Origin of the sequence: Bacillus horti (assembly GCF_030813115.1) — a bacterium.
In the GTDB taxonomy this organism is placed as follows: Bacteria; Bacillota; Bacilli; order Caldalkalibacillales; family JCM-10596; genus Bacillus_CH; species Bacillus_CH horti.
Genome location: NZ_JAUSTY010000007.1, coordinates 115,344 through 230,686, shown reverse-complemented (window position 1 = coordinate 230,686; position 115,343 = coordinate 115,344). Strand labels below are relative to the sequence as shown.

Annotated in this window: 121 protein-coding genes, 1 pseudogene and 2 riboswitches (2 of these 124 cut by a window edge); of the genes and pseudogenes, 33 read left to right on the top strand and 89 right to left on the bottom strand. The window is 40.1% G+C overall.

Annotated elements, in window-relative coordinates:
- The 11 genes from J2S11_RS10570 to J2S11_RS10520 form a co-directional block, all read right to left on the bottom strand.
- Positions 1 to 1,190 carry the 5' end (the start) of a heavy metal translocating P-type ATPase gene (locus J2S11_RS10570; protein WP_307394325.1) on the bottom strand. Its footprint begins 1,216 nt before the window's first position, so 1,190 of the gene's 2,406 nt are visible here — the first part of the coding sequence; it begins with the start codon at positions 1,188 to 1,190; its stop codon lies off the left edge, out of view.
- A 130-nt stretch (positions 1,191 to 1,320) separates the two neighbouring features.
- Entirely contained in the window at positions 1,321 to 1,530 is a 210-nt protein-coding gene (copZ, locus tag J2S11_RS10565; RefSeq protein WP_307394323.1) for a copper chaperone CopZ, read from the bottom strand.
- A gap of 84 nt (positions 1,531 to 1,614) precedes the next feature.
- Positions 1,615 to 1,947 carry a metal-sensitive transcriptional regulator gene (locus J2S11_RS10560; RefSeq protein ID WP_307394321.1) on the bottom strand — a complete coding sequence of 111 codons (333 nt, stop codon included), beginning with the start codon at positions 1,945 to 1,947 and terminating at the stop codon, positions 1,615 to 1,617.
- A gap of 171 nt (positions 1,948 to 2,118) precedes the next feature.
- On the bottom strand, positions 2,119 to 5,220 hold the full coding sequence (locus J2S11_RS10555) for an efflux RND transporter permease subunit (protein WP_307394320.1): 3,102 nt from the start codon (positions 5,218 to 5,220) through the stop codon (positions 2,119 to 2,121).
- 7 nt (positions 5,221 to 5,227) lie between these two features.
- Positions 5,228 to 5,677, bottom strand: coding sequence for a MarR family winged helix-turn-helix transcriptional regulator (locus J2S11_RS10550; protein ID WP_307394318.1), 450 nt, complete (start codon positions 5,675 to 5,677; stop codon positions 5,228 to 5,230).
- A 199-nt stretch (positions 5,678 to 5,876) separates the two neighbouring features.
- Positions 5,877 to 6,425 (bottom strand): thioredoxin family protein, encoded by a 549-nt coding sequence (locus J2S11_RS10545; protein WP_370875496.1) that lies wholly within the window; start codon positions 6,423 to 6,425, stop codon positions 5,877 to 5,879.
- A 21-nt stretch (positions 6,426 to 6,446) separates the two neighbouring features.
- Positions 6,447 to 6,929, bottom strand: a complete 483-nt coding sequence (locus J2S11_RS10540; protein ID WP_307394316.1) for a hypothetical protein — start codon at positions 6,927 to 6,929, stop codon at positions 6,447 to 6,449.
- Positions 6,930 to 7,030: 101 nt separating this feature from the next.
- Complete coding sequence (locus tag J2S11_RS10535; RefSeq protein ID WP_307394314.1) at positions 7,031 to 8,245, bottom strand: DmpA family aminopeptidase; 1,215 nt, start codon at positions 8,243 to 8,245, stop codon at positions 7,031 to 7,033.
- Between the two features lie 61 nt (positions 8,246 to 8,306).
- Positions 8,307 to 8,963, bottom strand: a complete 657-nt coding sequence (locus J2S11_RS10530; protein WP_307394312.1) for a DedA family protein — start codon at positions 8,961 to 8,963, stop codon at positions 8,307 to 8,309.
- Positions 8,964 to 9,357: 394 nt separating this feature from the next.
- Positions 9,358 to 9,681: an ArsR/SmtB family transcription factor gene (locus J2S11_RS10525; RefSeq protein WP_307394311.1), complete on the bottom strand. Its 324-nt coding sequence runs from the start codon at positions 9,679 to 9,681 to the stop codon at positions 9,358 to 9,360.
- The gene (locus J2S11_RS10520; RefSeq protein WP_307394310.1) at positions 9,681 to 10,115 is read right to left on the bottom strand and encodes an SRPBCC family protein; all 435 of its coding nucleotides are present in this window, start codon (positions 10,113 to 10,115) and stop codon (positions 9,681 to 9,683) included. Before J2S11_RS10520 ends, J2S11_RS10525 begins: the two co-directional genes overlap by 1 nt.
- A gap of 271 nt (positions 10,116 to 10,386) precedes the next feature.
- Here J2S11_RS10520 and J2S11_RS10515 point away from each other — a divergent pair, with 271 nt between their 5' ends.
- Entirely contained in the window at positions 10,387 to 11,595 is a 1,209-nt protein-coding gene (locus J2S11_RS10515) for an MFS transporter (RefSeq protein WP_307394365.1), read from the top strand.
- Between the two features lie 114 nt (positions 11,596 to 11,709).
- On the opposite strand, the gene J2S11_RS10510 is transcribed toward J2S11_RS10515, so the two are convergent.
- Positions 11,710 to 12,357, bottom strand: coding sequence for a universal stress protein (locus J2S11_RS10510; protein WP_307394308.1), 648 nt, complete (start codon positions 12,355 to 12,357; stop codon positions 11,710 to 11,712).
- A 226-nt stretch (positions 12,358 to 12,583) separates the two neighbouring features.
- Positions 12,584 to 12,764: riboswitch (cyclic di-AMP (ydaO/yuaA leader) on the bottom strand.
- A 415-nt stretch (positions 12,765 to 13,179) separates the two neighbouring features.
- Here J2S11_RS10510 and J2S11_RS10505 point away from each other — a divergent pair.
- Positions 13,180 to 13,509: a hypothetical protein gene (locus J2S11_RS10505; RefSeq protein ID WP_307394307.1), complete on the top strand. Its 330-nt coding sequence runs from the start codon at positions 13,180 to 13,182 to the stop codon at positions 13,507 to 13,509.
- 110 nt (positions 13,510 to 13,619) lie between these two features.
- Positions 13,620 to 13,806, top strand: a riboswitch (yybP-ykoY riboswitch).
- A 39-nt stretch (positions 13,807 to 13,845) separates the two neighbouring features.
- Positions 13,846 to 14,649, top strand: a complete 804-nt coding sequence (locus J2S11_RS10500; RefSeq protein WP_307394305.1) for a TerC family protein — start codon at positions 13,846 to 13,848, stop codon at positions 14,647 to 14,649.
- 89 nt (positions 14,650 to 14,738) lie between these two features.
- On the opposite strand, the gene J2S11_RS10495 is transcribed toward J2S11_RS10500, so the two are convergent.
- From J2S11_RS10495 to J2S11_RS10475, 5 genes are all read right to left on the bottom strand, one after another.
- The gene (locus tag J2S11_RS10495; protein ID WP_307394304.1) at positions 14,739 to 15,410 is read right to left on the bottom strand and encodes a GerMN domain-containing protein; all 672 of its coding nucleotides are present in this window, start codon (positions 15,408 to 15,410) and stop codon (positions 14,739 to 14,741) included.
- 57 nt (positions 15,411 to 15,467) lie between these two features.
- The gene (locus tag J2S11_RS10490) at positions 15,468 to 16,856 is read right to left on the bottom strand and encodes a sensor histidine kinase (RefSeq protein WP_307394302.1); all 1,389 of its coding nucleotides are present in this window, start codon (positions 16,854 to 16,856) and stop codon (positions 15,468 to 15,470) included.
- Complete coding sequence (locus J2S11_RS10485) at positions 16,853 to 17,542, bottom strand: response regulator transcription factor (RefSeq protein ID WP_307394300.1); 690 nt, start codon at positions 17,540 to 17,542, stop codon at positions 16,853 to 16,855. Before J2S11_RS10485 ends, J2S11_RS10490 begins: the two co-directional genes overlap by 4 nt.
- 258 nt (positions 17,543 to 17,800) lie before the next feature.
- Positions 17,801 to 18,223, bottom strand: coding sequence for a 50S ribosomal protein L11 (gene rplK, locus J2S11_RS10480; protein ID WP_307394298.1), 423 nt, complete (start codon positions 18,221 to 18,223; stop codon positions 17,801 to 17,803).
- Positions 18,224 to 18,315: 92 nt separating this feature from the next.
- Complete coding sequence (locus J2S11_RS10475; RefSeq protein ID WP_307394296.1) at positions 18,316 to 19,071, bottom strand: MerR family transcriptional regulator; 756 nt, start codon at positions 19,069 to 19,071, stop codon at positions 18,316 to 18,318.
- A 214-nt stretch (positions 19,072 to 19,285) separates the two neighbouring features.
- On the opposite strand from J2S11_RS10475, the gene J2S11_RS10470 reads away from it, so the two are divergent.
- From J2S11_RS10470 to J2S11_RS10450, 5 genes are all read left to right on the top strand, one after another.
- Positions 19,286 to 19,969 (top strand): response regulator transcription factor, encoded by a 684-nt coding sequence (locus J2S11_RS10470; RefSeq protein WP_307394294.1) that lies wholly within the window; start codon positions 19,286 to 19,288, stop codon positions 19,967 to 19,969.
- 11 nt (positions 19,970 to 19,980) lie between these two features.
- On the top strand, positions 19,981 to 21,018 hold the full coding sequence (locus tag J2S11_RS10465) for a sensor histidine kinase (RefSeq protein ID WP_307394292.1): 1,038 nt from the start codon (positions 19,981 to 19,983) through the stop codon (positions 21,016 to 21,018).
- Positions 21,019 to 21,333: 315 nt separating this feature from the next.
- Positions 21,334 to 22,113 (top strand): ABC transporter ATP-binding protein, encoded by a 780-nt coding sequence (locus tag J2S11_RS10460; RefSeq protein WP_307394290.1) that lies wholly within the window; start codon positions 21,334 to 21,336, stop codon positions 22,111 to 22,113.
- The gene (locus tag J2S11_RS10455; RefSeq protein WP_307394288.1) at positions 22,110 to 24,032 is read left to right on the top strand and encodes an FtsX-like permease family protein; all 1,923 of its coding nucleotides are present in this window, start codon (positions 22,110 to 22,112) and stop codon (positions 24,030 to 24,032) included. Before J2S11_RS10460 ends, J2S11_RS10455 begins: the two co-directional genes overlap by 4 nt.
- A gap of 15 nt (positions 24,033 to 24,047) precedes the next feature.
- Positions 24,048 to 24,368, top strand: coding sequence for a YxeA family protein (locus tag J2S11_RS10450; protein WP_307394286.1), 321 nt, complete (start codon positions 24,048 to 24,050; stop codon positions 24,366 to 24,368).
- A gap of 5 nt (positions 24,369 to 24,373) precedes the next feature.
- Here J2S11_RS10450 and J2S11_RS10445 read toward each other — a convergent pair whose 3' ends face one another.
- From J2S11_RS10445 to alsB, 12 genes are all read right to left on the bottom strand, one after another.
- Entirely contained in the window at positions 24,374 to 24,829 is a 456-nt protein-coding gene (locus J2S11_RS10445) for a PH domain-containing protein (protein ID WP_307394284.1), read from the bottom strand.
- 268 nt (positions 24,830 to 25,097) lie between these two features.
- Complete coding sequence (locus J2S11_RS10440; RefSeq protein ID WP_307394282.1) at positions 25,098 to 25,811, bottom strand: hypothetical protein; 714 nt, start codon at positions 25,809 to 25,811, stop codon at positions 25,098 to 25,100.
- Positions 25,808 to 26,683 (bottom strand): ABC transporter ATP-binding protein, encoded by an 876-nt coding sequence (locus tag J2S11_RS10435; protein WP_307394280.1) that lies wholly within the window; start codon positions 26,681 to 26,683, stop codon positions 25,808 to 25,810. The genes J2S11_RS10440 and J2S11_RS10435 overlap by 4 nt, the downstream gene beginning before the upstream one ends.
- On the bottom strand, positions 26,680 to 27,048 hold the full coding sequence (locus J2S11_RS10430; RefSeq protein WP_307394278.1) for a GntR family transcriptional regulator: 369 nt from the start codon (positions 27,046 to 27,048) through the stop codon (positions 26,680 to 26,682). The genes J2S11_RS10435 and J2S11_RS10430 overlap by 4 nt, the downstream gene beginning before the upstream one ends.
- A gap of 219 nt (positions 27,049 to 27,267) precedes the next feature.
- Positions 27,268 to 28,173, bottom strand: coding sequence for an aminoglycoside phosphotransferase family protein (locus tag J2S11_RS10425; RefSeq protein WP_307394276.1), 906 nt, complete (start codon positions 28,171 to 28,173; stop codon positions 27,268 to 27,270).
- A gap of 213 nt (positions 28,174 to 28,386) precedes the next feature.
- Positions 28,387 to 28,830, bottom strand: a complete 444-nt coding sequence (gene rpiB / locus J2S11_RS10420) for a ribose 5-phosphate isomerase B (protein WP_307394275.1) — start codon at positions 28,828 to 28,830, stop codon at positions 28,387 to 28,389.
- Between the two features lie 202 nt (positions 28,831 to 29,032).
- Positions 29,033 to 30,037 carry a LacI family DNA-binding transcriptional regulator gene (locus J2S11_RS10415; protein ID WP_307394273.1) on the bottom strand — a complete coding sequence of 335 codons (1,005 nt, stop codon included), beginning with the start codon at positions 30,035 to 30,037 and terminating at the stop codon, positions 29,033 to 29,035.
- Between the two features lie 77 nt (positions 30,038 to 30,114).
- Entirely contained in the window at positions 30,115 to 31,035 is a 921-nt protein-coding gene (alsK, locus tag J2S11_RS10410; protein WP_307394271.1) for an allose kinase, read from the bottom strand.
- Positions 31,036 to 31,061: 26 nt separating this feature from the next.
- On the bottom strand, positions 31,062 to 31,748 hold the full coding sequence (alsE, locus tag J2S11_RS10405) for a D-allulose 6-phosphate 3-epimerase (RefSeq protein ID WP_307394270.1): 687 nt from the start codon (positions 31,746 to 31,748) through the stop codon (positions 31,062 to 31,064).
- Positions 31,749 to 31,776: 28 nt separating this feature from the next.
- On the bottom strand, positions 31,777 to 32,727 hold the full coding sequence (gene alsC / locus J2S11_RS10400; RefSeq protein WP_307394268.1) for a D-allose ABC transporter permease: 951 nt from the start codon (positions 32,725 to 32,727) through the stop codon (positions 31,777 to 31,779).
- Between the two features lie 14 nt (positions 32,728 to 32,741).
- Positions 32,742 to 34,253 carry a sugar ABC transporter ATP-binding protein gene (locus J2S11_RS10395; protein ID WP_307394266.1) on the bottom strand — a complete coding sequence of 504 codons (1,512 nt, stop codon included), beginning with the start codon at positions 34,251 to 34,253 and terminating at the stop codon, positions 32,742 to 32,744.
- Between the two features lie 40 nt (positions 34,254 to 34,293).
- Positions 34,294 to 35,271 (bottom strand): D-allose transporter substrate-binding protein, encoded by a 978-nt coding sequence (gene alsB, locus J2S11_RS10390; protein ID WP_307394265.1) that lies wholly within the window; start codon positions 35,269 to 35,271, stop codon positions 34,294 to 34,296.
- Between the two features lie 497 nt (positions 35,272 to 35,768).
- Between alsB and J2S11_RS10385 the strand changes: the two genes are divergently transcribed.
- Positions 35,769 to 36,224: a GNAT family N-acetyltransferase gene (locus tag J2S11_RS10385; RefSeq protein ID WP_307394263.1), complete on the top strand. Its 456-nt coding sequence runs from the start codon at positions 35,769 to 35,771 to the stop codon at positions 36,222 to 36,224.
- 55 nt (positions 36,225 to 36,279) lie between these two features.
- Here the strand turns inward: J2S11_RS10385 and J2S11_RS10380 are convergent, their stop codons facing one another.
- From J2S11_RS10380 to J2S11_RS10360, 5 genes are all read right to left on the bottom strand, one after another.
- A complete protein-coding gene (locus J2S11_RS10380; protein ID WP_307394261.1) occupies positions 36,280 to 37,488 on the bottom strand; it encodes a multidrug effflux MFS transporter in 1,209 nt (402 codons plus the stop codon).
- A 234-nt stretch (positions 37,489 to 37,722) separates the two neighbouring features.
- Entirely contained in the window at positions 37,723 to 38,061 is a 339-nt protein-coding gene (locus J2S11_RS10375; protein ID WP_307394259.1) for a VOC family protein, read from the bottom strand.
- Between the two features lie 199 nt (positions 38,062 to 38,260).
- On the bottom strand, positions 38,261 to 39,898 hold the full coding sequence (gene abc-f / locus J2S11_RS10370) for a ribosomal protection-like ABC-F family protein (RefSeq protein WP_307394257.1): 1,638 nt from the start codon (positions 39,896 to 39,898) through the stop codon (positions 38,261 to 38,263).
- 508 nt (positions 39,899 to 40,406) lie between these two features.
- On the bottom strand, positions 40,407 to 40,805 hold the full coding sequence (locus tag J2S11_RS10365) for a type II toxin-antitoxin system death-on-curing family toxin (protein WP_307394255.1): 399 nt from the start codon (positions 40,803 to 40,805) through the stop codon (positions 40,407 to 40,409).
- Positions 40,805 to 41,062, bottom strand: coding sequence for an AbrB/MazE/SpoVT family DNA-binding domain-containing protein (locus tag J2S11_RS10360; protein WP_307394253.1), 258 nt, complete (start codon positions 41,060 to 41,062; stop codon positions 40,805 to 40,807). The genes J2S11_RS10365 and J2S11_RS10360 overlap by 1 nt, the downstream gene beginning before the upstream one ends.
- Before the next feature lie 235 nt (positions 41,063 to 41,297).
- Between J2S11_RS10360 and J2S11_RS10355 the strand changes: the two genes are divergently transcribed.
- Positions 41,298 to 41,678: a DUF6220 domain-containing protein gene (locus tag J2S11_RS10355; protein ID WP_307394251.1), complete on the top strand. Its 381-nt coding sequence runs from the start codon at positions 41,298 to 41,300 to the stop codon at positions 41,676 to 41,678.
- A 16-nt stretch (positions 41,679 to 41,694) separates the two neighbouring features.
- Positions 41,695 to 41,898 carry a DUF5957 family protein gene (locus J2S11_RS10350; RefSeq protein WP_307394249.1) on the top strand — a complete coding sequence of 68 codons (204 nt, stop codon included), beginning with the start codon at positions 41,695 to 41,697 and terminating at the stop codon, positions 41,896 to 41,898.
- Between the two features lie 23 nt (positions 41,899 to 41,921).
- Here the strand turns inward: J2S11_RS10350 and J2S11_RS10345 are convergent, their stop codons facing one another.
- The 5 genes from J2S11_RS10345 to J2S11_RS10325 all read right to left on the bottom strand — a co-directional run bounded on the left by J2S11_RS10345 (position 41,922) and on the right by J2S11_RS10325 (position 45,625).
- The gene (locus J2S11_RS10345) at positions 41,922 to 42,617 is read right to left on the bottom strand and encodes a response regulator transcription factor (RefSeq protein ID WP_307394247.1); all 696 of its coding nucleotides are present in this window, start codon (positions 42,615 to 42,617) and stop codon (positions 41,922 to 41,924) included.
- On the bottom strand, positions 42,617 to 43,696 hold the full coding sequence (locus tag J2S11_RS10340) for a sensor histidine kinase (RefSeq protein WP_307394244.1): 1,080 nt from the start codon (positions 43,694 to 43,696) through the stop codon (positions 42,617 to 42,619). The genes J2S11_RS10345 and J2S11_RS10340 overlap by 1 nt, the downstream gene beginning before the upstream one ends.
- A 185-nt stretch (positions 43,697 to 43,881) precedes the next feature.
- Positions 43,882 to 44,349, bottom strand: coding sequence for a DMT family transporter (locus J2S11_RS10335; RefSeq protein WP_307394242.1), 468 nt, complete (start codon positions 44,347 to 44,349; stop codon positions 43,882 to 43,884).
- Between the two features lie 30 nt (positions 44,350 to 44,379).
- The gene (locus J2S11_RS10330; RefSeq protein ID WP_307394240.1) at positions 44,380 to 45,075 is read right to left on the bottom strand and encodes a Crp/Fnr family transcriptional regulator; all 696 of its coding nucleotides are present in this window, start codon (positions 45,073 to 45,075) and stop codon (positions 44,380 to 44,382) included.
- 124 nt (positions 45,076 to 45,199) lie between these two features.
- Entirely contained in the window at positions 45,200 to 45,625 is a 426-nt protein-coding gene (locus tag J2S11_RS10325) for a DMT family transporter (protein WP_307394239.1), read from the bottom strand.
- Between the two features lie 367 nt (positions 45,626 to 45,992).
- Here J2S11_RS10325 and J2S11_RS10320 point away from each other — a divergent pair, with 367 nt between their 5' ends.
- From J2S11_RS10320 to J2S11_RS10310, 3 genes are all read left to right on the top strand, one after another.
- Positions 45,993 to 46,721 carry a response regulator transcription factor gene (locus tag J2S11_RS10320; RefSeq protein WP_307394237.1) on the top strand — a complete coding sequence of 243 codons (729 nt, stop codon included), beginning with the start codon at positions 45,993 to 45,995 and terminating at the stop codon, positions 46,719 to 46,721.
- Positions 46,718 to 48,118, top strand: coding sequence for an ATP-binding protein (locus J2S11_RS10315; RefSeq protein ID WP_307394235.1), 1,401 nt, complete (start codon positions 46,718 to 46,720; stop codon positions 48,116 to 48,118). The genes J2S11_RS10320 and J2S11_RS10315 overlap by 4 nt, the downstream gene beginning before the upstream one ends.
- A gap of 93 nt (positions 48,119 to 48,211) precedes the next feature.
- Positions 48,212 to 49,465 carry an FG-GAP repeat domain-containing protein gene (locus J2S11_RS10310; protein WP_307394233.1) on the top strand — a complete coding sequence of 418 codons (1,254 nt, stop codon included), beginning with the start codon at positions 48,212 to 48,214 and terminating at the stop codon, positions 49,463 to 49,465.
- A 106-nt stretch (positions 49,466 to 49,571) separates the two neighbouring features.
- Here the strand turns inward: J2S11_RS10310 and J2S11_RS10305 are convergent, their stop codons facing one another.
- Both J2S11_RS10305 and J2S11_RS10300 read right to left on the bottom strand, forming a co-directional pair.
- On the bottom strand, positions 49,572 to 51,041 hold the full coding sequence (locus J2S11_RS10305; RefSeq protein WP_307394231.1) for a C39 family peptidase: 1,470 nt from the start codon (positions 51,039 to 51,041) through the stop codon (positions 49,572 to 49,574).
- A 116-nt stretch (positions 51,042 to 51,157) separates the two neighbouring features.
- Positions 51,158 to 51,979: a CPBP family intramembrane glutamic endopeptidase gene (locus J2S11_RS10300; protein ID WP_307394230.1), complete on the bottom strand. Its 822-nt coding sequence runs from the start codon at positions 51,977 to 51,979 to the stop codon at positions 51,158 to 51,160.
- Between the two features lie 164 nt (positions 51,980 to 52,143).
- On the opposite strand from J2S11_RS10300, the gene J2S11_RS10295 reads away from it, so the two are divergent.
- Positions 52,144 to 53,277 (top strand): zinc-dependent alcohol dehydrogenase, encoded by a 1,134-nt coding sequence (locus tag J2S11_RS10295; RefSeq protein WP_307394228.1) that lies wholly within the window; start codon positions 52,144 to 52,146, stop codon positions 53,275 to 53,277.
- A gap of 75 nt (positions 53,278 to 53,352) precedes the next feature.
- On the opposite strand, the gene J2S11_RS10290 is transcribed toward J2S11_RS10295, so the two are convergent.
- Genes J2S11_RS10290 through J2S11_RS10280 form a run of 3 tightly spaced genes read right to left on the bottom strand, consistent with a single transcriptional unit; the run spans position 53,353 to position 54,621 of the window.
- Complete coding sequence (locus J2S11_RS10290; protein WP_307394226.1) at positions 53,353 to 53,955, bottom strand: lysophospholipid acyltransferase family protein; 603 nt, start codon at positions 53,953 to 53,955, stop codon at positions 53,353 to 53,355.
- 56 nt (positions 53,956 to 54,011) lie between these two features.
- Positions 54,012 to 54,407 carry a hypothetical protein gene (locus J2S11_RS10285; RefSeq protein ID WP_307394224.1) on the bottom strand — a complete coding sequence of 132 codons (396 nt, stop codon included), beginning with the start codon at positions 54,405 to 54,407 and terminating at the stop codon, positions 54,012 to 54,014.
- Positions 54,400 to 54,621, bottom strand: coding sequence for a helix-turn-helix transcriptional regulator (locus tag J2S11_RS10280; protein ID WP_307394222.1), 222 nt, complete (start codon positions 54,619 to 54,621; stop codon positions 54,400 to 54,402). Before J2S11_RS10280 ends, J2S11_RS10285 begins: the two co-directional genes overlap by 8 nt.
- Positions 54,622 to 54,910: 289 nt before the next feature.
- On the opposite strand from J2S11_RS10280, the gene J2S11_RS10275 reads away from it, so the two are divergent.
- The 4 genes from J2S11_RS10275 (at position 54,911) to J2S11_RS10260 (ending at position 58,468) form a co-directional block, all read left to right on the top strand.
- Positions 54,911 to 55,285 carry a GntR family transcriptional regulator gene (locus tag J2S11_RS10275; protein WP_307394219.1) on the top strand — a complete coding sequence of 125 codons (375 nt, stop codon included), beginning with the start codon at positions 54,911 to 54,913 and terminating at the stop codon, positions 55,283 to 55,285.
- A gap of 1 nt (position 55,286) precedes the next feature.
- Positions 55,287 to 56,159 carry an ATP-binding cassette domain-containing protein gene (locus J2S11_RS10270; RefSeq protein ID WP_307394218.1) on the top strand — a complete coding sequence of 291 codons (873 nt, stop codon included), beginning with the start codon at positions 55,287 to 55,289 and terminating at the stop codon, positions 56,157 to 56,159.
- Between the two features lie 2 nt (positions 56,160 to 56,161).
- Positions 56,162 to 56,896, top strand: a complete 735-nt coding sequence (locus tag J2S11_RS10265; protein WP_307394216.1) for a hypothetical protein — start codon at positions 56,162 to 56,164, stop codon at positions 56,894 to 56,896.
- A gap of 291 nt (positions 56,897 to 57,187) precedes the next feature.
- A complete protein-coding gene (locus J2S11_RS10260; RefSeq protein ID WP_307394214.1) occupies positions 57,188 to 58,468 on the top strand; it encodes an acyl-CoA thioesterase/bile acid-CoA:amino acid N-acyltransferase family protein in 1,281 nt (426 codons plus the stop codon).
- Here J2S11_RS10260 and J2S11_RS10255 read toward each other — a convergent pair.
- From J2S11_RS10255 to J2S11_RS10200, 12 genes are all read right to left on the bottom strand, one after another.
- Positions 58,461 to 58,667, bottom strand: a complete 207-nt coding sequence (locus tag J2S11_RS10255) for a hypothetical protein (RefSeq protein ID WP_307394212.1) — start codon at positions 58,665 to 58,667, stop codon at positions 58,461 to 58,463. The genes J2S11_RS10260 and J2S11_RS10255 overlap by 8 nt on opposite strands.
- 56 nt (positions 58,668 to 58,723) lie before the next feature.
- Entirely contained in the window at positions 58,724 to 59,014 is a 291-nt protein-coding gene (locus J2S11_RS10250) for an RNA polymerase alpha subunit C-terminal domain-containing protein (RefSeq protein ID WP_307394211.1), read from the bottom strand.
- A 204-nt stretch (positions 59,015 to 59,218) separates the two neighbouring features.
- Positions 59,219 to 59,509, bottom strand: coding sequence for a putative quinol monooxygenase (locus J2S11_RS10245; RefSeq protein ID WP_307394209.1), 291 nt, complete (start codon positions 59,507 to 59,509; stop codon positions 59,219 to 59,221).
- Between the two features lie 93 nt (positions 59,510 to 59,602).
- A complete protein-coding gene (locus J2S11_RS10240; protein WP_307394207.1) occupies positions 59,603 to 61,207 on the bottom strand; it encodes an MFS transporter in 1,605 nt (534 codons plus the stop codon).
- Between the two features lie 16 nt (positions 61,208 to 61,223).
- Positions 61,224 to 62,222: a sigma-70 family RNA polymerase sigma factor gene (locus J2S11_RS10235; RefSeq protein WP_307394205.1), complete on the bottom strand. Its 999-nt coding sequence runs from the start codon at positions 62,220 to 62,222 to the stop codon at positions 61,224 to 61,226.
- 394 nt (positions 62,223 to 62,616) lie between these two features.
- Positions 62,617 to 63,270: a hypothetical protein gene (locus tag J2S11_RS10230; protein ID WP_307394203.1), complete on the bottom strand. Its 654-nt coding sequence runs from the start codon at positions 63,268 to 63,270 to the stop codon at positions 62,617 to 62,619.
- Positions 63,271 to 63,628: 358 nt separating this feature from the next.
- Positions 63,629 to 67,888, bottom strand: coding sequence for an InlB B-repeat-containing protein (locus tag J2S11_RS10225; RefSeq protein ID WP_307394202.1), 4,260 nt, complete (start codon positions 67,886 to 67,888; stop codon positions 63,629 to 63,631).
- A gap of 119 nt (positions 67,889 to 68,007) precedes the next feature.
- Entirely contained in the window at positions 68,008 to 68,658 is a 651-nt protein-coding gene (locus J2S11_RS10220; protein ID WP_307394200.1) for a phage tail protein, read from the bottom strand.
- Between the two features lie 41 nt (positions 68,659 to 68,699).
- Positions 68,700 to 69,311 (bottom strand): phage tail protein, encoded by a 612-nt coding sequence (locus tag J2S11_RS10215; RefSeq protein ID WP_307394199.1) that lies wholly within the window; start codon positions 69,309 to 69,311, stop codon positions 68,700 to 68,702.
- Positions 69,312 to 69,338: 27 nt separating this feature from the next.
- Positions 69,339 to 69,815: a GNAT family N-acetyltransferase gene (locus tag J2S11_RS10210; RefSeq protein WP_307394198.1), complete on the bottom strand. Its 477-nt coding sequence runs from the start codon at positions 69,813 to 69,815 to the stop codon at positions 69,339 to 69,341.
- 27 nt (positions 69,816 to 69,842) lie between these two features.
- Positions 69,843 to 70,838 carry a hypothetical protein gene (locus tag J2S11_RS10205; RefSeq protein WP_307394197.1) on the bottom strand — a complete coding sequence of 332 codons (996 nt, stop codon included), beginning with the start codon at positions 70,836 to 70,838 and terminating at the stop codon, positions 69,843 to 69,845.
- Between the two features lie 392 nt (positions 70,839 to 71,230).
- Complete coding sequence (locus J2S11_RS10200) at positions 71,231 to 71,752, bottom strand: TetR/AcrR family transcriptional regulator (RefSeq protein WP_307394195.1); 522 nt, start codon at positions 71,750 to 71,752, stop codon at positions 71,231 to 71,233.
- A gap of 148 nt (positions 71,753 to 71,900) precedes the next feature.
- On the opposite strand from J2S11_RS10200, the gene J2S11_RS10195 reads away from it, so the two are divergent.
- Entirely contained in the window at positions 71,901 to 72,251 is a 351-nt protein-coding gene (locus J2S11_RS10195; RefSeq protein WP_307394194.1) for a VOC family protein, read from the top strand.
- Positions 72,252 to 72,271: 20 nt separating this feature from the next.
- Here J2S11_RS10195 and uxaC read toward each other — a convergent pair whose 3' ends face one another.
- The 10 genes from uxaC to J2S11_RS10145 form a co-directional block, all read right to left on the bottom strand.
- Positions 72,272 to 73,705 (bottom strand): glucuronate isomerase, encoded by a 1,434-nt coding sequence (gene uxaC, locus J2S11_RS10190; protein ID WP_307394193.1) that lies wholly within the window; start codon positions 73,703 to 73,705, stop codon positions 72,272 to 72,274.
- Positions 73,706 to 73,815: 110 nt separating this feature from the next.
- Positions 73,816 to 75,096 carry a TRAP transporter large permease gene (locus J2S11_RS10185; protein ID WP_307394192.1) on the bottom strand — a complete coding sequence of 427 codons (1,281 nt, stop codon included), beginning with the start codon at positions 75,094 to 75,096 and terminating at the stop codon, positions 73,816 to 73,818.
- Positions 75,097 to 75,099: 3 nt separating this feature from the next.
- A complete protein-coding gene (locus J2S11_RS10180) occupies positions 75,100 to 75,594 on the bottom strand; it encodes a TRAP transporter small permease (protein ID WP_307394190.1) in 495 nt (164 codons plus the stop codon).
- A 13-nt stretch (positions 75,595 to 75,607) separates the two neighbouring features.
- The gene (locus tag J2S11_RS10175) at positions 75,608 to 76,630 is read right to left on the bottom strand and encodes a C4-dicarboxylate TRAP transporter substrate-binding protein (protein ID WP_307394189.1); all 1,023 of its coding nucleotides are present in this window, start codon (positions 76,628 to 76,630) and stop codon (positions 75,608 to 75,610) included.
- A 93-nt stretch (positions 76,631 to 76,723) separates the two neighbouring features.
- Entirely contained in the window at positions 76,724 to 77,407 is a 684-nt protein-coding gene (locus J2S11_RS10170; protein WP_370875503.1) for a GntR family transcriptional regulator, read from the bottom strand.
- Between the two features lie 279 nt (positions 77,408 to 77,686).
- The gene (locus J2S11_RS10165) at positions 77,687 to 78,106 is read right to left on the bottom strand and encodes an ester cyclase (protein WP_307394186.1); all 420 of its coding nucleotides are present in this window, start codon (positions 78,104 to 78,106) and stop codon (positions 77,687 to 77,689) included.
- Between the two features lie 265 nt (positions 78,107 to 78,371).
- On the bottom strand, positions 78,372 to 79,463 hold the full coding sequence (locus J2S11_RS10160; RefSeq protein WP_307394184.1) for a threonine aldolase family protein: 1,092 nt from the start codon (positions 79,461 to 79,463) through the stop codon (positions 78,372 to 78,374).
- Positions 79,450 to 80,394, bottom strand: coding sequence for a phosphotransferase enzyme family protein (locus J2S11_RS10155; RefSeq protein ID WP_307394182.1), 945 nt, complete (start codon positions 80,392 to 80,394; stop codon positions 79,450 to 79,452). Before J2S11_RS10155 ends, J2S11_RS10160 begins: the two co-directional genes overlap by 14 nt.
- A gap of 245 nt (positions 80,395 to 80,639) precedes the next feature.
- Positions 80,640 to 81,626 carry an HD domain-containing protein gene (locus tag J2S11_RS10150; protein ID WP_307394181.1) on the bottom strand — a complete coding sequence of 329 codons (987 nt, stop codon included), beginning with the start codon at positions 81,624 to 81,626 and terminating at the stop codon, positions 80,640 to 80,642.
- A gap of 4 nt (positions 81,627 to 81,630) precedes the next feature.
- Positions 81,631 to 82,137: a GNAT family N-acetyltransferase gene (locus tag J2S11_RS10145; protein WP_307394180.1), complete on the bottom strand. Its 507-nt coding sequence runs from the start codon at positions 82,135 to 82,137 to the stop codon at positions 81,631 to 81,633.
- A gap of 206 nt (positions 82,138 to 82,343) precedes the next feature.
- On the opposite strand from J2S11_RS10145, the gene J2S11_RS10140 reads away from it, so the two are divergent.
- A complete protein-coding gene (locus J2S11_RS10140; protein WP_307394363.1) occupies positions 82,344 to 82,676 on the top strand; it encodes an NIPSNAP family protein in 333 nt (110 codons plus the stop codon).
- Positions 82,677 to 82,796: 120 nt separating this feature from the next.
- On the opposite strand, the gene J2S11_RS10135 is transcribed toward J2S11_RS10140, so the two are convergent.
- The 4 genes from J2S11_RS10135 to J2S11_RS10120 form a co-directional block, all read right to left on the bottom strand.
- Positions 82,797 to 83,519 carry a copper amine oxidase N-terminal domain-containing protein gene (locus J2S11_RS10135; protein ID WP_307394179.1) on the bottom strand — a complete coding sequence of 241 codons (723 nt, stop codon included), beginning with the start codon at positions 83,517 to 83,519 and terminating at the stop codon, positions 82,797 to 82,799.
- 342 nt (positions 83,520 to 83,861) lie between these two features.
- Positions 83,862 to 84,020 (bottom strand): phosphotransferase, encoded by a 159-nt coding sequence (locus tag J2S11_RS10130; RefSeq protein ID WP_307394177.1) that lies wholly within the window; start codon positions 84,018 to 84,020, stop codon positions 83,862 to 83,864.
- A 152-nt stretch (positions 84,021 to 84,172) separates the two neighbouring features.
- A complete protein-coding gene (locus J2S11_RS10125) occupies positions 84,173 to 84,352 on the bottom strand; it encodes a hypothetical protein (RefSeq protein ID WP_307394175.1) in 180 nt (59 codons plus the stop codon).
- Positions 84,353 to 84,556 carry a helix-turn-helix transcriptional regulator gene (locus J2S11_RS10120; RefSeq protein ID WP_307394174.1) on the bottom strand — a complete coding sequence of 68 codons (204 nt, stop codon included), beginning with the start codon at positions 84,554 to 84,556 and terminating at the stop codon, positions 84,353 to 84,355.
- Between the two features lie 307 nt (positions 84,557 to 84,863).
- Here J2S11_RS10120 and J2S11_RS10115 point away from each other — a divergent pair, with 307 nt between their 5' ends.
- From J2S11_RS10115 to J2S11_RS10105, 3 genes are all read left to right on the top strand, one after another.
- Entirely contained in the window at positions 84,864 to 85,832 is a 969-nt protein-coding gene (locus J2S11_RS10115) for a cation diffusion facilitator family transporter (RefSeq protein ID WP_307394172.1), read from the top strand.
- A 125-nt stretch (positions 85,833 to 85,957) separates the two neighbouring features.
- Complete coding sequence (locus J2S11_RS10110; RefSeq protein WP_307394171.1) at positions 85,958 to 87,148, top strand: AimR family lysis-lysogeny pheromone receptor; 1,191 nt, start codon at positions 85,958 to 85,960, stop codon at positions 87,146 to 87,148.
- Positions 87,117 to 87,338 (top strand): hypothetical protein, encoded by a 222-nt coding sequence (locus J2S11_RS10105; RefSeq protein WP_307394170.1) that lies wholly within the window; start codon positions 87,117 to 87,119, stop codon positions 87,336 to 87,338. The genes J2S11_RS10110 and J2S11_RS10105 overlap by 32 nt, the downstream gene beginning before the upstream one ends.
- A gap of 168 nt (positions 87,339 to 87,506) precedes the next feature.
- Here the strand turns inward: J2S11_RS10105 and J2S11_RS22390 are convergent, their stop codons facing one another.
- The 7 genes from J2S11_RS22390 to J2S11_RS10070 form a co-directional block, all read right to left on the bottom strand.
- Entirely contained in the window at positions 87,507 to 89,207 is a 1,701-nt protein-coding gene (locus tag J2S11_RS22390; RefSeq protein WP_307394168.1) for a methyl-accepting chemotaxis protein, read from the bottom strand.
- A gap of 514 nt (positions 89,208 to 89,721) precedes the next feature.
- Complete coding sequence (locus tag J2S11_RS10095) at positions 89,722 to 90,561, bottom strand: AraC family transcriptional regulator (RefSeq protein ID WP_307394166.1); 840 nt, start codon at positions 90,559 to 90,561, stop codon at positions 89,722 to 89,724.
- A gap of 112 nt (positions 90,562 to 90,673) precedes the next feature.
- Positions 90,674 to 91,552, bottom strand: a complete 879-nt coding sequence (locus J2S11_RS10090) for a PhzF family phenazine biosynthesis protein (protein ID WP_307394164.1) — start codon at positions 91,550 to 91,552, stop codon at positions 90,674 to 90,676.
- Positions 91,553 to 91,624: 72 nt separating this feature from the next.
- Positions 91,625 to 92,182, bottom strand: coding sequence for a flavodoxin family protein (locus J2S11_RS10085; protein ID WP_307394361.1), 558 nt, complete (start codon positions 92,180 to 92,182; stop codon positions 91,625 to 91,627).
- A gap of 279 nt (positions 92,183 to 92,461) precedes the next feature.
- Positions 92,462 to 92,875, bottom strand: a complete 414-nt coding sequence (locus tag J2S11_RS10080; RefSeq protein WP_307394162.1) for a GNAT family N-acetyltransferase — start codon at positions 92,873 to 92,875, stop codon at positions 92,462 to 92,464.
- A 29-nt stretch (positions 92,876 to 92,904) separates the two neighbouring features.
- Positions 92,905 to 93,252 (bottom strand): hypothetical protein, encoded by a 348-nt coding sequence (locus tag J2S11_RS10075; protein ID WP_307394161.1) that lies wholly within the window; start codon positions 93,250 to 93,252, stop codon positions 92,905 to 92,907.
- A gap of 114 nt (positions 93,253 to 93,366) precedes the next feature.
- On the bottom strand, positions 93,367 to 94,950 hold the full coding sequence (locus J2S11_RS10070) for an MFS transporter (RefSeq protein ID WP_307394160.1): 1,584 nt from the start codon (positions 94,948 to 94,950) through the stop codon (positions 93,367 to 93,369).
- 153 nt (positions 94,951 to 95,103) lie between these two features.
- Between J2S11_RS10070 and J2S11_RS10065 the strand changes: the two genes are divergently transcribed.
- Positions 95,104 to 95,580, top strand: a complete 477-nt coding sequence (locus J2S11_RS10065; protein ID WP_307394158.1) for a winged helix-turn-helix transcriptional regulator — start codon at positions 95,104 to 95,106, stop codon at positions 95,578 to 95,580.
- Between the two features lie 402 nt (positions 95,581 to 95,982).
- Positions 95,983 to 96,393, top strand: a complete 411-nt coding sequence (locus tag J2S11_RS10060; RefSeq protein WP_307394156.1) for a VOC family protein — start codon at positions 95,983 to 95,985, stop codon at positions 96,391 to 96,393.
- Between the two features lie 98 nt (positions 96,394 to 96,491).
- Here the strand turns inward: J2S11_RS10060 and J2S11_RS10055 are convergent, their stop codons facing one another.
- From J2S11_RS10055 to J2S11_RS10040, 4 genes are all read right to left on the bottom strand, one after another.
- Positions 96,492 to 96,998, bottom strand: coding sequence for a PadR family transcriptional regulator (locus tag J2S11_RS10055; protein WP_307394154.1), 507 nt, complete (start codon positions 96,996 to 96,998; stop codon positions 96,492 to 96,494).
- A 5-nt stretch (positions 96,999 to 97,003) separates the two neighbouring features.
- On the bottom strand, positions 97,004 to 99,469 hold the full coding sequence (locus tag J2S11_RS10050; RefSeq protein ID WP_307394152.1) for an ABC transporter permease: 2,466 nt from the start codon (positions 99,467 to 99,469) through the stop codon (positions 97,004 to 97,006).
- On the bottom strand, positions 99,438 to 100,157 hold the full coding sequence (locus tag J2S11_RS10045; protein WP_307394150.1) for an ABC transporter ATP-binding protein: 720 nt from the start codon (positions 100,155 to 100,157) through the stop codon (positions 99,438 to 99,440). The genes J2S11_RS10050 and J2S11_RS10045 overlap by 32 nt, the downstream gene beginning before the upstream one ends.
- A gap of 275 nt (positions 100,158 to 100,432) precedes the next feature.
- Positions 100,433 to 101,095 carry a CPBP family intramembrane glutamic endopeptidase gene (locus tag J2S11_RS10040; protein ID WP_307394148.1) on the bottom strand — a complete coding sequence of 221 codons (663 nt, stop codon included), beginning with the start codon at positions 101,093 to 101,095 and terminating at the stop codon, positions 100,433 to 100,435.
- Positions 101,096 to 101,647: 552 nt separating this feature from the next.
- Here J2S11_RS10040 and J2S11_RS10035 point away from each other — a divergent pair.
- Positions 101,648 to 101,866 (top strand): annotated as a pseudogene (locus J2S11_RS10035) (aldo/keto reductase); the annotation flags it as partial.
- Positions 101,867 to 102,083: 217 nt separating this feature from the next.
- Here the strand turns inward: J2S11_RS10035 and J2S11_RS10030 are convergent.
- The 8 genes from J2S11_RS10030 to J2S11_RS09995 all read right to left on the bottom strand — a co-directional run bounded on the left by J2S11_RS10030 (position 102,084) and on the right by J2S11_RS09995 (position 108,410).
- Positions 102,084 to 102,923: an ABC transporter permease gene (locus J2S11_RS10030; protein ID WP_307394146.1), complete on the bottom strand. Its 840-nt coding sequence runs from the start codon at positions 102,921 to 102,923 to the stop codon at positions 102,084 to 102,086.
- A 5-nt stretch (positions 102,924 to 102,928) separates the two neighbouring features.
- The gene (locus tag J2S11_RS10025; protein ID WP_307394144.1) at positions 102,929 to 103,903 is read right to left on the bottom strand and encodes an ATP-binding cassette domain-containing protein; all 975 of its coding nucleotides are present in this window, start codon (positions 103,901 to 103,903) and stop codon (positions 102,929 to 102,931) included.
- A 30-nt stretch (positions 103,904 to 103,933) separates the two neighbouring features.
- Complete coding sequence (locus J2S11_RS10020; protein WP_307394142.1) at positions 103,934 to 104,299, bottom strand: hypothetical protein; 366 nt, start codon at positions 104,297 to 104,299, stop codon at positions 103,934 to 103,936.
- An 84-nt stretch (positions 104,300 to 104,383) separates the two neighbouring features.
- Positions 104,384 to 104,977: a TetR/AcrR family transcriptional regulator gene (locus J2S11_RS10015; RefSeq protein WP_307394140.1), complete on the bottom strand. Its 594-nt coding sequence runs from the start codon at positions 104,975 to 104,977 to the stop codon at positions 104,384 to 104,386.
- Between the two features lie 307 nt (positions 104,978 to 105,284).
- The gene (locus J2S11_RS10010; protein ID WP_307394138.1) at positions 105,285 to 105,833 is read right to left on the bottom strand and encodes an NADPH-dependent FMN reductase; all 549 of its coding nucleotides are present in this window, start codon (positions 105,831 to 105,833) and stop codon (positions 105,285 to 105,287) included.
- Between the two features lie 88 nt (positions 105,834 to 105,921).
- The gene (locus J2S11_RS10005; protein ID WP_307394136.1) at positions 105,922 to 107,097 is read right to left on the bottom strand and encodes an MFS transporter; all 1,176 of its coding nucleotides are present in this window, start codon (positions 107,095 to 107,097) and stop codon (positions 105,922 to 105,924) included.
- Between the two features lie 55 nt (positions 107,098 to 107,152).
- Positions 107,153 to 107,731 carry a TetR/AcrR family transcriptional regulator gene (locus tag J2S11_RS10000; RefSeq protein WP_307394360.1) on the bottom strand — a complete coding sequence of 193 codons (579 nt, stop codon included), beginning with the start codon at positions 107,729 to 107,731 and terminating at the stop codon, positions 107,153 to 107,155.
- 331 nt (positions 107,732 to 108,062) lie between these two features.
- Entirely contained in the window at positions 108,063 to 108,410 is a 348-nt protein-coding gene (locus tag J2S11_RS09995) for a winged helix-turn-helix transcriptional regulator (RefSeq protein WP_307394134.1), read from the bottom strand.
- Between the two features lie 182 nt (positions 108,411 to 108,592).
- On the opposite strand from J2S11_RS09995, the gene J2S11_RS09990 reads away from it, so the two are divergent.
- The 6 genes from J2S11_RS09990 to J2S11_RS09965 form a co-directional block, all read left to right on the top strand.
- A complete protein-coding gene (locus J2S11_RS09990) occupies positions 108,593 to 109,552 on the top strand; it encodes an NADP-dependent oxidoreductase (RefSeq protein WP_307394132.1) in 960 nt (319 codons plus the stop codon).
- Between the two features lie 61 nt (positions 109,553 to 109,613).
- Positions 109,614 to 109,946 carry a hypothetical protein gene (locus tag J2S11_RS09985; RefSeq protein ID WP_307394131.1) on the top strand — a complete coding sequence of 111 codons (333 nt, stop codon included), beginning with the start codon at positions 109,614 to 109,616 and terminating at the stop codon, positions 109,944 to 109,946.
- 277 nt (positions 109,947 to 110,223) lie between these two features.
- Positions 110,224 to 111,651, top strand: coding sequence for a serine hydrolase domain-containing protein (locus J2S11_RS09980; RefSeq protein WP_307394130.1), 1,428 nt, complete (start codon positions 110,224 to 110,226; stop codon positions 111,649 to 111,651).
- 447 nt (positions 111,652 to 112,098) lie between these two features.
- The gene (locus tag J2S11_RS09975) at positions 112,099 to 113,289 is read left to right on the top strand and encodes an AimR family lysis-lysogeny pheromone receptor (RefSeq protein ID WP_307394128.1); all 1,191 of its coding nucleotides are present in this window, start codon (positions 112,099 to 112,101) and stop codon (positions 113,287 to 113,289) included.
- On the top strand, positions 113,258 to 113,416 hold the full coding sequence (locus J2S11_RS09970) for a hypothetical protein (RefSeq protein ID WP_307394126.1): 159 nt from the start codon (positions 113,258 to 113,260) through the stop codon (positions 113,414 to 113,416). The genes J2S11_RS09975 and J2S11_RS09970 overlap by 32 nt, the downstream gene beginning before the upstream one ends.
- A gap of 627 nt (positions 113,417 to 114,043) precedes the next feature.
- Positions 114,044 to 115,343: the beginning of an nSTAND3 domain-containing NTPase gene (locus J2S11_RS09965; RefSeq protein WP_307394124.1), read on the top strand. It continues 2,129 nt past the right edge of the window; 1,300 of the gene's 3,429 nt are visible here — the first part of the coding sequence; the start codon lies at positions 114,044 to 114,046; the stop codon falls past the right edge of the window.

Sequence of the window (115,343 nt, the reverse complement as noted above, 5' to 3'; positions counted from 1 at the left end):
TGCGCTTCTTCAACAACCTTAACAATTTGAGCTAAAGCTGAGTCCCTTCCAACACGAGTTGCTTCAATGGTTAAAACGCCGTTTTTGTTTATTGTCGCTCCAATAACTTGATCTCCAGCCTTCTTATCTACCGGGATACTTTCACCAGTAAGCATAGATTCATCAATAGCAGACTGACCCTTGAGTACTTTCCCATCAACAGGAATTTTCTCACCGGGCTTAACGATGACGTGATCACCGGTAACAACTTCATCAATCGGAACCTCAATTTCCTGTCCGTCACGTAAAACCGTGGCGTTTTTGGCTCTTAAGCCCATAAGCTTTTTAATCGCTTGAGATGTACGTCCTTTGGCACGAGCTTCGAATAGCTTACCAAGAATAATCAGTGTGATGATGACAGCAGACGCTTCAAAGTACAGATCGGCCATCATCTCATTCGTTCCTAACCACTCAAACGACAGGTAGACGCTGTAAAAATAAGCAGCGGAGGTTCCTAAAGCAACCAAAACATCCATATTCGCACTACCATTCTTTAACGCTTTAAACGCCCCTACATAGAATTGCCAGCCCACATAAAATTGAACGGGAGTAGCCAAAGCTAGCTGAACAAATGGGTTCATCAGTGTCTCCGAGACAGGAATGAAGGATAGGAAATCGAAATGAGTCACCATTGTCCAGAATAAGGGAAGGGTTAAAATAAGCGAGAACACAAACTTTGAAAGCTGTTTAACTTCTTCTTCCTTAGCTGCATCTTCCTTCGCTTCCTCTTTGATTGTTGCCCCATACCCTAGCTTCTTGACCCTAGCAATTAATTCACTAATGGAGGTTTCATCTGGAGAATATTCCACAACCCCTGTTTCAAGGGCAAAATTGACATTAGCCTGACTGACTCCTTGAAGCTTGCTCAAGCCCTTTTCTATACGGTTTGCGCACGCAGCACACGTCATTCCTGTCAAAACTAGATCTACTTTTTCTTTGTGCACACCGTAGCCAAGGTCATTTATTTTGGCTTCTAGGTCGACTGGCTTTACTTTGTCCTTATTGTACGTAACCGTCGCTTTCTCTAAAGCAAAATTAACATTGGCTTGCTCCACTCCATCGATTTTACCTAGTCCTTTTTCGATCCGATTGGCACAGGCAGCACAGGTCATTCCGGTTACTTTCATTGTTGATTGAGTATCTGCACTCATCTCTATCAGCTCCTACATTATACCCAATGGGGGTATATAGAAAGTTATAAAGATATCGTGCTGTAACAGAACAACACGACATCATAGTACATCCTAAATTAAATTTCTTGATATATAAAATGCATTCGAGTTAATCAGCTATATCGTACCCTTCTTCATCAATCGTTTCTTTGATTTGGGCCAAGCTTACTTTACTACTATCAAACTCTACGTCTACCGAGCCGTCATCAAGCTTTACCTTCACAAGCTTAACTCCATCTAACTCTCCAACACTTCCCTCTATAGCTGAAACGCAATGTCCACAGGACATGCCGCTTACTTTTAACGTTTCTTTATGCACAACTAATATCCTCCTTCATACATTCGGTTTAGAGTGTATCTTACTCACAATATAACATACCCCCACTAGGTATGCAACTTCTTTTTATTTTAACAGTTTTGATATTGTTTTCGTAAATTCATCAATGACTTCAGCGTCTCCATCCTTTAATCTGCCCATCACACAGGATTTCATGTGACTTTCAAGCAACAGCTTAGATACGGAGTGTAAGGCAGATTGAACAGCAGACATTTGATTCAGAATATCGTCACAATAGACATTGCGATCAATCATACCCTTGATTCCTCGCACCTGTCCTTCAATCCGATTCAGTCTTCTTGTTAGGTTTTCTTTTAGAGGCTCTGATATATGTGCCACATCTTCATGTCCTTCTCGGCAGCAAATACCCCCTAGTTGAGTCTGCTCATTTTGTTCCATAGCTCAGTCATTTCCTCTCTCATTAATTTGAGTTATTTTATCATTTTATGGAATAGCCAAGCAAGTCACAGGCTTAGTTGCTTTTTAAAAACCTAGCAGTATCAAAGAAAAGGAACCCTATCATCATGCTTGATGGATTCCTTTTCTCTCATTTATCTGCTCTTCTTTTTCTTACTCTGACTTCTTGCTCTCAAACTCGTCCTCAATTTCATTATAGCGTTCCATCGCTAGCTTCCACTTTTGGCGCATTCCCTTCATGCTCGAAATCAAGCTATAGATAACAGGGATAACGATTAGAGTGAGTAGTGTTGAAGTAAATAGCCCACCAATAACGGCAATGGCCATTGGCGCTTGCATTTCCGCCCCTTCTCCTCCACCTATCGCTAGCGGAATCAGACCTAATATCGTTGAAATTGCCGTCATCACAATTGGACGCAAACGAGTAAGTCCTGCTTCAATTAGTGCCTGACGAACAGCGAAGCCTTTTTCACGAAGCTTATTGGCGTAGTCAATAAATACTATCGCGTTATTCACTACGATACCAACGAGAATGATGATACCAATAAACGCTGTAACTCCAAAGGCATAATCAGTTAAAAAGAGACCTAGAATAACACCGGTAACAGCCAGAGGTAACGTAAACATAATGATAAATGGCTGTAATAAGGATTCGAACAAGCTAGCCATAACCATGTAAGAGAAGATAATCGCTAGCACAAGAGCTAGGAATAAGCTAGAGAACGCTTCGTTCATCATCTCTACTCCACCGGAAATCTTAATGCTGTATAGGTTCGTATCCATATTTACATCATCGATATAGTCGTCAATGACTCGTTGAACATGCATCGCTACAGTACCCATATCTGTTCCATCAAAGGTTGCCGTCACGATGACAGAATCCTGCTGGTTCTCCCTAACGACAGTAACAGGTCCTTCTCCACGAACAACTTCGCCAAGCTCACCCACTGTTACCTCTTGACCCGTAGGGGTTGACATGACTAGGTTTTCAATAGATTCTTGGGACTGATTGATCTCAGCCATGTGTACTCGTACCTCGGTATCAAACACCATGGCTGCCACTTGTCCTCTTAGTGACTCATTAATGAAAGTTGCGATCTGATAGGATGTTAGTCCGTACTCAAATGCTGCGTTTTTATCCACAATAAACTGATACTCTGGTCGGCCATCCTCTAAGGAGTCACTAACCGTTCGAATTTCACTTTCATCCGCTAATTGATCAGAAAGCCCCTGCGCATATTCTGCTACTTGCTCCTTGTCTTCACCTAAAACAAGTACTTCAATAGAGTTGGTCGCTCCACTCATTTGCTCCATAGAGTTACTCTCATGGAACGTTAGTTCAGCACGATCCTTGAGATCCTCTACTCGATCCTGCAATTCAGCCATAACTCTGCCCGTGGAGCGAGAACGATCATCACGAGGAACTAGCTTCACCGTGATGCTTCCTTCATTCTCTCCTCCCCCAGTAACGGCTGCCATCATAGCATCAGGATTACCAACCGATGCGGTGACAACATCAATATCTGTCATACGCAGGACCTCTTGCTCAATCTCCTCAACCACTTCTAATGTACGTTCAAAGGAGGCTCCTTCAGGTAGCTCTATATCAACGGTAAACATTCCTTCATCCTGTGAAGGCATAAACTCCGTTCCTATCTGTGGAACCAAGAACAAAGAGCCAGCAAGAACAATAGCCGCTAAAAACAAGGTAAGCAGGCGATGATCTAAAACCCATGTAATGACATTCTTATAAAATTTGTTTTCCTTCGATTCCCTCGTTTTTCCTTCCTTCAGCAATAATGCCGCTAAGCTCGGGACGACAGTTAAAGCAACAACCAAGGAAGCTAATAAGGAGAAGGCAACCGTTAAAGCAAGCTCCTTAAATAAATCCCCAATTAATCCACCTACAAAAACGATAGGTAAAAATACAGCAAGCGTGGAGAAGGTTGAAGCAGAAATAGCTCCTCCTACCTCTACAGTTGCATCTATAACGGCCTTTCTTCTCGATTCTGCTTTAGCCAAATGTCGGTTTATATTTTCAATAACCACGATGGCGTTATCGACAAGCATCCCAACCCCTAAAGCTAAACCACCTAGAGACATAATGTTTAGGGACATTCCTGAAAAATACATCAGTACAAACGTAGCCACGACAGAGAATGGAATTGAGATAGCCACGATAAACGTAGAGCTTGCCGAACGTAAAAACAACAGGATAATCGCTATAGCAAAAATAGCACCGAAGATTAGCGCTTGTGATACATTGGAAATAGAGAGCTTAATAATATCCCCCTGGTCATTAGAAATAGAGAAGCGCAAATCACTATGACTGTCTCTAATTTCATCCAAACGATCTAAGACTCCATTTGAGACATCAACGGTATTAGCGGTACCTTCCTTCTGGACACTAACTAATAAGCTTTCCCTACCATTTGTTCTAGCAATCGATGACAGCTCTTTCTGAGTAAGCTCAACATCAGCCACTTCTGCTAGCGTGACGATGTTCATGCCGTTTTCAGTAGGAACGATACTAACAGGTAGCTCACGAAGAGCTTCAATCGTTTCAACCTGTGCTAATATACGAAAGCTAAGCTTTTCTCCTTCTTCTTCGATAACCCCACCAGGGTATGTTAAATTATTTCCTTGGATTAATTGAACAATGCGATCCTGAGTCAGATCATATTCGTTCAAGCTTTCTTCATTCAAAGCGACAGAAATCTCTTCTTCAAATCCTCCAGCTACACTAACACTTGCAACCCCTTCTACGTTCTGAAGCTGTGTAACAATCACTCGTTCCACCGTTTCTTGAAGCTCAGCAATACTTTCTCCATTGGATACGGAGAATTGCATGACCGGCATCATGGTAGGGTCGAATTTAACGATTATTGGCTGATCAACACCATCTGGTAAAGGAACCAAACCTATCGAGGTGCTTAAATCCTCCCTAATCTCAGAAACATCGGTCCCCCATGCGTATTGAGCAATGATAAGGGAAGAATTCGAGCTACTTCTCGACTGAAGTGTCTCAAGCCCTGCACTTGTTCCAATCGTTTCCTCCAAAGGTTTTGTCACCATTTCGGCTACTTCCTCTGGTCCTGCTCCCTGATACGTTGTTAAGACAGCTACAACAGGCGGATTAATATTAGGAAACAAATCTAACTTTAGGTTTGTAAAAGACACGAAACCAAGCAACAGAACGAGAAGCATCATCATAATCGTCGTTACAGGGTTTCGGACAGCATATTTTGGTATCATCTACATTTCACTCCATATCCTCTTTAATTAGTCTTTCTAATTTCTGAAATCCGTAGATAAAATGCTTATATTCTTGCTCTGTAAATTGAGACAAATATTTGGCAATAACTTGATCTCTTGTTTCCATCGCGTGCTTTAATGCTTCTCTTCCCTTTGCAGACATCGTAATATAAATGACTCTGCGATCTGTTTCATCTCTTTCCCTAATCACAAACTCATTCTTGGCCAACCGATCAATCATGGCTGTCACAGCACTCGGTTTTACTCTTAATTGCTGAGCCAAAAAAGAAGGTGTTACTCGGTCATCCTTACAAATGATACTTAGTAAAAAAAATTGATCCTTAGTTAAGTCAAACCTTTCCAGGAGCTCAGATACTTTTGGTCCTAGTAAACGCATCACAGTGTAAAAAGCTTGGTCAATCTGATTTATCGCTAGACGAATCTTTTGATCGTCCATCACTTACCTCCCCTAGTTATACGGCATTTGAAAGAATAGGATTCATTTATTTTAGTTTATTTTCTTCAATTTATTTCATGTGTTTAAATATACATGACATGAAATAATTGTTCAATGCGTAGAAGGTGAAGGATTTGTGACAATTAGGTAAAGAAAAAGGACATCACATGTAGGGATGTACCTTTAAAAGTTCACTTAATTATTTTAATCGCTGCACGACACTATCGATAACTGTTCGCCATATTGTTGAATCATGGTTAATCTTCGCTTTAAAGTCCTTGAACATTTGCTGCTGCTTTTCCTGAAATGTAGGGTCTTCAGCATTGGGAAGAGTACTCCTTAGCTCTGTCACTAGCTGCTGTACTTCAGGAGATCTTGGTCCCCAAACTCGGGTCTCAGCTCCATGCTCATCAATAAAAATAAAAATTGGGATCGCTCTAGATGTTCCGTTCGTCAGGTATTGATCCATTAGCTCTAGATTCTCATCCCTGATCAAATAACGTAATGGGATCTCACTTTCCTCCGCCATCCTTTGAATAATGGGCACACATAGGGCAGCGTCTCCACACCAATCTGCTGTAAGGACAATCCCTCTCCATTTCCTTTGCTTAAGCTCCTTAAAAAAGCCTTCATCCTCTGTGCTGAAAGATACCTGCTCATACACTCGCAGCATTTCTTGCTGATTCACTTGCATGTCTGTTCTGTACTGCTCAAACGTAGCTCCTTTTTCAAACCATGTATGTAACACTTTTATACAGCTCCTTTTTTGTTATTCAGTCTCTTCCCAATCAATTGTAACTCCCCAGCTATTAGCTAGTTCATCAATCTGTGTATCATGCTGATAATGGAGCTCGCTTGCTTCCTCCCAAAGTATCTCAGCCGTATCATACTCCTCATCTAACCAAGCCTGGTGAGCAGCAACCTCTTTTTCCACGGATTCAACTAATAAATTATGAATGGCTAAGAGCTCTTCATTACTCATTTCTTCCCCTACATCACGCAAGGATTGCAAGATACCATTCATTTTGGTAAAAAATTCATTCTCTGTAAATTCAGTCCACTCCTCCCAGTCCGTTAGAGCGTTGCTCTTATCTAATAGTACAAGGTATTCATTAACAGCATCATACGTATCTTCAAGGTAGGTCACCATGGTATTACTTTTTCCAGATAATTGATTAAGCAGATTACACCCGCTCAGTACGATAATTAAACTAAGGCTAAGAATGATGATAGCTATTTTTTTACTTTTCAATATCCTCTCTCCTATCTATTACACTTATTATTCTATATATATCGACAGGAGTAAGAAAACATTATATATTTTCCACTTTTTTAGAATAGGATACTATTCGATTATCTTCTACCTATGTCAAAGTTAAGAGCTTCTACAACCCTTTGCTTTCTCCCTGAGGTAGTCTGTGCTTGTGTCAAGGAGTTCACTATCGCCTCCTCTGTCGCTTCAGCTGCTGCCGTAAATAGCAGATTCATCAGCGGGTGATTCTCTCTGATGTACTTCTTTTGTTCAAGCTCTTGTTCATTAAAATGAGAAATTTTATTAGCCGTCGAAAAAGCAACCACAATATCTCCACTACCATGACTAAAATGGCTACCCGTCCTACCTAGACCTATACCACAGCGCTTTGCTACTCTTTTGAGCTGCCTATCACTTAATGGAGCATCTGTTGCTAAAACAATTATAATCGATCCGTCAGGCACTTCTTTTCCTAAGTCTGCTGTTGTTGCTTCCATTGTTGCTTCTTTCGTTTCTACTGTTACTCCTCTAGTGTTTGCCTGTACCTTTTCCTGATCTACTCTAATTGTTCGTTGACCTTCTAATTGCTCAACTTTTGATAGATATCGCTCTAGCTGGAACTCCTCTCTTTTTCCAAAATTGCTTAACACTAAAGAGCCAAGAGTATAGGTCGAATCAGAATCACTCGAATCATCCTTAATGATTCTGGAGGATGAGCCAATCCCCCCTTTATATCCAAAGCAGACCATTCCCTTGCCTGCACCCACAGCTCCTTCAGGGACCTGATCCGTTGAAGCTTGTCTAATCGCTTCTAAGGCGTGTTCAGGCGTAACATACAAATTCCTAATTGAATTTAAGTACCCATCGTTACACTCTGCCGTTACCATATTAATCGTGCTTGTCGTATCTCCTATTTCAGGATTCTCTTGAAGCATGTGCTGTAAGGCTCCATGTGTAACAGCTGGAACAGAAAGGGTATTAGTCAGCATAATGGGCGATTCAATTTGACCTAGCTCGTCCACCTGGACTAGTCCTGTCGTTTTGCCGAAGCCATTAAGTACATAGCTTGCCGCTACTACCTTCTCTCTAAATAATGATCCACCGTGGGGGAGAATTGCCGTAACTCCTGTACAAGCGTACTCCTCTTGAGCTTCTTCATTCGAATCACCCTCTAGCTGAGCATTAGGCTTGATAGGACTATCTATTGTGACATGACCGACTCTGACATCGGCTACGTCTGTTATACAATTTTTCTCTCCAGTCGGTAGCCTGCCCACTTTAATTCCTAAACTCCGTGCTTTTGCTCTTTTATTCACTCCCCGTCTCCCTTCTACGCTTTAGAAAAGCTAAAAACATATATAATAAAATCCTCTCTCCTTAAGGGGAAGGAGGCTTCTGTCTTTCCTTATTAAAGCTTAGCATTTTCTTTTTCATTTTCAAAAATTTCCGTAGTCTCAAGTAGCCTAACACAGCTAGCAGCACACAAAGTCCGATAAAAATATATTTTAAATACGCTTCAAATAGAGAAAAGACGTATTGCCACTGCTCTCCAAAGATAAATCCTATTCCCACAAAAGCAAGCACCCAGAGAGCCGCTCCTAAATAGGCATAGAAGGCAAAAGTTCTAAAAGGAATACGTATGATCCCCACAAAGTAGCCAATAAATTGCCTAATCCCTGGCATAAAAAAACTGAAGGTAAGAAACCAATTGCCATATTTCTCATAGTTTTTTCTTGTTTTTTCCAAATGCTCTAGCTTCACCGATAACCATTTACCATAACGCTTAGTAAGTGGAAATCCAACGTTGTATCCGATCCAGTATGTGATTGTCATGCCAATCGCAGCACCTCCAAAAGCGGCTGCAATAGCTGGAAGTAAATCCAAAACACCTTTAAAGGAAAGATATCCTGTGTATGTTAATGTTGTATTCCCAGGAGGGATCGGCAGGGCAATGGCATCTAAAGGCAGTCCAATCAGTAGCACTAAGTATCCGTATTGAGCAAACAACTGCTCGACTAGTTCCAGTAGTTTCATGTTCTCTCATACTCCAATCCGATCTTATCCTGTCCTTTATCCTATCAACAACTTTTCTTTTATCATGTGCTATTCTTTCCTTAAGTTCAAGCTCTATAAATAGAATATGAAAAATTATAGAAATAACAAAGATACCTTAGATTGAATAATCATACGACCAGAGTCTTATTTCAATAGTATTGGCAGATTGCACCCTCCATCCCCCTTAGAGCAGGACAAAAAAGGTGCATGAAAAAGACGCCTGTCCACTCCATTTTAAATTGGTGAGAGGCATCTTTTTTCTCTAGATAGGGACTTTCGTAGTTTTCTGCAGTCCTCTCGGACATCATCTTTATTACTTAGCTTTTATTTCTTGTATTTGTATTTAAGAATAATTTTATATGGCATAGGACTTTTATTCGTCTTCCTGTTCCACAAGATATCTGAGCTTATCCAAACTGTTATCCCAAAACCTATCATAGTAGGATAACCAGCGCTTCAGCTCCATCAATGGCTCTGGATGTAGTCGATACCGGTTTTCTCGACCAATCTTGCGACTACTCACAAGCTCTGCTTCAGCCAAAATGCGTAGGTGTTTAGATACGGCTGTACGTGTCATCGGAAAATGATTACTGATTTCTGTGACCGGTAGCTCTTTGTCCGCAAGCAGTTCCAAAAGCTTACGTCTTGTAGGATCTGCAATCGCTTGGAACACATCGTGCTTAATAGCCGCAGCCATTACTCTTCCACGACCTTCCTAAGTCTTTGATCAACGATTCCTTCCCAGCCCTGATTCATACGTTCTCGAATGGCTTTATTTGACTGCTGTGAGGCTGGTATGATTTCATCAGCATCTCCCCACCCTGAATGGATAAGCGTAAATTCTGTCTCACCATTCAAGTCCTTAAGCTCGAAGCTGACAACCCACCCTTGCTCTCCCCAAGTGAAAGAAAGACGATAAGGAGGCTCTAGCTCCAAGACCTTACAGCTGGAGCGCTCAAACTGTGAATCTATATGAAATTCAGCACCCACTTCCGCTTTAAACGTGTTTGGCATGAACCATGCTTCTATTCCTTCAGAGGTTGCTACAGCGTTCCATACCTTTTCAATAGGAGCTTTATAGACCACTCTTTTCGTTATATCTACTACTTTATCTGACTTTTGCTCTGCCAAGGGTATCCCTCCAATTTTTTTATTATGAAACCATTAGGTTTCGCTTTTAGATTTGATTATATGACACCTATTGGTTTCGTGTCAACTAGCTATACTACTTTGTTTTGTTAACGAATTGTTGACTTTGTGAAAATGAATTGTGATCTAAATCATTTTGATAGATAAAAAATGATTTTCTTGATAAACTAAATTGTCCTCAAGAAATAAAGTTTATATACTTAGGACAAGATAGACTATGGAGAAAGTGAGAGCATACGATATGACACAGAAAATGTCAGCAGACCAAAACAAAAAAATGCTTATTTTAATGATTAATATGTTTATTGCCATCGGAAGCTTTGGGATTATTATTCCTATTCTTCCAACTTATCTAAAATCTATAGATCAAGGTGGAATGGCAGCGGGATTAATGATCGCTATTTTCGCTGGTGCCCAGCTTTTATTTTCTCCCTTTGCCGGAAGATGGGCGGACCAATACGGGCGCAAAAAAATGATTGTGCTTGGCTTAGCTGGTTTAACCCTCTCTATGTTTATTTTTTATGCCACTGATTCAATTTGGATTCTTTACGCTTCTAGAGCCATCGGAGGGGTTGGGGCGGCTTTATTAGTTCCCGCTATTTTTGCTTACATCGCCGATATTACAACGCTTGAACAACGAGCCAGGGGAAACAGCTTTGTTTCGGCAGCCATGTCTCTAGGGATTGTTATCGGTCCTGGAGTCGGAGGTTTCTTAGCGGACTTTGGACTTAAAATGCCTTTTCTTATTTCAGCCCTTGTTTCGCTAGCAGCTGTTGCCTTCTCCGTCTTTATCTTGAAGGATAACACCAGACCGCAAAAAGCACCTGTAGCAACAGAGGGTGAGGTTTCCTTGTTTAAGCAAATTCTTATGTCAGGGAGAACCCCTTACTTTATCCCACTAGTCATTACGTTAGTCATGAGCTTTGGTCTAATGGCTTACGAATCTATCTTAGGATTGTTTGTGGATCATCAGTTTGGAGCTACACATCGCGAAATTGCGATGATGATTACAGTGGCTGGAATCATTAGTGTAGTTGTTCAATTGTTTGTGGTCGAAAAAATAGTAAGTAAACTAGGAGAAGGAATGGTTCTTAATGTTTTTATTGCTCTAGCAGCTATCGGGTTCCTACTATCCATATTTGCTAATAGCTTTGTCTTATTCTTTGGTATTACCCTACTGATATTCTTAGCTACTTCGATCCTTCGTCCTGTATTAACTACTATCATCTCCAAAAATGCAGGGGATCAACAAGGGTTTGCTATGGGGTTAAATAACGCTTATATGAGTATCGGAAATATTTTAGGACCGACACTTGCTGGCTTGCTTTATGATGTGCAGGTCCTTTATCCTTTTATGCTTGGTCTGGTCCTACTAGGAATTACGTTATTTATTTCAATTGGCTGGCAAAGAAAAGCGATGAAGAGCACGACCATTGAATCTTTAGAGCCACCAAAACCATAAACATTAGCAGCAATCTTGATGTTTGACGTTCAATGAAAAAACAGGCAGTATGCACATCCGTGCTACTGCCTGTTTTTTATCTCAGCTCTGTTATAGCGTATGATTCTGCTGGCACTATTCTTCTAATTCATCAATAGTTCCGTTATGAACTCTAAGCGTAACTTTTTTATGATCCTTGTGTCTGATAAATAGCCCGTTATCAAAATCTGTATGGATATCCCTAAAGAACATTCCTTCTATTCCACAGGAAAGATTGCTATTGTAAGTAATGGAATAGCCCTCATCTTCTTTGATTAAGTAAGCACGAACACCTTTTTCAAATTCATCCTCCATTTGAGGAAGCTCTCTTTGAACAGACACAATGTGCACATCTATAAATTCAATCTGATTAAGAATCTCATTAATAATAGATCCTCTTAAAATCTCCTCCCATCTTGTTCGTGGAGATTGACCAATTACAATTTGGGATACATGCTTCTCTCTTGCTACATTAGCAATAATTTCAGATACCTTTTTCGATTTATTTTCGACGATCATTAATGAGCCATTATATTGCTTTGCAAGCTTCTTCCATTCTTTCTCATGATCCTCTCGCTTGGTATCCACTTCGTGATTTACTGAACAAACACTTAGTATATACAGAGGAGCAGTAAGTGATTGTGCTATTCTCCATCCTCTTCTTATCAAACGCTCAGCATTCGGTCCGTATGAAATACACACTAGAATACATTCACTTGGTACATTTTCAAAACTTTTTCCCATAATTACCACCTGTCTATATAATCTTGTTACACGATCCGTATTACACCATTCTTCCCTTAGCTTTAGATAAAACGTAATGATTCATGCGTAAAGCAAGGGTGGGCGAGTAGCAACCATTGCACTCTTGTTAAAAAGGTAAAATTATCCTTTATCCACTGCTTTGGGCAATATGAAACCACAGAGATTGAATTCTCTGTGGTCGAATGTATAACGACACAGCTTCACCATCTCCTCTCTAAACAACGCTTACGGAGTTAGCTGTCGGATTCGGACAGTGAGAGTTGCCCTACTTGATTGCTCAAGATTCACCCCATGCTCCCTACATCTGATTTTTCGGCTTACCAGATGTATAAAGACAATTGGTTCCCCCGTTCCTGATCAAGGTCAGGACTCAGCGACTTAGATAACAAAACGTCAATTTAGTTTTCATGAATATAATCATACTCCTATTTTATTCTTTGTAAAGGGATAAAAGCAACCAAAAATAGTACTTTACGCACATTTTTCAATAATAATCTCATTAATGATTGGTTTCCCTGAATATATCTCCTTTTTTCTTTGATTTTGTTCATATCTTCCTTTATTTTCTGTCTAATATCGTCCAAATCCCCTGCATTTTACAGTTATGTTGCTCTTTTTTTTCATATCTTTAATTTATTGTTTTATTTCTGTGAAAAAATGAATTAAAAACTCCCTAAATGCTTGAGCAGCTTTAGATAAATAATGATTTTATTGCAAGACTTATACGCTAGAATAAGATTTTGAAAATGTCTTCGGTCTAGTTGCGGTCTCCCCCACTTTACAGGAGGCGTAGATACAAACATGATGTATTCAACAGGCTACGTTCCTACTGTTTCTAAGCAGCCTGAATTGGCCTGGGAGCTATTGCGTGAGCTAGCCTTCCCGTCTACATCAGAAGCTCGCCAAAAGTACTGGGGAGCACAAATAACAAAAAGCCTCGCCGAAAATCAAGGAAGAATGAATAATCCTTGGTGGGAGACTACGCTGTCCTATATGGATCGAATCACGAAAAATGCCTATCTCTATAGCCCAATATGGAACCGTTCTCGCCAAAGCATGAATGAGGATCTTGAAAGGATGATCAAAGAAGGTACAGATATTCGTCGTGACCCGTTGGACAAAGCTAATTGACAAAAAATTTGGAACTCATTAACTAAAAGCTAAGTCAATCCTTGTCCAAAACAGAAAATTGATCTGTTGACAAATGAAATCTCCTGCACTACAATGATCTTAACTTAATATTCTTCTTCAAAGGGGAGTAGCGTTCAGGAGGTTTCCTGAAAACAAAGTCGTCATTACATGGATTATGTGCGAGTCATAACCATCGGCTTTGTTGGCATGATATTTTTGACTACTAATTATGCTTAGCAAGACCTTTGCCCATTCGTTGGCAGGGGTCTTTTTGTATTTTTTCGGGCCGCTCCAGCTAAGGGATGAAGAAAATAGACAACCTTAGGAGGAGAAAAAATGGAAGCATCATTACTTCTTGAATATGGCTGGGTGCTGCTTGTCTTAATTGCCCTTGAGGGAATTTTGGCAGCAGATAACGCTTTAGTCATGGCCGTTATGGTTAAGCATTTACCGGAGGAGCAGCGTAAAAAAGCACTCTTCTATGGATTAGCAGGAGCTTTCGTCTTACGATTTGCTTCACTCTTTTTGATCTCGTTTCTTGTTAATGTATGGCAGGTGCAGGCGATTGGTGCCATTTATCTATTGTATATTGCCATTAATCATATTTTGAAGCAGTATGTCTTTAAAAAGGATGAGGATTCGCTTAAGCCAAAGAAAGAATCTGGCTTCTGGATGACTGTGTTTAAAGTAGAATTAGCAGATTTAGCGTTTGCTGTAGATTCTATCCTTGCTGCAGTTGCGTTAGCCGTTACATTGCCAGCCACTAACCTTCCTGAAATCGGAGGGCTTGATGGGGGACAATTCTTAGTTATTTTTGCTGGTGGTCTTATCGGAGTTATTATTATGCGATTTGCTGCCACTTATTTTGTAAAGCTATTGAAGGCACGACCTGCTTTGGAAACAACGGCTTTCCTCATTGTCGGTTGGGTAGGTGTGAAATTAGCCTTGTATACTCTAGCACACCCTGATATTAATTTCCTTTCTCACGATTTTATTGAGTCTACTTTATGGAAATCCATTTTCTGGGCTGTTTTAGTGGGGATTGCTGTGATTGGTTGGTTCCTATCTGGCAAAGTGAAAGTGGAAAGTGCGATTACAGACAAAGAGGAAGAAGTGCTCAAAAAAGTGCAGAATCAATAAAACTAGATAAGGGTGACGACAAAATGTCGTCACCCTAGCTTTTTAAAAGGAATATATATTGAAACTTATCATTCTTTTGGTCTCAGCTCTTAGGAGGACCATTCCTCATAATCCTCTGGATTAGGAGCAGCATAAGGTTCATCTGTGCTCACATGACCTAATAAAGACTCTTCAATTTCACCTTCAACTAGCACTTGTGTCGCATCTGCTCCAAACTGCTGCATGATCAGTGCTAGCTGATCTAAAAGGAATAGCTCTCCACTTGAACCAAGATTGGCGTTTTTAATCTCACCTGAGAAGCTAACCTCAGCAATTCCATTCGTAATTGTAACAGATTCAACGACTACATCAGGAGGCATTATATTCTGTAGACCTTCCTGTTCTGGCCCATCCATCCAAGCGTGTAGCGCTTCTTTTACTAATTCCTCTTCGTTCTCTGCCTCAATTTCTCTTGTTACACTGTACATATTCATCAAATCATTATCTGAAAAATAGAGGTTAATAGTCTTTTTCACTGAGTCTTTTTCTTCTGGCGCAACTGGTGAAATATCGTCTTCATTGGCCCCTTCTTCTTCTTCGTCTTCTGTTACTCCTTCTTCTCCATCTTCAGTAACCCCGTCCCCTTCTCCAGATACGGGTGGATTGTCATCTGTCCCATTTTCTTGCTCTGTTTGTCCACATGCTGTAGCGATAAGTAATAGAACGGTAAAGAAAGCTAACAGCATAAAAGGCTTCATTTTTTTCATTGTTGTTTTTCTCATTGTTGTTTCCCCCTTTTTTTTGTGATGTTCTTATTGTACATCGAATTTGTATCCTGATTATGTCCTCTGTGTAACAGTTTTGTTACCGAAGCGCAGCTCTACAGTTGTTCCTTGTCCTACCTGGGATTGTAGCCTAACAGTGCCCTGATGCAAGTCCATCATTTGCTTCACAATGGCCATACCCAATCCGCTTCCAAATGGGTTCCAGGTTGATGCTCTACGCGAACGATAAAACGGCTCATATAAATAAGGAATATCCTCCTCATCTATTCCATACCCTTGATCCGTTACGGAACAAACCGTGTACTCTCCTTCCTTTTCTACCTTCACCTTGATTTCACTTTGTTTAGGAGAGTAGTGAAGGGCATTTGAAATTAGGTTATCTAAGCCTTGGAAAAACAAAACACGATCGGCAGGAACACCTAAGCTAGGAGCTCCTTCAAAGCTCAAATGAATCTGTTTACTTTCAGCTAAATGCTGAAAGCTTTTTTTACTATGCTGTTCAATTTGATCTATGCTTATCTTTTCAATTTCTAGCTTTTTCTCCGCCATTCGATACACGTCAAGCATCCCTTGGATCGTTTGCTTCATTTTTTCAATCTGTGTCTGCATATCTTCTAAATATTCCTGATGCAACAAAGCTTGGTTTCGAATTTGCGGCAAATTCTCCACAATCAGCTGTAGCGTGGCCAATGGGGTTTTCAATTCATGAGAGGAAGCACTAATAAATCGACGCTGTCTAAGCTCGTATTGATCTAGCTCCTTGACCATCTGCCTTATTTCTTGGACGAGTTCCCCAATCTCATTATGCCCATCATAGGTCATGGTAAACTCTCTTTTCTGAGGCGTTATACGCTTTAGGTGCTGCATGATTTGACGAATCGGACGCGTAAACCACGAGGCTACAATATAGAATAAGAAAAAGCCTGCAACAGCCGCAAATCCTAAATACATCAGCACTCTTAGGCGAAAAGATGCAACATCCTGCTGCACAGCATTCGCATCCTTCACCATCACTAAGTAGTTGGTTCCGCTCAATGTCCGATGTTCTAATGGAAGTAACGTGTATTGGACATAGCCGAATGAGTCTGTTTCCATATAGTAAACAGTCGGTGCTTCTTGACCTAGCACCTCTAAGCTCAAAGGTTGATTTTCTGGTAATTCACCAAAGCTATCATAGAGGACTCTCTTTTCTTCATTTAACAAAAATAAGCGTACTCCAAACGTAGAGCTATAATAATCTAGATAGCCCTCAGCCCGCTCAGAAAAGTTAGGATACAGCCCAATGACCCGGTCTAAAATGGTATGTCCTTCAGATCTTGAAAGCTGACTGCTATATTCAAGCGTTCTTTCTTCAAACAATTGAATAATGAGAGAGTAGAGCACGATCATTCCAGCGATCCAAAACAATGAGAAAACGATCCAGAGACGGTAATGCAGCTTCATTCCAAGCCCTCAAATCGGTAGCCCATTCCTCGGATGGCTTGTAGAACCTGAAGACCTGATACGTCTAGCACTTTTTTCCGCAGACGACTAATATTTACGTCAACCGTCCGATCACTAAATCCCTCTGACATGCCCCAAACCTTTTCGAATAGCTCATCTCTGGAATACACCTTTTGTGGATGTCGTAAAAAAATGTCCAGCAGCTTATATTCCGTACTGCTGAGTCCCACACTTTCCCCTTCATATTGAACGGTTATTTTATCCTTATCTAAGGCTAAACCCTTCCAGTTTAAATGAAGATGCTCTCCTAGTTTCTGTTCATGGATACTCGCTCTACGCAACAAGGCCTTTACTCTAGCAAGTAGCTCTCTCTGATGAAAAGGCTTCGTTAAATAATCATCCGCACCTACCTCTAGTCCCACAACCTTATCCACTAACTCTTCCTTGGCCGTAATCATCATCACAGGAACGGTGGATTCCTTTCGAACAAGTCGACAAACCTCCAACCCATCCATTCCAGGAAGTGTCCAATCTAAAAGTAAGAGATGGTACGTTGTCTGCTGGAACTGCTTGAGCCCCTCTTCTCCATCATAGGCCACATCGACCTCATACCCTTCGTTTTGCAATGAAAATACAATGTTCTTAGCCATAATTCGTTCATCTTCCACGACCAAAATACGGTACATAGGCCCGCTCCTTTGTCTTAAATCTTTAGCTATATTATACTTACTTATTCGTTCCCGTTGCAATTTTGTGGTTTAGCTTAAGATACACTGTAAACAACTAAGTCACCGTAGCATCATTAGAAAAACTTGACCTTAGTACAAAAAAACACGTCTTATTAAGATTACATGAATCTATAAGACGTGTTTTTATCCTTCTATTATACATCTTCACATGCTCTTTGTTCATAATCTGTACAACTTCAAATGAGGATTTAATAGTTAATGCTCTTCAATTCGGATCCCCATATTTTTTGCTGTTCCAGCAATAATCTTCATCGCACTTTCTAGTTCAATCGTATTTAAATCAGGAAGCTTAATTTCAGCAATTTGGCGTAGCTGATCCTGTGTAATGCTCCCTACAATCTGGCTACCTGGCTTTGCTGCTCCTTTTTCCACACCTGCATACTTCTTTAATAGGAAGGCAGCTGGTGGGGTTTTAAGCTTAATATCAAAGCTTCGATCCTCATACACGGTAATCTCAGCAGGAATCACTAACCCCATCTGCCCCTTGGACATTTCATTATACTGATTACAAAACCCTAATAGGTTAATCCCTGTTGGAGCTAAGTCCTTCCCCACTTTTGCTGGGTTCGCTTTCCCTGCTTCTAAATCTAATCTTAATGTTCTCTTTATAGCTTTCATCTCTATATCACCCTTTTATTCATATCTTGTTCTACCTAAGAGTGAGTATAGAGCATCACGTAACGTTAGAGTCAATGGCTTACTTTGAAATTTTATTTCTGGTTATTTTCAGCAAATACAGCCATCGCATCTCGCATAAACAGGGCTAAACCAGACCCAAACTGATCTATATTTTTCGTGAAGCGTTCATCATCAACATACATTTGCCCTAGCCCTTGAAATGCTTCAAGTGAGTAGTGATGCCCAATTTTCCCACTGTTCAAAAAGTCATACCATTTCTTTATCGCTTCCTGTGCTTCCTCGGATTCAGGGGAAGTGTGACGGACTGATGCTAAATCTCTGTAAATAGAGTTCATCTGCTCGCCCAATGCCTTTTGCTCATCCTTAGTCATGCTATTCAATGCAGCCTTGGATTTCTCGACAGTCTCGTCTCCCCAGCGCTCTCTTGCTTCCTGCTCATAAGGGTTACTGCTCAAATCAAAGCCCTCAAATTTCTCTTTATTGCTCATCTGTATCTCTCCTTTTGTATACATGATTGTTTTATCAATCGTTTGAATCATTTGGTCGATTTGCTTGCGCTTATCCAGCAGCATTTTGCGATGCAATTCCAGTGCCTGCTGACGATTAAATGTTGGACTAGAGATAATTTCCTTAATTTTTTTGAGGGGAAAGTCCAGCTCTCTAAAAAACAAAATCTGCTGAAGGAGCTCAAGGTCCTCATTGGAATATAACCGATACCCAGCATCTGTTGTTTCTTTAGGAGTCAGTAGTCCAATTTCATCATAATGATGCAGGGTACGCACACTGGTGCCAACTAAGTCTGCTACTTCTCTCACCTTCATCGCCATGTGTATTCCTCCTCCATGTGGTCAGTATAAAGTATCACGTAACGTTAGAGTCAAGGCTATTATAACATTTGGGTATCTATAGAGGTACCGTCAGGAAAATGCGGATTTACAACGCTAAGCCCATTTTCTTGGCGGTTCCCTGTCCTTAACAACACTGGTTTTTTGATCGTGATTAATTTAGAATGAATTAGTATATAGAGAGGGAGGGTTACAAATGGAAATGAATATCTTTATTATTGAGGATGACTCTCTTCTCCTAGAAGCACTTAGGGAAGGGTTAAGTCAGTGGTCATATAGGGTAAGTAACCCAAGTGATTTCTCTCATGTGATGGATGCCTTTGTAGAACATCGCCCACACCTAGTGATTATTGATATACAGCTTCCAAAGTTTGACGGCTTTCATTGGTGTAGAGAAATTCGTGCCGTGTCCAAAGTTCCTATTATCTTTCTTTCATCAAGAGATCATCCGATGGATATGGTGATGGCCATGAACTTAGGGGCGGACGATTACGTTCAGAAGCCTTTTAATATGGATGTGCTTCTCGCCAAGATTCAGGCTATTCTTCGTCGAACGTATACGTATGAAGAAGCATCCTCCGATGTCATTGAGTGGAATCAAGCGCTTATTGATTTAAAGAGTGGCGGAATCTACAAGGATGGGAAAACCGTTAACCTGACAAAAAATGAATTTTTTATTCTTTCGATTTTAGTTCGATCAAATAATAAGATCGTCTCACGTCATGAACTGATGAAAATGCTCTGGGATGATGATCAATATATTAATGACAATACTCTCACGGCCAACATCACAAGATTACGGCAACAGCTTTCTTCTCTCCATTTAGCCGAAGGGATTGTGACTAAAAAAGGTCTTGGGTATATGGCCGTTACGCTTTAGGAGGTTTCACATTGTTCATAGCTTATCTCATTTATAAAAAAAGTTGGATTGGCTTAATGGGGTTACTTCTGCTACTTACTAACGCTTTGATACAATTTGACGCTGGTATTGGTGTGGAGCCTCATTCTCTCATCTATTTGAATGTTCTGTTTCTAACCATCTGTGTTGTTTTTTTTGTTTGGAGGTATAAAAAGGAAACCGCCTATTATAGGTCTCTGTTTACCCTTTCTAACGATTTGGAAGATGACTGGTTTGAAAACATTCCAGAACCCCACAGTCGTTTTCCTGAGCGTATGATGTATACGCTATTACAAAACATTCACCAGCATGATCAAAACAAGCATCGTGAGCATCAGTCCACCCAACTAATGGAACATGATGATCTTTCCTCATGGGTTCATGAAGTGAAAACGCCCCTTACAGCTATGAAGATCATCATTGATGCTCATCGTTCTAATGAGTTAGCTCAAAGGCTAAATGCACCCTGGTTGAGGATGCACTTATTAATTGACCGCCAGCTTTATATTTCGCGATTTGCTAACTTAGACTCAGACTTACTCCCAGAAAAGCAGGAACTGCACGATTTGATAAGAGAAGAGGTTCGCGAGCTATCATCATGGTGTATGGAAAAAAATATATCCATTGATTTGACCGGGAACACCGCGTCTACCGTGTACACGGATAAAAAGTGGTGCGGGTTTGTGATGAGACAGCTTTTAACGAATGCGATTAAGTACAGTCCAACAGGTGGAAATGTATCTATTCATATGGGGCTCCATGAAAATGAGAGCGTCATCGTAACGATTAAAGATGAAGGGCCTGGTATTCAAGCACATGATCTGCCACGTATATTTGATAAAGGCTTTACTGGAGAAAATGGGAGGGTTCAGCACTCAGCCACCGGAATGGGACTTTATCTTGCAAAGCAAATAAGCAAGAAGTTACATATTCGACTTGAAGTTGATTCAGCTGTTGGTGAAGGTACATCTATGTTGATGATATTCTCTAATGACAATCCATTTGAACGCGTTAGGCGATCATTACTATAAAATAGGCATTCATGAAGTAGTTAGGATAATTAAAGCCTGACTGCTTTTTTTACAATATAAGAAAAGCTTCTATCGAAGCCCTCTCGAAGAAGTCGTCTAGTCCATCATTAAAGGAAGCTTTTCTTGCCGTCAGAAAGTATAAAATTTGAAGAAAACATGGTATCAAATTTTATACTTTCTTAAACGTTAAAAAAACCTTGTTTGGCAAGGTGACAAAAATATCACATTGGGCTCCATTTTATCACCTAAAGCTTACGACCTAGAGCCACAAATGAATTACACTGTGTATAGAACAACTTGATTGGAGTGTATGGAATGGAAAATCAAAAGACACCAAAGGCCATTTTAATTGCTGAGGGAGTACGTAAATCTTATGGTGTAAAAGGAAATGCTCAACAGGTGTTACAAGGAATCGACCTTCGAGTGACAGAGGGTGAGTTTGTTGGAATTATGGGCCCTTCCGGCTCAGGAAAGACAACTCTTCTCAATACATTAGCTACGATTGATCGTGCCACAGATGGGCAAATTTTCATAAAAGAGCATGAGATTTCCAAAATGAAGAATAGCCAGCTTTCAAGCATTCGTCGTCAACATTTAGGCTTTATCTTTCAGGATTACAATCTGCTTGATACCTTAACGGTAAAAGAAAATATATTGCTACCTATTTCTTTAACAAAAATAACCAAAAAACAAGCTGAATCGGAATTTAATGCCATTGCCGAGATTTTAGATATTAAGGAATTAGCGAATAAGTATCCCTCTGAAATTTCAGGTGGCCAAAAGCAACGCACCTCTGCAGCACGAGCGTTAATCCATTCACCGTCGCTTGTTTTTGCTGATGAGCCTACCGGTGCCCTTGATTCAAAAGCAGCTTCCAATTTATTAGGGAATTTAAATGAGATTAACAAAGCACGACAAGTCACCATTGTTATGGTTACGCATGACCCGTTGGCATCCAGCTATTGCAGCCGTGTAATCTTTCTAAAGGATGGAAAAATTTATTCTGAATTGTATCGGGGAGAGAAAACGAGAGAATCCTTCTTTAAAGACATTCTTGATATGCAGGCTGTTCTTGGAGGAGGCAACCCGAAATGACCACACAGAAATTAGTGTTCCGCAGCATGCGAAAAAACATCAAAATGTATTATCTGTATTTTTTCGCGATGATTTTCAGCATAGCTTTGTATTTTATCTTTTCTACGCTGCAAAATGACCAAACCGTTGTTGAAATGGTTCAAGCTAGCATGAACTTCTCAACGGCCTTTCAAATCGCTGGAATATTACTCATTCTCATTACGATTGTGTTTACGATGTATGCTACGAGCATCTTTATTAGAAGACGTAGTCAAGAAATCGGGTTGTATCAGTTAATCGGCTTGTCTAAGGCTTGGGTCGCTCGGGTACTGATTTTGGAACACACGATTCTCGGTCTAGGAGCTTTACTTATCGGAACGCTAGTGGGAGCTTTGCTCTCGCGACTTTTTCTTATCCTGTTTATGAACCTGATTGGTCTTGAAGTTACGTTTGGCTTAACCTTTTCCGGCCAAGCGCTTATCCAGACGATTGCTGTTTTTACTTGCTTGCTTGCGGTCACAGCCTTTCAGATTATATGGACGGTCTATCGCAGTACATTACTAGAATTGTTTCAAGCAAATCATCAAAATGATCAATTTGTCAAACGTCCAAGCATCGTTTCAGGTATTTTAGGGTTAGCAGGATTAAGTCTAATCGGATTTGGCTATTATCTGTCTACCTTTATCGGATACAATGCAGATTTGCTCATATATTTTATGTTAATCGTTCTCGTCAGTACCATACTCGGAACCTATTTAGTCTTCCATACGACCATAAGCTGGATATTATATATATTTCGTAAAAGGCAAAATGGAAATCTCGGCTTGTATAATAGCCTTTCGATAGCACCATTAATGCACAGAATGAAAGGTCACGCTAATTCATTAACCTTAATCACTATATTGTCTGCCATGACGATTACGATGATTTCACTTTCCTATTCCTTATATTATTCAACGGAAAAAGATGTGAGATTGTCGATGCCTTTTGATTTTGCAGTGGAAAATATGCCGGAGGAAGCAGCTAGGATATCAAGTAAGTTAGAAGAGGCGCAGATTGAATTCGATTATTATCAAGTAGATGCCATTCGATTTCATGGAGCATGGGTGGATCAGGACTCAAATGCAGAGCATCTTAACAGACCGTTTTTGCTTTTCTCAGCAGAGCAGCTGGCGCAGGTCGGATTGGATGTTGAACGTCCCCAAGATGGTGAAGCCATCTATCATAGTTCGCGAGCCATTATAGAAGGAATGGAGGTTTTATCTCCGAAAGACGTGCAGTACGCCTCAAACAATGAAGTAAATCGACTAACTGTCTCCAAGTCTAAGCTTAATAACGTGATGAATTACATTTTCTATGGCGGTCAATTACTGGTTTCTGAAGAAACCTTCGAGAGAATGAGAGACAGCATTCAGGAGGATGAGTACAAAGAATTGTTGACCTTTGAGGTTTTTAACGTATTGGATACTGAGAAATCAGATGCCGCCTCTGACATCTTTCTAACGAATGTGGACAGTGACCTGTATATCCAGGACTTTCATTCCGCCTACGAGGGGTCGCGTCAAACCTTCGGGCTGCTCATTTTCATTGCCGGCTTTTTAGGCTTGGTCTTTATCCTTTCAACGGGAAGTATTTTGTACTTTAAACAAATGACAGAGGCTGAACAAGAAAAAAACCATTATCGGACACTGCGACAGCTTGGATTTCAAGTAAACGATATGATGAAAGGCATCATCCGTAAACAGCTCTTTGTTTATTTAATTCCTCTGGGAATTGGATTAACTCACGCTGCTTTTGCCCTTAACGTAGGTTCTATTCTCATCGCTGCAAGCATGCTTACCCCAATCCTCATGAGTATGGCAGCGTATATTGTCATCTATTTGATGTTTACCGTGGTCACCATTCGATATTACAAAAGCATTGTCACAAATGCTTTATAGAAAGGAAGAAAAATGATGAAAAAGATCTTAATTTCTTGTCTCGTTGCAGTTGTTGTCATGGCTAGCCTATACTTCTTATTACGCGAGCCATTTGATCGTTTTAATCCATTGATTGAACAGGAATATGTATATGTTGAGGTTCAAGAGGAACCTACAGATGATAACGGAAGATTTAAATATAGGGAGCAGGGTGTCACCGAAAGTGGAGAGACTAAACGAGTGGTATTCTCCACCAGTACTAGACTCGAGCAAGGCACACTCATAAAAGTCCTCGCCAAAGGTACCTACACAGTAGAATATGAATTTATAAATGAGGATGAAATGCCGTCGAATTAGACGTTCTATTCCATTTTAATCGTAACATCAGGGCAGTGCTTCGTTAGCTCAGCTAGAAAAAGCTCCTTTTTCTCTGGCGATATTTTCACTCCACCGAACACAGCAGAACTATAGGATACTTCTAGAGCATTTCTGGCAGAAAGCAACCGAAAGCCCGTGTAGATATCTCGGGTCGGCTCTACATTAGTGATTTCTGTGTATGGAATACGTTTCCTTATTGGCCCTGCTTTAATGAATAGATGATCCGCCGCAAACCTATACTCAAGCGAATAAGACATCCACAGGATAGGGACTACCGTTCCTATAGCCACTATGGTGAGAATGACAAGGGCTTCAATAGGAAGCTTCTCTCCATCTGCTAATGGGAACAGTAAAGGAAGGAAGCACGCAGCAAGGATTAGCAGTACACATATCCAAATAAATTTTGTAAAAAAGGAGTCCCTCTCCGCCCGAAAAATCATAAGATCACCTCTCCTTATTCGTCCTTAATTGGCTATAAACAAAAATCAAGCTCAGAGCTTTATAAACAAATTAGTACTTATTTTATAGTATACTACGATCAGTGGTATACTTCGTTTCAGCCAGAATTTATACAATTTGAAGAAATCATTATATCAAATTTTATAAATTCTTAGTCTGTAAGAATAGCTTCTATATGAAGCCTTCTCGAAGAGGTTGTCTAGTCAAAAAAGAAGGAGTAGGTTTTATGACCTTCTCCTTCTTTTCACTTTATTCCTTTTTGGCCTTTGGCTGCAAGGAAGCATTCTTCATGATCGGATAGGCGACTACGAGTGCCGCTAACCCTATTCCTCCAAGCAAGGTTAGATAGGTCATAGCACTTATATTTAAAGAGACAATCCAATCTAGTGGTGCTTGAAGCGAGCCTGAGTAGTAGGCAAATAGTCCAGCTATAAATATACCCATAAGAATCATTAGACTTTTAGACACTCCTACCAGATAGATAATCGTATAGATCAGAAACATAGCCCCGAACATGAAGAAGCCAACCATTAAATCAATCCAGAGGTATGAGATAAAATTGTACTCACTTACAAACAAAACACCTAAGTGAAAAGGTTTCATTGAGCTTATTCCACTGTCGTAGAGGGTAATGATAATAAGCTGTAATAGATTTAAAACGATCATAAATGCAGTAGTAGCAACAAGAGCAACCCCATAAAATGCTTTTAAAAACTGTGTTCTTGTACTTCCTAACGAAACAGCAATCGGTAATATTCCTTTATATCCAACGGCTGCGTAGAAAGGGATGAAGAAAAAGGCTGGACCCACAATCACCGCAGTAGCATCTGTCAAATCAAAGAGAATTCCAATAGTGAGCTGAGCAACGGCTAGTGGGAGAGTGATATAGAGAAAGAGGAGCTTTCCTATAAACCACCGGGAATCCTCATAAATAAGACGTAATGTTCCTTGAAATGAACTCATATCCGTATCTCCTTTTCATCTGTAATATTTAGCAGATAATCCTGTAAGTCTGCCTTCTCTAGAGAGAGACCATTCGCATGAGCTCGCTCCTTCCACTCCTTTGAAAATGGAGCGTCAATCATCACTTTTTTTACAGATCCGACCTCTTTTTTCTCTAAAATATTTAAGCCTTTACTAAGTTCATCTACCTTCTCTTTGTCTCCAGTAAGCCAGATGCCTTTTTCACGAAGCTCATCTAGGGTTTCATTAAGCAATACACTCCCTTGATGAATAACGATTAAAGACTCACATAATGGCTGCACCTCTTCAATATGGTGGGTAGACAGAAGGATGAGACGTGGGTGTTCCTCATAGCTTTCAAGTAGCACCTCATAGAATTTTTTACGCATTCCAGCATCCAAGCCATTTGTTGGCTCATCTAAGATGGTTACACTTGCCTGACTAGCCACCCCGATAACCAGTTGAAGGGCTGTTTTCATTCCTGTGGACAGCTTTGACGTTTTTTTATGTTCTTGTAGCTTAAACACCTTTAGCAGCTTATCAGCTGTGCTTTGATTCCAATTGGGGTTAAAGTACTTGGCGAATCGCATCGCATCCTTGACCGACCAAATTTGACTAAAGGGATGATCCTCTTGCATGTAACACAAATGTTGCTGAGCTTCGGCATTATTGTAAGGGGCGTGCCCCATGATTTCAATATTCCCTTCGCTTGCCTGCTGATGTCCAGCTAAGAGCTTCATTAATGTTGTTTTTCCTGCTCCATTTCTGCCCCATAAACCGATAATAACTGGTTCATTCTCACTAAACGATATCCCATGAAGGACAGGGGTTGTTTTATCGTAGGAGTATTTAACATTCTCTACTGTTATCATTTTGTATCCTCCTCCTTAATTAAGGTTATAATTTCTTCAAAGGTCATCCCAAGTCTTTTAGCTTCCTCAAGCAATGGACGAACATATTCATCTTTGTACTGTTTCTGTCTTTCCTGTATCAATTGTGCTTTCGCTCCTTCCTTTACAAACATTCCGATCCCTCTTTGCTTATAGATAATCCCTTGTTCAACAAGAGTTTGTAGGCCTTTACGTGCCGTAGCCCGATTAATGCTATAAAAGCCAGATAGCTCGTTTTCTGAAGGAATTTTCTCCCCTTCATTTAAGCGTCCATCGACAATATCATCCATAATCATTTGGGCAATTTGTTGAAATATGGGCTGTGATTCATCTAGCATAGCCTTCAATTCATACACTCCTTTCATATGCTTCTTGAAACCCTATACGTTGGTTGGATGGTTGTATGGTTGGTTACTTGTATAAACAACTATACTTAAACCTGTTTTGAATGTCAAGAATTTTACGAGCTTTTTTATTTCATCCTTTAAAATAGGCACATTGCCGAAAAACATATAAATTCTGAAGGTACAAAAAAAGCCCCTTCCAGGGCTATTTGTTGCGGGAAATTAAAAACACCACAGAAGATGCTCAAGTTCTTCTACAGAGCTTACCTTCTCTTGCCAGTTCTCTATCTGAATTAGAACGTTTAGATCGCTATATCTGTGCAGAAGAAGTAGTAGCATTAATCTTTTTCTCAATGGCTCATCTAACTTATCCTGGGTATAACCATACGCAAACAATAAATCCTGCAACAGCTCAGGGTTCCCACAAGCGAAAAAGACAGCCGGACCAAGCAGATCATATTCATGGAAGCCTACCATACAATCGGCAAAATCGATCATTCCTGTGAGCGAAACCCCATCAACCTGCTGCTCAACCAGTAAGTTAAAAGGGGTATATTCACCTGTTAACAAAACGGGTTGGATATCTGTAGGCAACAGATGCTTATACTTCTCTATATACGATGGTATGTCCCTAAGAAGCTCTTCCTTCAAGCCTAGTTTACGATGATGAGCTACACAATTATCCATTTGCTGCGTCATAAATACAGACCATTCTAGGTAAATATCAGGTAAGGTTTCCTTAGGAATCTGATGAACATTTTTCATTGTTTCCCCGATTTGGACAAGTAGCTTTCGCATATTATCATAGGTTAAACCCTTACGATAATCATCTAAATTGTATCCTGGAACCCTTGTCATAATTAGATAGGGTACGTCCTCCATCACTCCATGGTTCACAATGCTCGGTACTCTAATCGGAAGCGGACATTGATTTAAGTGCTTCAAAACAGCTACCTCAATCAGTCTTTCGTCCGCTTCTTCAGGAAAGTACGTTTTAATCACAAGATCTTCTCCATAAGCAAACACATCAGTCGTACCTGTTTCAAATTTCGTTAACGTTTGCTGTGGAAGGCTGTACTTATCCAAAATTTTATTTACAATGCTATATGTATCTCTTTTCATAACCATACGTTCTTAAGTCCTCTCACAAAAATTTCTGGCCTTAGCAAGATTTTGTATCCTTTATTTTTATTGTTGGCCGTACATGTTTTACAGACGTTTCCTAACCTTCATTGTACTAAAGCTTCTATAGAAACAAAATGCTTGAACACTAAAAACCTTCCTTCGTAGCGATAAGAAAAAACTGCCCCTAGTCATGCTAAAGGGCAGCTTCCCATATCTTTATTCCTTTGTTTCATATTCTGCAATCTTAACCACTCTGCGCTCGTGTCGACCGCCTTCATACTCGGTCTCTAGCCATACCTGTACAATTTCTCTTGCTAAACCATGACCAATCACTCTCTGTCCCAAAGCAAGAACATTACTATTGTTATGCAGTCTTGTAAATTTGGCACTAAAAACATCATGGGCTAGCGCGCAGCGAATGCCTTTAACCTTATTAGCCATAATGGACATCCCTATCCCTGTGCCACAAATGACTACTCCACGGTCAACCTCGCCGGCAACCACCTTTTCAGAAACAGCTAGGGCATAGTCAGGATAATCCACTCTCTCTTCCGTATCTGCTCCTAAGTCTACATATTCAATCCCAAGCTCTTCAAAAAGCTGTTTAATTTCTTCCTTCATTGGTAAAGCGGTATGATCACTTGCAATAGCTACCTTCATCGTTTCTCCCTCCTATCACATTAAACTCTTTCTCTCATGTGACTTAATGAAGCCAATCCATAGGGCTTCTAAAGTAAGTTTCATGTGGTCAACCAACCGACCGCCATCATATAGTGCAACACCGTGCGCTCCAAAATCACATCACAAACTCCATACAGCGCCTCATGGGTAATCGATTAACCGAAAGTAAAAAGTTACGAATCTATCTTGTTGAATCTCGCTCTACTAATTCTACAGGTAGAGTCAACATCTGGCTAGGGACATCTGTCTCTTGCTCAATCATTTGAATGAGCCTCTCAGCAGCTAGCTTGCCTAGGGATTCCTTATCCTGATTAATAGAGGAAAGTGACGTGTACTGAGCCAGACTTATATTATCATAGCCGATAATCTTTACTTGCTCAGGAATATTGACTCCATACCCCTCAAGCGCCTGCTTTGCCCCGAATGCTAGCCAATCTGTTGTAGCAAAGATCCCATCAAATTTTAGGGCGTTCTCTTTATGGTACGTTTGCAGATAATGATCCACAGCACTTTTTGCTTGGGTAATCCCTACTTCAACTTTAATCGTTCTTTCCTCTCCAAATTCCAATCCATGCTTCCTTAAAACATGCTCAAAACCTCTTACCCTCTCAATCGTGGGAAAGCCATCTCTGTAATCTCTTACTAGTAAAAGGTTCTTACAGCCTTTCTCTATCAATCTCTCTGCCGCTAGCATACCGCCTTGAAAATTATCTGACGTTATGATGGCTACGTTATGAAACTTCGGCATACGGTCAATACATACGATAGGAATCCGCTGTGTCTTCATCTGAAACAGCTCATCACTGGCCGACAGGTAGATAAGTCCATCCACACCCTTAAGCTCTAATTCCTTAAAGTATTGCAGCTCCTTCTCTTCACTTTCGTTGGAATTGCAAATAAAGACGGAATAGCCTAGCTCTCCACAGTAATTTTCAATTGCTAGCACGATTCGAGAGAAGAATTCATTAGTGATATCTGGAACAATCGCTCCAATTGTTTTCGATTTTCTAGTCCTAAGGCTTTTCGCTACAGCGTTAGGGCGATAATCATGCTCCTTCACTAGATCAAGAATCGTTTGCTTTGTTTCCTCAGAATATCGACCGGTGTTATTAAGCACCTTAGATACGGTAGCGCTCGATACACCCGCCATTTCGGCGATCCCTTTAATCGTTAACTTTTTCTTCATTCACTTGCCCCGATTCTGAAAGTTATCGTTTATCATAATTATAAGTATAAACGTCATTCAGCTTCAAAACAATGCGTTTACGATACTCCTAGCTTTTTAAAGATAGCTGTAGCTGCTCCTAAAATCCCCGCAGCATTGGTATCCTCAGCGTATTCCATTTTGAGGCCTTGTGCTGGGTATGGCTTTCTACAATAGCTTTGAATATGATACTCTAATCGCTCCTTTGGAAATTGCTCCATACTAATCACTCCTCCACCGATCATCACGAGATGCGGATCAAAGATATTGATTTCTGTAGCAATCGGTACAGCTAATGCACGGATAAAAGCATCAATTTTGGAGTCTGAGCCGTATTTAGCAAATACTTGATGAAAGGGAACATCAGAGAAGTACTTTTTGTGTAGCGCAACTAATGCCTTACCTGATGCATGCATCTCAATACAGCCTACGTTTCCACATTGGCAGATTTCTTCATTCCCCATTACAGGAATATGTCCAAGCTCAGCAGCTGCTCCATTTTTTCCTTCTAAAAATTGCTGATTAATATAGATGGAATTCCCAAAGCCCGTTCCAATATAAAAACCTAATACGATATCCTGTTCTCCAATATCTCTCTTGGCAATTTCAAATTGTAGGAGATAGTTCACGTCGTTTTCAATGAAAACCGGAATACTGAAAAACGCTTCAATACGATCCACAATATTCGTATTACTTAAGCATTCTAAGTTTGGAGTGGAATGAATGCTTTTCTTATCCTTGCTTATGATGGATGGGAAGCCCATTCCTACGGCTAATACCTGTTCTATACGCAGGTTCTCTTGAATATACGCATCCAAAAAGAAAATGAGCGATTCAATAGGTTGGTCTACATCAATGACTTCGTAGACTTTATGCTTTTGAAAAAAAGACAGGCTGTTATCCGAAGCCACAGCACCAATCCTGATATGGGTTCCTCCTATATCTACACCTATCACATAACTTTTATCTTGTCTTTGCATGTGCTTCCTCACCTTGCTATTTTGGACTAGACCTGCTCCAGATCCTTTACTTCTGTCTGAAAGATTTCCTGCATGCTATCCCACGCTTGGTAGATATCCTCATCTAAGCCAAAAAGTCCAGAGGAGCCCACGATAAATACTTCAGCTCCGGCCTGAGCCAGCTTTTTAAACGTATTTTTATTACAGGAGCCATCAATGGTGAGCAAGTAATTATATCCCTTTTGCTCCTTCAGGCTTTTAGCTTCTTTAATCTTCTCTAGCATTTCTTCTACAAACTTCTGACCTGCGAAACCAGGGTCAACAGTCATAATCGTTAATTTATCTACATGGTGGATATAGTGCTTAATTGAATCAAGCGGTGTAGCTGGGTTTAGTACAACACCGAACTTTTTACCGCGCTCTTTAATGTGATTAATCAAGCGAAAAGCATCCCCATGAATCGTTTCAGCATGCAGGCTTATATATTCCGCTCCAGCATCGATTGTCATATCTACGAAATCTGCTGGGTTGGTAACCATCAAATGAGCGTCAATAGGTACGTCAGTGATTTTTTTTAATTCCTGAATGAAGAAAGGAGAAAGAGTAATGTTTTTAACAAAGTGGCCATCCATGATATCTACATGGTAGAAATCAGCTCTTTCATTTAATGCCTCTACTTGCTCCTTAAATTGAGATAAGTCCATACACATGAGTGAAGGTGAAAATTTATACATAGCTGCTCCTTCTTTCTGTTTCTAAGATTTATGATTTCTTCCCACCAAAAAATCGATCTAGCGCTACGGCACCAATAATTAAAGATCCCATGACAATCTGTTGATAATATGTGGATACATTTAAGATATTTAATCCGTTATTGATAACTCCAATAATTAACGCACCCATGACGACTCCGACAATGCGACCTTTTCCTCCGAAAAAGCTAGTTCCGCCAATGATCGCAGCCGCGATAGCAAATAGCTCAAATCCTGTACCTGCTAAAGGTTCAGCAGCTCCAAGTCTAGCTGTTAATACAATTCCGCCAATCCCGGCACAAACACCTGAGATCATAAAGACAATAACGGTGTATAGCTTAACGTTGATTCCAGAGAACCAAGCGGCTTGTTCGTTCCCACCAATCGCATAGATATTTCTTCCAAGGACTGTCTTCGTAGTGACAAAAATCAGGAGTCCCGCTAAGGCAAGTGCGATGATAACCGGAATTGGAATAAACCATGCCCAACCCGCAACGCCTTGAGTAAATTCAGTTGGCAGCCCGTAAACAGGGCGTGCATCTGAAATAATGAGCGTAAGCCCACGAAAAATAGATAATGTTCCAAGGGTAATGATAAATGGATGTAAATTCGTTTTGACCACTAAAAAGCCGTTGATAAAACCTAAAAGTGCACCTGTAACAATTCCACCAAGTAGAATAGAAACAATTACAGGGAAGCCAGCCACCATAAGCTTAGCTGTGATCATTCCTGTTAAGGCCATAATGGATCCAACAGAAAGGTCAATACCAGCAATTAAGATGGGGAAAAATTCACCAACCCCAACAATAATGTTAATTGAGCTCTGTAAAATAACCTGAGTTAGATTCCCTCCAGTAAAGAAGTACTGGGGAGAGATGATTCCTAACGCTAAAATGATTAATACAAGAATTCCGAACGTACCGTATTTTTGCCATATCGCATTAAACTTGTTACTTCTCATTTGCTTACCTCTCCTTAAGATGTTGCTTTCGCCATAATTTTCTCTTCCGTTGCTTCTTCACTCGTTAGAATCCCTTTAAGCTCACCCTCTTGGAAAACGGCAATCCGATCACAAATGGCAAGCAACTCTGGAAGCTCAGAGGATACCACAAGTACTCCTACTCCTTGATCAGCTAGTTCACGCATGATTTTATATATCTCGCTTTTAGCTCCTACATCAATTCCTCTAGTCGGTTCATCAAAAATAAACAGCTTTGAGCCTGCTGATAGCCATCTTCCGATGATGACCTTTTGCTGGTTTCCACCAGACAGCTCTGTAATGTTTTGATGAACAGAGGAGCATTTTATCGCTAGCAGCTCCTTTTGTTGGTCTGCTCTCTTAATTTCTTCTCTTTGTTTTACTAGCCCCGATAACCCACCCCATCTTGATTTGGCAATTAAGGAGGAGGCGGAGATGTTTTTCCATATTTCAAAGTTAGGGAAAAAGCCACTCTCTCGGCGATTTTCCGTAATGTAGGCTATCTTGTTTTTAACAGCATCGTAAGGCGTTTTTATCTTCAGGGTCTGACCATTTAAGACAAGCTCCCCGGATTTTATAGGCTCAGAGCCTACGATGGCATTCATTAGCTCTGTTCTCCCTGATCCAATTAATCCAGCAAAGCCTAAAACTTCCCCTTTATAGAGCTTGAAGTTAATGTCTTTCACTTTCTCATCTTTTCTTGTGAAATCCTTGACCTCAAGTACAACTTCATTTGTCCCAAAGGACTCACTCTTAGCCGTATACTTCGACTGTAGCTCTCGTCCAACCATTAACGTAATAAGCTCATTTGTTTCTGTTGTGGCAATATCCTTAGTTGCTACGAACCTACCATCCTTTAGGACGGTAATACGGTCACCAATGATTTTGATCTCTTTTAATTTGTGAGAGATGTAGACAATGCCTACACCCTCACTTTTTAATTGCCTAATAATCGCAAAGAGCTTCTCAATTTCTCCATCCGTTAATGAAGAGGTTGGCTCATCCATAATCAGAACCTTAGCATCTGTAGCTAATGCCTTGGCAATTTCTACTTGCTGCTTTTCAGATATCGACAGCTCTCCTACAAGCTCTGACGGATGACGGTTAAGACCTACACGCTCCAATAGTCGAACTGTTTCCTGTCTCATCAGCTTATAATCAATGACATTCATGCCTAGCGTCTTTTTGGTCGGCATTTTCCCTACAAAAATATTCTCGGCAATGGATAAGTCATCGATCACACTTAGCTCCTGATAAATGATACTAATGCCCTGACTAGCAGAATCCTTAGGATTTAATTGAGAAAACGTATTTCCGCTAATCGTAATGGTGCCCGCTGTCGGTTCATATACGCCACATAGTATTTTCATTAAAGTAGATTTTCCTGCCCCATTCTCCCCTAATAACACGTGCACCTCTCCTGGCAACAGGTTGAAATCTACATCCTTTAATGCTGTTACACCTGCAAATTCCTTTGTGATTTTCTCCATATTTACCAGTACATTCACGAAAACACTTCCTACTCTTGTTTTTTAAGAATTTAATTCATTAAGGCTTAACAACAATGTATGAAGGGACAGTTACAGTTCCCGGCTCTTGCTCTGCATCTAACACTTCGCCATTTTTAATCGCTTCTACTAGTAATCTCAATGATTCTTTTCCAATTTCTGCTGAATCCTGAGCAACCGTAGCTGTTAATCCACCGCTTTCAACAGATTCAATAGCTTCTGGTTGTCCATCTGTACCAACTACGATGATTTGATCCTGTAATCCAGCGTTTTGAACAGCCTGCAATGCACCTAAAGCCATTGTGTCATTCGCTGCATAGATGGCTCTTAAATCTGGGTATCTTTGAAGCATGTTAGATACAACATCTAATGCTTTATTACGATCCCAATCAGCTGGTTGGCTAGAAACTAATTCAATACCGTCTGCTCCTTCAAAAACAGATGTAGCTCCGCTTCTTCTGGATTCACCAGATGCATTTCCTGCTCTTCCTTCAACGATAGCAACCTGACCTTCACCAATCGCATTTACGATAAAGTTTGCCGCTTGCTCTCCAACTTCAACGTTGTCCGTTGTAACAAACGCATTAACGTTACCACCTGCTTTATGCAGCTCGTCCATATCCACTTTTTCATCAATGTTGATTAAAGGAATTCCTCTATTTGTTGCTGTTGTTGCTGCTGAGATAAGGTTCACTGGAGATAGTGGAGCAAACCCAATTCCGTCATAATCTTTGTTAAGTAAGTCTTCAAAAATTCTTAGCTGTCCTTGAGAATCCTCCTCAGATTGAGAAGCTAAAATTTCAACTTCCACTCCAAGCTCTCTTGCTTCTTCTAGTATTCCTTGCTCCATCGTTGTCCAGAAAGGATTAGATAACGTTTTCAATATCATGGCAACCTTGATTGTGTCTTCTCCTTCAGAAGCTCCCTCGGTATTCTCTGTAGCATTTGAACCACAGCCTACAACTAGAAGCATAGAAAGAACAAGAACAGCAAAGGACAAAAGACTCCGTTTTTTCATTAAAAATTTCCCCTTTTCATTCTGATTTTCTTTAACCGCTTACATTTCGATCCCCTGTTGGGTAATCGTTTAACCATGCTTAGGATTACATACTTTTTTAAAGTATTTATCAGCCTCTTTGTTCTACTAGTATTTCTCCGTTCTTTGGGTAATCGATTAACCAATGTTTGGTTATTATTAAATTAACTTGGGTAAGGGTAGACTAAACATTTTCTTAAAGAAGCCTTAGAGAATTTAGGAATACTCCTAAGGTATTTCTTTATATTCTTGGGTAATCGATTAACCACTTCAACAGGAAAATATAGTGAGACTATTTACGATACATTAGAACCTATATCGTCCATCAAAGATAGCATTATTAATTGTAACCCCTTACATGTACCTATAATAACTGGCTGTTAGATTATTTGTCAACAAGTTTTTATTTTTTTCTATTCAGATGTATAGTTAATCTAGTACAACACAATGAATAACAGAAAACTAGGAGAGTGAGTGTTTTGGAGATTAAAAAAGACGATTTATCATCACCCGCCATCATCTCTTTGATTGGGGAGCATGTGCAAAGTATGCATGAACATTCTCCACCTGAAAGTATCCACGCTCTTGATTTACAGGCACTGAAGAAGCCTGAAATTACATTTTGGGGCGTTTGGGAGAATGATGAGTTACTTGGCTGTGGAGCACTGAAGCAGCTTGATGAGCTTCATGGAGAAATTAAATCGATGAGAACGTCCTCAGCTCATCTACGTAAGGGTGTAGCCAGAGCCATGTTGGCTTATATTATGGATGAAGCCAAGCAGCGCGGCTACCAGCGTCTAAGCCTAGAAACTGGATCAATGGAAGCTTTTGAGCCTGCTAGACAGCTTTATGTAAGCTTTGGCTTTGAGGAATGTGGCCCATTTGGAGATTACCAGGAAGATGTTAATAGTGTGTTTATGACTAAGGCATTATAAAAAACAGCACCCAACAGCTTAGACATGATCTAATCATTAGGGTGCTGTTTTTTTGTTAAGAGTTCATAGCTTCAGCTTTTTTCTTTACCAAAAAATAAAAAGATAAAAATGCAAGTGCATTAGCTATAAAGATTACGGTACCCATTGGAACAGCCGTCCCTTCCCCCGCGATTCCAACCAGTGGGGCAGCCATAGCTCCAAGTACAAAAGGTAATAGACCAAGTAAGGCAGCCGCACTACCCGCTCGATGTCCTTGGGTTTCCATTGCAAGGGAAAAGGATGAGGTGGCAACCATTCCTACACTGAAGACAATGAGGAATAATGGAATAGCGATACTATATAAAGGTCCTCCCACTAGGGTCATGATAAATAAGAACAGACCAGATAAAGTCGAAATGACTAATCCCGTCTGTAATAACGTTCTTTCAGGGATTTGTCCAGCGTATCTCCCAACGATTTGTGTTCCGGCGATTAATCCGATTCCGTTGAGACCAAAAAGAAGGCTAAAGGCTTGAGGTGAAACACCATAAACACTTTGATATACAAACGGTGTTCCCGCCACATAAGCAAAAATTCCTGCCATCTTAAAGCCTTGGGTTAACGCAAAGCCAGTGAAGGTACGATCTTTTAAAAGAGATATGAAACTTCCAATCGTTTGACCAAGACTACTTGGCGTTCTTTTATCTGGTGGTAGAGTTTCCTTCAAAGTCCCCAACACAATGAAAAGCATCAACCCACCAGTGGCCCCAAGTAGCATAAAGATGCCTTGCCAATTTGTAAAATACAGAATCCCCCCTCCGATAACAGGAGCTAAAATAGGGGCAAGGCCGTTTATAAGCATAAGTAAGGCAAAGAATTTGGTTAGTTGAACACCATTAAATAAATCTCTGACAACGGCACGGGATATCACAATTCCGGCTGAAGCGGTAAAGCCTTGTAAAAACCGGCCCGTAATTAACGTCCAAATGTCCTGAGCAAAGGCACAAATCAGGGAAGATACTAAGTATAGGCCCAATGCAATAAGCAACGGCTTTTTCCTACCCTTAATATCACTTAGCGGCCCCATCACAAGCTGCCCTACTCCAAGACCCAACAGACACGCTGTCAGACTTAGTTGGACAAGAGAAGCACTCGTGTTCAAATCCTGAGTCAGAGTGGGAAAGCTGGGTAGGTACATATCAATCGTTAGTGGACCAAACGCAGCTAGTGAGCCCAATAAAAGGGCTAAGGCTAATCGTCTTTTTCCAGTTACAGTTTCAGCCATTTTGCAAACAACCTTTCATACTTATGACTAATGAATATATCTACCCATTGTAATTCACTTTTTGTTCAAATCCAATAAAAATGCCAATACCTTAATTAGGTAGACAGAAGAAAAGTAAATGCATGAAGAAATGTAGTAACAAGAACATAAAAAACAGTATAAAGAAACATCAAAGACAAAAGGCTGAACAGCAGTGTCCCAACTGTTCAGCCTTTCAATTCCGTGGGTCATCTCTTAAGCTAATACCTCCACCGTAAAGCCCCCAGGTGCTTCTACATAAAACGTCCAGCCATGTGCCCTCATTGGCGGTTCAACATCGAATCCGTCCTGTTTCAGACGTTGATTAAGGGTATTGACATGCTCCTCACTTTCTTGAACAAACCCAATATGAAAGGTCTGTGGATATTGAATAGGACTTCCGCTCATTAAAGTAAGCACAAAACCATCATCGTCAAATAGGGCTGCAAATCCATTTCCCCGTGTCCCTTGGCATGTCAGGTCAAAATATTTCTCCAAGAACTCACGAGCTGCTGTAACGTCCGTTACCGTTAGATTAAGGTGATTTAGTTTCATACAAATCCTCCCTTTCTACTTTTCACAGCGAAAAGCTAAGCCTCTTCTTATCAATTACAAAGCGAAATGCCTAAAAGCTTAACTTCATTCCTTACTCTATAATTTTATCAGTTTCATGCAAGTGCTAAGCTTTAATCAAGTTTGGTTTATTCTTAAAATATTATAAAGGCATTGTTGTATATCCATCCGTCACATAAGTTTAATCTTTTTCCTGAGCTTTTCTCTTCTCCTTGGCAAAGGAATAGTTCCCTTCATAGCGGGTAAGCTGCTGATCTGAGATCCAGTACGTTACAGGGAAAAAGCGGTCAAGGAAGTAACGATCGTGAGACACGGCGATAACTGTGCCCTTGTAGCGACTGAGCGCTTCTTCGAGAACTTCCTTTGAATCTATATCCAAATGGTTCGTTGGTTCGTCAAGAATAAGCACATTGTGATTTTGGTAAACAAGCTGCGCCCACCTTAGGCGCATACGCTCACCTCCGCTAAGAGCGTGAACCTTTTGAAACACCATATGACCATAGAACAGGAATTGAGCTAAAATCCCCCTTGCCTCTCCTTCTGTAACGGGAACCTGATCTCTAAATTCCTCGATTAACGTTCGCTTGGGATTCATCTCCTGAGCGTGCTGAGATAAATAGCCTACAGATAAGCTGCTACCCTGTTTGAGGAATCCACTATCAGGGGATTCAGCACCTAAAAGCATTTTTAACAATGTCGTTTTTCCACTCCCATTGTCTCCTACAATCGCTATCCGCTCACCAAAGCGAATATGCATAGAGGCTTGCTTCAGTAGCTCTTTTTCTCCATACCTTTTACAGATATTGTCCAGTACAAAAACGTCCTCTCCACTACGCTGGTCTAGCTGAAAGCTCAGACCCATTTGCTTTTGCTCCAGCACTGGCTTTTTGAGCACCTCAATTCGATGTAACGCCCTCTCCATATTTTTAGCTCGTCGATGTAGCCCTGCACTCGGAGGGTTTGAACGATTGGCCCAATCCTTTAAACGCTTGATGGCCTCCTTCATCTTTTTGATCTTTTTCTGCTGGTCCTGAAACTGCTGAAATTCACGTACAAGTCGCTCTTCTCGCTCCCGCACATATCCCGTGTAATTCGTATGGTAGACATGCAGCTCTCCCTGATCTAATTCGAAAATTCCCGTAACCACCTCATCTAAAAAATAACGATCATGGGACACAACCGCTATCGTCCCTTTATAACTCTGAACAAAGCTGGCAAGCCATTCTATACTAGATAAATCCAAATGGTTGGTCGGCTCATCGAGCAATAGAAAGTCAGGGGATTTTAATAAAATTTGAGCCAATCCGACCTTCGTACGTTCTCCACCACTAAGCTGACCCCATTGCTTTTCTAGAAGGGCAACGATTTGTAAGCCATTTGTAATATGAGCGATCTGTGAATCGACCTCATAGCCATTTTTTTGTTCAAAAAGCTCCTGAAGCTCTCCGTATCTTTCTAGATCCTTCTGTAAAGCAGAATCGTTGACTGGCTGTGCTAATCGTAGCTCAATCTCAGCCATTCTCTGCTTAATAGCCCAAACATCCTCAAACACTTGAATAAGGATTTGTTTGACCTTCTGATTCTCTGACACATTTGGGATTTGCTCTAATATCCCTACTGAAAGTCCTTTCTTCTTCAGCACCTGTCCTTCATGCGCTTCCGTCTGACTAGCCATCAGCTTCAAAAGGGTTGTCTTCCCTTCTCCATTCCTACCAATGATCCCAATTCTCTCACCTTGCTTTATGTCACAGCTGAGCTGAGTAAAAATCGTGTTTGCTCCGTACATACATGTTGCCTTCTGTATACTAATAACCATCATTTTTTCTCTTCCTCCAATTAAGAAGGAGACTAGAAAAACTTGGCTTATCGCCAAGTTCTGGCGAAAGCCTTAGTTTTTCTTATACTATCTACCTCTAACCTTGTAAATTCCTGATAGTACAACAAAAAGACGACAGAGATATCTCCTCTACCGTCTTTGAACATTTCTTTCCGATTAGGTGGGTAGCTGTCTCTTCCTAGATTTTTTCTATTCACATGTGGTAAAAAGGGCATACGTATCCCGTTGTGCACATGCAATAGAAAAAATAGCATGACTAATCCATAAATGTTCTTGAATATACGTCATGCCTGTACTAGGTCGATTCATCTATCCCACCTCCTTTACATATTGTCATTATTCTATTCTAAAAGGGGACACGCGTCAACTTATCCTATACGAGGGATTGAGTCAAGTTGAATTCTCAATTTGAATTTTTTCAAAGAGTGGACATAGTAGAAACCTCTACTCTTTCTAGTGGCTCAATAATTACAGGTTTCATCTCCACTTTTCAATGATCATTTCTATGCACCGCATGCTGTTCGATAATGGATGCAATTTCTTCAAATGAATATTTTTTATTGACGAGATCAACCGTGAAGTCTTCTGCTTGTTTAGTGTCCATTACGAAATCAAATCTGTTTTTCTTTAGAAAGATGTTCAAGGACATAAAAGCTGTTCTTTTATTAGCGTTGTGAAATGGGTGATTCATTGCTAGTGACTGAAACAAAGCCGCTGCTTTTTCATATATTGAGTGGTATGCATCTTCACCGAAAACGGATTGTTGTGGCCGATGGATTGCAGAATTCAATAATTTTGCATCTTTAATACCTATTTGTTCAGATGGGCTTGATTTCATAATGATGAGTTGGTTGATGACAATCACTTCTTTTTCCGTTAAATATCTCATTATCGATCGACTAATCCTTTAATCGTTTCTTCGTACTCCTGATAAGTTTCTTCGAATAGATCAAAAAAGTCTTGATCAATACCTTCCGGTAATTCAATTTTACGGCTTTTTCGCAAAATGATTTCTTCACCTTTTTGTTCAATTGAAACGATATCCCCAGGCTTTAGCCCTGCCGCTTTTAACATATCTAATGGAAAGGTGACACCAATACTGCGTCCAATTTTCGTTATTTTTCTTTCCATATTTTTCACCGCCATTTGATATACTCCTCCATATTATATGTTGATTATTATCGTTATATACATTATAACAATACAAATTAATAAAATCTAGCCTCACCTTGAGAGCCTTGCGAAATCGGAACCTCCCCATCCGATGTCTTCAACACTCCAGCTACTTTTGATTATACTTAAGAATTATTTAATACTTTTATAAGAATTGGTTTATTTATTCCCCTTATGATGAGTGTAGCTAGTAGAAAGGAGAACGAAGATGAAAGCTACAGGTCGTTGGCTCTATGTTGTTTTTGCGGTTCTATTTTTTCTTTGTGTTTTGGTCCAGTTTTTTCTTGCAGGTATGGCCATTTTTGAAGGAGGGCAATATTGGAGAAGTCATCAGTCCCTTGTCCATCTATTCGGTTTAAATGTCCCCATTTTTATGCTGCTTACTGCTTTTATAGGCCATGCACGATCAAATGATTACCTCTACATCATAGCATTATTTGTTTTAACTATTTGCATGTATGTAACAGCCAATGCAGGAGCTTTGCATGGGTATATGGGAGCCCTTCATCCCGTATTAGGTACAGTGTTAGCGCTCGTTTCTGGATTAACTGTCTATCATTCCATAACGTTAGCGTTAAATAAACGGTAAAGGTGTTGATGATACGATGAAATCTGTTCTGTTGGCCGTTGGAGGGTTTATTGCTGGATATTTTTTAGGCAGCTTTCTATTAAGGTCACTGTTTATTTTAGGGTTCAATATGTCTGCATTACCACTGATTTTTAAGCTTTTCCCTTATTTTAGCGGAATCCTGTTGGCTTGTTTATTACCTCTAATAGACTCGGGACGAAAAAAGAGAAGTGGAGACTAACACTCTACTTCTTTTTTATGTATTCACTTTTTCTTAAAGCGATATCCCACACCCCAAATCGTCTCTATAAACGTTGGCGCAGAAGGAGTTCTCTCTATTTTTTCTCTAATTTTTCTAATATGCACTGTTACTGTTGTTAGGTCTCCCATTGAGTCATAGCCCCAAATACGCTCAAAAAGGTGATCTTTACTAAAAACCCTATTTGGGTGTGTAGCTAGAAAAGCTAACAAATCAAACTCCTTAGCGGTAAAGGTCTTTTCCTCTCCATGCAGCAAAACCCGCCTTGAGTCCTGTTCAATCACAAGTCCATCCACCTGAATAACATTTATTTCTTTACCCCGCTGAACTAATCGTTCATACCTTGAGACATGGGCTTTAATCCTAGCTACAAGCTCATTTGGATTAAAGGGCTTTACTATATAATCATCTGCCCCTCGATCAAGGCCACGTATTTTATCAATATCCTCTTTGCGTGCTGTTACCATAAGGATGGGGATATCCATATCTAAAGATTCTCTGAGCTGCTTACACAGTTCAAGACCATCCATTCCCGGAAGCATAATATCAAGGAGGATCAGATCATAGGATTGTGATTTAACCTTACTAAGTCCTTCCTCTGCAGAGGTAGCTATGTCACTAGCAAAGCCATGAACCTCTAGGTAATCCCTTTCTAATTCTGCAATGCTTACTTCGTCCTCAATAATTAAAACTCTGGGCATTATGTCACCTTCTTCAATGTAAAATTAATCTTAGTTCCTTGTCCTACTTCGCTATCTACCCACACGGTACCGCTTGACTCCTCAATAATTTTTTTGACAATCGCTAATCCGAGCCCACTTCCACCTGTCGCTGAATTCCTTGAGGTGTCCGTACGATAAAACCGATCAAAGATAAAAGGAAGATCCTCCTTAGGAATCCCACTCCCATTGTCTGCGATTCCCACAACAACCTGATCCGGTTCAGCTTTCAATTGAACTTCAATGCGCTTATATCCATTCTTCATATACTTCATGCTGTTTTGTGTAATATTGGTGACCACTCGTTTTAATTGCTCACGATCCGCTTGGACAACATAGGAATCATCTTTATTTGCTTGTAAAAGAGCAGTTCCCGACTCCTCTTCAAGATTAAACTGTAATTCCTCTACAAAATCCTCAAAAAAAGTGTAGAGATCAACGGGCTCAAACTGAAAAGGGACACGTTCCATCTCAAATTTAGAATATAGAAAAAGCTTCTCAATTAACCCATCCAGATCATCCGCCTTTTTATAAATTGTTTCTAGGTACCGGTCTAATTTATCTGGTGTATTCGCTACACCATCCTGAATTCCTTTTACATATCCCTTTATTGATGTTAAGGGAGTCTTTAAATCATGCGATATACTGGTGATCAACTCCAGCCGCTCTTGTTCATATTTGGCTTGCCATTCTTTAGCTTCCTTTAGATTCTGACGCATCCTATCAAAGGTATTGGATAGCTGGCCAAGTTCATCCTTCTTGACCGATTTTATTTCAAAGTTTAGATCTCCTTCACTGATTCTCTTTGCCGCTTCTGACAGCTCAGTAATCGGCTTGATGATACTTTTGGATACAAAGTACGTCAGTAAACCGTTCGTTATTACTAAAATAAGGAGCATACCCACTAATCGAAGGCTAAGGAACATCTCCATTCCTTGAGACATATCGCTCAGCATAAAAAAAATAATGTAGCCCAAGATGATTTCTAGTAAAAGGGCAGCCATGATTGGGATTATGATCATTCCTATATTTGATAAGATCAACCGCTTTTTAATAGACAACTTTATCACCCACTACATTTTTAGTTCATTATATAAGACTTTAAGTCTTTTACACCCGTCAAAAATGACTAAAGAAGACCTGCTACGATTTAGTCTACACGGGGAATATTAAAAAATCCTTAAATAAAAAAAGATATCAAGGACTTTCATACCTTCACATCTTTTTATGATTCACATATTAATTCTTATTGGTTCAACGCAGATTTACTTCCTACCTTTTTGCCATTCAACTTAAATACAAAGATACCAGCAATGATAATAAGAACTCCAACGAAATGTTTCAGCGTAAATGGAACCTTTTCTAGGCCAAACAAACCAAATGAATCAAAGAGCACAGCGAAAATAAGCTGAGAGGTTAGCATGATAAAAATAGCGTACGTCGCTCCCAAACGTCTTATTCCCTGAACCAGACAGGTCACCACTCCAACTCCAATTAAACCACTAAACCAGTACCACGTCTGCATATTCGCTAGCTCAAATAGTTGCTTCCCTTCAAATATCAAACCCATCGTCAACGATGCTAAAAAGCCCATGCCCAATACCAGCGTAGTTGTAGCCCATGTACTGGCTCGTTCATTGACCTTGCTGTTAAAAATATTTTGCACACCGACTAATGAGCCCGCTATCAGTCCTAGTAGTATACCTAAAATCATCTGTTACTCCCCTATTCTGCCCATTCAGCACTACTCATAGATATTTTGATCGGCTAGTCTTCTTAAGCCTTCCCGATCCTTCACTTTAATGGACCCCTTTTTCCGTTCAATTAATCCCTTTGAACAAAACTGTTGAATCACTCGATTTAAATGTCTGTAGCTAATTCCGATTAGGTTGGCTACATCCTTTAAGCTGATCGCTTCCTGCTGTCCTTCAAAAAGTGCATCAGATTCATCAAAGGAAACGGATAGTAAATAACTAGCTAGCCGAACATCTGCGGAGTACATCAGCTTACGGCTTAATGTATCTGACTTATAAAATTTATGCGTAATAACCTCTAATAAAAAGGTTAAAAATGGAGCATGATCCTTATTGTATTTCTTCAGCCAGCGATGGTGGATACAGAGCATATGGACAGAAGAAACAGCCTCTACTGTATTAATAAAGTCAATCCCCTGAACGTATTCGATATCACCAATCATGTCTAAAGGCATTTTAAAAGAGAGAATTAAAGCTTGTCCCCCTGGTGAAGTAGTAAAAATCTTAACCTTCCCTTTGACTAGGACATACAGATACTCTGATGGTTCACCTTGAGAACAAATAAGCTCTCCTTGGTCAAAGCTCACGATTGCCATGTGTGGAAGTAATGGTTCATGAAAGATCTCTTCTAGCTTGTACGTAGTTAAATATGAGTGCAACAGTTCATGGTCTCTAATCTCTTTCATAATCCTCACTTCACCTCCATACCATTCAATAAGTACATACTAACTTTTGTGTCATAAGCAAACAACAGTAGTCGTTTTATTTTTCCAAAGCGCGGTGAGTGCTAAGCCTGAGCAATATTACAGCCTAAAAAGTTAAGATGAGTACTCCTATGATCATTAAAGCTAATCCGAGAAATTGGGGCATTCTCATCCTTTGCTTAGCTACTTCAAACCATCCCTTCCCTTCTATAATAAAGGCTGTGGTTAACTGGGCAATCAGAACAGCAGCTATGGCTATGGTAACGCTAGAGAGCTGAATGGATTTTACATTAGTGAATATGACAAAGGCAGCAAACGCTCCACCCACTAAATAGATGGGTTTCACTTGCTTAAAGCCCATCCAGCTTCTGTCACCAATACTGAGCATGACTAGTAAAGCAACAATAAAGCCCGTAAATTGGGTAATCGTAGCCGCTTGCCATGTACCAATCCCGTTACTAATCGATGTGTTAGCCACTCCTTGTAGCGTAATAAACCCACCGGCTAGAATGGCGAATATGATTCCTTTCACGCTGTCTCTCTCCCATCAATTTTCTCCTATTTTTTTCTCCTATTTATTAAATGATACATTCTTGTGTTTTGGATAGGACATATGTCCTCAACCTTCTACTTTCCTGATTGAATGAGCCGCAAATAAATGCTCTCTTGTCCTCCCTCAAGCATGTCGAGAACTATTTTTTGCATGACTGGGTCTTTCAGCATGATGTCCTTTTGCCATAAGGATTGCACAAAAATGAACTTATTACAATGAAAGTACATTTTTGTTGATAGTAGTCGATTCATTTGATAAGCTGCTGTATTCCCTTTTAACAAAACTGGAAACGTTAAGCCCCTTTCACTCATACATAAAATAGGATATCCTTATCAACAAAAGAACAATGATTACACATACGGGAGTGATTATCATTTCAGCTAGTGAGGATATACATGTGCTTGTGGTTGAGGATGAACAGCCTATTCGCCGCATGATAATTATTCAGCTACAACGCAGTGGCTTTAAGGTACAAGAAGCTTCAACAGGGGAAGAGGCCTTCACTCGTATCAAAGAACAGTACCCTGATCTAGTTGTTTTAGACGTGAGGCTTCCAGATATGAGTGGATTTGAAATCTGTGAAAAGCTGCGGAACGAGTATCCAGACATTGCTATCCTATTGCTTACCGCACTTAGTCAGGACATGGATAAGCTTACGGGGCTTGAACTAGGGGCAGATGATTATATGGTAAAGCCTTTTAATCCTTTGGAGCTGACAGCCCGCATTCGAGCTATTTTACGTCGCATGAACAAGGATAAAAAAGAGGCGAAATCCTTAGGAAGTGGACCATTCCGTTTGGATCTCCAATCGGGGGAGCTTTACCTTAAGGAAAAGCGTGTCGAATTAACACCTAAGGAATATAGCTTGATCTATCATTTTCTTCTACATCCTGGTAAGGTGTTTAGCCGAGAGGAATTGCTGAACGACGTATGGGGGACTGATTTTTTTGGTGATCAGAAGACGGTAGATGTTCACATTCGTAGGATCAGAGAAAAGATTGAGGAAGATCCTGCTCACCCCCAATGGATTGAAACGGTTTGGGGTACAGGCTATCGCTGGAAGAGGAATTCATGATGAAGGGGATTCGCGCAAGGTTGGTCGGAAGTCACCTACTTGTGATCGGAGTGGCTATATTTGTCTTAGTTAGTTTTCTCATTTTTGCTGTTCGGCACTACTACTACGATAGTATAGAGCAGGGAATCACTCAAAGAGTAAGGGTGTCTGCTGATTTTTATGAAAGCTATCTCAGTGGTACTCCTTTGGCCACACAAGCAGACGATTTACTAACAAGCTATACGGAGAATATTCATGCTCAGGTCCAGATCATTGATCAGAGTGGAGCATTGCTAGTAGATAGTCTCGACCCTGATCGAATCGCTCAGTTAGCAGAATTACCTGATGTAGCTGCTGCTCTCAGGGGGCGGGAGCAAAGCTGGCGTGGTGTTTTGCGTACAACAGGGGAACCCGTATTATCTTTTTCTGTCCCCTTAATAGCGGATGGACAAGTGGTAGGGGTTCTTCGTTATGTGAGCTCTTTGAGCCAAACCAACCAGACGTTATGGTCCATTTCTATATTCCTTTCCCTCGTGGGGATTATCGTCATCGCTTTATCTGCTCTCGTTAGCCTAGTGTTATCCAATTCTATTACTAAGCCCATCCTTACTTTGATTGACTCCGCGGAAAAGCTAGCTAGAGGGAAGCTCTCTGAACGTGTCACCAAAGACAGAGAGGATGAGCTGGGACGTCTTGCGGATACGATTAATCATTTAGCTTCAGAGCTACAACGTAATGAAGTCCTGCAACACCGATTTATCTCCTCTGTTTCGCATGAACTGAGAACCCCACTAACCTCTATTCATGGCTGGACGGTGCTGTTACTGTCTTCAGATTTTAAAAACAAGGAGGAGCTCGTAGAAGGGCTGCGTATCATTAATCAAGAAACGAATCGCTTGTCTTACCTAGTAGAGGATCTACTTGATTTTTCAAAGCTCCAATCTGGACAGCTGAGCTTGCGCAAGGAACTAATCAACGTGAGTGAGCTGTTAAAAGATTTAGAAGCGCAAATGACACCTCGGGCTCATAGACTCGGGATAAGGCTTATCTTCAGCCAATTACCTGCACAGCTACATTTACAGGCTGATATGAATCGACTTAAGCAGGTTCTGTTAAACATACTGGACAATGCTATGAAATTTACACCAGAGATGGGGCACATTTGGGTATCTGCTGAAGTAAGTGAAGGGAATTTTTCTATAAAAATAAAAGATGATGGGCAGGGCATCCTAGAGGAAGATTTGTCCTTCGTTAAAAATAGACTTTACCAAGGAAAAGGAGCCCAGTCTGGAAGTGGCATTGGTCTAGCTATTTGTGATGAAATAATGCGTTTGCATCACGGTAGTCTACAAATTGAAAGTGAGGCAGGTGTCGGCACACAAGTCACTTTATCTCTTCCTTGTTCAAATACTTCGTAACTTTTTCGTAACTATTTTTAACTTTGTTGTAACGCTTTTTCATAGGTCTGCCCCTTATACTAAGTGTAGACAACAAGGAAAGGAAGATCAAAAATGAAAGGCTATGTAGTAAAGGCTATATTAAGTAGCATATTGTTGGTAGGTATCTCTGCAGGATGTGGGGTTATTCCTTCACCCGAGGAAACGATTCAGCCTCCCGCTACTCCAGGAGCACCTACACAGGAAGATCGAGATGAATTGAGGGACACTCTCTTAGAATTATTACCTGAAGGAGCTGAACTTGTAGCACCTGCAGCAGACGGAGAAAGTGAGAGAGCGTCAATTCTATTAGATGATTTGAATGGAGATGGAGTAGAAGAAGCACTTCTCGTATACCGAACCGCAGATCAAGCTAGCTCTCTACAAGCTGTCCTTTTCTCACAGTATGAAGGAGAATGGAGCGTGCTGTGGGAGGAGACCGGTCAAGGCTATGATTTAGATTATATGGATATGGTTGATCTTGATGGAGACGGGTACTTAGAATTAGTCTTTGGTTGGACTATTGGAGCCTCAGCTGGGAGTGGCTTAGATATTTACGGCTGGGTTGACGGGCAAATCGAATGGCTTGACCAAACAGCGTACAACCTGCTCGACATTCAGGATATAGGGCAAAATGGGCAAACAAATGGAGAAACTGGAAAAGTAATAGCCCTTTGGATCAAGGATACAGGGAATGTGTTTGATGTAGAGCTCTTACGCTTACGTGAGAAACAATTAGTGCGTGCTCCTGACATGGAAACTCTATATTTTCCGAATGTGGTGAGCTATTATGAAGAGCTGGTAGAGGAAATGCCTGAAAGCAAGATTTTATGGTATTACCTAGCAGACGCTCAACTAAAGGCTGGGGATAAAGACAAAGCTCTTGAATCAATTGATGCGGCCAAAAAACTGGATTCAGACAATTATCTAGATGAGCGACTTCTTCGTCTTGAGCATCAAGTAAGAGAGACGGTTGATTATGTACTAGAGCACACTCGAATTGGGCGTACACAAGAAGAGATTTTAGAGTTGTTTGGGGAACAGTATGAAGAGGTCATTCCTGGTTTAGAATCCCCCGGTGTTGTGGGAATGTGGCGTTATGATGCTGTAATTGAGGAGAGTTATGAATACGACACAGGCTTTACACCTGCTACTGATTCTGTAGACATAGAAGGGATAAGGGAAGGTAAGCTACGTTACCAGTTGTTTGTGTCGTGGAGAGAAGATGGAGCAGCTCATAGCTATACGTTATACTACTTGGAAAATAATAGGGTGCATGAATACCGTTTGTGGAATGATGGTGGAGAATCAGTGAATGAGATAGGATAATACATCGGCCATAAGAGGAGTAGAAAGAAAAAACTCCTTTTTATGGCCATTGTCATTTTTCTTTATGCTTCTTCCTTGTGACGTCCCCTCATTTAGGAATTACTCCTCATTCGGGAACATAAGTGATAGCCTGACTCCCAATTTGTTCCCAGCCCCGTTGAAAGCTCTGACGCGGAAGCTTTGATTCAATACCGAAAGGATCATTGACATAAATAAATTGATCATCATAGCCGGTAATTAGCACGGAATGCATTCTGTACGTGATTCGCACATCACCACTAGGAGTGTGCCAAACATACCACTCATTCTCCGGGACCAAGTCATATGTAGAAGTGACAATGACCCATACAGGCACTCCTTGACTGACAGGCTGGAGAATGTCTTCAAATGCTGCTCCGGTCATGTCTACAATTCGACCCGGCAAATAAGCTTCAGCCAAGTCTCTAATTGGACCATGATATGCACCTAGCCCAGCGGTACTTAAGGAGTACATGTCTCCTACAAAGCCATCATAAGGATTTCCAAACGTAGTAACCCCGTCCTTCCTTGAAAAAGGTGTAGGGTCCCTCCCTATCTCCTGAGCTAAATCTAGCTTGTTTACCCCTACCCCAGCAAAATTTAAGAGCATCGCCAAACTTGTAACCTCACAGCCTCTTGGTAGCTCAGGATATTGTAAAATCAAGGGTACGTCCTCAATGAAAGCATAGCTTTGATGCGGATCATAGTCATATTGCCACAGTGTAAAATCTCTAAAAAGAATCTTACTATGCTCCATGCTCTTGGAAAAGCTTAATGCTTCATGATACTGCTCAAAATGCTGTAGAAATTCCGTTCGATCTCCTACTTCTTGTACGACCTTATAGCGATCAAATCGATCCCAAACTTTTTCAGAGTAAAAATATATGGTTGTCGCCTGCTGCTGGTCTGAAACTAGGGCTTCAGCTTGTTCAATAGAAGCGAAGCCTTTGATAAAGGTATCGTGTTCATAGACCTTATAAGGGAGTCCGACCGATAATTCGGAAATAAGCTGATCTACTCTTTTTTCCGAGAACTCAACCTGCTCATCGGAGATGACTATCATCCCTTCATTTTCATAGACATGCATCCCTAGAATTTCATTTAACTCTGACAGAGACACAAATAGTTTACCGTGCATGATTTCAAATTCACTTGAGGTATGAGTCTCCGGTGAATGAGCCATAGCTACAGCTACCTGATTATCTTGCTCCTCATCTATTCGATTAAAGCTTATCTCTGCCGTTTGATTATTCCATGAAATATGTATGCCTATTTGGTTTGCTATAAACTGGACAGGAACCATCGTTTGGCCATTGACGGTAAAAGGAGCAACCTTTTCCTGGGCGGCATCAATTCTCATTAATGTCCCGTTTATTAGGGCTTTATTACCATCCACTAAGAGGACAATGCCATCTAGCTCATCGTCTACCTCTTCACTCGCTATCTCTGTTTTAAATTGCTCCTCATTCTCTAAAATAAATGTAGAAAATGAGCTCACTAAAAGCACCATTCCAATTAAGATCGTACCGGCAACGATCAATGAAAGAATGTTTTTCATGTCCAGCAACTCCCAAGAATATCATTACTCTATTTGTCTACGACACTGTTCTCTGCTGAGATCTACTTTACTACTATTAGTTATACCAGCTTTAAGGACAGATTAGGCTATCATGTTTAACTTTTTAGTGACGTTTTTGCACTCCAGCTATGCTTTGGATACATATTGGGTAGAAGCATTCCACCAATGGCACTAGGAAGAAGAATAAAGGCCATGAATTGTAACGTAAACATACCTTCAACCTCAAAATGGCCATGCCCCGGACCCAAAATCTGGGTCGCCGTCATAATAGCAACATGGAAGCCTATAGCTGCCCAAACATTGCCTGTAAAAGCTCTAAGGCACCCTAATAGTAAGCCAAAGAAAGGGATGAATTGAAGCTGTTCTAACGAATACATGGCTCCGATCAAAAAAGCAAATAGGGTAAAAATAAGCCCTTGTAGCAGAATTGTCGCCCATTGGGGAAACAGAACATTTAAATACTTGTACATGATTCCTCTAAAAAGAAATTCTTCAGGTAAAGCTTCTATTAAAAATACGGTAACCAATAGAATAACAATACTCATGAGTATGTAACTAAAGTCTGATTGAACCGTTATTTCAACCCAACCAAGTCCTATACAAATAGCTAAACCTATACCTGCGGGGATTGCCCATAGAAGAAAACCAAATAAAAATGAAGAGACATTCGAACGAAGCTGGCCTTGTCCAAGCTGTTTCCAAGAAACCTGATCCATCCTTCGCACCACTTCAATTAATAGGAGACTCAATATAACTGTAATACTAGCCATAATGAAGTGTTCCATGCGATTATATTCTGTCCCAAAGAAGCTTTCGTTAAGCAAGCCAACCAGCCTCCATATGACAACAGCACCTATAAATAGGATGGCAAGCCTAATCGCAATTCTACTTGCTGTCCATTCATTTTTCACTCCCATTTATGTATTCCTCCTTCACGTTTGCCAAAAGAGATGTAACTAGTATTCCATCTTCTTATACTCCAAATTATAGCATATTCTTCCCACCGTATAGAGTAGATACATTGGGGAACGATAAAAGAAATTATGGCGAACATTACCAAAGGAAAGTAGGAGGTAAGTCGATGAAAGCTGTTACGTATCAAGGGCCTAAACAGGTAAGTGTATCAAAGGTTCCTGATCCAAAAATAGAAAAGAAAGACGATCTCATTGTAAAAATCACCTCGACCACCATTTGTGGCTCTGATCTTCATTTGTATCAAGGAAATATGCCCTTACCAAAAGGTTATATTATTGGTCACGAACCTATGGGTATCGTGGAAGAGGTTGGATCAGAGGTAACCAGTATTAAAAAAGGAGACCGTGTTGTAATTCCTTTTAACGTAGCATGTGGTCATTGTCATTATTGTCAGCACGATCTAACTAGCCAATGTGACAACTCTAATCCACACTATGATTCAGGCGGATATTTTGGTTATGCTGAGAAGTTCGGCAATTACCCCGGGGGTCAGGCTGAGTATTTGAGAGTTCCTTTTGGCAACTTCACCCCATTTCGTATCCCTGATTCATGTGAATTGGAGGATGAATCTTTGCTTCTCTTATCTGATGTGATTCCTACGGCATACTGGAGTGTTATTCACGGAGGGGTAAAAGAAGGGGATACGGTCATTATCCTAGGCTGTGGTCCAGTTGGTCTAATGGCACAAAAGTTTGCTTGGATGTTGGGGGCTAAAAGAGTGATCGCCGTTGATTATGTAGATTATCGTTTAGAGCATGCCAAGGTAACCAATCATGTCGAGACCTTCGACTTTACAAAGTTTGATGACATGGGAGAGCATTTGAAGGAGATCACTCAGGGCGGTGCTGATGTGGTCATTGATTGTGTGGGAATGGACGGTAAAAAGTCCCCCTTGGAGTTCGTGGAGCAGAAGCTAAAGCTTCAAGGAGGCACTTTAGGTCCTATACAAATCGCCACTAAAGCTGTACGAAAAGCTGGAACCTACCAACTTACAGGGGTATACGGTGGGAATTATAATCTGTTTCCTTTAGGCGCTTTTTTCACTAGAAATGTTACCCTGAAGATGGGGCAAGCACCCGTTATTCCTCTACTGCCTATGCTATACGAGAAGATGACAAAAAATGAGTTTGATCCAACAGATATTATTACTCACAAGCTTTCACTAAATGATGCTGAAAAAGCATATACCCTGTTTAATGAGCATGAAGACAACGCTATTAAGATCGTGCTAAAGCCTTGAATTTTATCACGGCTGGATGAATAAAAGCTTCCCTATCTCACAAATCGTTTTTTCAATGAGCTGCCTCTTAGAAACCTAATTTTGGGACAGCTCCATTTCTTTTTCAAGATCAGAGAAAGCAGCTTGTATCCTCTGGAGCACTACTTCAACATCCTCTTTGGCATCGTAATCACTAAGGTCAATCGGGTCCCCAAAATTTACTTTTATTTTATCTCTTTTTAGTAGCTCTTTGAACGAAGTAGGCCCTCTATATACCGCTGGTACGATAGGAACACCTGCCCGTTTGGCAATGACATAGGCTCCTCTTTTTAAACCGGTATTTTCACTTGCCCGTGTTCCACTAGGGAATATCCCTACCACTTTACCTGACTTCAGTAAACGTTGTGGAATTTTTAATGTGCTTGGTCCTGGATTTTCTCGATCTACGGGAAAGGCATGTAAGGATGAAAGTAACCAATTTGTAAACTTGGTCTGAAACAGTTCTTTCTTAGCCATATAATAAATTGGAGTAGGCTTCATGGCAATGCCTAAGGCAACAACATCGATCCAAGTTCTATGAGTACAAACAACGACATAGCCGTTATGGTGTTTTGGTAACCTGGTTTTGTTTGAAGCCCTTAATCCTCCCCCTAAAAGATGAAAAAATCCGTTCATAACACTTCTACTGAACTTATACATAGCCATCCCCCATTAAACGTAAAAAGTAATAGATCTTTTCTATTATATCGTGAAGTTTACTTAAATTTTTTACTATAAAAAAGCTCTACAATTGGAGAAACGATAAAGGTAAGTCCCACAACAATGATCAAGGGGTAGTTCTGAATATCGTTCAGATTAGAAACGCCCTCTGAGATGAACAAAACCAAGGCGGATAGCACCATTAATACATAATAGCCTATTCTAGCACTCTGGGTTTTAATATGCTGGGCAAGCTCATCATCCTTTCCGCTACCTCCTTCTAGATCACCCCAATTTAAAGCGTTAATGAAATAGGATATAGCAATAAAACTAAAAAAGATAGACCCTCCATCTATGATATCATAACGTATCCATCGATAGACCGTTATCCCTAATAGAACACAAGCGACAAGAAAAGTAATCATCACAATAGGTTTTTTGTTTTTATTCATCATCTATCTCTCCTCCATCCTTATACGCAGGATTAAACAATTCTTCCATAGTTGTCTCTAAATGCCGAGCCATATCAAAAGCCAGCTGTAGGCTGGGATCGTATTTGTTGTTCTCTATGGCATTAATCGTCTGCCTGCTCACCTGACATAGCTCGGCAAGTCTTCCCTGTGACAGACTCTTCTTTTCTCTAAATTCTTTAATATTATTTTCCATAGATCCAACCTTCACCACCTTGTCCTATGTAAAAAACTTTTTACAGTTGAATCGTATACTAAGCTGTTCTCCATGTCAAACATGTTTTACAACACAATTTAGGTTAAGGATACAATTTTTTATCTTGCTTACCTTAGAAACTCCTTATTCACTTAGTCCAATGACACTTTTAAGTAATACCCTTGCTATTTTTTATTTCTTTCGTCTTGACAGATAAACAAATAACCTTTATGGTTATACACATAAGTATATAACCGTATAACCATTATGGTGAGTGAGGTGATAAAAATTGAGTCAGCTAAAAGACAATGGCAAACCTTTGTTTATTCAAGTTCGTGAATTAATTGAAGATCAAATCGTCAATGGCCATCTTAAAGAGGAGGAGCAAGCTCCTTCAACAAATCAGCTTGTCCAATTCTATAAGATCAACCATGCTACAGTGTCAAAAGGTGTGAATCAATTAGTTGAGCAAGAGATTTTATATAAAAAGCGAGGGATTGGAATGTTTGTAAACACTGGAGCGAAAGAGAAACTGATGAAAAAACGCAAGCAAGCATTTATTGAAAATGACCTTATACAAGTCTTACTCGAAGCAGACAAACTGGGCATATCTGAAGAGGAATTATTCTCTTTAATTAAACAACTCAAAGAAAGGAGGGGTTAGCATGCTTAAACTTAACGATGTGACTTTGAAGTACGGATCCGATTATGGTGTTCAGGGTATTACAATGTCACTTGAGTTGGGGAAAATATACGGGGTCTTAGGCCGGAACGGCTCTGGGAAAACAAGCTTACTGTCAATGATTTCGTCGTTTCGTCAGGCGACATCTGGTTCAATTATGTTGAATGACCAGGCCCTGTTTGAAAACGAAGCCTTAACACCAATGATTAGCTTTCACTATACGAAAGATCAATCGTATGAAACTCGCAAGCTATCAAAATTGTTAGATGAAGCAGCAGCTTTCTACCCCTATTTTGATAAGGAATATGCTTTACAGCTTACGAAGACATTCAAGCTATCGTTAAATAAAAAAATCTATAAAATGTCAAAAGGAATGCAATCAGCAGTGGAGGCTGTCATTGGGCTAGCTAGTCGCTCTCCCATCACGATTTTTGATGAAGTGTATCTCGGCATGGACGCACCTACTAGAACTAAATTTTATAAAGAATTACTCAATGACCACACGAATCACCCACGTACCATTCTTATATCAACACATTTAGTTTCTGAGATGGATTTCTTATTTGAAGAAATCATTATGATTGACCACGGGAAGCTCCTTCTTCACGAAAGTAACGACGACATTATTAGTAAGGGCTTTTCACTCACAGGAGAAGCGGCTGCTGTTGATCACTTAACACAGGGCTTAAGTGTTCTGAATACAGATCAACTCGGTCCAACAAAATCAGCCATGGTATTTGGTTCACTTTCAGATGAATTAATGCAAGAGGCAAGAGAAGCGGACATCGAAATAGGTAGCGTCTCGCTACAGGATTTATTTATACATTTGACAGACAACGATAGAGAGGAGGAATAGTGGTGCCAACTTTTACACAACGCCCTTTAACAAAACATGTTTTTGGCTATTTATTTAATTGGTCATTGTGGTACCTTGGGACAATGCTTATCTCCCATCTTATCTTTCTGTGGCTTGCGGGGAGATATGATCAGTCGATTGGTAGCTTTTTACCTTTTACGTACTATACGACAACTATTTTTATGTTTGTTGCTGGAATCTTTATTCCATATGTGTTTTTACCATTTAAGAAATATGGCTATACAAGAAAACAAATTTTTACAAGTAGTATTAAGGCTAGTTTACTGACTGCTGTAACAGCGATTGCCATTATCGTTGTCATAACGTTACTTCAGCATCTCATTGTACCCGAACTGGTGAACCCGACGATGGCAGATGCCGTGATTGAGGATTCATCTAAGTCTGTTCATATTGACCTATCTGGAATGAATTCTCCACTATATGAAGCCCTTAATTACAGTGAATCTTGGGTGACGACAATCCTTGTATTTTTTGCTTCAATCCTTGTTTATCATTTTATTGGCTTACTGCTTGGAATGGGATATTATCGTTATGGATGGGTTATAGGATTTATTTTCATCGCTATTGCTCTAGGATCATTTTTCTTATTTCAGTGGATTTGGGAAACCGATCTATTCTCTACCATTCTCTTACCAACTGTGTTATCTGTTCTGATCTCACTTATCGCCGCGTTTGCAGCGTGGCTACTGATTCGTAACGTTAGAATTAAACTATAATTTGCGTTGACACACTGTTGAGAAGAATTAATTTAACGACTAAGAAGCGAATCAAATATAAAACTTAAAAAGTGTGTCCTATCTATAACTTATTAACGGATACAATTCTACAAGATACAAGGGAATGACCTGTACCCACTAGGATCATTCCCTTTTTTTACAAATATACACCATAAGCGGGCTATCTGCTTTAAATCCGTCATGAGACTGATTCATTATTCTTCTGTCTATGAGAAACTATCTATAGATACGTTGAAAAACATACATTGAAGGTTGCAGGGGGATTTCATTATGGCATTAAAACCAAACGTTCAAGTTACACCATTAAACTCCTTTATTGACGAGGAGGTTAGTATCATCATTACGGGCTGTCAGCCTAATGAGCAGGTTACACTGCTAGCCACTTTGAAAGATGAAAACAACAATACGTTTACCTCAAACGCTATGTTTGAAACAGATGATCAAGGTCATGTGGATCTATCCACCACCGCACCACTGAAGGGTACATACTCTGAAGTCGACTCATCAGGATTGTTTTGGTCTATGCAGCATGAGAGTAAGAGACACGGTGATTACTTTACCAAATCAAAGGCAGATGACTTACATATTCAGCTTTCTCTACAGATTAATCAAACGATTGTTACTACGACGACGGTTACTCGTTTCTTTAAACAGAATGTTAGTAGAGAGGAAATTAGGGAAAACGGTACGGTTGGTGTTCTGTATAGGCCAGTAAGGGAAGGTTCGTATCCAAATGTCGTGCTTTTAGCAGGTTCGGATGGGGATAGGCTAGAGCACTCCGCAGCTCTACTTGCCTCAAAAGGCTACAACGTGTTCGATCTCTCCTATTTTAATCAAGAGGGTGTCCCAAAGGATCTGGAGAATATCCCACTAGAATACTTTTACAATTCCATTCAATTACTAAAACAACGGACTAATAGCTCTGAAAAGGTTACGTTAATTGGTTACTCTCGTGGCGCTGAATTAGCCTTACTTTTAGCGTCTATCTACGATGAATTTAACGCTGTCATTGCTGGTGCTCCTAGCTCCTATATGACATCAGGACTTAGGAATACAGTCTACGCTCCCATTCCAGCATGGTCATTTAACGGAGAAGCTCTTCCTTATCTAAAATTTCGGTATTCACTAAAGATGATGGGGTCTATGTTTTTGAATTGGGTGATGAAAAAGCCTTTTTCTTTCTTGGGAATTTGGAATAGAAGCCTGTCGCTCACGAACGATCCTGAAGAATTTAGAATTAAAGTGGAGAGTATCAAAGCTCAAGTGCTACTCATTTCTGGGGACCGGGATCAATGTTGGCCTTCATCAGAATTTGCTATGCCTATCAAAGAGAAGTTACCTAACACAGAACACCTTCAATATAAGGAAGCTGGACACTTTTTGGCGTACCCATACTCCCTTCCTAATATGCCTGCAAACATTAATATCCACGTAGGTGGGGGGATGATTATGGATTTTGGAGGCTCAAAGGAAGCGAATGCAAAAGCGGCGAAGGATACTTGGTTAAAGATCCTTTCATTTATTGAAGACGTATCTTCACAGTCTAATTAGGAGAGCGATAGACATCCTGAACAAATCTTTTCGACATAATCGCTAAAATCACGCTAACCATAATGACAGCAAGTGAAGCGATAGCTACAAAAAAAGAATCAGTGGACGTAAATAGGGAATTAGCGACAAAGCTAATGAGTTTGAGAAACACATACGTAAAAAGGATAACGAGGATCCAATCCGTTATTGTTTCTTTCATTATGTCTCCTTATAACTTAGAAATTAAATACTATTGAGGGTCAACTTTTCTTTAATTTATTGCTTAAAGTACAGCCCTTCTTCCTCTAAAGACGATCGAAGAACAGGTAGTGAAGCTGGACCTATTCCGTGTAGTTTTAGAATTTCTTTTTCACTATACGCTGCTAGCTGCTGCAAGGTAATAATTCCTACATGTATCAATGCGTTTCGGGCAGGTGACGAAAGCTTGGATAGAAACCCGCTCTCCGGCTTACGTTCTTTCTCACACGTTGGACAGGTTGGGCAATCACTGCTTTTATAATACTTGTGTCCCTGATCACAGATCTTTAATTTTTTTGTAGCTGCCATCGAAGCAACTCCCTTCAATATTCATTTTTTATGCGACTTTTGTATTTTTTCATCATACCTTGTTCATAGCAATATTGTATAGTGAGATTTTGTACCAATAAAGCTTTATTGACTCCCTATTCTAAAAGGAATGAATCTGATTGATTCATTCCTTTCTATAGATTTAGTTGCTATTATTTCGCTATATGAGATAAAACGGCATGGTTAAGGAAATACCGGGCCTGATTCGCTAATTTCATATTTCTTAACAGTCTCACTAAGGATAGGAGTTACAGGTTTGGGTGTGTTTGTCGTCGCTTGATGACGTCTCAAATCTCCCTCCGTTTCCCAATGCTCGAATAGGTTTACACAATCAGCTTCTATCGGATCAGGTACAAGATAAAATCCAAGACACCCCTTCTTGGAACGCGAGTGGCGGATGAGCTCCTCCAGGCTCTCAAGGTATTTTGCCCTATGCTCAGGATCGATGTATAGTTTCCCTGCTATAATAACCATAGTATTAATTCCTCCTTTGTTTTTTGTATGATTTATAGGCTTTTTTAAATGTTTTTATAAGGGCTACTAGTAACCCAGTTTAAAGTGCCTTATCTACTTTATTGCTGATTGCGTATTTCGATTTTCGTCCATCTGATCATGTAACACTTCACCGCTGGGACTCACATGCCTTAAAAAGATTATAGAAGCTAGGGCAAGTGCAATAAAAATAAAAGTACTGAGAAGAGCTGAGGCATTCAATCCATTGGTAAATGCTTCACGAGCAACTCCAATCAATATAGTTCCTAAAGGAGCATCCAATTGATCAGCAATAGACACGACACTGATAATGCTCTCACTAGCAGCCTCAGCGAACTGAACGGGAACCCCCTCTGGAATAAGCATTTGGCTTCTGTATATGGACGTACCTAGACTGCCTAGGGCAGCGATACCCAAAGCAATACCGAACTCTGCGGCGCTCTCTGATACAGCTGCTGCCGCACCAGACTTTTCAGGCGGAGCTGATCCAACGATCAAATCTGTGGATAAAGCTCCCATTGGTCCTACTCCCATCATAACCATAACGATACCTATTATAGCAACAGAAAGCCCTCCATTTATATCTAACTGACTTAGGATCTGGTACCCTATCGCGGAAGTCATTAATCCAGCTGCGATGATATAAGCCGGTCGTACCCTTTTGACAAGAAAGGGAGCTAGCATCGTAGCAGCAATCATTGCGAGGGAGGAAGGAACTAGCCACAGCCCCGCTATAAGAGGTGAAAGACCTTCCACTAATTGTAGGTACATATTCATTAAAAAAAGGATTCCCCCTTGAACCGCTCCAACGATTAGAGAGATAACCAAAGCAGCACTGAAGGTACGATTGCTGAATAGGTTCAGATCTAGAAGAGGATGTGTGAGTCTTACTTGCCTATAACAGAATAACAAACCGAAACAAATCCCAGTAATAGCAACGGCAATGCCTCCAACCTGCCAGCCATGTCTAGCTAGCTCTTTAAGGCCGTAAATAATGGGTAGGATCGTAGCAAGTAACAAAGCTACACTAATCAAGTCCAGGTTTCCGGCCTTGGTATTACGGAACTCAGGCAACAGAAATGGAGCTGTTCCCAAAAGAAGGAGCATAATCGGTACCCCTAGCAGGAATGCTGCTCCCCACCAAAACAACTCTATGAATACCCCTCCGACGACTGGCCCAAATGCCATGCCTCCCATAAAGCAGCTCATCCACACAGCAATGGCTATCCCACGCTGTCTAGGGACGGTAAACATGTTGCTAATCAAAGCTAGAGTCGACGGCATGAGTGTTGCACCAGCAATACCCATTAGTGCCCGAGTAATTATTAGCATTGTGGGGCTTGTAGAATACGCGGCCAATACTGAAGCAACCCCAAACGCTGCCCCGCCAATCATCAGTAGCTTTCGACGACCAATCCGATCACCTAAAGTACCCATTGTTATTAATAAACCTGCGATCATAAAGCCATAGATGTCAGTGATCCACAGTAGCTCCGTGCTATTTGCCCCAAGATCCGCACTTAATTGTGGCAATGCCAAATGAAGAACACTTAAATCTATGGACAAAAGCAAGGTAGGTAAAGCAAGAACAGCTAGTCCTAACCATTCTCGGCCCCCAGCTTTTTGCGGTATTTCTGTTAATAAAGCTGGTTTCTTCTCTTCATTAGTTTGTGTAGTCAAACGCTTATCCACCTCTCTATCTTATGTTTTCTGTGAATCGGATACCAATTGGACAGGAATTTGAATATTTCCATGGTTGTTGATAATGCAATCTAGTATCTGCATCAATGGATATTTGAAGATAACTAGCTATCTCTAACATGACTTCCCTACAGAAAAAATAGTTTTTATCCTTCACTACTTTTCCTTCTTCAAATTCAAGGATTTGCGCTCTCCATAGGGTTTGTTGCTGCCCTCTATCAGCTATAAGTAAAACAACAGGCTTTCCCCATAACCATTTCCACTCTGCATGGAAAGACTCGGGGTAGGATGACCAATCTAAGGTCGCCTTAATCGAATCTCTCCCTTTAACGATGCCCGTGTTAAGCAGTTGAATCTCCGCATGCTCCGCATATAAATCCAGTAGCCTTGCCGGGTCTTTAAGATGAAAGGCTTGCACGTAGCTCGAAATAAGAGATAGGTTATCCTCTGTTATTGAACTCCCTCCTTTTTCAACTCTTTCATCCTGATGGATGGACTTAAGTTTGGTTCTTGCTCTTGAAAGCATGGCGTGAACAGCTCCCTCCGTGGTTTGCAGCATATCTGCTACCTCACTGGCAGAGAAATCAAACACTTCGATCAATAAAATCACTACGACATGTCGTGGAGTAAGGAAACTTAGTAGGATTTCAATCTCTTCAAAAACACGCAGACTATAGTCATGTTGAAGATTATTTGCTTCATCGTTGCTTTCAGGTAACAGATTGGTTTGGATTGGCTGCTTTTTTCTGTGTTGATCGATCCATGTATTGGAGGCAATACGAAACAAATATGACTTTGGAAGATAGGAATGTCTAATTTGTCCTAATGAAGCAAAAGCCTTTAGCAAACTTTCTTGCATCAAATCTTCCGCGTCCCAAACGTTGGAGGTTAAGTGCAGACAATACCTCCACAAGGCTGGTCGAAATTCATCAACAGATTGAATAAAAGATGCATACAATTTTCTCGCTTCTAGCCCTATATCATGTAATTGCACTTGTGCTACCTCTCCTTTCACAAAAATTTAATTATTAATGCTTTATACATATACAGACGGATTTCTAAGCGGATTTCATACGGACAAATTTATGAAAAAGAAATAAAGAAGCCTACATAGAGGAACAATTATGCTGTTAATTTTCCTCATAACTATAGCAAACTACTAGCACAAGAATTTCTTATCTATTGCTCATCTTATTGTGCAATAAGAAGGAAAATAAAATAGTCAGAAATCAGCTTGGTAAGGTTGTGGCTAGAGTCCCGTTCTACATATTCATACATGTTACACAGCAAAAAAGACAAACCATTTAATCACACACAAGGTGGACAGCTGGTTTGCCTAATTAAAAGCAGTTATATTGTACTCATAAAGTAATGCTTCCTTATGGTTGTTATACACCTAACAGTTGCTTGTTAAAAGCAGAAAAGCGGTAGTAACCTGCCTCCTTATCTGGTAACGAAAAATGTGCTTCCTTTGAGCGTATAATCATACCCGGTTCAACGATCCAAGACCAGTCGTTATTCGTACGAAGCAAAGAAATACGTGACAATGACTCTGTTACTATCAACAAAGTGGATTCTGAATATCCAAAAATACTATTGCAATCGCTTGGTCCAGATATTCGCACTGGATTATCATTCTTTTTATTAGACACTTCCATATGCTCATGAGGCTGAATTAATAGTCCTTCTCTCTCAAAGAACTTAATAATCTCTCTCCTAGCTTCAGCCGCTTTTCTATAGGTATCATTCCCTCCAGTTGAGACCGTACTTTCCATGCTCTTATTTGTTACAGCCACTGTTTGAACTGTTCTACTCAGATTTCCAAGAGCCTTCTTTACGGTGAAAATCACCGTCTGTAACTTCGAAAGACTATTAATCGCTGTAATTGTACTCATTGACGTACTTTCTAAAGAATAGAGGGTAGACAGCATTCCAAAGCCAACATCTGACCACTCCCAGTCCTTGTTTGGCATCTGTAGAAGATAGATATTTTCTTCACAATGATTAGTCACATACATTCCCTTTCCTACATCCAATTCCATTTACTTAACCTCCCGATCTTTATTTGGCCCCAACCTGATGTCATATCCCACCAAGTAAACGATTTCACACCACACATGCTTTTATGTATTCAAATTTGAATTAGCTAATAAAAACCCTTCATTTACATAGAAATAGATTTCTGCTATGGCTATTTTTGAAAACCATTTATTGTTCTTTTTATTCTAATCCTTTGCTCTGAACATATACTGAACAATTTCTCTAACAAGGGGTCGACATAAAAACTAGAAAAATACTTCTACTTTAGAAACTATTAAAGAAACCCACTGATCACACGATACGTGCGCCGCGGGTTTCCTCTAATAGCCAAAACTAAACTATCTACTTTACTACTCTACTTTATTCCTCTAAATGTAAGTGATCCTTTGCAGCTTCTTCAATCTCCTTAAAGGCCCAATGCGTTGGTGAGACATCTGGGAAGCTGGAATCGGTCACATTAGATAGAGGGGTTCGATCGAACAGGCGATTTAGCATCGCTACTGCCTCAGCACGAGTGACGTATTCGCTTGGTCTGTATGTGCCATTCTCATACCCTCTAACGATTCCTGCTTCTGTTGCTACTTTAATGGAATGAGCTGCCCAATGGCTTTCAAGAACATCCGAGTAATTTGCTTGAAGCTCTTTATTTATTTGACGGGCTTCTAATCCTTTAAACCTAGCCATAATCATTGCCATTTCTGCACGAGTGATTGAATGGCTTGGATTAAAGTTTTCTTTGTTATCACCTGTCATGTAGCCTAACTGTTTCATCCGCTCAATGGCTCCTAAAGCCCAATGTGTATCAGATACGTCAGGATAGGAGGAGCGTACTCCCTGCTCTCCTTTTTCATTCAATAGACGGGCTAACATCATAGCTATTTCAGCTCGTGTTACTGTATGCTGAGGCTTAAAGGTTCCATCGGTATAGCCTTGAATGTATGCCTGATGGAAAAGTCCATCCATGTATTCTCCCCAGCCCTCCATCTGTAAAATCGTGAAGGTACTAAACTTGTCTACCTCAATTTCAATCCCTAGCTGCCCTTTTTTATACTCTACGATTTCACCTTGAGCTAGCTCTTTTTCTCCGTCACTATGTTCAATATAAACGACCAAATCAGCTAGAAACGTCTCTAGTTCTTGTTCGTCTGTTGGCAGCTCAATATCACGCAATGGCAGAATAATAGTTACTGGTCTGCTTTGCAGGTTGGTTTCTATTGTCATTGGTCTGGCTACCACATGAACATGATCATTCTGGGCAATTTCACGAACAATTTGCTCCACTTTGGCTCTGTATTCAATTTCTTTTTGTTGTACTTTCTCTTTAACAGGAACGACTCGGAAATAAACATCGTCACCAAACTGATTCAAGGATGTATGCGGAATAATTATTCTTGCATTGTCTGTATAGATTTCAAGATGAATTCCTGCATCACTTAAAGATTGGATGGCACCTTTTTTCATTTCCAGAGAAACTTCAGAAACAATGTCCTTATCATCTGGAATCACGATACGGGCTACTTGTTGCCCTGCATTAGCCATACTTTGAATGACTTCCTTCGTATGATCAGGAGTCAGGACAATACTGTCTTTTACATGACCTCGAGAATCCTGCGTCCGTGTAATCGGTGTTTGAGCTACGATGGAGCCTGACCCTACATTCCCTATTTCAACTGGTACAGTAATGAGTTCTGTACTTGGCGGGGTTGGGCTTGGCGTTCCTGGTGTTGGGCTAGGGTTTGGTGCTTCAGGCGATGGCCCTGGATTTGGATTCGTTCCTGGCGTTTCTCCACCCTCTCCATCACCACCAGATGTAGAATCCTTCCACTTGGCATACAGAATTATATCTCCTTCAATTTGAAACAAATCGCCTGCCACGTAATTAAGTCCATTTCCGTCTGGCTGCGTGTTCCACCCCGTAAATGTATAGCCTTCTCTCTCTAGGTTACCAGTGTTACCAAGTATCGTAACCGTATCGCCTTCCTTGTAGATTATATGGTCTACTGGAACACTACCTGCTGTATTCTTATTCCCGTGGTACGTAACCGTATATGTTTGTGGAACTGGATGCTGTTCTCCACGCATTACTGTGATGGTATACGTTCTCGTTCTACCATTTTGGGCTGTTACTATTATAGTAATCTTATTTTCTCCAGAATCCACCTGTACGGGATAAGCGTCACCTGAATCTACACGATTCCCGTTTACTGTAATGGTGGGACCCGTTTCAGCTATGACTGGAGTTACAACTACATGGCTTACATCCTCATCAGCATGAACAGTGTATTCTAGTACATTTGGATCAAAGGTAGGTTCTAATTCTCCCCCTGAAAATCCTAGTTCTCCTAAACTTGCATTGTCAGAGAGCTGCTCCGGCGTCCACTTTGCATAGAGGATCGTGTTTGATGTGATAGCATTGCTGAAATCAAATTCTATGTTACCGCTTGTATACCACCCATCAAACGTATAATTCACCTTAGTTGGGTCTACGGGCTTGGTGGCCGTCTCTCCGTGTGCTACGGTTTGAGAGGCAACAAAACTTCCTCCGTCTACGTCAAACTCTACGGTATACATTACTGGATTCGGATTCCATTTTGCATAGAGGATTATATCCTCTATGATTTCATTGTTGAAATCGAATTCTATGTCACTGCTTGTGTACCAGCCTCCAAACGTATGGTTCTCCTTTGTTGGGTCTTCCGGCTTGGTAGCCATCTCACCGTGTGCCACGGATTGAGACGTAACTTCACTTCCTCCGTCTACGTCAAACTCTACGGTATACGTTACTGGATTCGGATTCCATTTTGCATAGAGGGTTATATCCTCTATGATTTCATTGTTGAAATCGAATTCTATGTCGCTGCTTGTGTACCAGCCTCCAAACGTATGACCCTCCTTTGCAGGAGCCGGATTTGGCTCAATTGCCGGTTCCCCATGAGCAACACTTTGGGAAGGGACTTCGCTCCCTCCATACACTTCAAAGGTTACGGTATACATTACTGGATCTAGATTCCATTTTGCATAGAGAGTAGTATCCTCTGTGATTTCTTCGCTGAAATCAAATTCTATGTCATCGCTTGTGTACCACCCTCCAAACGTATGACCCGCCTTTGCCGGAGCCGGATTTGGCTCACTTGCCGGTTCCCCATGAGCAACGGTTTGAGAAGGGACTTCGCTTCCTCCATCTACTTCAAAGGTTACGGTATACACTACTGGATCTGGATTCCATTTTGCATAGAGGGTAATATCCCCTGTAATTTCTTCGCTGAAATCAAATTCTATGTCATCGCTTGTATACCACCCGTCAAACGTATGACCCGCCTTTGACGGGGCTGGACTCGGCTCTACTGCTTGCCCTCCATGTACTACCGTTTGAGAAACGACTGCGCTTCCCCCATCTACGTGAAACTCTACGGTATACGTATCTAGGTTCCATTTCGCATACAGCGTCACATCCTCGCTTCCCATCGGGAAGGTAGATTCTGCCGCATAAGCTGTTCCACTTCCATCGGATTGAGTGTTCCAGCCGGAAAATGTATGGCCTTCTAAGACCAAACTTCCGCTGTTACCTAATACCGTCACGGTGGCGCCTGTCTCATACGTTCCATTATCGACGGGAACACTTCCTCCACTGTTCCCGTTACCATCATACGTCACGGTGTACGTTGGATTTGAAGGCGTTGGGATATAATGAATAATGGTGTTAGGCTGGTCCCAAGGGTTCGGTATACTCATTAATGTAAATACATCATTTACATAAATAGCATCCGTAAACAAATAAGATACACCCGAGTCCTCTACGTTCCAATCCTCTCCATCCTGAGAAGTAATGACTGTTCCATTTGCACCTACAATGATGTACTGATTACTACCGTATTCAATATCGTAAAATACCGTAAACTCAACCTCCGTTGGAAGCGGCTGTTCATACCAATCAGTACCATTTGGTGAAGTTAGGTAGGTACCCAATCCAACAACATGAAATTGATTGTTAAGATAGGATACTCTAGTTAAAATTTTGCTAGAAAGCACTTCTCTCTCTATCCAATTTACACCGTCAGTAGAGGCATGAATTGCTCCTTCAGTACCAACGGTAATATATTGGCCCTCTGAAAAAACAACACTATAAAAATGGATTCTATTTTCTACTTCGATACCTTGACCAGTATAACTCCACGACTCCCCATCTACTGAAAAGTACTTATGTCCATTATCACCGACAGCTACATATCCAGCATCTCCATAGACTACAGAACGAATGGAAAGCAAGCCATCATAATAAGGAGGTAAGTTTACGAAACTTGATTCCCATGTTATTCCATCCTCCGATGTATGAATTTCATTGCCCGATCCAACGGCAATGAACTGATCGTTGATAAAAGTAACATAGAGTGCTCTAATATTGTCCTCTATAGGCTTCCAATCATGTCCATCAAATGAGTAATGGGGATCAGCTAGATTTCCTACGATGACATATTTACCACTTCCATAAGCTATACTATTATATGAACCTGAAATCATTGGCTCAATCGGAGTAAAACTAGCGGCTGTATAGGGAAGCCACTGAAAAAACAGCAAGAATACAAGACAAATACTGACTATATATCGTTTGTTTTTTGACATGCCATTCTAACCTCCGAGTTCAATATTCGCTTCTTAAGATATGAAGTTAGAATATTGATGATACTCTCCATCACATCTTCTAATAATGTCATTTTTATCCCGATTTTAGTAACAAACAACTATTCTGGCCTAGGTGGGTAATACCCTTCTACACAAATGATATAATTTAGCGCAGAATATGGCTGTCGAACATCTATAGGAGTTGGTGCAGAACTACCAGCAGGAGAAATAGTTGTTGTTACTGTCCCGCTAATCGTTCCTCCTGATACTGTAGCTGGCTTTAAATAGGTATTTGTCTGCCCAGTTGTATAAATAGGTGTTGGTCCCATAGGGCCTTGACTGGTTGCAAGACTGGCATCATTACTAGGAGAAGCTGTATTAGCTCCGGACGTAGAAGCTGGAAGCTTTACAGTTAGACCGCTCACGCTTAACCCAGAGGTTGAAGTAGTTGCCTGATGAGTATGAGCTGGCATTTGTTGAGTCGTAAGAGTAACAAAGTTTGCCCCTCCTGTTTCCCCGATCCTATATGATGTGTTACCTGGTGGCAAACTTCCACCCATTCCATCTCCAGTATGTGCTCCAACTACAACGCGACCACTTAAATTTGGTAATGCAAACGTATCATCACCATTGCCGCCGTACGTTGTTCCAATCAAAGAAAATAACGCTGTGTAGTCCCTAATTTTAAGCATTTGTCCTCCGCAAAATAACCATCCCTTTGGTGGATAGCTAGGTGCCCAAGCTACGATCGTTCCAAGATATGCCTCCATAATTTCATTCCTCTCTATGATTTTGGTAAGTCGTATATGTTCTAAAACCTTGATGGATATAGTCCAAGGTAGCAAATAATATAGTTAAGAGCCAGATAAGGCTGTCTATTGTCTATAGGAGTAGAATATCCCATAGGCGAGACGTTAGTTGTTACTTGTCCATCGATTGATCCGCCTGTTACAGTTGCCGACTTTAAATTCGTATTTGGCTGTCCTGTCGTATATATGCTAGCACCTTGACTCGTAGCTAAACTAGCTTGATCACTAGGACTAGCAGTATTTGATGGACCTGTTGAAGCTGGAAACTGAACGTTAAGCCCACTAACGGTTAACCCAGAGACTGTGGATGTAGCTTGATGAGTATGGTCTGGCATATTCTGTACTGTTAAGGCTATTCTTTCATTTCCACCTGTTGTACTCCAAGAGTATGCTGTTTCTGGTGTCTTTTCCACACTCACTCCTACTGGTATACGTCCATTAAGGTTGGGTAAAGCGAAAGTCGTCTTTCCATTTCCACCATAGTATGTACCAATTAGGCTATATAGAGTCTGGTAAGACTCTATTGAAAGCTCCTGTCCGTTGCAAAACATCCAACCAGCTGGGGGGTATTTGCCCGCCCAGGGTACAATTAAACCTATATATGCTTCAATCATAGCTTAGATGACCCCTTTCTTATCTTTTTACCTAGTGGTTTGCCTGTCTTCCCACTGCATGGTTAAAGAGGGGGCCTGTTCGGCCGTCACGTAAAAGCCACAACGCTCATACAACCGCTGAGCAGGGTTCCCCATTAATACCTGCAACTGAATAGGTAGCGCTCGCTTGCTCGCTCTATCCTGCAAAATTCTTAATAAAGCCGTTCCAAATTCCTTACCTCTGTATTCAGGTATGATAAATATATCTACTAGATGCAAAGCATGTTGTGTAGTATTCGTAATCATTCTGCCAATTGGGATATTTTTATGTTTAACCATATCCATCTTAGCTTGTGGAAATAATTGTTGATAGCTGTTTTGCTGAGCTGTGTATTGCACCTGCAATAAATTCTCTATTTCACACTCAGACCACCCCAAATTCGCAAATTCACCTTTTCTAGATGCCACATATAGTTGAAAAAGTGTGCTTTCATCCTCCTGTATTAACTCTTGCAACTCAAGCATTTGGATCACACTCTTTCTCTCTAAAATCTAGCGATACGTTCCACTTGCCCAAATCACTTTGTTATCCTTGTTATAGATCACAAGGTTGCCATCGTCCTGCATCACAAGGCTACAGCCTTCATACATCGGATCATAGCCACATTTATCCGTAGCCCAGACAGGCTTTCCTTCCGCTTCATAAACAACAAAATTCCCATCATCTTGCATACACGTTCTCCACGCTGCTTTTCCATAAGTATCGGAAGCCCAAATCGCCTTTTCACCATCTGGTTTTCTTCGCTCATAGATTACTGCATTCCCATCCTCCTGGTAGACAAAATCGTAGGATTTATTTGGTGAACTGATCGATTCATTCGGCTTTAAATCCTGTCCCTCTACTAATCGATCTGATGCTGAGAAACGATAGTAACCCTCGGATTTGGCTGATTCCCATATGTGTCCGTACTTTGAGCGTACAACCATATTCGGCTCAACGATCCATGAATAATCACTATTTGTATTAAACAAGGCAAAGCGTGACAAGGATTCTGTTGCAATAAACAAGGCCGCATCAGAGGCTCCGAACAGTCCACCCCAGCCGCTTGGTGAAATCATTCTCAATGGATTGTAGTTTTTTTCATTCGATACTTGTTTGAACTCATTAGGCTTAATCAAAGCTCCCTCGCTCTTAAGAAATGTAATAATCTCTTTGCGAGCTGCCTCCGCCTTTCTAAGTATTTCAGTCTCCACTTCTCGGAGTCCATTTCTAGCAATCTTGTACTCTAATGCGGCGTATTTTATTGCTTTTACATATGGGTTGCCAAGTATTGATTTAACTAAAGTTATAGCTTTCTGCAGTCTTGATAAACTATTAATGGCTGTTGCAGCAGCAGGCGCTGCCTCACCGAAGGTTAGAATAGTGGTTAGCACCGTAAAGCCAATGTCCCCCCATACCCAATCCTTATTTGGCATTGGGATGACATAGATATTCTCCCCACATCGATTAGCCACATGAATCTGATTATCTGCTGAACCAAAACCCATCTTTTCTTCCTCCAATCAGTTATTTTAATTTTAACAATTAGCTTGGCAGGTTCTATTCCTATGTATGTAGTGTTTTTATGTAGAATTTCAAAGATCATTTTCGTTGAAAAATGAAAATGATCGCTGTCTGCTTTAGTTCCAGTTCAAGCATATTGTTACTTTTTATCCTAATCTTTAGCTCTGAGCAAATTCTGAACAATTTCGACTTAATCCAACATTAACCCACACTATTAAGCGACTTTTTCTGCATATCAGAAAGTTAATCCAATAAAAAGCAGCGCTACTCTCCACTCTTATATGGGAGATAGCACTGCTTTGGATATGAGCTTTTAAATTTTTTTAGAGCGTCTCGTATTTATTTTTTATTAGAGCTTTATTATTATTTTTCCAACTTAATAGATTCCTTTTTCAAATACCCATTCAATTAAACCCTTTGCCTGCTCAGGAGAAATTTCCTGATTAGAAATGGCATTAAGAATGGCTCTCCAAGAGGACATGAGAATTATTTCAATCGGTAATCCCTTCGTGTCCTCACTAAGCTCGCCAAGAAAGATTTCAATTTTATCCTTCCGCTTTGTCGGTGTCTCTTCACCAATTAGCTTACAGATATCCTGTTTTACTACAAAGGCTAAGCCAGTCAGTAGCGCGGCCTTCAAAGCCTGATCCTTCTGATCAAATAAAGAAGCTGCTCCCTCCATTCTATCCACAATTCTTTGTTCCATTTCTGCTCGTACTACTTCATAGAGCTTCGCTTTTGAACCAAAATGATGATATACGGCTCCAGTCGTCATTTTTGCTTTTTCAGCTAATTCTGTAATGTTAACACCTTTGTAGCCTTTTGAACTAAATTCCTCCAACGCTGCTTTAATTAAAGTATCTTTACTCGTTCCCGGTATTGGTATCCATTCTTTCATATGGCTATTTTACCATATTGACAACTAAGCGTAAATATTTTATGATTTACGTAATCTAATTATGTATTACATAAATTAATTACAGAAATATCATATTTAGGTGAAGTAAATTCTGAAAGTAACAGTAAAACAGAAGAGGTGAGTAAAGATGAAGCTAGTTTTTTTGTATCATCCTGTTAAGAATCTTAAAGAGGCGTTAGTTTACTATCGTGAAGTATTGGGCTTCGAGGAGGCTTGGCGTGAAGGAGATCATACCATTGCTATCCATTTACCAGACTCCGACGTACAAGTAATGCTTGAGCATGATGAAATAGAAAACCTTTCTGCTGGTGGTGTGTTTTTGGTGGATAGTGTGGACGAATTTTTTGCAGAAAAAAAAGAGAGTGTAGAGTTTATTAAGGACCCTTTCGATATCCCTCCTGGGCGTTATGCCATCTTTAAGGATAACTCAGGGAACCCGATAAGAGTTATTGATTTTTCAAAGGAAAAAGAGGGGTAAGCCCCCTCTTTTTCTCCGTTCTAATGATTTCCAATGATCGAATTCTCCAGCCTTTCAGGTGTCTTTAAATAAGCATAAATATTGTTGTAGCAAATATCTCTAATTACTTTTTCTAGTATTTTCATATCTGCTGGGAACTCTCCGTTTTCTACCCAAGCCCCAAGGAGGTTACACAGGATCCTACGGAAATACTCATGTCTAGTATAGGAAAGGAAACTCCTAGAATCTGTAAGCATCCCCACAAAATTTGCTAGCAAACCACAATTGGCTAGTACCTTCAGCTGATCCTCCATCCCGTCTCGTTGATCGTTAAACCACCATGCCGTTCCGAATTGGATTTTTCCAGGAATATCACTTTGGAAGTTACCGATCATGGAAGCTATCATATAGTTGTCCCTAGGATTTAGATTATAAATGATCGTCTTGGGAAGGGAGTCACTAGAATCAAGAGCATCTAAGAGCTTGCCTAGATCCTCAGCATAGGTAAAGTCCGCAATCGAATCGAAACCGGTATTCGGACCTGCTAATTTCGTCATTTTAGAGTTCACTCTCCGTAGTGCACCAATATGCAACTGCATGGCCCAATCATATTTGGCGTACAGCGAGCCTAATGCCTTCATGACTCCTGTTTTATACTGAATAATTTCCTCCCTAGTTAGCGCTTGACCGTCCCTTCCTTTTTGAAAAATCTCATTGACCTCTGCCTCACTAGACTCTAAATAAAAGCTAGAATCTAGACCGTGATCCGACAAACGACAGCCCACTTCATGGAAGTAAACAACCCTTTCTTCTAATCCAGCCACCAGATCTTCAAGGCTAGTAATACTCGTTTCTGTTAGGCTCTCTAGTTCTTCAATCCACTGATTAAATTCCTTATTTTCAATCATGAGAGCCCCATCCGGTCTAAAGGTGGGAAGAACTTCAATCTCAAAATTTGGCTGTTCCTTAAGCTGCTTATGATATTCCAAGCTATCCAGTGGATCGTCCGTTGTACAAATAGTACGTACATTAGAACGCTTCATTAACTCCTGCGGTCTAAAGTCTTCTGATTGTAGAAGCTGATTACACGTTGTCCATACTTGTTCGGCCGTCTGCATGGTCAGCGGATCAGTGATTCCAAAATATCGTTGGAGCTCTAAATGAGTCCAATGATACAACGGATTGCCTAGGGCATATTGAACCGTGTCTACCCACTTTAGATACTTTTCCTTTGCTGGAGCTTCTCCCGTAATCCACTTCTCATCTACACCGTGACTACGCATAAGCCTCCATTTATAATGATCATCCTTCAACCAAATATCGGTCAGATCGGAGAACGCTTTGTTCTCTGCTATTTCCTTGGCGGAAAGGTGGCAGTGGTAATCAAAAATAGGCATATCCTTAGCAAACTGATGATATAGCGTCTCTGCTGTTTTTGTTCCAAGTAAAAAATGATCGTCCAAAAAAGCTTTCATGTCTATCTCCTTTCTTTTCTACTAAAAGAGGAGCTTGTTCTTTTAAACTTTTCAACTGAACCGAACTCTATGATGTTATCATCCACAAAAACAATGAAATACCTTGTCTACTACATAAATAGATTAGGGATAAACAAGACAATCCCAGGGAACAGCGTCAGTACCGCCACTAGGACAAAGATACCGATCATGAACGGGATAGCTTCCTTCACATAATGCTCTACTGGGACCTTCATAATAGAGCATACGGTGTACATCGTAACACCAACCGGTGGTGTCATTCCCCCAAATGTAACGATGGTCATCATAATAATTCCAAAATGTACAGGATCAACACCAACCTGTGTGACTATCGGTAAGAAGATCGGTGTCAGTAATAGCACAAGTACGGTTGATTCAATAAACATTCCGATGACCAGCAGGAAAAACAGAATTAAGAACAGGAGCAGTGTCGGGTTTTCTGTAATTCCTAACAGTAGCTCTGCGGCATCCTGTGGCAGCCTTTCATAAGTAATGAGGAAACCTAAAATAGATGAAGCTGAGATAATAAGTAAAATGGCTGCGTTGTCCGTTACCGATTGACTAAGTGATTCCTTAAAGTTCTTCCAATTTAACTCTTTGTACACAACAAATCCAATGAACAGAGCATACACAACAGCAAACGCTCCAGCCTCAGAGGCTGTAAACAGGCCAAAGCGTATACCCACAACGAGGATAACTGGGAACAACAGAGCCCATATACTTTCCTTGAAAGTGGTAAGAACCTCTTTGAAGCTGGCTCTTTTTATCTCTACGTCCTGATCGTAGCCATTGCGTTTAGCCACAAGGTACGCCACAATCATTAAGAAAAACATCATCATGATTCCTGGAACAATTCCGGCTAGAAACAGTCGACCAATGGAGACCTCACCAACAAACCCAAAAAGAATTAAACCAATACTTGGTGGCAGGGTAGCCGTAATCAATGAACTCACAGCAATAACACCTGAGGAGTATCCACCAGAATACCCTCTAGCTAGCATCTGAGGACCAAGAACTCTACTTTGCATAGCCGCGTCTGCATTAGCTGATCCAGAAACACCCCCCATGACTGTACTTAAAACAATCGCAACATGCGCAAGACTCCCGACTAAATGCCCGGTTAGCGCACTGGCAAAACGGAGAAGCCTTTTGGTAATGCCCGAAGAATTCATTAAGTTCCCCGCTAAAATAAAGAATGGAACGGCTAGCAAAGGAAAGGATTGTGTCCCTGCAACCATTCGCTGAACAGCTACCTCCACAGGGAGGTTAGGAGAGACGATGAAGAAAGCTAAGCTGGATATCCCAATGGCGAAAGCTACTGGCATATTAAGAATAAGCAATATGGCGAATATCGTTGCGACTAGAACCATCTCCTACCCCTCCCTTCTTTCATCTACTGGTTTTTTCAACAAAACAATTTTCCCTTTTAATTTACCAATGAAAGTAATCAGCATTAAGAGACTGCCCATAGGAACAGAAATGGTTACAATGGAATAGCTCAGCCCTAGATTATTAATTAGTCTTGATGAATTCTCTAAGCTTAGAGAAGACCCCGAATAAGCTAAAAAGACAAGGAAGGCCATGATCAGCACAATCATAATGATCTCAATAATTGTTTTCACTTTAAAGGGAAGCTGATTAACAAAAAAATCAACACCTACATGCCTGTCCTCGCGTAAAGCACGATTTGCTCCTAGAAAGATCACCCAAACAAATAAGAGCTGAGCAAATTCAATGGACCAAGGGATAGGTGAGCCTATCCACCTCATCACTGATGCCAAAAACACAAATACTACGATACCAATCATTAAAGAGTTAGTCAGGAAATCTTCGAACTTTGTGTACCCTTGGGCAATTTTTTTTAACATGATTGATCACTCACTATTTCCCTAAAATATTGTTGATTTCTTCACGCAGCTCCATAAACCCATCAAATTTCTCATATACCACTTCTGTTGCTGCTTTGAATAAGTCAATATCTACATCGTGAATTTCTACATTACTTTCATCCAGCATACTTTGCTCAAATTCCTCTAGCTTCTCTACCGTCTGAAGAGACGCTTCTTCGCCTGCTTTAGCTGCTTCTTCATAAATAATTTCCTGATATTCCTCAGGCAGCTGATTCATCCAGTTAGCTCCAGCTACAATTCCTGTCACTAGTTGAAAGTGTCTCGTTTTGGAAATATGGGTCACAACCTCATGCAGCTTTGCCCCGTATGTAGCCGGATGCTGAGCCTCTGCTCCATCTATAACTCCTTGCTGGATAGCTGGGTACACCTCAGACCAAGGCATTCCTGTTGGACTCGCTCCCATCGCTCTGATTGATTCTAACCAGATTGGGGAACCAGGAGTTCTTAATTGAACACCTCTAAGATCCTCTGGAGATTGGATTTCTTTTTTCGTTAACAGATGACGCTCACCCTGATACCAATTGAAAGAGAGAACCTGAAGGTTATGGCTTTCAGCAAGCTGATCGACCCAACCACCAAACAAATCTGATTGAACAACTGTGTTTGCTTCCTCAAAGCTATCCACAATGTATGGCGCTGTTAGGATTCCAATCTCAGGAACCATTTCTGCTAGCCTTGCTGAGTCAACAATAACGGCTACGTTACTACCAATCTTCGCCTGCTCGATAATATCGTTATCCTCACCTAATGACCCACTACCAAAAATCTCAATGCGAACATGATTATCAGTTCTTTCCTCTACTCTTTCTTTGAACGCTTCAAGACCTTGATAAATAGGATCCGATGCCGTCAAAGCAGTACCAACCTTAAGACTGTATACTGTTCCATTGGATGCGCTTTCATTTCCGTCACCACCTGATGACTGTGAGCATGCTACCAGACTCAAAACAGCTCCAACAAGTAACACTACCATGATCCATTGTTTTATTTTCACTGCAAATCCCCCTAGATTTTATTTGGCAACTATGATTCAGTAATTATGAAATCGTTTACTCGGATGGGCTTTAAATAAATATCCGCATTGACTTTATTTAAAGAAATGCGGATATTCATTTTTAAGACTCTCCTGTTCAAACGTTAGTTTTTTCAAATGATGTTCCATGACTTGATCAGCCTTTGCTTCATTTCCTTCTTTTATCGCTGCTACAATTTCCTTATGCTGCGAAAGAATTAAATCCCAGTTGTACTCGGCGACCAAGCTCAGCATACGAATTCGCTTCAGGTCTCCACTCATTTGCTGAATGACGTTCCACATGCGTTCCTTGTCACAGCCACTAGCCAATGTGAAATGAAACTCTTCATCTAGTTCAAACAGCTTTGTATAGTTTTTCTCCTTCACGCATAGCTCAAGCATCGCTATGTTTCCTTCCAAACGAAGAAGGTGATCTTCAGAAAAACGCTTACAAGCCAACTTCACAATAGCTCTTTCTAGATGCTCTCTAAGGAATCTAGCTTCTTCAACGTAATGTAAATCAATTAATGAAATGGCCGTCCCTCTTTGTGGGTAGATTTCTAGCAATTCTTCCTGTGCTAGCCTAACAAACGCTTCTCTGACCGGTGTTCTACTTACCTCTAACAGCTCGGACATCTCCTTTTCGGAGATCACTCGACCAGGCGCTAGCTTAAGGGATAGAATATTCTCTTTGAGGATCTCATAGACTTGATCTCTAGTAGAGTAGCTTGGAAAATTCTTTTTCAGTTCTGTGTTCAACACCCTCTTTCACCTCCTCGCTACTTACATACTACCATACTAAAATACTTGTATGGTAGTTGTTTTTGAATTTTTTAAATTTTTGTTGCTTGGAATGGCTTGCCATTATGTCTCGGCAAAATCTAAAAAACCCTTTAGATAATACTATCCAAAGGTTTTTTTTGCCTTCTCTACTACATTCAATGTTTTGATTAGCCAACCCTTAAAGCCTTTTGATTGGTTTAATTCTGTACAGAAAAAATCCCTTAGATACTAAATCTAAAGGGATTTGTAAAACGCTCAAAACATTTTAAGTTGTACCAGAAGGTGTATTCCATCAGAGGAAACCCAATACTCCTTTATCTTGCCATCATTGACTAGAAAAATATCCATGCCATGGAAGCTAACCTCTTCCCCAATATCTGCTTGAGCACCATTCATTCCACCTTTGTACTTCCCGGTAAACCTCCAACGTGCCGATACATATGGATCAGCTACGATAGGACCTACTTCAATAGACATTACCACGTCATCAAAGAAGGCACAGCCATCCTGAATGATCCCTTTTAATGCATCTTTTCCTGTTAACTCAGTAGAAGATTTTCCATCAGTTCTTGTTTGATGTACAATACAATCTGGAGACGTTATTTCATCTAATACATTGATATCTTCATTCCATGCTTTGACCCATAACGGATAGATCTCGGTTAGTTCTTTCATGGGGATACCTCCTTTTTTTAACAGCATAACTCACTGTGTCAAGTTAAATCAAATTTTCTGGAGTATAATATTCGCAATCAAGCTTTCCTCCACCTCTACCCCATCAGCATGAAGAAATTCAATCTGCTTTCAGATCTTTAACACGAACATAAACAGAGTCTATCTCGTTTTCAATCTCCTTCTGGATTTATCTTGATACTTGTTACCAAAGTGTACCCAAAGATTATACTGGAAACTATAATGATACTTACTCCCTCCTTTTTTCCTAGATGGAATTCATATTCTCATCAAGCACTTTAATAGCTTCAAAGAGTAATTCTTTAGGGATGTTCTCATACTGATCACCTATATTCACCTCAAATGAACATGACTCCTCATCCAATTCCTTGAGATAGTGTGATACCCCGATCCCTGTTTGTTGTTGAACCTCAATAAGTATTGTCTTCACTTGCTCAAGCGGCTGAAGGAAGTGAACATGAAACATGTTAGATACAGGAACAAGTGGAAGGGTAGAAATACCTGTACAGGAATTAAAAAGTGCTGCCAATTCCTTAGCACCTTCATAATACTGGTACATCTTGCTAGAGCGCTTCTCGAAATAGTAATCTGCTGGAATAATATAGGGGTAGAGACTGATTAAATCGCCTCCATGTCGTGTCTTCCATATCTTAGACTGTTCAATGAAACCCTGCTCTCCTGCTAATATAGCGCCTGCCACTCCACCAATTCCTTTATAGAAGGACATGTACACACTATCAAAAAGTGCACAAACCTCTGTTACAGTTTTTTGGTAGTATGGAAGCACTTCTAGTAAGCGGGCCCCATCTAAATGCAGCTTAATTCCTTGCTCTGCACAGTACTCTGATATGCGTTCAAGTGTTTCAAAGCTAGGTAATTGTCCCCCAATTTCCCGTTGCGGCAGCTCCAACAGGATACAGGCGACATCCTCTTTCATCTTTATAATATCTTCAAGCTCTATAACACGGGTCTTGTCAGCAAGCAGAATGGTTTTAATATTGTGTAGCTTCTTCAGCCCATCCTGTTCGTGAATTTCTAGATGAGATAACGGATGATAGGCTACTTGATGTATATTTTTTTCATCACACCATATACGCATAGAAATCTGCTGGGCCATCGTTCCACTTGGGAAAAACACAGCTTGCTCCTTACCCAGAAAAGCAGCCATTTTCTCCTGAAACTCTTCTATGATTTGTCCTCTACCGTACATATCACTTGATACTTCACCGTCAATCTGTTCAAAGGCTTCTTTTAAAACCTGTACATTGCGTTTGCCGTGATTGGAGAGTTGATAGCTTGACTGTCTAAATGTTTCTAGTAATGGGTTAGCTGGATTCACATGAATTCCTCCCTGATTGCCATTCATTTTCTAGGCGTAGCTTATTTTCAAATATCCACAAAAACATAGCTTTATTTACTTCAAAGATATCTTTGTAATTAGAAAAGTAAGCCATAAATACTGTTTGAATACCTAGCATTACAAGCCAGATTGACTCTAGTTCTTCGTCTGTTAATCGGTTATACCTATGATATTGACACACTAGATTCCCTACAAAATGAATCCAACCATTTCTTAAATCTTCATTTGAAAACACTTCACTCAGTACACTAGTAGAACAATAACAAAGGTCAAAAATACGAACATTTACTTCTACCAAATCAAAATCAATAACACCCTCTAACTTATCCTTGTTCCAAATGAAGTTATGGATATGAGGATCTCTGTGAATAAGTTGTTTGGGTAAGACTTGTACAGCCTTTTTGAATTCTCCTTCTAAGTCTTGATAAATGTCACCCAGCTGGCTTCTACCATCTGTCTTTAAAATCCGATCTATAGCAAATCCGTACACCATTTGATACAAGTCTTTGCTCTCAAATTCTCCTTCAAAATTTACGTTTTCCATAGCTTTATTTAAAGTAGCTATAGCTTGACCATAAAGCTGAGGAATTATGGAGTTTTGTAAGCTATCTTGAGAACTATAGGTCGTCCCTTCTAGAAAGCTATATAGACAATAATTATCTCCTTGGAATGCTACAATATAGTCCTTGTTATTATCTTGTAAGGGATATTGTATTGGCAGCCCCTCTTGCTTTAAATGGTTTAACAATTTAAGCTCCCTTTTAAAATGTTCAATACTACCTTTTTTCTTCAAAATAAAGTCTTGTCCGTTTTTTGTCGTAATAAGTGTTACTCTTTCTGAGAGTTCTTTAATGCTGTTAACTTCAACACCCCACTTGGAGGCTATTTTTTTACTATCTAAAAGTTCCATGAAATCACCTTTTTTCACATTTTATATTTTCTTCATGAATTGCCCTTTTCCTCTAATCATTTTGTTATACTGATCATCGTCCACTTCAGCAGGTATATCATTCAGAAAAATTTGTTGCTGGACCTGGGGGCAACATCATCGATCCGGCTTCTAAGAGCTCTCCAAAAGATAGAATCTAACGAAATACATTTTGGGCTATCTCCAAAAGTCATTGTTTAGTGGCTTTTTGGAATAGCCCCGTATTACTAGTTACTACAGAGGGGGTATATAATTTCGTACTCTCTCTTAAGCTCATTAAGTGCTCTAATGACACCCTGCGCCTCTTCCATCTTACCTAACACCTTACCTTCGATCAGAGGCGTCTTACTGTAAATTTTCCGTATACCAAAAGGGATCCCTTTTCCTGTGATCTCATTGTTTATTTCCATATCAAATGGTCTTTTCGTAAGAAGTTCAATTATATTCCTCGTTTTAGGTGCAGGTGACTTTTTAAGCTCAATGAGTAAATCATCGTCCGTTAAAAAAGGGAATTTAGCCTTAGAATCTTTGGATACCAAAAAGTGTTCTTTTATCGCTTCTGCTAATAGTCTGTCCGCCGCAAGGAGCTCTGGAGATAGGAAGGTTTGATGATCTTGAAGAACCAGCTCCAGCAGATACATGCCTGTCTCTAAATCTGTTTCAATTCCACGAGGGGTACAATATATTCTCTCTAGAACCTGCCTAGGTATTTCCGTAATCCCTCCAAACATATATGTATCACGAAAGAAGCTATCTAAATGATCTATTCCCATTACTTCATTTGTACCCGTTAATGGTGTCTCTGCATTAAGGTAGTCAATAATGTCATCTGAGGATAGAGAGGCCCTGGCTAGAATCGTTTCAATCTCTGGGCTTTTGATATACTCTTCAGTTAAATCATGATGGTTAAATCCCAATGTCTTTTCTACTGAATGAGAAAAAGGTAAGTGCCCTACATCGTGTAAAATTGCCGCAGCTCTAAGCATCAGATCATCTGGAAAAAAGATGGCGGCAAGCTTCCAAACGCCTACGGTATGTTCAAAACGAGAGTGAACAACTGGAGATAGAAGTGAACCTACTCCAAAATGAGCTAGATGCTTTAATCTCCTAAGGTATTTTGAGTGAAATAAAGCTTCTTCCCAAGGCAACCATTCCACAGATGGATAAAGCGGCTCATGGATGAATGGTGACATATGTATTTTTACAGGTTTCATAGTGTTACTCCTTCTTTTTTTCCATAATCATAAATTCCATGTTTTCTCCTTTATAAGGATTAGTAAAAGTATCTATAGGCTTAAACCCTGTTTTTTCATACAATGATGTAGCTCTTCGGTTAAAAGCAGCCACACTTAATCTAAAACGCTGAAATTCTTTAATTCCTGTAGCAAACTCCAAGCCAACAGATAAGAAGCTGCTCCCCAAACCTCTTCCTGTAAGATTGGGCTTCATTCCAAGTCCAATATCCAGAGCAGTATGATCCAAATACTTCCCTTCTCTGATACCAGCTGGTACTTGAGCACTTTGACCGTAGCAAAAAAAACCAATTAGCTTATCTTCTAAGTTTCTTACAGAATAGTAGGAGCCATCCATGAGTTCATCTATATCCTCTGGATCCTCGGACAGATTATATAGAGAATACGGATGTTCGTACTGCCACAAAGCAATTTCCTTTGCTTCAGCTAAGCTCAATTGTTTAATCTTGGATGAGGATAAATCTGGACTCACATTACACACACTCCTTTTCTTCATAAACGTAAATAGCGCATAGGCTACATAGACTTATTATAGATCTATCCATTATACTAGATATTGGATATGATTTGTTATCAAAGGGTTATTAGGAAATCTGCAATTATTGATTATACAATAATGAACAAAGAGGTTCACTACGTTACTGTGGATACAGATACATGATGATAGGTGTGGAGAATGTGTTCTACAGACGGAAATTTTATATCGTAAAAAACGAATTTGTTGATATTCTAAACGCTCTTTTTCACGAGACCAATTTACCTAATCAGCTTAAGCATGGCGCTCGGCTGGTAGGGAGGTGGATGGTTCCTCATGATCAAGCAAACACTGAAATTTTTGCTATTTGGGAATACGACAGCCACGAGAAATATGAGGAAATAGAAGCAAACGTCAGAAGTGATACAGAGCATCTCAAACGTATCAAAGATTGGTACGAAAAGCATGGTGGTAGAGATTATGTAATGAAAGAGTATATTCTAGAAATGAAAAATGAGCCTTTGATTCCCACATAATTGAAGTAAGCTTATTTTGCATGTGGAGCACGATTAAAGTCAGCTTTCACTCTCCCATGCTAGCTCACCCAAAAAGAGACCGCCACATTGGAGGTCTCTAACAAAAAGCAATGTTCTAGCTTAGAAGGAAGAGATACGAAATTGAATGTCTGTTACTTTCCATTTATTATCTAACCTTGTAAGCGTTAAATAGCGATCAAGATATCCATTAGCTACGATTTCAGTTTGGGTAATAATTGCTTCGTTGTTACTTCGATACTGGATATTTGGCTTACTATTAAACAGCTCACTAATCCTTACTCCATTTTGCTGAATGATTTTATTAATCAAAGTATCCGTAAAGTCTGGGCGGAAGTGAGTTCTTATTTGTGAAAATTGAGATGGATCTACAGCTTCATTAGCCTTTGTAATCATCTCCTGTAGTTGTTGTTGACTCAAGGGCACAGGATTAATTACGGCGGAAGGCTCTGTCCGAACAATTAACCTCTTACCGTCTAATGTGATCCGCGCTTCTTTTTCTGCTTGATACCACTCCATAAACCCTCCGAATACTTGATTAATGAATCTTAGCGGCACATATGTAGTTCCTCTGTCAATTTGAGCCGGCACATCAATTTGCATCTCTATACCGTTTATTTTGACATTCCTAGAATTAGCGATTAGAACAACTTCATGCTCTCCTTTGGTAATAGTAATACTTTTCTGTCCCTGATTCCATGTAACATTTGATCCTAGTTCTTCTGATACTGCACGTAAAGGAATAAGCATTCTTCCTTCTACTATCTTACCATTTTCAATAACCGTTTCGGTCGTATTGGCCGAAGTAGCAGTTGTTACTGCCAACGAAATAAACAGACATGAAGTCAACAAGGTTAGGCTGAATTTTTTCATGGAGGTCTCCTCTAAATTATGAATTCTTAGCTAAACAAAATCTTAGCTATCCCTTCTCCCTATATATCTTCGAACATTACGTCTAATTTATGATAATGGGTACAAAGCCACTCCATTTCCTTCGCAAACCTAGCAGAAGGACCCGTTTGTTGTTCCTTTTTTTCATGAATCCACCATGAGCTTTCCATGTACCACAATAATTTCAATGCTTTTACTAATGAGCCTCGCTCCATAACGTAATTTTCCCTATATCCTGCCACAAACTCCTTTACAAGTGAAACATTTAGCTTATTTTCAGGCTCCAGACATAATAGCCCGATCAACATCTAATTGAGGGTAATCATATTTTCGACGATCAAAATCCAAAACAGCACTGACCCTATTCCCATGGAATAAAAGGTTGTCCATCCATAAATCACGATGATCCAGACGTTTTTTTGAAGAGTCAAACATTCTATCAACCCCAAGGGAGAAAATGCCTTTCATTTAAACTCTATTTAAGCGAAAAAGATACAGTGCAGAAGCAATACTCTGTACAAAAAAGACAATCATTATAAAATAAATAAAGTTGACTTGACTTAAAATATCCAACGTTCTAACTGAGATCACTCCAAGTACAATTCCCCCAATAATATGTAGTAGGAAACGTTTTTAACCTTAAGTAAGATTAAAACTCCTCTTTCATCCTTAGATTCAGGCTTTCTCTCAAATGATATCTTGTAAATCTCGGACAAAATCATAGAAATAGCTAGTACAAAAATTAAACCAGTCAATATTGTTTCCATTTATTCTTCCTCCTTAAAAGTAAAGACTTCTTCTATTGATCTATCTAGTGCTCCAGCCACTTTAAAGGCTAGAATTAATGAAGGGTTATATTTGTTTTTTTCCATCGCGGCGATCGTTTGCCGACTTACTCCGACAGCATCTGCTAGCTGCTGCTGGGTCCACCTTTTTTCCGCTCGACCCACCATTATCTTATTATCTAACACATTTAACTCCCTCCCTTATCTATAATGCAATTTATTTATAACATAATATAATATATTTTTAACATAATGTAAAGTATTTTTAACTTTATATATTAAAAAACAAAAAGTAGGGTTATGGTTCCCATTTTTTCAGCTTCGTTAAAAGGCTACCCCATTAGACATAGAATAAGGTGGTAGGTTGACACCTGTGTTATTCGTGCATATAATGGAATTAAACAAACATATGAATATATGCTCATATATTTGTTTAATCAAAATAAAGTCTGAGAATTACGGCTTTGATACAGTTAAAAGGAGAGGGTATAGAATGTCTGGACATAACCACATACAAGAGCAAGGGAATAACCAAGGACATACAAAAAACAAGAAAATTCTACTTTTTTCCTTCATTATCATTACAGCCTATATGATTGTCGAAGCTATCGGAGGAGTAATAACCAATAGCTTGGCCTTGCTTTCTGACGCTGGTCACATGCTATCAGACTCCATTGCCCTAGGTATTGCTTTGCTGGCTTTCAAATTTGGAGAAAAAGCTGTGAACCTAGGAAAGACGTACGGGTACAGGAGATTTGAAATTTTAGCAGCCATGCTTAACGGGATTACGTTAATCGGTGTCTCACTTTACATCTTTTACGAAGCCATTGAACGCTTTGCTAATCCACCAGAGGTTGCTACGGTAGGAATGTTAGTCATTAGTACCATCGGTTTACTTATTAATATCTTAGTGGCGTGGATCATGCTTCGCGGAGGAGATACAGAACATAATTTAAATATGCGTGGTGCTTATCTACATGTCATTAGTGATATGCTTGGATCTATTGGTGCCATTGCTGCAGCTTTACTGATGATGTTCTTCGGTTGGCTATGGGCAGATACCGTGGCTAGTGTTGTTGTAGCAGCCCTTGTTCTAAGAAGCGGCTATCTAGTTACTAAATCTTCTCTACATGTATTGATGGAAGGAACACCAAAGAATATTAAAGTGGATGAAATCGTCCAAGCCATCCAAGAGATAGATGGAGTAAAAGGTGTTCACGATGTGCACGTCTGGTCTATTACCAGTAGCTTTAATGCCCTAACCGCTCATATTGAGGTAGACGGAAGCAAGAGTGTTTATGAAACCGAAGCCCTACTACAGAAGATTGAACATATGCTAGAGCATAAAGAAATAAAGCATGTAACCTTACAAGCAGAATCTGAAAAGCATACTCATGAAAGCTCGATTTTCTGCACAATTAAAGCAAGCCCATCCACTGCACATGCACACCATCATCATTAAAACTATATTGAGCATTTCGTAAAATGTAAAACTTTGCAAAAAAATATCAAAAATTGACTCTCTATTGAATATCCTGTAATCTAGCAATATAGTTAGGAGCAAATCAACACAAGGGGGAAGGAAAAGTGCTACAAGAGCGAATTTTACAGACTCTTGAGGATCTAGACGACATAGACCAGCGTAAATTAGCACGAGTTGCCAATACAACAGAAGCAGCCTTATCCCGATTCTTAAATGAACAAGAAGAATTGATATTTGAATCTGTCTTGAGGATCGTTAAGTATCTTTATCCAAATGAACAAGTGACGATCATGGCAGATTATATTATTACTCAAAAATCGTATAATGCTAGACTTGGCTTGGAATACTGCTCTATTAATCGACTTTGGGTTGAATGTAATTATCTATTAAATATGCTATCAAAGTCTACAGACCCCTGCGATCAGGAATGGGTTTTCATGTATACCTTATTAAAAGAAAAAAGAGAAGCGACACACAGCCATGTCCACCTCATTAGCAAGGTAGAGCAATTTCATCCAAAGGAAATAGAATTGAAGGTACTAGCATCCATCTTTAGAAGAATTCTTTACTTTGAACTGAACGATAACAACACCGTTCTATCTAGTAATAATGATGCTGAAACACTCATTGAGAAGATAAAAAGCGACTATATTAGATCATCCTATTCCGTACGCCTCGGAGTCATCATGAGCTCTGTTCATCTCTATGGCAATAATCCAGAGAAGGCTAGACAATATAGCTACTATATCATAGGACAAGATTTTATTGATTTTGTAAAATCCGTGGCCTACAACAATTTAGGGCAAACGTATATGCTTGAGGATTATGAGAGAGCGAAGGATTATTTTATTACAGCTATCAATTACGCCATTACCTTTAATCATAGTGTTTATTTAAAGACGGCACGACTGAATTTATCCTTTTTACAATCCTACTATCAAATCGATAGTGGATTTTCAGAGCCAATTGATGATTATGCAACTTACGCTAACTACATTTTCTACCTCATCCAAAAAGGAGAGCATTCTCTGGCCCAAAAAAATATGGATCAGATTGACATAAAGACTTTAACAGATTGGGATAAAGCGTTCTATTTTTATTACATGGGTTTGTTAAAAAATGATCGCAGCTCCCTATATGAATCTGTTAAAGCTTTTTATAGTGTTGAAAACTACTTTTATCTACAATTTCCACTTCTCGAATTGCAAAAGCTTGGCGATGATGAAGAAGCTTTACAGTTCCTAAAGAAAAGAGGGAGATTTAGTGAAAAAATCGTTAATCGCCGTATTCGCTAATAGTTTGGTATTTTTACTCTTCTTCACAAGTGGAACAGAAGTAATTGGCAACCCGATCGGGGCTAATGGAGAGGTAAATAATCCTTCACCAGTTACAAACAACGATAAACCAGTGGGACCTATTGAAAAGGAGCCTGATCCTGATCCCAACAGTGAAGGTAATCCTGGCGGCTCAAACGGTGATGTCTAATTTATATTAACGGTGATGTCTAATTTATATTAAATGAAAAATTGGATCACACCATGAAAGAAAAATGATAAATCATTTAGTAAATGGGGGGAGCTGAATCAGCTCCCTTTTTCTTTACGTATTTACATCTAGGTGTTTTTTTATCTTGATGTTTTTGTAGCTTGGTGTTTACATCTTAAATTGCCTAATCATCCCATTGAGCTCCTCAGCTAAACTTGAAAGAGACTCCGAACTACTTGCAATTTCCTGCATAGAAGCGCTTTGCTGTTCAGCGGTTGCAGAGCTTTCCTCAATACCTGCTGATGCTTGCTCTGAAGCAGCTGCAATCTCTTCTACAGACTGACTTACACGCACGCTATTCCCTTCAATATCCATTAAGTTTGAGGAAATGTTTTGAATCCCATCCATCATATCCGAAACGGCTTGGTTAATCGAATCAAAGCTGTCACGACTGACTAAAATTTGTTGGTTCCCATCCTCTACCTTATGTGTGGTATCCTGTAATGAGCTTACAACCGTCTTCGTCTCCTGCTGAATCCCCTGAATAATATCCGTAATTTCAACGACAGATTGTCCAACCTGCTCAGCAAGCTTGCGCACTTCATCTGCAACCACAGCAAAGCCTCTCCCTGCTTCACCAGCTCGAGCGGATTCGATGGCAGCATTTAGGGCAAGTAAATTAGTTTGTTGAGCGATATTCTGAATCACATCAACTAATTTGGAAATATCCTCAGAGCGCTTTTCCAGTCCCTTGACCTTATCCGCCGTATCTTTAACAACTACTGAGATCCCATTCATCAGCTCAACAGATTGTCCCATATCCTTTTTACCTTGATCGGAAATAACATATACTTCTTTTGAAGTGACTCCTAATGCTTTCCCTTCTTCATTAGAAGAACGTATCTGCCTCGTAAGCTCCTCAATTAAACTAGAGATTTCACTTGAAGAGCTAGCTTGTTCCTCTGCTCCAGCTGATAGCTGTTCCATGGTTGCCGATACCTGCTCGGCTCCTGTCCTTACTTCATTAGCCGATTGAGTGAGCTCCTCACTTTGACTGCTAACCACCTCAGAGATTTCTGCCATTTTACTAATCATATCTTTTAAATTTTTGCCCATTAGATTTGTAGCTGTGGCAATCCGGCCAATCTCATCTTTACCATCGTATTTGATTTCATCAAAAGCAAGGTTATTATTAGCAATTTGATCACTAACATTGGCTACTTCATTTAGTGGTTTTGAAACGCTCCGTGTTATGACTATAGACATACTAATCCCAATTAGTAATGCTAGAGATGTAGAAATAAGTAAGACATAGATGGCCATGCTTTGACTATCCTGTGCACTATCCAATGCATCTGCTCGCATCTCACTAAAAATGACATTAAGCTCATCTAATAAAGCAACCGTGTCACGACGTATATTCGTGATCTCAGACATCACTCGATCCCTTTGACCCTGATCCGTCATTCCCACCAAATGATTCATAAATAAATTATTAAATTCTTCTTCTTTTGCTATAGCCTGCCTAAAAATCTCTTCCATTTCAGGTGTATTTAAACGATTTTCAATACTCTTCACTAATTCATTAAATTCATCAATACCTGCTTCAAAATCTGTTACAAAAGCGGCATCCGAGGTCGTCGCATAGCTAAGTGCTCTTACACCTTTTGCTCGATTGACTGAACTCATTTCCGATACAATAATTGTTTTTTCGCCACTCTCACCAATATTGTCGATCTCCTCTTCAATCGTTTGAATAAAAGTAAACACTAGCGTTGTAGCAACTGCGAACATGACAAAAATGATGGTTAACACGATTCCGTATTTCCACCCTAGACTTACGTTCTTAATCTTAAATTTTTCTAACACACATACTCCTCCTCTTTTTCTTTTCTGTTTTTGTTTTACTGTCTTTCTATCTATTTGAAAATAAAGTCAATAAATTGCATTTATATGCATATCTATTAATTTATTACTATATATATCGACATTGTTCGACATTATTTTTACTATTCTTCAAAGATATTTAACCATATTCAACTGAACAAACACTGAACAAAGTTTTGCGGAACTAAAAAACCTATTTATGTAATTTTTCAAACATAAAAATTTACATAAATAGGTTTATATATTAAATAGTTTGTTCGCAACGAAAACTTATACATCATCTAATGGAATACATGTGGGTAATCTAATTCAACGCCAATTCCACCTAGATTCACCTCCTAGATAAAAGTAAATATAAAAGCTACACTTTGGTTCTAAATACCAAGTGTAGCTCAAAAGAATGCGCCTACTAGCTGTAGCACAAAAGAATGCTCATGAAGTTGATAAAGAAATCTTCGCTTACCTATCTGAAGTCGTTCAGTAAAACTGTCCTACATTAGTTACTTTTTCTAGCTACAGGAATCCAAATTTCACATTTCTCTTCATGTTCCTTTAAAGTACGAACGAATTCCGGTGCTTCGGTAAGCTCATAGCCTGAGGTAGGGAACCACTCCGTATGCACTCGCTCCCACGTATTTAGCATGGTTTCCGGTGCTGGACCAACAGCATCAAAAACAGCCCAAGTAGTAGCCGGTATAGAAAGTGTGGCAAAATACTCTGGACCTTTCTTTGTTGTAGCAACAGCTAAATAGTAATCATAGCTTTCGTCAGTCATGTTTGCCGTTACATGAAGAATTCCTGATAATGAGGTGTTCGCCAGCTCTTCCAGCTCGTGATAAAGTTCATCCCCATCCCCCTTCAAAACTTGCGGATCAAAATGACCATCCTCATTGTTCATTTCTTCTTTAACACCTGTGACTATAAAAGACTCTTTTTGCACAATACGATAATTCAATTCAGCATCTCCTTTTATACTCATTTGGAAGCTCATTCTTGGAAAAGCCTTTAAGGAAACGTCGCTCTGTCTGGCTGCTGTGGGTGTGACTCCATGCAAGCTGTGAAAAGCTCTAGAAAAAGCATCCGCAGAATGGTAGCCGTACTTCACAGCTACGTCAATGACTCTCACTTCATGATCCTTTAGCTCCAATGCTGCCAAAGTCAGTCGTCTACGACGGATATACTCCGAGAGCGTAACACCAGCAATAAAGGGAAACATGCGCTTAAAATGATGCTCGGAGCAATGAGCCAAACGAGCAGCCTCCTTGTAGCTAATCTCTGCATCTAGATTTTCCTCGATGTAGCTGATAGCTTTGTTTAATTTGTTCAGCAATTCCACCTAGATTCACCTCCTTGTAAAAAGAGTAACAAATGAAAAAGCTATAGATCCGACATTTGGTGCTCCGTTTTGCAGGGTGATTGACCGAGCTCATCCTACAGGTGGAGTGAATTTAATTAATATTGACCTTCTTAATTTCGATGTTTGTAGCCATACCTCCAACCTGGACTTTCGTAATCTCCCCGTTTACCTTATTGATTGTTAATCTTGCCCTGACCTCGGATGGACGATTCATCGTATAGCCTTGTTTAAGAATATATTCATGGTCTTGAGCCTCAGGAAGCTTTCTGTTTTTCCATAGGTAACATGTGAGAGCCCCATTGGAAGTACCTGTTGCGCTTTCTTCCGTGATACCGTATAGTGGCGCAAAATTTCTGCACTCTGCCAAAGCTCCCGGTTGTATATCGAGAGTAAACAAATGGTACCCAACTACCTGATAATCGCGGCTGATTTTGGTGATCTGTTCGAAATCAGGAGTAATGTGTTTCAATATACCACTTCTCTTAATAGGCACTAGAATGTCCCGTAGCCCCGTAGAAACAATTTGCACAGGCAAATCATGAACTAAATCGTCGGGACTAATCCGTAAAGAGTCGGCAATTAATTTTCTATCAACATGTTCAAAGTAACGGGGAAGGGCTTGCGTAAGAAATACCTCACCATTCTCCTGTAAGATTACTTCGAGCATGCCGGCTTTAGTTAGCAGCGTATAGGTGCCCAGACTAATTCTCTCTTGAGTCCACAGCAAGTTAAATGCAGCAACCGTCGCGTGTCCACATATATCCACCTCGCCCTTAGGCGTAAAATAGCGAATTTTAAAATCGGCATGATCCGTTTCTACAAAAAACGCGGTTTCAGAAAGACCAACGATTCTGGCTATCTCCTGCATGAGCGTTTCATCCATGGCATTGCCATTTAGCACAACACCTGCAGGATTTCCGCCGTGTTCTTCTTTGGCAAAGGCATTTAATGTGTGCACCGTAATCTCCATAATGAAATTCCTCAATTCTCTCTGAAATTTTGTGTTCAACGCAATTTCATCAGTGCCATAGGAAAACATGAATTAAGAGGAGGATGATAAACTGGTCAACGTTACATGTAATTGATCAGCAGCATAGAAAGCTTTTTGATCTTCATAAATATCTCCAGGTTTATTCCCTTCCCCAATAATGTATCCTTCAAAAGGTAGACCAACGAAATCAAAGATGTAGTTGAATTGCTGAATTAAGGGGAGTCCTTTTATATGAGGAGAATCTCCTCCAGCTATAATGACATAAGCTTTTTTCTTAGACATCCTATCTCGAAAATCTTTATATTTAGGGTCTCTTAGCGTTTGGGACCATCGATCAATAAAGTTCTTCATTGTTCCTGACATGCTGTACCAGTAAATGGGGGTAGAAAATATGAGAATATCGTTTTGCATCATTTGATCCATTAGGAAGTTATAATCATCACCCACATCTTGAAAGCCTGCTTCGGTGTGACGCATATCTTCTATTGGTTTAATGGTATACTCTTTTAGGTGAAGGGAAACTACTTCGAGATCCTTAATCGTACGTTTAGTTAGAATTTCTGTGTTTCCATTTTGGCGAGTTCCTCCATAAATAACGGCAATACTCATCATTCTTCCACTTCCTTTTGATTGTTTACAATTTATAGATTAAACTACCTTTATAAATCAGTAAAACAGATTATAATGGATGAGTCCTCAATTAAATGATTTTATTGAATTAACTCAAAAACATTTCCATAGAGTTGGTGGGATCAAAAGCTAGCAGAAGTTTTTCCTTTTTCACCGTAATTTGAGCACCCCCGCGCTTACTGATATAAGGAAAAATAACACGCTCCATTCGTTTCGTTCCTGGAATCGGGATAATCTGCTCTCTAGCTAGCTTTGGACCTATAACTTCAGGCTCTTAGTAAGTATGATTTCCAAAGGCTCATCTTCGAGAGTTAAGCACCCTGAATCCCGATAACCTAATTTTCTATAAAAATGCTGAGCCCCTTCACTAGCTAGAGTGGAAGTCATAACCAAGTTAAATCCGAGCTTCTTCATTTCTTCTTCCCAAAAAAGAACGGCTTTCTTACCTAATCCTTTACTTCTATAGGCATCATCAATCCAAATCATATTCATAAAAGGTGTATTGTCCCAGAAATAGCTGTGCCGCATCCACCCAACGATATTTTGTTCTTCATTTTGCAGGATGTAAATCTCTTTCTCCCTAATTTTCGGTAAGATTAAGTTCCCTAAGATATGACGGTCATGTTTTTTAATATATTCGTAGTGCGATTCAGTTGCAGCAATGATCCTCATTATATTTACTCCTCTAATTATAAATGAAATCAGCTAGGATATTTATTTGCATACATGTTTGCCACTATAGAAGGTGAAAATTTAATGCTATATTTCCCTTCAAGTTCTTTCTTAATTTTCTCTGTTAAATTCATCCCCTGTTTATTATGTTCTTCTTCAAGTTCAACCCCATTAGGAAGTAATTTATCTTTCTCCCAATCAATCCATTCGCCATATAATCGTACCCATTCCATCAATTCTCTAATTAACTCGTTTGAAATCGGTAGGGTTTCTATATCAAGGTTACAGCCGCAGTGACTGCACCATATAGGGTCAGCCCCAACATCACCTTCAACTTTTAGCTCATATGTTTCTTTTTGTTCACAAAAGCATTCCATATTTTATTCTTGCTCCTCCTACATGCATTTTATAATATCTTACACTACCTTTTATTCGATTTGAATGGCCGAGATGCACAAGACATTTGTACAAAAAATATGGATTCAAGTTAGTTATCCATCTTTTTGATTCATCGAATCTAATCCTTCTGGAGATCCATTGCGTACATGGCGAAGCCGCCACACCACCATGACAGAGACCATGATGAAGATGAGAGCGACAATCGTAAAGGCCACTTGTATAGCAAGCGAAAAGGATGATTGTATGGCTTTTAGCATCTCCGCTCCAAAAGCATCTGGTAGCTGTCCTGCTACTACTATCGCCGCACCGATACTTTCCATGGCTGTGCTTGTAGCCTCCTCAGTTACTCCCGACGGGACCCAATTCATCAATGATCCACGATAAACCATCATCGCCAAACTTCCCATAAACGCGATCCCCAATGCACTTCCGAGCCCAGTGCCTACATCTTGCATGGCGGATGCGGAGCCTGAACGCTCCTTCGACACACTGGAAATAATCAGTTCACTCCCCAATGTCATTGTCGGTGCTACGCCAAACATGATAATCGAAACTCCTGTAATAAGAAGAACAGCACCCGCCTCATTAAAGGTTACCATAATCAAAAGCGCTCCTCCCGCTGCAACAATCAATCCAGCTGCCATGGCAAAAGCTGGTCGAATCCACCGCGTGAGAATTGGCGCCAATAATGTTCCCACAATAGACAGACCAGCAGGCAATATCAGTAGAAGGCCTGCCTGAGTTGGAGACAGACCGAGAACGACTTGTATATGTTGAGTGAAAAGCATATAGGACCCGCCATTGACCAAAAGTACAAGCATAAGAGCAAGCAAAGAGACCGAGAAAGCCGGAACGCGAAACATACGTAAATCCAATAAAGGCTCCTTTACATTCAGCTGACGCCGTACAAATATGACTCCAACAATGATACCCAACACCACTGTACTAATGTAAAAAACATGGAACCCATTCTCTGCGATTTCCTGCATTCCAAAGATCACACTCATCACCGCAATCAGTGACAGAGCTACACTAACAAGATCCAGATGCCCAGCATTTGAATCACGATACGTTGGAAGCAGGAGAGCGCCCAGCAAGAAAAGTAAAGCAACCGGTACATTAACAAGAAATACGGCCCCCCACCAAAAATGATCCACCAACAGTCCTCCGATTGAAGGACCCAATGCCGCTCCAGCAGAAAAAGCACTCAAATTCACCGCAATAGCTATGGAGAACTGCTTGGGATCATGAAACATATTACGTAGCAATGACATGGCAGACGGCGCAATCATGGCAGCTGCCACTCCAAGCAATGCACGAAACGTAATCAGCATCCATGCCGTGGTTGAAAACGCCGCAATGGCCGAAGCTATTCCATACAACACCACACCCGTCACTAGTAGTCGGCGCCTTCCGACACGATCCGCTAGCCTCCCCATTGTTAGCAGAAACCCGATGGTCAGAAATTCACCAATATGTAGCATCCACAGCATCTGTGTACTACTCGGCGTTAAATCAACCGTAATCGATGGAATAGCGAGATATAACCCACCCATATCTGTGGACAGCATGAAAACCGGAAGCACTAAGGCTACCAGCCCAACCCATTCCTTCCATGAAGCCCGTGCAGGGAACTCTTCTACAGTCTGAACACGCTTTTCTCCCTCTTTTGTCATTTCAGTCACCTTCCATCCATGTTAATATCTACTCCTTTATCAAGGACACTACACACATATTCTTCTTCATCGCTTCAGTATTTTCACTTCGATAATGAAAGTAATATTAACATATCACAGATCACTTTGATTATCAAATTAAAATATGCTACTATGAGAATTATGAAAAGAGAAGAAAATAAATCAAGCTGTCCAATCAACTATACTATGGAGATATTTGGAGATTCTTGGTCTTTACTCATTGTGCGAGATATCATAACCGACGGTGCTAAAACGTTCGGCGAATTCCTTGCTTCAGAGGAGCGCATTGGCTCCAGTGTATTGGCTGAGCGTCTAGTTCATTTAGAGAAAAAAGGAATTATCAACAAAAAACCGTCTGCAACAGACGGACGAAAGTTCATTTATTCATTAACTGAGAAAGGACTGGATCTCATTCCGATTATGTATGATGTTATTATTTGGGGCTCTCAATACAGTCCTCACCCCGATGAGGGAGAAGCCTGGTTCAAAGATATGGAATACGACAGGGAAGAAGTTATCAGGGCATGGCGCGAAGCTGTTCAAGCGGGCTCTTCTTTTTCCAATGGGCCGGATAGTGTTGTGAACAAATTGGGACTGCAGGGGGACTAGCTATACTATATAGCTTATACTGCTTTGAGTTTATCGTATGCTATTTGGTTGAGTAGGTCTGTCTGGGGGTATTAATACGTTTCTCTTGACGCTGGCCACGTCTCTAATATAACCAACAGGGGTTGTCAAATAAACAGAAATACATTTTTTTAGCAATTTAAAAGAAATCTCAGTCTGCTACTCTTGTTACAATAACTTTAAATTGTTACGGAAATCGATCAGTAAGATTATTCAATTTGCTTTGAGATAAAATTGCCATTGTCTAAGCTTCAAGTGGACGGTGGTCGTGCGGTGGCACGTGCGCTTCAGCGAGTGAGCGAGCGTACTTTATAGAACGCACTTTGGAATCTTTAGGGCCTAATTATTATTTAAATCAATACATGGTCAGAAAGGAAGTTTATCATGAAGAAACAATGTTGGATCAATCTCCCTGTAGAAGATATTGATAGATCTATTAAATTTTTCACTCATCTCGGATTTACTGTTCAGCAGCAGCATGGCAGTGGTCAGGCAGAATTATTTATCGGTGATAACAATGTACTCGTAATGCTTTTTCCAAAGGAGACTTTCAGAAATTTCACTAGAAATGAGCTCGTTGACACAACAAAATCTACCGAAGTATTATTCTCCATTGATGCTCAGAGCAGGGAGGAAGTAGATGAGCTGTCTAGAAAAGTGACAGAAGCAGGGGGTACAATCTTTAGCGCCCCCTCCAACAATCAGGGATGGATGTACGGTTGCGGTTTTGCCGATCCAGACGGACACAGGTGGAATGTGTTGTACATGGATAGGAGCAATATGCCGCAGGGATAAGAACATAAAGATTAAGCATTCGACTCTGGACACGAAAAAAATCCTGCAATCGCAGGATTTTTTTCGAACCTTATTACAAATGACCAAGCTATCTAAAATTATGCTCGATTTCGATTTTCAACCTGATGAATCCAGTTTAAATCTGCTTCTAAATGCAAAAGTGTACCCGAGATTAATAAATACTTATTCTCATCACCTTGCAGGAGAAACTCAGTTTTTAGCTTAGTCAATTCCATAACATCCTTCATGATCATGGCTTTTTGTTGATTCAGCATGACTTTCTCCTGATCAAAACCAATCTTACGAGCACAGCTCCACTTAAATTGAAAATCTCCTTTAGCGTCATGATAGGGTACCGGCTCTAGCAGCCAATGCTCTAGCTCCTTTTTACCCTCGGCATTAATTTGATAAAGCTTTCTTTCTTGATCATCCATGATGGCAGATGAAACAAGCTGATCTCGAATGAGACGATCGAGAGTCGTATAGATTTGACCAGGATTAATTTTTCCTTTACTTCCTAGAAGGGCTTCTATCTCTACCTTTAGGTCATATCCATGATTTTGTTGATGAAAAAGCAATGCTAATAATCCGTACCTAACTGACATATGGCTCAACCTACTTTGAGTGAGGATACAATATCTATTTTACTAGCCGTAGCACTTGAAATCCAAGAGGCAAAAAGACTTAATGAAACACCAGCAATTAACGCCAGTATACTATTACCTAGAGGGATTTGAAAAGATATAAATCCTTCTAACAGCTTGGATTGGCTAGTCACATAAAGTAAAAGCACACCTGATGCAATCCCTCCAATGACTCCTGACAGCCCTATAAGTAGACCTTCTCCAACAATCATTTTTCTAACCTGCTGTTTGGTGAAGCCAAGCGCTCGCATCGTCCCTATTTCAGAGGTACGCTCCAGCGTGTTCATTAATAGAGTATTTGCTGTACCAATACTAGCCAGTCCCACGATCAAAACTAACAGGGTAATGATTAACTCGTTCATTCCTGTTAAGGCTGAGGTCGTTGATCGAATTTCATCCTCAACCAATTCAACCTTAGAGATATGGGGGCTAAAATCTAGCCACAGCTGATCTCGTAACGCTTCCCCAGTATATCCGTCGTTTAAAGTTACTAGCATATCAAAACTATTAGCCCAGCCAAAATCATGATTTAAATGCTTTTCATCCATAAAAGCCACATAGCCTGAGTAATGCGATGTATTGACGACATCGATGACTTTATATTGCTGTACCCCTGAAGGAGCATTGATATAAATAGATTCTCCTACATTTCCTCCCCACTCATCAAAGGCCCGTTGCCCTAGAAGAATAGAAGGTTCCTTTCCTAACTCGGCATATACTCTCTCTTTTTCAGAACTCTCAAAAAGGATAGGTCCCTCTTTCTCTACAGCAATGATAGAAAATTGTCTCAACTCCCCCTCAAGTGTTTCCCATGTAATAGGTGTTGCCTCCGATAAAGGCTGAACATTTGCAACAGCTTCATAGGATTGTAGAGCTAGTCTATCCTCATTAGACCAAGGCGCCTCTGAAGTCACTCTTATATCTCCGCCATACGTACTCCTGATTTCATTTTCATAGCCTTCAGGAGCTGATTCTATCACAGCACTAAGTAGTATGATGACGGCTATCCCGACGGCAAGAATAGCTGAGGTATTCGCATTTCGATTTAATTGCTGAGTTAGACTTTGGGCTGCCAAAGTTCCAGAGTAGCCGAAGACTATCTTCAGAATTGGCTTAAGGATCGTGCTTAGACCTAGTAAAAGGAATGGAAACAACAGAATGATACTTACTAAAATAGCTAAATAAGAGACAGGGTGATCAATAAATACAAAAGTAAGTAAGCCTACCCCTACTACCACTCTAAGGATAGATGACCTTTTCGATGAAGATGTTTGATTGGCCATTTTTAACGTCAATAACACGGATGTTTTCCCAGCATTGTAAATAGGAAATAAGGAAAACACAACAGGAAATAGGATTCCTATAGCGACAGAGAGTAACGCAGACATTTCCCAATTCAATGTGTAAACAACGTCAAAATCGAACAGCCCTAGTATCGCTTGCATAAACAGATCTCCAAGCCATATTCCCAGGGGAACCCCAATCGCTGTACTTATGAACGACAGGAGTAGGACTTCAATGAGAATAAGTCTAGACACAGAGCTTTGTAGATAACCTAAACTCTTCATGATGGCAAATTCCTTCTTCCGCTCCATCACACTTGTATAAATCAAATTAAAAACAATGAATCCGCTTATGAACATAGATAACGCAGCCATGATGTAAAAAAACTGGTACAGCCCTCCAATGTCGTTACTTTGTCGATCATCAGCTACAACGGGTTGAACATAGACATTTGAATGCTGAAATTCTTGCTGAAGAGCTTGAAAGAGCTCCTGTCCTCCTTCATTCGTTTGAAATCTTACGTAGGAAAGCTCGTTATCCATACCCGTCCACTCTCTCAACAAATGAAGTGGAGCCATGACTCGAAAGCTAGTCGATTCAGCACGCTCCCAATTACTAGGACTTGAAAGAAGCTGAGTATACTCAACAATGGCAGAAACCTTGGCTTCCCCTAAATTAGCAAACCGAATAGTATCTCCTACCCCTTTATTTAATAGATTAGCAACAACTTTCGGTATAACCAGCCCCTCATTATCTAACTGTCCTTCAATGACAGGAAGGGTTAGTAAAGAACTATTTTGATCATTCACACCTGTAATTCGTACAGACCTTTGATTCAGGGATTGATCCCCCTCAAGCTCAAAGAAAGCTTGTTTATCAAGCGCAAGCAGGGCTTCCATGACTGCTGGACTATTCTTGATTGACGAAAGCGTCTCTTCAGAGTATGTATGGGTATCACTTAGAACCCAGTAATCTGCATTACCCACATACATCTGTTCATAATAATCGAAAACATCATTCGTTGTTCTATCGGCAATCAGCATAGCTGTTATAAAGGATATACCAATGATCATACCGAGTAACGAAAGGACAAACCTCTTTTTATTTTGAGTGATACTACGCCATGAAATTCGCCACATATTGAGCATAATCATTATCCTTTCTAGCTATCACTTGATCAATGACCCCATCTTTAAAAAGAATGATTCGATCAGCAAACCCAGCTGCGAACATATCATGTGTAACCATAATTGTTGTTTGTTTGTTTTCTCTGTTAAATTTGGACATGAGAACGAGGATTTCTTCCGCTTTATTTCGATCTAAATTCCCTGTTGGCTCATCGGCCAATAGAACAGCAGGATTATTAACTAGCGCCCTAGCAATAGCTACCCGTTGTTGCTGACCACCACTTAACAAATTAGCTCTCTTTCGACCAAGTCCTTTTAGTCCAACAGAATCTAGTAATTCTAAAATCATCTGATTCTTCTCTTTGGTCAGGCTCCCATCGGCATGCAAAGGAAAAGCTACATTCTCCTCTACCGTTAACGTGGGTAGGAGCTGATAGTTTTGAAAAATAAACCCTATATATTTTCTACGGAATATCGTTCTTTCCTTTTCCTTCATCTGAGCTAACTGTTGCTGGTTGATTACTATATTACCTGCCGTAGGTACATCAAGGCCACCTAGAAGCTGGAGTAATGTACTTTTTCCAGAACCACTTGGCCCCATAATCGCTACGAATTCTCCTTCTTCGATGGTCAAATCAACACCTTTTAACACTTCTGTTCTTTCTTGTCCTTGTATAAACTCTTTCTTTAGATCACTGACTTTAATCATTTTATCTGTTCCTCCTATTTCTTACGTTGACTATTATATACTAAGTATATAATCAATTAAAGTCAAGTCCTCTTTCAAGGTAAGTTATTAAGTTCCATTCAAGTAATAATCCTTTAAATTTTTATATACTAAGTAATTAACCCTTATTTAGAAGTCATTTATGTATTTCCTACAGACTTAAGTCATTGCCAGACGCAAAAAAGCCCTTCTAAGAATATAGAAGGGCACAAAAAGCTACTCACTGATTTCTAGATAAAATTCGAGGGGATCAATTTCTAAAAATGCTGAGGAGGGATGTAAATATTCATAAAGACGAATATAGACATATTCCCTATATCTACTAAAACATGAGAGAGTAAAGACCAACGTAAGCTTTTGGTTTTTATGCGAATGAGACACCAGACGACACCCATCAATAGAAGGGCAGCAAATGATTCATAGGAGCGATTTCCGATTGAAAAAACACCCCACATGATGGGATGACTCAGGGCAAACAAAACAGTGGAATAGGAAATGATTAGCCATTGAGGCCACTTCCCACCAGCATCTAATAGTAGACCTCGCCAGTAGCTTTGCTCAAACCAAGGATTAATGAAGGCAAATAATAACCAAAAGAGTGTTAGCCAAGGGTATTGGGCTAGTAGCTCAATATTGAACATTAAAATCCCTAATATAGGTATAAAGCCAATAAAGATTCCTATAAGAAGCCAGCTTTTCTTTCCGATTGGTCTACTGAACCAAGTCATTAATGCTTTTTTTCCGCCAAAACGTATTACCATAGTAGCCATTAGAGTCCAGTAGGTAATGGCTAAAGGTACCCAACTCCAGCCCCCTAAGATAGGAGTAAATAGTGTTGCTATGATAAAGCCACATAGAATAATGACAAGTGGTGACAAGATAATTAGTAAGTTAGTTTGTTTAGAGTGCATTCTAGACATATTCCCCACTCCTTTCTGAATTTAGCTAGAACTAAGATTATGGTTAAAATTAAAATAGAGGGTGGGTATTTCCAAACCGCTATTTTATCTTCTCACTATAGAAATATGTGGACAAGTGACTCTAGTCATTGATTTCTCCTAGATTAGACAAAGTAGGAATAAATTTTGGGTGATTTGGAATTAAAAAAGGGATTAAACCCCTTATGGAGAAATGCTTTAATTAGCTGAAGAAATGGAGGTCCTACTTATGAAGAATATGTATTATTCAATAGTCTCCACTATTTTGGGCGTATTTTTTATCATAGCATTGCTTTATTTCTTAAGGACGGACAGCGAGGTCATTATATTATTTAAATTTATTACAACCTACATTCTCCCTTGGATATTCCTCATTTTTTTCATCAAGTTTTATAAGGTGTATAAAGAAAAAAATAAAGACAGTAACGATAACTAATGCAGCAAAAAATATGCTGAATTTTCGCCTCAGCTCTTTTGACTCTGCAACATAATATGTAGAATAAAAATGTAAAAACGCCCAATTCAATTTATTGAAAAGTTAAATTGCGCTGGCTTGTCCAACGTGGGATCGTTGTTATTCCAAAATCGGTACACAAGGAGCGGATTGTCGAAAACTTTGACATCTTTGATTTTGAATTAAGCGCGGGCGACATCAAACAAATTTCTACCCTTGATACGCGAGAAACTCTTTTCATGTCGTACCATGATCCGAAATTCGCCAAGTTGCTGGGCACCTTGAAAGTGGATCTGTAACCTTAATCGAACTGTAAACTAATCAGGAGTTTACTCATATCTATTAAGAAAGGACAGGGCGGGCACGCCTGTCCTTTCTTTACTTGAGCGGAAAGCATAAGTTTGACTTACTACTGCCTTCGCTATTCGGGACTTGAACCCTAGAGATAGCACCCATGCCGGGCGCACAAATATCGAGATCACCATCGGTGATGGTGATCTCTACGATGATGATCTCCTATTTTTTATTGCGATACAAATACATGGTCAGCGGTGCAAAAACAGCGATTATGATCACCGAAGCAATCAGCAGCCAGCCCACCTGCTCCCAGGTCAAAAGACCGTTCAGTGCACCGCGGAGGGCACTTACCAAGATAGAAATGGGGTTGACGTCCACAAATCCATGCAACCAGATGGGCAGTGTCTCCGGTTCAACGAGGACATTGCTGATGAATGTCAAGGGCACGATCACCATCGTGCTGACCGTAATTAGTGATTTCTCCGAGCGCATGATCAAGGCGAGCGTAGTCCATATCCAGGACAAACTGAATGAGAAGATCAAGAGCAGCACCAAGGCTGTCAGCGCGCCGACCAGGCCACCATCCAGACGAAAACCGAGGATGAGACCGAGTACAAGCGTCGTCGTGATTGCGATCATGGATCGAACCGTATCAGTCAGCAAAGCTCCCACAAGAGGGGAAGGCAGCCAGATCGGCAACGTGCGGAAACGGTCGAATACCCCCTTCTCTATGTCCCTGTTCAATTCCACGCCGGTATACATCGTAAGCATCGCCACCGTCATGGCCAGCAGACCGGGCAAAAGAAATTGCAAATAGTCCGTCGATGAGCCAGCGATGGCACCTCCGAACAAGTAGGTGAACATAATTAACAACACAACAGGAAAGACGGTTACATCAAAGAGCTGTTCAGGTAAATGCTTGATACGCAGCATAGATCTCCAGCCGAACGTCAACGACGAAGACAGCGCATTGGCACGTCCGGCCTGTTCACCTGAACGCAGCACATCATAAAGTGTCTGATCACCACCGCCATCCGTCTTATTCGTCATGGTCTTCATTGTACTCACTCCTCAGCACCGGACTGTTCAACGGATGATCGGCGTGTTAATGTCAGGAAAACTTCGTCAAGGCTGGGCTGACCATAGGAATGTTCATGTATACCGATATTTGCATTCCCAAGCGCCCTAAGCCCCTCAGCGACCAACACGGGATCCGTGACCTGCACGAACAGCTCACAAGGGTCCGAGGTGCTCCGAACGGGGGAGGCAACCTTATCGGAAAGCATCTCTTTGGCTCGCTCTGATTCCTCCTCATGCACGAGACGAATGTGCAATATGCTGCTTCCAACGGACGATTTCAATTCATTGCTCGTTCCTTCGGCAATGATCCTGCCCTGTTTCATGACGGCGATGCGGTCTGCCAAGCGATCCGCCTCCTCTAAATATTGCGTTGTTAGCAACACTGTTGTTCCAACGCTGGCCAGGGCACGAACAATCTCCCATACCTGGTTACGGCTTTCTGGATCCAGACCTGTCGTCGGTTCATCGAGAAAAAGGATGCGTGGTGTGACCACGATACTCCCCGCGATATCAATCCGACGTCTCATGCCTCCGGAGTAGGTTTTCACCTGGCGCTTAGCCGCTTCCTCCAGCCCGAATACGCGAAGCAATTCCTGCGCACGCATTTTGGCTCTTTTTCGAGAATACCCCACCAACCTGGCGATCATAACCAGATTTTCGTAACCGGTCAAATCTTCATCAAGCGATGCGTACTGACCCGCCAAGCTGATTTGACCCCTGACCTCATGCGGCTCCCTAGCCAAATCATGACCAAACACTTTCACGGTGCCGCCATCCATGGGCAGCAATGTTGACAGCATGCGGATCGTTGTCGTTTTCCCGGCTCCATTATGACCCAAGAATCCATAGACAGACCCTTTGGGTATAGCCAGATCCACACCATCTACCACCCGGTTATTACCAAATACTTTTACCAAGCCCTTTGCCTCTATGGCCAATTCGACACCTGAATCGTTCATCAAAATCAACACCTCCGTTTTTTTTAACCATTATCTAAGCAGCAAACTCACCAACCAGGTCGTAAGAGCAGCAGTCAAGACATAACTGAGCAGTGCGGAAAAGAAGTCCAATTGCATATTCCATATATAAACGGCTAAAAGCAGTGCTGCAATGATGATTGCGACAACGGTCAGCAGAGCAGAGATCTTAAGAATGGCCAACCCACCTGCAATTAGTGCCATGCCGCTGACGGCGTAATTGAGGAAACCGTTCCCCCACCATTCGCTTGCCGGATACTCATAAAAGCCCCAAATGACAAGGATCGCTCCAATCACCACCATCGACCAGCCCAAAATTTGCAGTCCCATTGAACGTCCTCCTTTTTGTTGCATGTTTTTGTTCGTTTCCTTTTGCATGTCGGCACCTCACTTTTGAATGAATAAAATTTTTATTCATTCATTATTAGTCAAAAGAATTCGCCACGCTTCAGGTGGCGTTTTTTACGATGACGCAGTCAGCCCGTCAATAATCATCTCCGCCAATAATTCCAGCACCTGCGGAAAATGCTCATGACCGATTTCTTCCTTATGGTTATCCAGGAGTACTAAAACATTGAACAGCGCTAGGATCGTGTTCGCATCGATATCCCGACGGAATTGTCCGGAAGACCGCCAACGTTCGATATTGTCTAGCAAAAATCGGTATACGAAGCTGTTTTTTTGAACGTCACATTCTTGATTGTAGTTCATGAGCACTTGACTGGCCTCCGTATTGCGGTACCATTCGGCAAGGATCGCATTCTGTTCACTCGTGCGAATAATCTCTTGCAAAAACTGTTTCACCACTTCCTTCGGGGATTGATCGGCGTCGATTCGAGCCACAATCTTCCGCTTTGCCTTTTCATTTTCAGCTTGATAAACCTCATAGAAAATTTGTTCCTTTGAGGCAAAATACTTATAGAATGTACCCACGGCTACGTTGGCACGTTCTGTGATCGCCGCGACGTTGGTTTTCTTGAACCCTTGCTCCAAAAAAAGCTCACGCGCTGCATCAAAGAGCAGTTGACGTTTATCTGACTGATTCAGGTCAATCACCTCCTTAATTTCTTGAATGAATATATTTTTTATTCATTCAAATTATACGCATCTCGGGGTTAATAGTCAACAAAATCTTAACCGCTTTTTTTAACAAGGGCTATTAAGCTTCTACTTTACGCCGTTGGCAAGAGATCCCCGAACCCGAACTATTTTAATTACTAAATTACTATGTGTTCATTAATTGGGTGACTTTCTGCACAAATTTCAAACGTCGAGTGTATTTCGATATCAATTACGGGATAAATCACAAGCTCTTCCTCATCTTATAGGGAAGAGCTTGTTGCCTTTTACAAATCGTGACCCATTAGCTACGAACCGACTTTAATGCGTTTGACCAACTAATTACTTGATTCAACATGTCATTCACATGTGCAATGTGTAAATCTGAAGGTTTAAAAACCGTATAGTTTTCAAAATCTGTAAATAAATTTAGTGCGGGGTGTGTGCGAACATCCGCCACTTGTAATTCCGCAAGTATTCCACGTAAATGTTCAGCTGCTCGTGTTCCACCTGAGGAACCATAGCTGACAATACCAGCCGCTTTGTTGTACCATTCCGTTCGTGCTGAATCAAGTGCATTTTTTAATACCCCTGTGATGCTGTGATTGTATTCAGCTGTAACGAAGACAAATCCGTCCAAACTGGATATTTTCTTAGCCCAAGCCGAAACTTGCTGCTCGCCAGTTAGGTCTCCAAAAAACGGTAGGTTGTAGTCTACAAGATCTACTATTTCATACTTTGCATCCCCGCGTTGATCGGCAATTGCCTTGATCCAATTCCCAACTTGCGGGCTAACTCTCCCTGGGCGTGAACTGCCGAGAATAATTCCAATGTGTAAAAGAGTGGTTGTCATTGTCGCTTCCTCCTTGTAAGGTGTGGATTTAATAATGTTAGATATTTATAACTAACATTTCATTCAAAAAAATGGCTACTTAAGATACTTAAGATGTCAAATGAAGATTCTCGTTTTTATCCTCCTCCTTTCTACGCAGTAATGCCCGTCTAACAAAAACTATGAAGATGAACAAAGAAATGAAGCCGGAAACAGCACATACAGTAAATAAAAATGAGTAACCCAAGTACTGAGAAACCAATCCGAGTATGATTGATCCCAACCCAATCCCTAAATCCATGGCCGTGAAAAAGGAAGCATTGGCCACTCCTTTTTTCGTAGGAGAAACTAGGTTGAGAATGGCTGCTTGAAGTATGGGCTGTGCTGATCCAAACCCAATTCCATACAGAATTGCAGAAACAATAACTCCTAGTAATCCATTGGATACACTCAAGAGGAGTAGAGCAACGATTGTGATGAGTAAAGACGGGATAATGATTGATCCTTCGTTATAACGATCCGCAAGCTTCCCTGCAACAGGGCGGGTGATGGTCAGCGCAATGGCATAGATCAAAAAGAAAGTACCTGGGTTAACTTGAATCGATTCGGCGAACAGCGGCATAAACGTGGTAATGCCCCCATAGGTAAGAGCCAAGAAAAATATAGCTACCGATATGGATAGGATGGATTTATCGAAATACACTATTTTTCCTTTGTTGTCCGCTCGTAAAATTGGAACCTTAGTCACTAGGGCAATAAGAATAGCTGCAATAGATAAACAAAAAGCTGCAATAATCAAATATTGAAAAGAGAAGCTTTGGACCATCCATACCCCGATAATGGGTCCTATGGCCATGGATACAGTCATTGACATGCCATACCACCCCATTCCTTCACCTCGGCGACGATCAGGGATCACATCGGTAATCGAAGTTCCGATGGATGTGGTCGAAATAGCCCACCCGAAGCCATGGAGTATTCGCAAAAGAAACAATAAAAGAATTCCGCTTGCCCAATTATATAGAAGCATTGATATGGCGAAGATAATAAGTCCCGCAAAGATAAAGAAGCGTCTGCCGAAACGATCTAGGAGTCCTCCAATAATCGGACGAGCAACAACTGCGGATAAAGTAAAACTTCCGATGATTAATCCAAGTTGTGATTCGTCGATACCTAATTCTTTGATGTAGATCGGTAATGTTGGGAGGAGCAAATAAAATCCGAAGCACAAGAAAAACAAAGTAAAGATCAGTCCAATAAACGATTTTGTCCATAGCCGTTCCATACAACAAAGCCTCCTCGTTGTTAGTTAATAGTAACTAACATATTGGTTAAAAAAATTAAGTTTTTAAACCCCTGGCTATAATGGATATCGCCTCTTCCATGTCATCATCCCCTACCGCTGAAGAAGTTCCTTCCAGTAGCGTACCAGCAACAAATTTCCCATAATTATATCTCATGATCGTTAGTGCTTGTGCTTCAGGGTTGCCCTTAACTACCTTTCCCTTTTGCTGCATGACATGAAGATATTCAGTGACGATTTTTAGAAATTTTAAAGCATTATTATGAACGCTTAAATGTATTTCAGGCATTGTTTTTCGTTCCATTATGGAAATTAAATAAATTTTCTTATTTCTCTTCAGCACATCATGGTACAAATTACTGATCATTAATAAATCTGTTTCTAACTCATACGTGATGTTCTTTTGGATGATCTGTTCAATGGGTGCAGAGAACAAATAATTATCAATAATGGCGTCTAATATGGCTTTCTTAGAGCCAAATGTCCGAAATACGGTCATTTCACTGACGGATGCTGCGGCAGCAATTTCCTTTATCGTTACGGCCTTATATCCTTTATCAGACATTAGATCAACAGTAGACGATATTATTTTATCGGCAGTGTTTTCTGTTTTCATGCTCAAGTAAATCACCCTTTTTATTAGTTATCGATAACTAACATTTTTGATTATTATATTCCTTACTTTAGATGATTGTCAAGCTGTAGATTTAGAATAAAGTTTGATTAAAAATATGTGTTCAAGGTTGATATGGCTTGTACTCTCTTTTAATCTAATTTTCATATTTTCTAAAAGCAATCAACCCTTTGTCTTTAATTGTTAAAGTAAGTATGCATGTAATAAAGACCGTAATAAAGTGAGTCGACATCGAAGTGGCGGAACGGTACCGGATGACGAACCTCGTCGTCCCGTTCTCCACGCAAAGGCTTGTTTTAACTAGGCAATTATGTCAGCCATCAGGCTGGTTGTCTCGCGCATGATTGTCGCGTTTGGAGTGCACCTGTCCCCAACTTGAAAGCGAGCTCATGACTGGAATGAGCGTCTTGCCGTAATCACTAAGAGAATATTCCACCTTTGGAGGGACTTGCGGATATACTTTTCTGATGACCACACCATCTTCCTCCATCTCCCGAAGTTGTTGGGTGAGTGTTTTTCGTGTTACATGTGGTAAAGCTCTCTGTAACTCTCCGAAGCGCTTTGTTTGGCCGGTAAGGTACCGGAAGATATACGGCTTCCACTTTCCGCTGATTACGGCCAGAGCCTTTTCGACAGGACAATAACGTATTTCTTCACCCATACTCTCCCCTCCTCATTGTATCAAAATTGATACTATGTTCCCCAAAAGTGCGTTCTTGAGAGAATCCTACTCTTAAAATTATAATACAAGTCAGACACGTTGACCATGTTCGCTTACAGTTGGCGTTGTTGGAAAGTAAAGAAAATGAGACAGAATCTATTAGACAAAGGAGAGAATTTTAAATGTCAAAATCATGGATGAAGGCAGTACGCGTGCATGAGTACGGCGATCCCGGCGTGCTAAAAGTGGAAGATGTAGAACGTCCTGTGCCGCAAGCCGGCGAAGTTCTTGTTCGTGTAGTATATGCGGCAGTCATTCCACTTGATTGGAAAATTCGCAGTGGACTACTGAAGGATGTATTCCCCCAGCCGCTGCCGTATATTCCAGGAGCAATTGTATCCGGCATTATTGAATCCGTAGGTGAAAACGTAACGGAATTTGAAGCTGGCGACCTCGTTTTCGGTAAGATGAAAGGGGCTTATTCAGAATATGGAATCGTTTCAGTTTCTGAACCCTATTCATTATTAAACGGTTTACTGCATGTTCCTAAAAATCTCAAGCTTGAGGATGCTGCGACGGTTGGAGCAGGTGCCGAATCAGCTTGGAAAGCTTTGTTCACAGAAGGAAACCTGGAGTCTGGGCAGACAGTTCTTATTCACGCAGCCGCCGGTGGTGTGGGACAATTCGCTGTACAACTTGCTAAATGGAAAGGTGCCAAAGTAATCGGCACCGCTTCAGGTGATAATGTTGATTATGTAAAATCTTTGGGTGCAGATCAAGTGATCAATTATACATCTACTCCATTTGAGGAAGCCGTAAAGGATGTCGATCTGGTGATAGATACAGTTGGGGGAAGTACGCAAGATCGCTCATGGTCCGTATTAAAACCGGGCGGATGTCTGGTCACGTTGGTGCAACCACCCTCCCAAGAGAAAGCACGCGAATTTGAAGTTACAGCCAAACATAGCACTGCCTCTCCAACGTTTAATGACAATAAAGCGGTAGCGCAACTGCTCGCGGATGGCACGATCAAAGCGGAAGTTGACAGGATATACCTGCTGAGCGAGGTAAGGGAAGCACACTTGCGAAGCGAAGGTAGGCATAGTCGCGGAAGAATTCTATTGTGTGCTAATCCTCTATAATCTTGTGTACAAGTTAGAAATTCCTCGTTAAAACAATAATTTAACAGTGGGGGGTATTTACTTGAATTCTAGTAAATCAATTGTTTGGATTAATATATTTACTGCGAAACCAGGCAAGCTAGACGAATTGGTCTCTACTGAAGCTGAAGAATTACTTAACTTCAAAGATATAGCTGGCCCTGGTTGGATTAGTAGTCGTTGGCATCGTTCTGTCGACAATAATAAGGCAATTATGATTACTACCTTTGAAAGTATTGAATATCATAAACGTTTGTTAGAAAAAGCAGACATTATCGAACACATAAACAAAATGAAACATCTAATCGAAAAAACAGAAGGAGGGTACTACACGTTGGTGGGAAGCGTAGAAACATGTACTTCGCCTAAATACTGAAGCCCAGCATATTAATCATATAATTCTATCCGAAAAAACAGGGTTTGCCCTTGAAGGCGAAATCCTGTTTTTGTCTTTCCTTGATGTCACTGGACACTAGCAATCTTTGTATAATGATAATAAAGTTGAACTAACGCATCTGTTCGTTTAAGTGTAACTCTTCACAATTACTTGATATTATATAGGTGAATAGAAAGATAAATTAAAATTTAGTTCAGTAGTTGTAAAAGTAGGTTATTTATATTATTCTCTTATAATTTTTCAAAAAGGAGAGTTTATGAAAAAGATTATTGTTTTTGTATTAACGATATTTATATTATTCTCAGGATTCGCAACACAAAGTTATGCGTTGTCAGATTCGCAATCTGCGGCAATACAAGCGTTGCTAGATGATGCCTGTCGTATATCAGGTGTGCCGGGAATGTCAATCTCAATACTTGCTGATGATGAAGTGTTCTACTTTTCTTCAGGGTATGCAGACCGTGAAAAGGGGTTGTTTGCAAGTGAAAATACACTCTATGAGTTAGCCTCGGTCAGTAAAGCTTTTACCGGTATGGGTATTATGCTGTTGGAAGAGCAAGGGCTGCTCTCAATGACTGACCCTGTCCAAAAATATTTACCTTGGTTTACGTTAAAGTATCAAGGGAAACCTGTTGATATGCAAAGCCTTACACTAAATAACTTTCTTTACCATACCAGTGGTCTAACAAATTTTAGGCATACTCAAAATATTCCACAAGGCAATACACCGGATATGTTACAAAAGACTGTGGAAATGCTCGTGGATGCTGAATTGGCGTTTCCTCCTGGTGAACAGTATAACTATGGAACCGTTAATTATGACGTATTGGGTTTGGTTATTGAGATTGTGTCGCGACAAAGCTATGAAGACTTTATGAGGGAACAGGTATTTCAACCGTTAGGTCTTCACCAGACGTATGTTTATAAAGAAGATGCTCAAGCCACTGGACAGTTGGCACAGGGCTACCGTTCTTCCTTTTTTATGACAACTCCATTTAAAGCTCCGGATTATGCTGGGAATAAACCCGCAGGCTACATCATTTCTAATACAAAAGATATGGCGCGTTGGATGGGCATACAGATGGGTATCGTGCAGGACATACCCGAAATATTTCACACGGTTATCGAAAAATCACATAGAGGTGATATGTCTGTTTCGGCTGTCAACGATATGTATTATGCGGCAGGCTGGTCGGTAAACGCCGACCAAACGATTATAGAACACACTGGGGGCAATCCAAATTTTAGAACCGAAGTAGCCATACTGCTAAATGAACGAACAGCCGTCTGCTTGCTGAGCAACGGCGCAAATACCAATACAAACCTGGTACTAAAAGTTAAAGATATATTAGACGGCAATCTAACTCAGTCATATGAAATAAGCGGCACACAGCTTTTGGATATCATTTTGTCGTCTATCACAATTATTCTTTGCCTATTGGCCGTTTTGCTATTTCTCTTAGGATTACGCAGAAGGAAAACGAATGAGCGGCAGCCAATGACAAAAAAGAGAATAATCGTAACAGTTATTTTCCTGATCGCTACGATTGCCCTGGGTATACTGTGCTTTGCTTTGGATTGGTCAACGATACTTATTTGGCAAACATATAGTGTTCTTACAGCTTTGATTTCGTCAGCATTATTAACAGCAATCATTACATGGTTTGTATACACTCACCGATAAAATACCTCGCTCCCAAGATAAGCATAATGTTAAGTAATTAAATTTCAATTTAGTGGAATAAGGATTTTTAAACAACTATATTTTTTTAAATGACTTTATTGTAAATTAAACAACTTTATTATTTCTGCACAACTTGATTACCCCAGAATGAAAGGGGTACTCCACCGCAACAAACTTATCCACGTTTTAGGCTGCATAATAAGACCGATTAGAAAAACTTGGCTTATCTCCAAGTCATGGCGAAAGCCTTAGATTTTCTTATACTATCTACCTTTAAACTTATAAATTCTGATAGTATAAAACAAACTTGCAATAATTGTTCTTTTTATTAAAAAATAATTTACGAATATTTATTTTTGCAAACTTCATAATACAAATTGACTCAAACAAATATATACTGTAGTCTGAAACAAATAGAATGGAATATATTACTAAGGGGGAAGGAATGTGCTGCAAGAGCGAATTTTACAGACTCTTGAATATCTAGACAACATAGATCAGCGCAAATTATCTCGCATTGCCAATACAACCGAGTCGACCATATCCCGTTTTTTAAACGGGCATGATGAAATGAAATTTGAATCTGTTTTAAGAGTGGTTAAACATCTTTATCCTGATGAACAAGTTGCCATTATGGGGGATTACATCGTTACTCAAAAATCACGTAATGCTAGGCATGGACTAGAGTATTGTGCCGTAAATCGACTATGGAGCGAATTTGATTTCTTACTTGATCTACTGGCTAACTCAACCAACCCATGTGATAGAGAATGGGCCTCTATGTACTCCCTCCTCAAGGAAAAAAGAGAGGTAAAATATGACCCTGTAGATTTTTTAAAGAAAGTAGAGGAATTTAGACCCAAAGAAATAGAGCTGAAAGCACTTAAATCTATTCTCAAGGGCGTTTTATATTTTGAGCTAAGTGATCACAACACAATTCTTCTGCACAATAATGACACAGACATGTTAATTGAGAATATAAAAAGCGATTACATACGCTCCTCTTATTCCGTGCGTCTAGGTTTGATTATGAGCGCTGTTCACTTCTATTCAAATAATCTAGAAAAATCCAGGCAATACAGCTACTCTATCATAGGTCAAGATTTTATTGACTATGCTAAAACTACTGCATTTAATAGCTTAGGTCTTACTTATATGCTTGAAGATTATGAGAGAGCCAAAGATTATTTTACAAAAGCTATTAACTATGCAATAACTTTTAATCACAGTGTTTATTTAAAATCGGCGAGACTTAATTTATCTTTCTTGCAGTCCTTTTACGGAATCAAAAGTGATTTCTCAGAAAGCATTGATGATCATGTTACATTAGCTAACTATATTTATCATCTTATACAGAAAGGGGAACACTCCCTCGCCAGAGAACATTTGGATCAAATCGACTACGAGAACTTGACAGAATTGGATAAAGGGTTTTATTTTTATTATAACGGATTACTCAAAAATGATAGCAGTACCTTCTATGAATCTGTTGAAGCTTTCTTGAACGCTGAAAATTATTTCTATGTCCAATTACCGCTTTTAGAATTACAAAAGCTTGGTGAGAATGAAGAAGCTCTAACTATTCTATCGAAAAGAGGGAAGTATTATGAAAAAAATGTTAACGATCGTGGTCGCTAGTAGTTTTACATTTCTGCTTTGCTTCTCAAGTGGAACAGAAGTTTTAGGTAATCCTGGTGGTCCTAATGTTGAGTTAAATAGTTCAAGTGTTGTAAAGGAAATGTATGAAAGAGTAACAGCTGATTAGTGGCTTACCAAAAGGAAGATAAATTTATACGGCAAGGGAATAGAGTTAAGAAATAAGGAGCTGGGTTCAGCTCCTTTGTTTGTGTAGGACATATTATGTTTAGTAAGGGAATTTTGGCATTTCACTAGTTTAAGCATTCTATACTCTCGACTAAATTATCCGAAAAATAGTATCGACAGTCTCTACTTGTATTCATTAATACCTTTTTACGAAAACTCGATATGTTTGGCCATATGAATAATTGCCTTCTCATATCCTAGCCGATCTCTGAATAACACGAGGCGATCATTAATCTCTTCTAGCATGTATAAAATACTATTGACAAGATAAATCATATATACTCGCTCAAACTGAAGACCTTCTAAGCTATGAAACGTTGACAACGTCAGTTGATTTTGGATTAGTCGAAATAAGAGCGCGTAAAGTTGCTGCGTCCTACCACGAATCTATTACAAAACAAAGTTAATCTAAAAATTTAAATTTAAAGTTACTGATTTATCTACCATTTTTTAAGTGTATAAGCCAATATTAAGCATACTACATGATACAATTAAAGAAGAGACAAAGAGATATAAACACAAAAGCTTATCTTAGAGAAGGTTAAATGTATAAATGGAGGAATGTTAGGTGTCAAACTATGATTTCCATGCATTACTTGATCCATTAGATTTTGAAAAGTTAGTATGTGATATCATATCTCTACGAGATGGAATATCATTAAGAATGTATAAAGAAGGACGCGACGATGGCGTTGATGGCTTATATACAAATAACAATAATATAACCATTTTACAGGCGAAACGCTATCAATCCAATTTCTCAAGCTTATTCCGAAGCTTAAAACTTGAATTACCAAAGGTTCGCAAATTGCAACCAGATCACTATATTTTGGGAATATCTATGGAATTATCTAAACCACAGGTAGATAAAATTATTACTTTATTTAAAGAGTTCAATGTAAGTCCTCATGATATTCTAGATACAGTTGAGTTAAACCGCCTTCTTAAACAACCAGCCTATAAAGAAATTATAAGCAATTTCCCGAAACTCTGGGCTCCAAATGCTAATATACTAGAGAAAATATTGAAAGAATCTCTCCATAGTGGCATTTATAAAGAGTCTGCTATGGAACTAAAGATAGCATGTCAAAAAACCAAGACTTTTGTCCCCACTAAAATATATCACCAAGCTTTAAAAAATTGGTCTCATAACCACGTTATCATCCTTTCTGGAGAACCTGGTGCAGGTAAAACTTCAATGGCTCAAACTCTGGCATTATCGTATCTTCAACCAGATAGTTTTAACGGATATGTCTGGGCAAACTCCATTGAGGATATATATAACCTGCTGGAAGATAATCAAAAACAAGTCTTTATATTAGATGATTTTTGGGGGAGCATTTTCCTAGGAAAGCACAATAGTAGAAAAGATGAGGATCGACTAGACAAGCTTATTAAACATATAGTGGAGTTCCATGACGACAAGCGATTAATACTAACGACACGGGAATATATTTTGCAACAGGGGTTTCAAAAACACCCGCAATTAAAAGGGACGTTGGAGCAATATGCCTTAATCTGTACTATGGAAGAATATAGCGATGATGAAAAAGCTAGCATACTATACAGCCATCTCTATACATCAAACCTTGATTATGAGTACGTTCATTACTTATATATGGAAACTAGACAGATTGTAGATCATCAAAACTATAATCCACGGGTACTCTCACTTTTCTTGAATAAAAAATTTGATAATAGTTACTCCCCTGAAGAATACTTTTATCAATTATGTGATTATTTTGATTGCCCTGATGATTTCTGGAAAACCATTTTTTTGGATCTTTCTACTGAGGCTCAATTCGTTGCAATGCTATTGCTAATAACGTCAACCCCTGTTCACCGAGGAAGTATTGAGCAATGCTATC

What these genes read in the sequence shown, in the direction of transcription:
- J2S11_RS10355 (WP_307394251.1), top strand. Translation starts at nt 41,298, where the DNA reads ATGAAAGCTACAGGTCGTTGGCTCTATGTTGTTTTTGCGGTTCTATTT.
- J2S11_RS10025 (WP_307394144.1), bottom strand. Translation starts at nt 103,903, where the DNA reads ATGAACGATTCAGGTGTCGAATTGGCCATAGAGGCAAAGGGCTTGGTA.
- J2S11_RS10020 (WP_307394142.1), bottom strand. Translation starts at nt 104,299, where the DNA reads ATGCAAAAGGAAACGAACAAAAACATGCAACAAAAAGGAGGACGTTCA.
- J2S11_RS10155 (WP_307394182.1), bottom strand. Translation starts at nt 80,394, where the DNA reads ATGGAACTTTTAGATAGTAAAAAAATAGCCTCCAAGTGGGGTGTTGAA.
- J2S11_RS10335 (WP_307394242.1), bottom strand. Translation starts at nt 44,349, where the DNA reads ATGATTTTAGGTATACTACTAGGACTGATAGCGGGCTCATTAGTCGGT.
- J2S11_RS10040 (WP_307394148.1), bottom strand. Translation starts at nt 101,095, where the DNA reads ATGTCTAGAATGCACTCTAAACAAACTAACTTACTAATTATCTTGTCA.
- J2S11_RS10295 (WP_307394228.1), top strand. Translation starts at nt 52,144, where the DNA reads ATGAAAGCTGTTACGTATCAAGGGCCTAAACAGGTAAGTGTATCAAAG.
- J2S11_RS10475 (WP_307394296.1), bottom strand. Translation starts at nt 19,071, where the DNA reads ATGGCGATGAAGGTGAGAGAAGTAGCAGACTTAGTTGGCACCAGTGTG.
- J2S11_RS10555 (WP_307394320.1), bottom strand. Translation starts at nt 5,220, where the DNA reads ATGATACCAAAATATGCTGTCCGAAACCCTGTAACGACGATTATGATG.
- J2S11_RS10010 (WP_307394138.1), bottom strand. Translation starts at nt 105,833, where the DNA reads ATGACAACCACTCTTTTACACATTGGAATTATTCTCGGCAGTTCACGC.
- J2S11_RS10515 (WP_307394365.1), top strand. Translation starts at nt 10,387, where the DNA reads ATGTCAGCAGACCAAAACAAAAAAATGCTTATTTTAATGATTAATATG.
- J2S11_RS09970 (WP_307394126.1), top strand. Translation starts at nt 113,258, where the DNA reads ATGAAAAAAATGTTAACGATCGTGGTCGCTAGTAGTTTTACATTTCTG.
- J2S11_RS10225 (WP_307394202.1), bottom strand. Translation starts at nt 67,888, where the DNA reads ATGTCAAAAAACAAACGATATATAGTCAGTATTTGTCTTGTATTCTTG.
- J2S11_RS10470 (WP_307394294.1), top strand. Translation starts at nt 19,286, where the DNA reads ATGGAAATGAATATCTTTATTATTGAGGATGACTCTCTTCTCCTAGAA.
- alsK (WP_307394271.1), bottom strand. Translation starts at nt 31,035, where the DNA reads ATGCAAAGACAAGATAAAAGTTATGTGATAGGTGTAGATATAGGAGGA.
- J2S11_RS10080 (WP_307394162.1), bottom strand. Translation starts at nt 92,875, where the DNA reads ATGAGGATCATTGCTGCAACTGAATCGCACTACGAATATATTAAAAAA.
- J2S11_RS10440 (WP_307394282.1), bottom strand. Translation starts at nt 25,811, where the DNA reads ATGAGTTCATTTCAAGGAACATTACGTCTTATTTATGAGGATTCCCGG.
- J2S11_RS10130 (WP_307394177.1), bottom strand. Translation starts at nt 84,020, where the DNA reads ATGTTTGACTCTTCAAAAAAACGTCTGGATCATCGTGATTTATGGATG.
- J2S11_RS10300 (WP_307394230.1), bottom strand. Translation starts at nt 51,979, where the DNA reads ATGGGAGTGAAAAATGAATGGACAGCAAGTAGAATTGCGATTAGGCTT.
- J2S11_RS10500 (WP_307394305.1), top strand. Translation starts at nt 13,846, where the DNA reads ATGGAAGCATCATTACTTCTTGAATATGGCTGGGTGCTGCTTGTCTTA.
- J2S11_RS10360 (WP_307394253.1), bottom strand. Translation starts at nt 41,062, where the DNA reads ATGGCGGTGAAAAATATGGAAAGAAAAATAACGAAAATTGGACGCAGT.
- J2S11_RS10085 (WP_307394361.1), bottom strand. Translation starts at nt 92,182, where the DNA reads ATGAGTATTGCCGTTATTTATGGAGGAACTCGCCAAAATGGAAACACA.
- J2S11_RS10560 (WP_307394321.1), bottom strand. Translation starts at nt 1,947, where the DNA reads ATGGAACAAAATGAGCAGACTCAACTAGGGGGTATTTGCTGCCGAGAA.
- J2S11_RS10195 (WP_307394194.1), top strand. Translation starts at nt 71,901, where the DNA reads ATGAAGCTAGTTTTTTTGTATCATCCTGTTAAGAATCTTAAAGAGGCG.
- abc-f (WP_307394257.1), bottom strand. Translation starts at nt 39,898, where the DNA reads ATGATGGTTATTAGTATACAGAAGGCAACATGTATGTACGGAGCAAAC.
- J2S11_RS09980 (WP_307394130.1), top strand. Translation starts at nt 110,224, where the DNA reads ATGAAAAAGATTATTGTTTTTGTATTAACGATATTTATATTATTCTCA.
- J2S11_RS10495 (WP_307394304.1), bottom strand. Translation starts at nt 15,410, where the DNA reads ATGAGAAAAACAACAATGAAAAAAATGAAGCCTTTTATGCTGTTAGCT.
- uxaC (WP_307394193.1), bottom strand. Translation starts at nt 73,705, where the DNA reads ATGAAAGCTTTTTTGGACGATCATTTTTTACTTGGAACAAAAACAGCA.
- J2S11_RS10270 (WP_307394218.1), top strand. Translation starts at nt 55,287, where the DNA reads ATGCTTAAACTTAACGATGTGACTTTGAAGTACGGATCCGATTATGGT.
- J2S11_RS10250 (WP_307394211.1), bottom strand. Translation starts at nt 59,014, where the DNA reads ATGGCAGCTACAAAAAAATTAAAGATCTGTGATCAGGGACACAAGTAT.
- J2S11_RS10070 (WP_307394160.1), bottom strand. Translation starts at nt 94,950, where the DNA reads ATGACAAAAGAGGGAGAAAAGCGTGTTCAGACTGTAGAAGAGTTCCCT.
- J2S11_RS10350 (WP_307394249.1), top strand. Translation starts at nt 41,695, where the DNA reads ATGAAATCTGTTCTGTTGGCCGTTGGAGGGTTTATTGCTGGATATTTT.
- J2S11_RS10045 (WP_307394150.1), bottom strand. Translation starts at nt 100,157, where the DNA reads ATGATTAAAGTCAGTGATCTAAAGAAAGAGTTTATACAAGGACAAGAA.
- alsC (WP_307394268.1), bottom strand. Translation starts at nt 32,727, where the DNA reads ATGAGAAGTAACAAGTTTAATGCGATATGGCAAAAATACGGTACGTTC.
- J2S11_RS10205 (WP_307394197.1), bottom strand. Translation starts at nt 70,838, where the DNA reads ATGGGTTTTGGTTCAGCAGATAATCAGATTCATGTGGCTAATCGATGT.
- J2S11_RS10210 (WP_307394198.1), bottom strand. Translation starts at nt 69,815, where the DNA reads ATGCTTGAGTTGCAAGAGTTAATACAGGAGGATGAAAGCACACTTTTT.
- J2S11_RS10125 (WP_307394175.1), bottom strand. Translation starts at nt 84,352, where the DNA reads ATGGAAACAATATTGACTGGTTTAATTTTTGTACTAGCTATTTCTATG.
- J2S11_RS10060 (WP_307394156.1), top strand. Translation starts at nt 95,983, where the DNA reads ATGAAGAAACAATGTTGGATCAATCTCCCTGTAGAAGATATTGATAGA.
- J2S11_RS10305 (WP_307394231.1), bottom strand. Translation starts at nt 51,041, where the DNA reads ATGAAAAACATTCTTTCATTGATCGTTGCCGGTACGATCTTAATTGGA.
- J2S11_RS10050 (WP_307394152.1), bottom strand. Translation starts at nt 99,469, where the DNA reads ATGCTCAATATGTGGCGAATTTCATGGCGTAGTATCACTCAAAATAAA.
- J2S11_RS10280 (WP_307394222.1), bottom strand. Translation starts at nt 54,621, where the DNA reads ATGGAAAATAATATTAAAGAATTTAGAGAAAAGAAGAGTCTGTCACAG.
- J2S11_RS10075 (WP_307394161.1), bottom strand. Translation starts at nt 93,252, where the DNA reads ATGGAATGCTTTTGTGAACAAAAAGAAACATATGAGCTAAAAGTTGAA.
- J2S11_RS10290 (WP_307394226.1), bottom strand. Translation starts at nt 53,955, where the DNA reads ATGTATAAGTTCAGTAGAAGTGTTATGAACGGATTTTTTCATCTTTTA.
- J2S11_RS10200 (WP_307394195.1), bottom strand. Translation starts at nt 71,752, where the DNA reads ATGAAAGAATGGATACCAATACCGGGAACGAGTAAAGATACTTTAATT.
- J2S11_RS10255 (WP_307394212.1), bottom strand. Translation starts at nt 58,667, where the DNA reads ATGAAAGAAACAATAACGGATTGGATCCTCGTTATCCTTTTTACGTAT.
- J2S11_RS10365 (WP_307394255.1), bottom strand. Translation starts at nt 40,805, where the DNA reads ATGAGATATTTAACGGAAAAAGAAGTGATTGTCATCAACCAACTCATC.
- J2S11_RS10090 (WP_307394164.1), bottom strand. Translation starts at nt 91,552, where the DNA reads ATGGAGATTACGGTGCACACATTAAATGCCTTTGCCAAAGAAGAACAC.
- J2S11_RS10455 (WP_307394288.1), top strand. Translation starts at nt 22,110, where the DNA reads ATGACCACACAGAAATTAGTGTTCCGCAGCATGCGAAAAAACATCAAA.
- J2S11_RS10490 (WP_307394302.1), bottom strand. Translation starts at nt 16,856, where the DNA reads ATGAAGCTGCATTACCGTCTCTGGATCGTTTTCTCATTGTTTTGGATC.
- J2S11_RS10065 (WP_307394158.1), top strand. Translation starts at nt 95,104, where the DNA reads ATGAGAATTATGAAAAGAGAAGAAAATAAATCAAGCTGTCCAATCAAC.
- J2S11_RS10425 (WP_307394276.1), bottom strand. Translation starts at nt 28,173, where the DNA reads ATGGTTATGAAAAGAGATACATATAGCATTGTAAATAAAATTTTGGAT.
- J2S11_RS10345 (WP_307394247.1), bottom strand. Translation starts at nt 42,617, where the DNA reads ATGCCCAGAGTTTTAATTATTGAGGACGAAGTAAGCATTGCAGAATTA.
- J2S11_RS10460 (WP_307394290.1), top strand. Translation starts at nt 21,334, where the DNA reads ATGGAAAATCAAAAGACACCAAAGGCCATTTTAATTGCTGAGGGAGTA.
- J2S11_RS10380 (WP_307394261.1), bottom strand. Translation starts at nt 37,488, where the DNA reads ATGGCTGAAACTGTAACTGGAAAAAGACGATTAGCCTTAGCCCTTTTA.
- J2S11_RS10180 (WP_307394190.1), bottom strand. Translation starts at nt 75,594, where the DNA reads ATGTTAAAAAAAATTGCCCAAGGGTACACAAAGTTCGAAGATTTCCTG.
- J2S11_RS10185 (WP_307394192.1), bottom strand. Translation starts at nt 75,096, where the DNA reads ATGGTTCTAGTCGCAACGATATTCGCCATATTGCTTATTCTTAATATG.
- J2S11_RS10310 (WP_307394233.1), top strand. Translation starts at nt 48,212, where the DNA reads ATGAAAGGCTATGTAGTAAAGGCTATATTAAGTAGCATATTGTTGGTA.
- J2S11_RS10260 (WP_307394214.1), top strand. Translation starts at nt 57,188, where the DNA reads ATGGCATTAAAACCAAACGTTCAAGTTACACCATTAAACTCCTTTATT.
- J2S11_RS10485 (WP_307394300.1), bottom strand. Translation starts at nt 17,542, where the DNA reads ATGTACCGTATTTTGGTCGTGGAAGATGAACGAATTATGGCTAAGAAC.
- alsE (WP_307394270.1), bottom strand. Translation starts at nt 31,748, where the DNA reads ATGTATAAATTTTCACCTTCACTCATGTGTATGGACTTATCTCAATTT.
- J2S11_RS10435 (WP_307394280.1), bottom strand. Translation starts at nt 26,683, where the DNA reads ATGATAACAGTAGAGAATGTTAAATACTCCTACGATAAAACAACCCCT.
- J2S11_RS10030 (WP_307394146.1), bottom strand. Translation starts at nt 102,923, where the DNA reads ATGAAGACCATGACGAATAAGACGGATGGCGGTGGTGATCAGACACTT.
- rpiB (WP_307394275.1), bottom strand. Translation starts at nt 28,830, where the DNA reads ATGAAGGTAGCTATTGCAAGTGATCATACCGCTTTACCAATGAAGGAA.
- J2S11_RS10245 (WP_307394209.1), bottom strand. Translation starts at nt 59,509, where the DNA reads ATGGTTATTATAGCAGGGAAACTATACATCGATCCTGAGCATAGGGCA.
- J2S11_RS10005 (WP_307394136.1), bottom strand. Translation starts at nt 107,097, where the DNA reads ATGGAACGGCTATGGACAAAATCGTTTATTGGACTGATCTTTACTTTG.
- J2S11_RS10375 (WP_307394259.1), bottom strand. Translation starts at nt 38,061, where the DNA reads ATGAAACTAAATCACCTTAATCTAACGGTAACGGACGTTACAGCAGCT.
- J2S11_RS10330 (WP_307394240.1), bottom strand. Translation starts at nt 45,075, where the DNA reads ATGAAAGAGATTAGAGACCATGAACTGTTGCACTCATATTTAACTACG.
- J2S11_RS10000 (WP_307394360.1), bottom strand. Translation starts at nt 107,731, where the DNA reads ATGAAAACAGAAAACACTGCCGATAAAATAATATCGTCTACTGTTGAT.
- J2S11_RS10315 (WP_307394235.1), top strand. Translation starts at nt 46,718, where the DNA reads ATGATGAAGGGGATTCGCGCAAGGTTGGTCGGAAGTCACCTACTTGTG.
- J2S11_RS10415 (WP_307394273.1), bottom strand. Translation starts at nt 30,037, where the DNA reads ATGAAGAAAAAGTTAACGATTAAAGGGATCGCCGAAATGGCGGGTGTA.
- J2S11_RS10150 (WP_307394181.1), bottom strand. Translation starts at nt 81,626, where the DNA reads ATGAAACCTGTAAAAATACATATGTCACCATTCATCCATGAGCCGCTT.
- J2S11_RS10450 (WP_307394286.1), top strand. Translation starts at nt 24,048, where the DNA reads ATGAAAAAGATCTTAATTTCTTGTCTCGTTGCAGTTGTTGTCATGGCT.
- J2S11_RS10220 (WP_307394200.1), bottom strand. Translation starts at nt 68,658, where the DNA reads ATGGAGGCATATCTTGGAACGATCGTAGCTTGGGCACCTAGCTATCCA.
- J2S11_RS10115 (WP_307394172.1), top strand. Translation starts at nt 84,864, where the DNA reads ATGTCTGGACATAACCACATACAAGAGCAAGGGAATAACCAAGGACAT.
- J2S11_RS09995 (WP_307394134.1), bottom strand. Translation starts at nt 108,410, where the DNA reads ATGGGTGAAGAAATACGTTATTGTCCTGTCGAAAAGGCTCTGGCCGTA.
- rplK (WP_307394298.1), bottom strand. Translation starts at nt 18,223, where the DNA reads ATGAAAGCTATAAAGAGAACATTAAGATTAGATTTAGAAGCAGGGAAA.
- J2S11_RS10510 (WP_307394308.1), bottom strand. Translation starts at nt 12,357, where the DNA reads ATGGGAAAAAGTTTTGAAAATGTACCAAGTGAATGTATTCTAGTGTGT.
- J2S11_RS10285 (WP_307394224.1), bottom strand. Translation starts at nt 54,407, where the DNA reads ATGAATAAAAACAAAAAACCTATTGTGATGATTACTTTTCTTGTCGCT.
- J2S11_RS10165 (WP_307394186.1), bottom strand. Translation starts at nt 78,106, where the DNA reads ATGAAAGAACTAACCGAGATCTATCCGTTATGGGTCAAAGCATGGAAT.
- J2S11_RS10525 (WP_307394311.1), bottom strand. Translation starts at nt 9,681, where the DNA reads ATGGCTGCGGCTATTAAGCACGATGTGTTCCAAGCGATTGCAGATCCT.
- J2S11_RS10215 (WP_307394199.1), bottom strand. Translation starts at nt 69,311, where the DNA reads ATGATTGAAGCATATATAGGTTTAATTGTACCCTGGGCGGGCAAATAC.
- J2S11_RS10320 (WP_307394237.1), top strand. Translation starts at nt 45,993, where the DNA reads ATGATTACACATACGGGAGTGATTATCATTTCAGCTAGTGAGGATATA.
- J2S11_RS10055 (WP_307394154.1), bottom strand. Translation starts at nt 96,998, where the DNA reads ATGTCAGTTAGGTACGGATTATTAGCATTGCTTTTTCATCAACAAAAT.
- J2S11_RS10530 (WP_307394312.1), bottom strand. Translation starts at nt 8,963, where the DNA reads ATGAAACTACTGGAACTAGTCGAGCAGTTGTTTGCTCAATACGGATAC.
- J2S11_RS10505 (WP_307394307.1), top strand. Translation starts at nt 13,180, where the DNA reads ATGATGTATTCAACAGGCTACGTTCCTACTGTTTCTAAGCAGCCTGAA.
- alsB (WP_307394265.1), bottom strand. Translation starts at nt 35,271, where the DNA reads ATGAAAAAACGGAGTCTTTTGTCCTTTGCTGTTCTTGTTCTTTCTATG.
- J2S11_RS10550 (WP_307394318.1), bottom strand. Translation starts at nt 5,677, where the DNA reads ATGGACGATCAAAAGATTCGTCTAGCGATAAATCAGATTGACCAAGCT.
- J2S11_RS09990 (WP_307394132.1), top strand. Translation starts at nt 108,593, where the DNA reads ATGTCAAAATCATGGATGAAGGCAGTACGCGTGCATGAGTACGGCGAT.
- J2S11_RS10230 (WP_307394203.1), bottom strand. Translation starts at nt 63,270, where the DNA reads ATGGAATTGGATGTAGGAAAGGGAATGTATGTGACTAATCATTGTGAA.
- J2S11_RS10445 (WP_307394284.1), bottom strand. Translation starts at nt 24,829, where the DNA reads ATGATTTTTCGGGCGGAGAGGGACTCCTTTTTTACAAAATTTATTTGG.